90 protein-coding genes and 3 tRNA genes (1 of these 93 running past the window's edge) are annotated in these 115,343 nt (G+C 65.7%); 26 read left to right on the forward strand and 67 right to left on the reverse strand.

The genetic code is table 11. The features are described 5' to 3' along the window. Positions 1-135: 135 nt before the first annotated feature. The 3 genes from BW38_RS17850 to BW38_RS17840 are packed head-to-tail and all read left to right on the forward strand — an operon-like array spanning position 136 to position 2,265. Complete coding sequence (locus BW38_RS17850) at positions 136-432, forward strand: hypothetical protein (RefSeq protein WP_025876254.1); 297 nt, start codon at positions 136-138, stop codon at positions 430-432. Then, entirely contained in the window at positions 432-695 is a 264-nt protein-coding gene (locus BW38_RS17845; RefSeq protein WP_025876252.1) for a hypothetical protein, read from the forward strand. The genes BW38_RS17850 and BW38_RS17845 overlap by 1 nt, the downstream gene beginning before the upstream one ends. A 10-nt stretch (positions 696-705) precedes the next feature. Continuing rightward, positions 706-2,265 carry a PepSY-associated TM helix domain-containing protein gene (locus BW38_RS17840; protein WP_032974992.1) on the forward strand — a complete coding sequence of 520 codons (1,560 nt, stop codon included), beginning with the start codon at positions 706-708 and terminating at the stop codon, positions 2,263-2,265. Between the two features lie 25 nt (positions 2,266-2,290). Here BW38_RS17840 and BW38_RS17835 read toward each other — a convergent pair whose 3' ends face one another. Both BW38_RS17835 and BW38_RS17830 read right to left on the reverse strand, forming a co-directional pair. Then, entirely contained in the window at positions 2,291-2,683 is a 393-nt protein-coding gene (locus tag BW38_RS17835; protein ID WP_032974993.1) for a VOC family protein, read from the reverse strand. 103 nt (positions 2,684-2,786) lie between these two features. Further along, positions 2,787-3,977, reverse strand: coding sequence for a glycoside hydrolase family 18 protein (locus BW38_RS17830; RefSeq protein ID WP_032974994.1), 1,191 nt, complete (start codon positions 3,975-3,977; stop codon positions 2,787-2,789). Positions 3,978-4,182: 205 nt separating this feature from the next. Here BW38_RS17830 and BW38_RS17825 point away from each other — a divergent pair, with 205 nt between their 5' ends. Both BW38_RS17825 and BW38_RS17820 read left to right on the forward strand, forming a co-directional pair. Next, a complete protein-coding gene (locus BW38_RS17825) occupies positions 4,183-5,166 on the forward strand; it encodes a hypothetical protein (RefSeq protein WP_051584878.1) in 984 nt (327 codons plus the stop codon). Positions 5,167-5,280: 114 nt separating this feature from the next. Next, positions 5,281-6,345 carry a serine hydrolase gene (locus BW38_RS17820; protein ID WP_025876243.1) on the forward strand — a complete coding sequence of 355 codons (1,065 nt, stop codon included), beginning with the start codon at positions 5,281-5,283 and terminating at the stop codon, positions 6,343-6,345. Here the strand turns inward: BW38_RS17820 and BW38_RS17815 are convergent. The 28 genes from BW38_RS17815 to BW38_RS17680 form a co-directional block, all read right to left on the reverse strand. Further along, positions 6,314-7,879 carry a winged helix-turn-helix transcriptional regulator gene (locus BW38_RS17815; RefSeq protein ID WP_032974995.1) on the reverse strand — a complete coding sequence of 522 codons (1,566 nt, stop codon included), beginning with the start codon at positions 7,877-7,879 and terminating at the stop codon, positions 6,314-6,316. The genes BW38_RS17820 and BW38_RS17815 overlap by 32 nt on opposite strands. 133 nt (positions 7,880-8,012) lie before the next feature. Continuing rightward, positions 8,013-10,121, reverse strand: a complete 2,109-nt coding sequence (gene pnp, locus BW38_RS17810; protein WP_025876239.1) for a polyribonucleotide nucleotidyltransferase — start codon at positions 10,119-10,121, stop codon at positions 8,013-8,015. A gap of 148 nt (positions 10,122-10,269) precedes the next feature. Beyond that, complete coding sequence (gene rpsO, locus BW38_RS17805) at positions 10,270-10,530, reverse strand: 30S ribosomal protein S15 (protein WP_005410445.1); 261 nt, start codon at positions 10,528-10,530, stop codon at positions 10,270-10,272. Positions 10,531-10,707: 177 nt separating this feature from the next. After that, positions 10,708-11,616 (reverse strand): tRNA pseudouridine(55) synthase TruB, encoded by a 909-nt coding sequence (gene truB / locus BW38_RS17800; RefSeq protein WP_032974996.1) that lies wholly within the window; start codon positions 11,614-11,616, stop codon positions 10,708-10,710. Between the two features lie 109 nt (positions 11,617-11,725). Further along, complete coding sequence (rbfA, locus tag BW38_RS17795) at positions 11,726-12,109, reverse strand: 30S ribosome-binding factor RbfA (RefSeq protein WP_025876229.1); 384 nt, start codon at positions 12,107-12,109, stop codon at positions 11,726-11,728. Positions 12,110-12,191: 82 nt separating this feature from the next. Next, complete coding sequence (gene infB / locus BW38_RS17790) at positions 12,192-14,834, reverse strand: translation initiation factor IF-2 (protein WP_025876227.1); 2,643 nt, start codon at positions 14,832-14,834, stop codon at positions 12,192-12,194. Positions 14,835-14,926: 92 nt separating this feature from the next. Continuing rightward, the gene (gene nusA / locus BW38_RS17785; protein ID WP_025876225.1) at positions 14,927-16,438 is read right to left on the reverse strand and encodes a transcription termination factor NusA; all 1,512 of its coding nucleotides are present in this window, start codon (positions 16,436-16,438) and stop codon (positions 14,927-14,929) included. 4 nt (positions 16,439-16,442) lie between these two features. After that, the gene (gene rimP, locus BW38_RS17780) at positions 16,443-17,033 is read right to left on the reverse strand and encodes a ribosome maturation factor RimP (protein ID WP_025876223.1); all 591 of its coding nucleotides are present in this window, start codon (positions 17,031-17,033) and stop codon (positions 16,443-16,445) included. A 400-nt stretch (positions 17,034-17,433) separates the two neighbouring features. Continuing rightward, positions 17,434-17,510, reverse strand: a tRNA-Met gene (locus BW38_RS17775). A gap of 84 nt (positions 17,511-17,594) precedes the next feature. Next, a tRNA-Met gene (locus BW38_RS17770) sits at positions 17,595-17,671 on the reverse strand. A gap of 128 nt (positions 17,672-17,799) precedes the next feature. Then, the gene (gene nuoN / locus BW38_RS17765; RefSeq protein WP_025876222.1) at positions 17,800-19,260 is read right to left on the reverse strand and encodes an NADH-quinone oxidoreductase subunit NuoN; all 1,461 of its coding nucleotides are present in this window, start codon (positions 19,258-19,260) and stop codon (positions 17,800-17,802) included. A gap of 15 nt (positions 19,261-19,275) precedes the next feature. After that, positions 19,276-20,784 carry an NADH-quinone oxidoreductase subunit M gene (locus tag BW38_RS17760; RefSeq protein WP_025876221.1) on the reverse strand — a complete coding sequence of 503 codons (1,509 nt, stop codon included), beginning with the start codon at positions 20,782-20,784 and terminating at the stop codon, positions 19,276-19,278. Between the two features lie 23 nt (positions 20,785-20,807). Continuing rightward, positions 20,808-22,967 (reverse strand): NADH-quinone oxidoreductase subunit L, encoded by a 2,160-nt coding sequence (gene nuoL / locus BW38_RS17755; RefSeq protein ID WP_032974998.1) that lies wholly within the window; start codon positions 22,965-22,967, stop codon positions 20,808-20,810. 7 nt (positions 22,968-22,974) lie between these two features. Further along, complete coding sequence (gene nuoK / locus BW38_RS17750; protein ID WP_032951897.1) at positions 22,975-23,286, reverse strand: NADH-quinone oxidoreductase subunit NuoK; 312 nt, start codon at positions 23,284-23,286, stop codon at positions 22,975-22,977. After that, a complete protein-coding gene (locus BW38_RS17745; RefSeq protein WP_025876216.1) occupies positions 23,283-23,942 on the reverse strand; it encodes an NADH-quinone oxidoreductase subunit J in 660 nt (219 codons plus the stop codon). The genes nuoK and BW38_RS17745 overlap by 4 nt, the downstream gene beginning before the upstream one ends. 9 nt (positions 23,943-23,951) lie before the next feature. Continuing rightward, positions 23,952-24,440, reverse strand: a complete 489-nt coding sequence (gene nuoI, locus BW38_RS17740) for an NADH-quinone oxidoreductase subunit NuoI (RefSeq protein ID WP_005417924.1) — start codon at positions 24,438-24,440, stop codon at positions 23,952-23,954. A gap of 3 nt (positions 24,441-24,443) precedes the next feature. Then, positions 24,444-25,538 carry an NADH-quinone oxidoreductase subunit NuoH gene (gene nuoH / locus BW38_RS17735; RefSeq protein ID WP_025876209.1) on the reverse strand — a complete coding sequence of 365 codons (1,095 nt, stop codon included), beginning with the start codon at positions 25,536-25,538 and terminating at the stop codon, positions 24,444-24,446. Beyond that, entirely contained in the window at positions 25,535-27,769 is a 2,235-nt protein-coding gene (gene nuoG / locus BW38_RS17730) for an NADH-quinone oxidoreductase subunit NuoG (protein WP_025876207.1), read from the reverse strand. The genes nuoH and nuoG overlap by 4 nt, the downstream gene beginning before the upstream one ends. Then, positions 27,766-29,106, reverse strand: coding sequence for an NADH-quinone oxidoreductase subunit NuoF (gene nuoF, locus BW38_RS17725; RefSeq protein ID WP_025876206.1), 1,341 nt, complete (start codon positions 29,104-29,106; stop codon positions 27,766-27,768). Before nuoF ends, nuoG begins: the two co-directional genes overlap by 4 nt. Before the next feature lie 4 nt (positions 29,107-29,110). Continuing rightward, positions 29,111-29,638 (reverse strand): NADH-quinone oxidoreductase subunit NuoE, encoded by a 528-nt coding sequence (gene nuoE, locus BW38_RS17720; RefSeq protein WP_025876204.1) that lies wholly within the window; start codon positions 29,636-29,638, stop codon positions 29,111-29,113. Positions 29,639-29,735: 97 nt separating this feature from the next. After that, the gene (locus BW38_RS17715; RefSeq protein WP_025876202.1) at positions 29,736-31,043 is read right to left on the reverse strand and encodes an NADH-quinone oxidoreductase subunit D; all 1,308 of its coding nucleotides are present in this window, start codon (positions 31,041-31,043) and stop codon (positions 29,736-29,738) included. Continuing rightward, on the reverse strand, positions 31,040-31,786 hold the full coding sequence (locus BW38_RS17710) for an NADH-quinone oxidoreductase subunit C (RefSeq protein WP_025876200.1): 747 nt from the start codon (positions 31,784-31,786) through the stop codon (positions 31,040-31,042). The genes BW38_RS17715 and BW38_RS17710 overlap by 4 nt, the downstream gene beginning before the upstream one ends. A gap of 33 nt (positions 31,787-31,819) precedes the next feature. Then, complete coding sequence (locus BW38_RS17705; RefSeq protein WP_025876198.1) at positions 31,820-32,374, reverse strand: NADH-quinone oxidoreductase subunit B; 555 nt, start codon at positions 32,372-32,374, stop codon at positions 31,820-31,822. Further along, positions 32,365-32,721 (reverse strand): NADH-quinone oxidoreductase subunit A, encoded by a 357-nt coding sequence (locus BW38_RS17700; RefSeq protein WP_005414075.1) that lies wholly within the window; start codon positions 32,719-32,721, stop codon positions 32,365-32,367. The genes BW38_RS17705 and BW38_RS17700 overlap by 10 nt, the downstream gene beginning before the upstream one ends. 112 nt (positions 32,722-32,833) lie before the next feature. Beyond that, positions 32,834-32,918, reverse strand: a tRNA-Leu gene (locus BW38_RS17695). 51 nt (positions 32,919-32,969) lie between these two features. Continuing rightward, a complete protein-coding gene (secG, locus tag BW38_RS17690) occupies positions 32,970-33,407 on the reverse strand; it encodes a preprotein translocase subunit SecG (protein ID WP_025876192.1) in 438 nt (145 codons plus the stop codon). A 50-nt stretch (positions 33,408-33,457) separates the two neighbouring features. Continuing rightward, positions 33,458-34,213: a triose-phosphate isomerase gene (gene tpiA / locus BW38_RS17685; protein ID WP_025876190.1), complete on the reverse strand. Its 756-nt coding sequence runs from the start codon at positions 34,211-34,213 to the stop codon at positions 33,458-33,460. A gap of 833 nt (positions 34,214-35,046) precedes the next feature. Further along, a complete protein-coding gene (locus BW38_RS17680; RefSeq protein WP_049469229.1) occupies positions 35,047-36,024 on the reverse strand; it encodes a 2-oxoglutarate and iron-dependent oxygenase domain-containing protein in 978 nt (325 codons plus the stop codon). Positions 36,025-36,175: 151 nt separating this feature from the next. On the opposite strand from BW38_RS17680, the gene BW38_RS17675 reads away from it, so the two are divergent. The 4 genes from BW38_RS17675 (at position 36,176) to galE (ending at position 41,146) form a co-directional block, all read left to right on the forward strand. After that, positions 36,176-38,059, forward strand: a complete 1,884-nt coding sequence (locus tag BW38_RS17675) for a sulfatase-like hydrolase/transferase (RefSeq protein WP_235189889.1) — start codon at positions 36,176-36,178, stop codon at positions 38,057-38,059. Between the two features lie 19 nt (positions 38,060-38,078). Further along, positions 38,079-39,218, forward strand: coding sequence for a glycosyltransferase family 4 protein (locus BW38_RS17670; protein WP_032974999.1), 1,140 nt, complete (start codon positions 38,079-38,081; stop codon positions 39,216-39,218). Continuing rightward, a complete protein-coding gene (locus tag BW38_RS17665; protein WP_025876181.1) occupies positions 39,211-40,068 on the forward strand; it encodes a polysaccharide deacetylase family protein in 858 nt (285 codons plus the stop codon). The genes BW38_RS17670 and BW38_RS17665 overlap by 8 nt, the downstream gene beginning before the upstream one ends. Before the next feature lie 70 nt (positions 40,069-40,138). After that, complete coding sequence (gene galE / locus BW38_RS17660) at positions 40,139-41,146, forward strand: UDP-glucose 4-epimerase GalE (RefSeq protein WP_032975000.1); 1,008 nt, start codon at positions 40,139-40,141, stop codon at positions 41,144-41,146. Positions 41,147-41,218: 72 nt separating this feature from the next. On the opposite strand, the gene glmM is transcribed toward galE, so the two are convergent. The 5 genes from glmM to trpB all read right to left on the reverse strand — a co-directional run bounded on the left by glmM (position 41,219) and on the right by trpB (position 46,369). Then, on the reverse strand, positions 41,219-42,583 hold the full coding sequence (gene glmM, locus BW38_RS17655; RefSeq protein WP_032975001.1) for a phosphoglucosamine mutase: 1,365 nt from the start codon (positions 42,581-42,583) through the stop codon (positions 41,219-41,221). Continuing rightward, complete coding sequence (gene accD, locus BW38_RS17650; protein ID WP_032975002.1) at positions 42,583-43,458, reverse strand: acetyl-CoA carboxylase, carboxyltransferase subunit beta; 876 nt, start codon at positions 43,456-43,458, stop codon at positions 42,583-42,585. Before accD ends, glmM begins: the two co-directional genes overlap by 1 nt. A 208-nt stretch (positions 43,459-43,666) precedes the next feature. Continuing rightward, entirely contained in the window at positions 43,667-44,476 is an 810-nt protein-coding gene (gene trpA / locus BW38_RS17645; protein WP_032975003.1) for a tryptophan synthase subunit alpha, read from the reverse strand. 1 nt (position 44,477) lies between these two features. Then, on the reverse strand, positions 44,478-45,155 hold the full coding sequence (locus tag BW38_RS17640) for a hypothetical protein (RefSeq protein WP_032975004.1): 678 nt from the start codon (positions 45,153-45,155) through the stop codon (positions 44,478-44,480). Continuing rightward, the gene (gene trpB / locus BW38_RS17635; protein ID WP_032975005.1) at positions 45,152-46,369 is read right to left on the reverse strand and encodes a tryptophan synthase subunit beta; all 1,218 of its coding nucleotides are present in this window, start codon (positions 46,367-46,369) and stop codon (positions 45,152-45,154) included. The genes BW38_RS17640 and trpB overlap by 4 nt, the downstream gene beginning before the upstream one ends. A gap of 96 nt (positions 46,370-46,465) precedes the next feature. On the opposite strand from trpB, the gene BW38_RS17630 reads away from it, so the two are divergent. Then, the gene (locus tag BW38_RS17630; protein WP_032975006.1) at positions 46,466-47,353 is read left to right on the forward strand and encodes a LysR family transcriptional regulator; all 888 of its coding nucleotides are present in this window, start codon (positions 46,466-46,468) and stop codon (positions 47,351-47,353) included. A gap of 185 nt (positions 47,354-47,538) precedes the next feature. Here the strand turns inward: BW38_RS17630 and BW38_RS17625 are convergent, their stop codons facing one another. The 13 genes from BW38_RS17625 to prmB form a co-directional block, all read right to left on the reverse strand. Then, positions 47,539-48,648: a toxic anion resistance protein gene (locus BW38_RS17625; RefSeq protein WP_032975007.1), complete on the reverse strand. Its 1,110-nt coding sequence runs from the start codon at positions 48,646-48,648 to the stop codon at positions 47,539-47,541. Between the two features lie 43 nt (positions 48,649-48,691). After that, entirely contained in the window at positions 48,692-49,390 is a 699-nt protein-coding gene (locus tag BW38_RS17620; RefSeq protein WP_152543267.1) for a hypothetical protein, read from the reverse strand. Positions 49,391-49,395: 5 nt separating this feature from the next. Then, positions 49,396-54,774 carry a DNA repair ATPase gene (locus tag BW38_RS17615; RefSeq protein ID WP_032975009.1) on the reverse strand — a complete coding sequence of 1,793 codons (5,379 nt, stop codon included), beginning with the start codon at positions 54,772-54,774 and terminating at the stop codon, positions 49,396-49,398. Between the two features lie 82 nt (positions 54,775-54,856). Continuing rightward, the gene (locus BW38_RS17610; protein ID WP_032975010.1) at positions 54,857-56,875 is read right to left on the reverse strand and encodes a hypothetical protein; all 2,019 of its coding nucleotides are present in this window, start codon (positions 56,873-56,875) and stop codon (positions 54,857-54,859) included. Continuing rightward, complete coding sequence (locus BW38_RS17605) at positions 56,872-57,546, reverse strand: DUF1449 family protein (RefSeq protein WP_032975011.1); 675 nt, start codon at positions 57,544-57,546, stop codon at positions 56,872-56,874. The genes BW38_RS17610 and BW38_RS17605 overlap by 4 nt, the downstream gene beginning before the upstream one ends. A gap of 169 nt (positions 57,547-57,715) precedes the next feature. Further along, positions 57,716-58,372, reverse strand: coding sequence for a phosphoribosylanthranilate isomerase (locus tag BW38_RS17600; RefSeq protein ID WP_025876155.1), 657 nt, complete (start codon positions 58,370-58,372; stop codon positions 57,716-57,718). Beyond that, positions 58,369-59,139, reverse strand: coding sequence for a tRNA pseudouridine(38-40) synthase TruA (gene truA, locus BW38_RS17595; protein ID WP_025876154.1), 771 nt, complete (start codon positions 59,137-59,139; stop codon positions 58,369-58,371). The genes BW38_RS17600 and truA overlap by 4 nt, the downstream gene beginning before the upstream one ends. A gap of 32 nt (positions 59,140-59,171) precedes the next feature. Then, on the reverse strand, positions 59,172-59,531 hold the full coding sequence (locus BW38_RS17590) for a VOC family protein (RefSeq protein WP_025876153.1): 360 nt from the start codon (positions 59,529-59,531) through the stop codon (positions 59,172-59,174). Between the two features lie 23 nt (positions 59,532-59,554). Next, entirely contained in the window at positions 59,555-61,540 is a 1,986-nt protein-coding gene (locus BW38_RS17585) for a FimV/HubP family polar landmark protein (protein ID WP_032975012.1), read from the reverse strand. Between the two features lie 105 nt (positions 61,541-61,645). Then, positions 61,646-62,674 (reverse strand): aspartate-semialdehyde dehydrogenase, encoded by a 1,029-nt coding sequence (locus tag BW38_RS17580; RefSeq protein WP_032975013.1) that lies wholly within the window; start codon positions 62,672-62,674, stop codon positions 61,646-61,648. A gap of 90 nt (positions 62,675-62,764) precedes the next feature. Further along, positions 62,765-63,802 (reverse strand): D-glycerate dehydrogenase, encoded by a 1,038-nt coding sequence (locus BW38_RS17575; RefSeq protein ID WP_032975014.1) that lies wholly within the window; start codon positions 63,800-63,802, stop codon positions 62,765-62,767. Continuing rightward, entirely contained in the window at positions 63,795-64,898 is a 1,104-nt protein-coding gene (gene aroC, locus BW38_RS17570; protein ID WP_032975015.1) for a chorismate synthase, read from the reverse strand. Before aroC ends, BW38_RS17575 begins: the two co-directional genes overlap by 8 nt. Next, positions 64,895-65,824, reverse strand: a complete 930-nt coding sequence (gene prmB, locus BW38_RS17565; RefSeq protein ID WP_025876143.1) for a 50S ribosomal protein L3 N(5)-glutamine methyltransferase — start codon at positions 65,822-65,824, stop codon at positions 64,895-64,897. Before prmB ends, aroC begins: the two co-directional genes overlap by 4 nt. 123 nt (positions 65,825-65,947) lie before the next feature. Here prmB and BW38_RS17560 point away from each other — a divergent pair, with 123 nt between their 5' ends. Together BW38_RS17560 and asd are read left to right on the forward strand one after the other, a co-directional pair. Next, positions 65,948-66,598, forward strand: coding sequence for an SCO family protein (locus tag BW38_RS17560; protein WP_032975016.1), 651 nt, complete (start codon positions 65,948-65,950; stop codon positions 66,596-66,598). Then, the gene (asd, locus tag BW38_RS17555) at positions 66,595-67,437 is read left to right on the forward strand and encodes an archaetidylserine decarboxylase (RefSeq protein WP_025876139.1); all 843 of its coding nucleotides are present in this window, start codon (positions 66,595-66,597) and stop codon (positions 67,435-67,437) included. Before BW38_RS17560 ends, asd begins: the two co-directional genes overlap by 4 nt. Before the next feature lie 92 nt (positions 67,438-67,529). Here asd and BW38_RS17550 read toward each other — a convergent pair whose 3' ends face one another. Next, entirely contained in the window at positions 67,530-67,877 is a 348-nt protein-coding gene (locus BW38_RS17550; RefSeq protein ID WP_025876137.1) for a ribonuclease E inhibitor RraB, read from the reverse strand. 23 nt (positions 67,878-67,900) lie between these two features. Continuing rightward, positions 67,901-69,511 carry a transglycosylase SLT domain-containing protein gene (locus BW38_RS17545; protein ID WP_032975017.1) on the reverse strand — a complete coding sequence of 537 codons (1,611 nt, stop codon included), beginning with the start codon at positions 69,509-69,511 and terminating at the stop codon, positions 67,901-67,903. 122 nt (positions 69,512-69,633) lie between these two features. Between BW38_RS17545 and BW38_RS17540 the strand changes: the two genes are divergently transcribed. Further along, the gene (locus BW38_RS17540; RefSeq protein WP_025876133.1) at positions 69,634-71,139 is read left to right on the forward strand and encodes a helicase HerA-like domain-containing protein; all 1,506 of its coding nucleotides are present in this window, start codon (positions 69,634-69,636) and stop codon (positions 71,137-71,139) included. A 79-nt stretch (positions 71,140-71,218) separates the two neighbouring features. Beyond that, complete coding sequence (greB, locus tag BW38_RS17535) at positions 71,219-71,734, forward strand: transcription elongation factor GreB (RefSeq protein ID WP_032975018.1); 516 nt, start codon at positions 71,219-71,221, stop codon at positions 71,732-71,734. Positions 71,735-71,777: 43 nt separating this feature from the next. Here the strand turns inward: greB and BW38_RS17530 are convergent, their stop codons facing one another. From BW38_RS17530 to BW38_RS17480, 11 genes are all read right to left on the reverse strand, one after another. Further along, positions 71,778-72,596: a DUF3025 domain-containing protein gene (locus tag BW38_RS17530; RefSeq protein WP_032975019.1), complete on the reverse strand. Its 819-nt coding sequence runs from the start codon at positions 72,594-72,596 to the stop codon at positions 71,778-71,780. Then, positions 72,593-73,954, reverse strand: coding sequence for a 30S ribosomal protein S12 methylthiotransferase RimO (gene rimO, locus BW38_RS17525; protein ID WP_032975020.1), 1,362 nt, complete (start codon positions 73,952-73,954; stop codon positions 72,593-72,595). Before rimO ends, BW38_RS17530 begins: the two co-directional genes overlap by 4 nt. A gap of 147 nt (positions 73,955-74,101) precedes the next feature. Next, positions 74,102-74,308, reverse strand: a complete 207-nt coding sequence (locus BW38_RS17520; protein ID WP_032975021.1) for a hypothetical protein — start codon at positions 74,306-74,308, stop codon at positions 74,102-74,104. 88 nt (positions 74,309-74,396) lie between these two features. Then, on the reverse strand, positions 74,397-82,682 hold the full coding sequence (locus BW38_RS17515) for a host specificity factor TipJ family phage tail protein (RefSeq protein WP_032975022.1): 8,286 nt from the start codon (positions 82,680-82,682) through the stop codon (positions 74,397-74,399). Beyond that, positions 82,673-83,068: a hypothetical protein gene (locus BW38_RS17510; protein ID WP_032975023.1), complete on the reverse strand. Its 396-nt coding sequence runs from the start codon at positions 83,066-83,068 to the stop codon at positions 82,673-82,675. Before BW38_RS17510 ends, BW38_RS17515 begins: the two co-directional genes overlap by 10 nt. Continuing rightward, complete coding sequence (locus BW38_RS17505; RefSeq protein ID WP_032975025.1) at positions 83,068-83,529, reverse strand: DUF1833 family protein; 462 nt, start codon at positions 83,527-83,529, stop codon at positions 83,068-83,070. Before BW38_RS17505 ends, BW38_RS17510 begins: the two co-directional genes overlap by 1 nt. After that, positions 83,526-83,879: a hypothetical protein gene (locus BW38_RS17500; RefSeq protein ID WP_032975026.1), complete on the reverse strand. Its 354-nt coding sequence runs from the start codon at positions 83,877-83,879 to the stop codon at positions 83,526-83,528. The genes BW38_RS17505 and BW38_RS17500 overlap by 4 nt, the downstream gene beginning before the upstream one ends. Continuing rightward, positions 83,876-86,185 (reverse strand): phage tail tape measure C-terminal domain-containing protein, encoded by a 2,310-nt coding sequence (locus tag BW38_RS17495; protein WP_032975027.1) that lies wholly within the window; start codon positions 86,183-86,185, stop codon positions 83,876-83,878. The genes BW38_RS17500 and BW38_RS17495 overlap by 4 nt, the downstream gene beginning before the upstream one ends. Before the next feature lie 94 nt (positions 86,186-86,279). Further along, positions 86,280-86,522 carry a hypothetical protein gene (locus BW38_RS17490; RefSeq protein WP_235189890.1) on the reverse strand — a complete coding sequence of 81 codons (243 nt, stop codon included), beginning with the start codon at positions 86,520-86,522 and terminating at the stop codon, positions 86,280-86,282. Between the two features lie 80 nt (positions 86,523-86,602). Then, positions 86,603-86,947, reverse strand: a complete 345-nt coding sequence (locus tag BW38_RS17485; protein WP_032975029.1) for a hypothetical protein — start codon at positions 86,945-86,947, stop codon at positions 86,603-86,605. Next, the gene (locus tag BW38_RS17480) at positions 86,947-87,405 is read right to left on the reverse strand and encodes a hypothetical protein (protein ID WP_032975030.1); all 459 of its coding nucleotides are present in this window, start codon (positions 87,403-87,405) and stop codon (positions 86,947-86,949) included. The genes BW38_RS17485 and BW38_RS17480 overlap by 1 nt, the downstream gene beginning before the upstream one ends. A gap of 368 nt (positions 87,406-87,773) precedes the next feature. Here BW38_RS17480 and BW38_RS17475 point away from each other — a divergent pair, with 368 nt between their 5' ends. From BW38_RS17475 to BW38_RS21985, 3 genes are read left to right on the forward strand one after another with little or no spacing between them, the layout of a single operon-like run. Continuing rightward, entirely contained in the window at positions 87,774-88,445 is a 672-nt protein-coding gene (locus tag BW38_RS17475; protein ID WP_032975032.1) for a dienelactone hydrolase family protein, read from the forward strand. Next, positions 88,442-88,864 carry an HIT family protein gene (locus tag BW38_RS17470; RefSeq protein ID WP_032975033.1) on the forward strand — a complete coding sequence of 141 codons (423 nt, stop codon included), beginning with the start codon at positions 88,442-88,444 and terminating at the stop codon, positions 88,862-88,864. Before BW38_RS17475 ends, BW38_RS17470 begins: the two co-directional genes overlap by 4 nt. A gap of 15 nt (positions 88,865-88,879) precedes the next feature. Then, entirely contained in the window at positions 88,880-89,047 is a 168-nt protein-coding gene (locus tag BW38_RS21985; RefSeq protein ID WP_025876120.1) for a DUF5668 domain-containing protein, read from the forward strand. A gap of 98 nt (positions 89,048-89,145) precedes the next feature. Here BW38_RS21985 and dcd read toward each other — a convergent pair whose 3' ends face one another. Both dcd and apbC read right to left on the reverse strand, forming a co-directional pair. Then, positions 89,146-89,712, reverse strand: coding sequence for a dCTP deaminase (gene dcd, locus BW38_RS17460; protein WP_025876117.1), 567 nt, complete (start codon positions 89,710-89,712; stop codon positions 89,146-89,148). 77 nt (positions 89,713-89,789) lie between these two features. Then, positions 89,790-90,644, reverse strand: a complete 855-nt coding sequence (gene apbC / locus BW38_RS17455; RefSeq protein ID WP_032975034.1) for an iron-sulfur cluster carrier protein ApbC — start codon at positions 90,642-90,644, stop codon at positions 89,790-89,792. Positions 90,645-90,859: 215 nt separating this feature from the next. Between apbC and BW38_RS17450 the strand changes: the two genes are divergently transcribed. From BW38_RS17450 to BW38_RS17420, 7 genes are all read left to right on the forward strand, one after another. Then, a complete protein-coding gene (locus BW38_RS17450; protein ID WP_025876113.1) occupies positions 90,860-93,655 on the forward strand; it encodes a TonB-dependent receptor in 2,796 nt (931 codons plus the stop codon). Between the two features lie 360 nt (positions 93,656-94,015). After that, complete coding sequence (locus tag BW38_RS17445; RefSeq protein WP_032975035.1) at positions 94,016-96,823, forward strand: TonB-dependent receptor; 2,808 nt, start codon at positions 94,016-94,018, stop codon at positions 96,821-96,823. Positions 96,824-97,212: 389 nt separating this feature from the next. After that, positions 97,213-100,017, forward strand: coding sequence for a TonB-dependent receptor (locus BW38_RS17440; RefSeq protein ID WP_032975036.1), 2,805 nt, complete (start codon positions 97,213-97,215; stop codon positions 100,015-100,017). A gap of 160 nt (positions 100,018-100,177) precedes the next feature. Then, positions 100,178-102,211, forward strand: coding sequence for a prolyl oligopeptidase family serine peptidase (locus BW38_RS17435; protein WP_032975071.1), 2,034 nt, complete (start codon positions 100,178-100,180; stop codon positions 102,209-102,211). Between the two features lie 181 nt (positions 102,212-102,392). Beyond that, positions 102,393-105,260: a TonB-dependent receptor gene (locus tag BW38_RS17430; RefSeq protein WP_032975037.1), complete on the forward strand. Its 2,868-nt coding sequence runs from the start codon at positions 102,393-102,395 to the stop codon at positions 105,258-105,260. A gap of 189 nt (positions 105,261-105,449) precedes the next feature. Then, positions 105,450-107,555, forward strand: a complete 2,106-nt coding sequence (locus BW38_RS17425) for a M13-type metalloendopeptidase (protein ID WP_025876101.1) — start codon at positions 105,450-105,452, stop codon at positions 107,553-107,555. Between the two features lie 311 nt (positions 107,556-107,866). Then, positions 107,867-109,873 (forward strand): M13 family metallopeptidase, encoded by a 2,007-nt coding sequence (locus BW38_RS17420; RefSeq protein WP_025876099.1) that lies wholly within the window; start codon positions 107,867-107,869, stop codon positions 109,871-109,873. Between the two features lie 62 nt (positions 109,874-109,935). Here BW38_RS17420 and BW38_RS17415 read toward each other — a convergent pair whose 3' ends face one another. Continuing rightward, the gene (locus BW38_RS17415) at positions 109,936-111,591 is read right to left on the reverse strand and encodes an SDR family oxidoreductase (protein ID WP_032975038.1); all 1,656 of its coding nucleotides are present in this window, start codon (positions 111,589-111,591) and stop codon (positions 109,936-109,938) included. Positions 111,592-111,716: 125 nt separating this feature from the next. Between BW38_RS17415 and BW38_RS17410 the strand changes: the two genes are divergently transcribed. Together BW38_RS17410 and BW38_RS17405 are read left to right on the forward strand one after the other, a co-directional pair. Continuing rightward, positions 111,717-112,199: a VOC family protein gene (locus BW38_RS17410; protein WP_032975039.1), complete on the forward strand. Its 483-nt coding sequence runs from the start codon at positions 111,717-111,719 to the stop codon at positions 112,197-112,199. Then, positions 112,196-113,782, forward strand: coding sequence for an NAD(P)/FAD-dependent oxidoreductase (locus tag BW38_RS17405; protein WP_032975040.1), 1,587 nt, complete (start codon positions 112,196-112,198; stop codon positions 113,780-113,782). The genes BW38_RS17410 and BW38_RS17405 overlap by 4 nt, the downstream gene beginning before the upstream one ends. Before the next feature lie 108 nt (positions 113,783-113,890). Here the strand turns inward: BW38_RS17405 and BW38_RS17400 are convergent, their stop codons facing one another. The 3 genes from BW38_RS17400 to BW38_RS17390 form a co-directional block, all read right to left on the reverse strand. Then, entirely contained in the window at positions 113,891-114,565 is a 675-nt protein-coding gene (locus tag BW38_RS17400) for a rhomboid family intramembrane serine protease (RefSeq protein ID WP_025876091.1), read from the reverse strand. A 93-nt stretch (positions 114,566-114,658) separates the two neighbouring features. Next, a complete protein-coding gene (locus BW38_RS17395; RefSeq protein WP_223486363.1) occupies positions 114,659-114,997 on the reverse strand; it encodes an MGMT family protein in 339 nt (112 codons plus the stop codon). Next, positions 114,994-115,343 carry the final stretch of a DMT family transporter gene (locus BW38_RS17390; RefSeq protein ID WP_032975073.1) on the reverse strand. Its footprint extends 571 nt past the window's final position, so 350 of the gene's 921 nt are visible here — the last part of the coding sequence; its start codon lies beyond the right edge, outside the window; its stop codon occupies positions 114,994-114,996. Before BW38_RS17390 ends, BW38_RS17395 begins: the two co-directional genes overlap by 4 nt.

Below are 115,343 nucleotides of genomic sequence, written 5' to 3' on the forward strand. Positions count from 1 at the left end.
CCCCCCCACCCCCCCCGGGCCGGGCCGGCCCGCTCCCCCCTGGGATCCCCAATTCCCCCACCCGCCCCGACCGGCGCCTGCCGGTCCCGCCCGTGCCCCGCGTTCACCGGCCGTATGCCGGGCCCGGAGCCCCCGATGATCACCGTTGGCCTGTCGACCCTGGGCTTCTGCAGCCTCGGCATGCTGTCGGCGATGTTCTCCGCGCTGGCCTTCTATGCCGCCTCCCCGCACTGCCGCTGGCCACGCCTGCGCCGTGCCGGGCGCCTGGGCCGGCAGATCGGCCTGGTCGCTGCAGTCGCTGCGCTGTGGCTGTGGATGGCCGAACTGGGCTTTGCCGCCGGCCTGGTGGCGATGCTGTGCACCTGGATGCTGGCCGCCATGCTGCTGCCGGCACTGGCCGCGTGGCACCGCCCCGATGTGGAGCCGCGCTGATGTGGTCGCGCGCACTGGCCGGCATCTTCGCCGGCTTCTTCCTTGCCGCTGCGGCGACCGGCCTGGTCGCATGGCTGCCGCCGGGCCCCTGGCAGAAAGCCCTGGTGCCGAGCCTGATCGCGTTCGTCCCGTTGTGGATGCTGGCCGCGCTGTGGGCCTTCAGTTTCCGCAGCCCGTTGCGCGCCTGGCTGACCCTGGCGGGTTGCGCGGCGCTTGGCTTCGCCGTACTCGGCCTGCTGCGCCTGGCCGGCGCAGTGCAATGAGATCGACCACATGAAATTCAGTTCACAGACCCTGCGCACGTTCACCACCCTGCACACCTGGGTCGGCCTGGTCGCCGGCTTCGGGCTGTTCGTGGCGTTCTATGCCGGCGCACTGACCCTGTTCCACCACGACCTCCCGCTGTGGCAGACGCCTGGCGCAGCAACCGCATTGCCGGCCGGCCTGGATGACGCCCAGTACCTGCTCGACGACGTGCTGGCCACGCATGCGGAAGCGCGTCGCCACGTCGGCATGACCTTCCCGGGCGCCGATCATCCGCAGCCGCTGGCCTACTGGCAGGCCGAAGACGGCAGCTGGCGCTATGCATGGCCGGGACAGATCAGCGGCAGTCCGACGCCACCGCAGACCGGGCTGGCCGAACTGGTCAACGAACTGCATTACAGCCTGGGCCTGCCGGTGGCCGGGATCTACGTGATGGGCATCGTCAGCCTGCTGTACGGCATGGCCCTGCTCAGCGGGCTGGTGATCCACCTGCCCAAGCTGCTGGGCGATCTGTTCGCGCTGCGCCCGGGCCGCAATCTCAAGCAGCAGTGGCAGGACGCGCACAACGTGATCGGCGTGCTCAGCCTGCCGTTCCACCTGATGTTCGCGGTGACCGGCGCCCTGCTCTGCCTGGTGTTCATGCAGATGGCGGTACTCGATCCCCTGATCTACGACGGCAAGGCGCTGCAGGCGGTACCGACGGCAATGGATACCGCGCCGCTGCGCGAAGCCAGTGGCATCCCTGCCGCACCGGGCAGCCTGCGCGAACTGCACGCGCGGGCGCTGGAAGTGGCCCGCGCGCAGGGCGTGGCCAACTTCGAACCGGCCTACCTGAAACTGGCCAATGGCGGTGATGCCAACGCGACCATCGAAATCACCGGCGAGGCCAGCGGTACGCTTGGCCCGCTCGGCGCTGTCGCGCTGGATGTCGAAAGCGGCCGCGTGCTGGCCAGCCAGCTGCCCGGCCAGCGCGATGCCAATCACGCCACGCTCAGTGCCGCCTACGCCCTGCATTTCGGCGAGTTCGGCAACGGCGTGGTGGTCTGGCTGTACTTCCTGCTGGGCCTCGGCGGCGCCTTCCTGTTCTATTCGGGCAACCTGCTGTGGATCGAGTCGCGTCGCAAGCGCCGTCAGCCGCAGCAGTCGCGCGCGGCCGTCAACATGGCGCGGGCCACGGTGGGCGTCTGCATCGGCCTGTGTGTGGCGATCTCGGTGGCCTTCGTGGCCGCGCTGGTGCTGGAGCGGGTAGCGCCTGCCCAGGTCGACCACGGCATCCGCTGGGCCTGCTTCGTGACCTGGGCGGCGTGTGCGCTGTGGGCAGCCCTGCGCCGCCCGGCACAGGCGGCGCGCGAACTGCTGTGGGCTGCGGCGATCAGCACCGCGCTGGTGCCGCTGGCGCACGGCGCCCTCAACGGTGACTGGCTGTGGCTGGCCGCCGCACGCGGCCACTGGCCGTTGTTCTGGATCGATGCGATGGCACTGGCGATGGCGTTTGGCTTTGCCCGCTTGGCGTATGCGAGCCAGCGGCGCGCCCGCAACGGTGACCCCAACAGCGTGTGGGCGAACTGACCGGGCCCGCTCGCAGCACGCGGGTTTACATGGCTTCCACGTAGCGGGCCACTTCGATCAGGTTCCCATCCGGATCACGGAAGTACACCGACTCGATCGGCCCAAGCGCTCCGGTACGCGGCACCGGTCCTTCTTCAATCGTCACCTGCTGGGCCTGCAGGTGGGCCAGCACCGCCTGTACGCCCAGCGGGGTGATCAGGCACAGATCGGCGCTGCCACGGGTCGGCAGCAGCGCGTGGGGCTGCAGCGGCGCGCTGGCCGGGTGCAGGTTGATCTTCTGCTGGCCGAACTGCAGGGCGACGCGGCCGGCCCCGAAGCGCACGACGTCCATGCCCAGCACGCGCTGGTAGAAGTCGCAGCTGCGCTCGATGTCGGCAACGGTAAGCACCAGATGGTCCAGGCGGTCGATGATGATCATGCACGCAGCTTAGCGCTGCGTACATGGCGCCGATGTGCGGTTTCAGGCCACAGCGTTTGCCCGTCACCGCCGTACCAGCCCCGGTCCGGAGATGTCGAACCGGTCAGTCGCCGACGCGGGCCTTCTGCCACGGAGCGAGCATGGCGTTGAGCAGGCTGGCCTGCTCATCGTCACCGGTCAGCTCCCACATGAAGACACCGGCCAGGCCCTGCTCGCGCGCGAACTGCGCACGCAGGCCGATGGAGCGCGGATCCTCGTAACTGATGAAGATCTTCTGCGCCGGGTTGTACAGCCACGGACTCTGTGCCTGCGGCTGCCAATGCTTCGTCCAACCCGGCTGGTCGAGATAGCGCGCCTTGATCACCCGCCAGTCACCGGCATCGGCCGGCGCGCTGTAGGCCTGGTACAGGCCGTCCGCCGACTCGCCGGTGACCTTGAAGCCGCGCCCGTAGAACGGCACGCCCAGCACCAGCTTGGCCGCCGGCACGCCATGCTCGCGGTAGTACTGCACGGCACCGGCCACGTTGTTCCAGCGCCGCAGCTCCGGCGCCAGCGGGTCGGCTGGCACTTCATGCAGGGGGGCATTGAAGGTCGATACCGACGAGAAGCCGGTGCCCATGTCGTAGCTCATCAGGTTGATGAAATCGAACACCTTGGCCAACGCGGGCAGATCGTAGCTGGCGGCGGGGTCGTATGGTCCATCGGTCTGCAGACGGCCAGCGGCCAGCGCGGCGGTCAGCAGCATCGGCTGCCCCGCCTTTCTGCCGCGGGCATCCAGCGCCAGCCGGAAGGCCTGCGCAAGCTTGGTCAGGTTGGCACGGTCCTGCGGGCGGTGCGCCAGTTCCTTCGGGCCACCGCTGACGGGGAACTCCCAGTCGATGTCCACGCCATCGAAGCTGCCGGCATGGCGCTCGAAGAACAACGCCATGCACGAATCGACCAGGCGCCTGCGGCTGGTCTCGGTCAGCGCCGCATCGGAGAATCCGCCCGCGCCCCAGCCTCCGATCGAAATCAACGTGCGCAGATGCGGATGCCTGCGCTTGAGCTCGGCCAATGCGGCGAAGTTGGCTGGCGCCTCGGCACCGATCGCACAACGTCCGTCCTCGATGGTGGAAAACGCATAGAACAGATGGGTGAGTCGTTCGGCCGGGATGCTCGATACCGGATAGCGCTCGGCGGAACCGCCGGGATAGTACGCACCGAAGATCGGCGGTTGCGCCGGTTGCGCCTGCGCGGCAATGGGCAGGGTGCCGGCGATCAGCACTGCAAGTACAGCCAAGGTCTGGCGGAACATGGAAACTCCCGGGTCGAAGGCGCCGCCACGTTAGCAAACAGATCGGCCCGTGGTGCGGATGTCCGTGCATGTCGTCCGCTGGACAGTGGCGTGCCGCTGGAAGCTGACACGGTCGTGGCTGCACAACGTCGAAAGCACTTCGCTGCAGGACAACACACGACCTGCCTGAGCTAAGGTGGCGCTGGATCTTCACTGGCACACGGACATGACCGCAGACCACGACGCAGACGGCGAACTGCTGGACGACGAAACCCTCGAAAAGCTGCAGGCGCTGGAGGCCCGCGCCTATGCAGCCTTTGATGCGGGCGACCTGGCTGACGCAGCAATCCTGTTCGGCCAGCTCGTCGAATGGACACCCGACATCCCCCACCTGCACTACATGCGCGGGCTGGCACACAAGTACCTGCGCGAGTGGGCGTTGTCGCTGCAGGACAATCTCCGCTCCGAGCAGCTGCGCGATGAAGTCGATGAGGCGACCGCGTGGAATGCGGGAATTGCCGCCACCGGCGCCGGCGACTGGACCGAGGCGCGCCGGCAATGGACCCGCTGCGGCATCACCCTCCCCGAGGGCGAAGGCCCGATCAACGGCAATTTCGGCGTTGCCTGTGTTCGCCTGAATCCGTGGTCCAGCGGCGAGACCGTGTACATGCGCCGGCTCGATCCGGTACGCGCGCGGCTGGAAAACGTGCCGCTTGCGGAGAGCGGGTTCCGCTTCGGCGACATCGTGCTGCACGACGGCGCCTCCACCGGGCGCCGGACCTACGGCGAGCGCGAAGTACCGGTGTTCAATGCCATGCAGCGCCTGCAGCAGTCGGACATGGCGACCTACGCCGTGTTCGTGCAATGCGGTTCGGAGGACGACATCGCCGCGCTGCGCGCAATGACGTTGCCCGGCATCGGCCTGGTCGAAGACTGGACCCATTCGGTACGTCACCTGTGCCTGCGCTGCAGCTATGGGGCACCTCACCAGCACGATGACGACAGCCACGAGGATGACGGCGGCTGGGTGCGCGAGCGCAATCTCGGTATTGCCGCACAGGGCCGCGCTGCGGTCGAAAAACTGATGTCGGCCTGGGCCGCGGCAGGCACCGGGCGCACGCTCGATGCGATCGAACACCGTGAGCACCCGCAGCAGGGTCCGCAGCCGGGCCAGGTGTGGTGGCTGGGTCACGAACAAGCGGACGAATGACGGCAGGGCGCTGCAGGCCTTGCAGCACAAGGCTTTCAGAATTCTTCAGGCGCCCTTCCAGCACTTCAGCCAGCCCTCTGGCCGAATCGGCACTCCTTTCGATGGAGTCCGATCATGCGTTCGCCCCTGCCTGTGTCCACCCTGCTGCTGTGCCTGTACGCCCTCCCCTGCATCGCAGGCCCTGCCCACCCTGATCCCGGCCGCATGCGCGCGCTGGAGCAGGCCATCGCCAGCGATGAGCTGAAACAGATCCGCAGCGTGCTGCTGCAGGTTGATGGACAGGTCGTGTACGAGGGCTATTTCAACGGTGCCGATGCGCAGACCCTGCACGACGTGCGCTCGGCCAGCAAAAGCGTGACCGCCCTGCTGGTCGGCGCAGCGATCGGCGACGGCCGGCTGCCGGGCGTTCGCGCGAAGGTGTACGACTACTTCCCGGCCTTCGTCGCCCACCACGACGTGGACCCCCGCCTGCGTGGCACCACGGTGGAGGACCTGCTGGCGATGAGCACGCTGTGGGAGTGCGACGACGAGAACCCGTTCTCGGCCGGCCACGAGGAGCGCATGTACGTCGGCGAGCGCTGGCTCGATTTTGCCCTGGCGCTGCCGGTGAAGGGCTTCGCGCCCTGGATGGCGCGCCCGGAGGACAGTCCTCACGGTCGCGCGTTTGCCTACTGCACCGCCAACTCCTTCGTGCTCGGCGCGGTACTGGAACGTGCGACCGGACAACCGCTGGCCGATTACGCAGCCCATGCACTGGAACGACCACTGGGCATCACCCACAGCCAGTGGAACCGTTCCCCCGAGGGCATCGGCATGGGCGGAGGCGGCACGCGCTACCGCAGCCGGGACCTGGCCCGCCTTGGCCAGCTCGTGCTTGATGGCGGTCGTTGGCAGGGGCGCCAGCTGGTTCCACGCGACTACGTCGCCGCGATGCTGTCACCGCAGGCAACGGCCGGCGACGGCAGCGATTACGGCTATCAATGGTGGGGCCTGAAACTGACTGTCGGTGGCCAGCCACAGACCGTATGGGCGATGTCCGGCAACGGCGGCAACTACGTGTTCCTGCTGCCGCAACAGCGCGCTGTCGCGGTGGTGACCAGCCAAGCCTACAACCGCAGCATCGCTCACCCGCAGTCGCGCCGCATTCTCACCGAATTCCTGCTGCCGGCGCTGCGCTGAGGTCGGCCAGCCCGGCGGGACGCCAGTCGGCCGCCAGCGTCTGCGCACGCTGGCGGCCGATATCGGCATCGATGCGCGCCAGCAGCGACGCCCAGCCGCGCGCTTCGTGCAGGGACGCAAACAGCGGCGTGGAGCGCAACCACGCCGCATCGCGGAAGCCATCATCGACCGCCTGTTGCAGCGCGGTGACGGCAGCCTCCGGGTCGCCTTGCGCCTGCAGCAGCAGGGCCCGCTCAAGCGCGGCATCGGACCACCCGTCGCCGCGCTGCGCCTGCAACATTGCAAGACGCGAAGCCACCCACTCCGGCGATGCCGCGGGCTGCGCGTACAAGGCCGCCAGCGATTGACCGAGCGATTGCTGTGGACGCAGCTGCCGCCCGCGCTCGAAGGCATCGGCGGCGCCGGCGTGATCGCCCGCCAGCAGCGCCAGTTCGCCCTGCAGCCGCAGCAACTGCGGATGTGGCGTGCCGCGTGCCAGCGCCTCGGTCAACGCCTGCCTCGCCCGGCCCGGGTCACCTGCCGCGAACAGACTGCGCGGCCAGGCGATGTTGGCGAAGACGTTGTCCGGATACAGCTGGAAATTACGCGCGTGGCGCTGCGCGGCCGCGTGAGTGAAACCGAGCAGCTCCAGTTCGCGCGCCACCTGCACATCACGGAAGCGCAGGCGCTCGGGCGCCGTCAATGCAAGATTGGCACGCAGGGCCAGGGCAAGGTGGCCGCGCTCCTGGTGCAGGTAGGCGAGCGAGGCACGGGTGCGCTCGTCGCCCGGATCCAGCGCGATCGCCCGCTCGTATTCGGAAATGGCCTGCGGCATCTGCCCGAGGCAGTCGTAGGCATAACCTCGAAGCGCGTACACAGCACCCTCCTGCGGCGCGAGTTCACGTTCGATGTTGGCCAGCGCCAGCCCTTCCCGGACCTGCTCGGGCGATCCATTGAACAGACAGCCCTGCGCGGACAACGCTCGTGACAGGCCGCGGCGCGCCGGACTGGAATCAGGGTCCACCTGCAATGCCTGCCGGTACAGGGCGATGGCGCGCTCGTTGTTGCTGGCCTGGCCGATGCTGGCGTAATAGTCGGCGCGCTGCAGCAACGGCAGCGGGCCACCGGCCGCCGGCGTGCGCGCCCAGAACGAGGCGGCAGCGGCAAGAACGACGACACCGGCACCTGCAAGCCATGGCCATTTCTTCCGGTGCGCGGTAATGGGCACCGCCGCTGCCGGCGGTGCGATGGTCGGCACTGCACACAACTGATAGCCGCGCCCGCGTACCGAACGGATGTAGCGCGGGCGTCGGCTGTCATCACCCAGCGCCTGCCGCAACAGCTTGACCCGCTGGCTGATCGCATCCTCCCCAACCACTGCAGGTGCCCACACCTGTGCAGCCAGCGTGTCGAAGTCGACAACGTCGTTGCCGTGTGCCAGCAGCACGTCGAACAGGCGCCAGCTCAGCCCCTGGATCGGCAGCACGTCGCCGGCGCGGCTGACCCGCTGCGCGGGGCGGTCGATCTGCAGGTCAAGCAGGCGCAGGGTGTCCATGGGTGAAGCATAGCGCCGCGGTACGACGCCGGCAGCGCCGGACCACAGGCAAAGAAAAAGCGGGCCGAAGCCCGCTTTTTCATTCTGGCGTGTCAACCAAGGGTGACACCTACCGTCATCGACCCGCGGTCGATTACTCGGCGGTGGCGCCTTCGCCTTCCTCGACGGCCTTCATCGACAGGCGGATACGGCCCTGCTTGTCGACTTCCAGCACCTTGACCTTGACCACATCGCCTTCCTTCAGCACGTCGCCGACCTTCTCGACGCGGTCGCTGGAGATCTGCGACACATGGACCAGGCCGTCCTTGCCCGGCAGGATGGTGACGAACGCACCGAAGTCCATGATCTTGGCGACCTTGCCTTCGTAGATGCGGCCCGGCTCGACGTCCGAGGTGATCTGCTCGATGCGGGCCTTGGCGGCCTGGGCAGCGATGGCATTGACCGAAGCGATGACGATGGTGCCGTCATCCTGGATGTCGATCTGGGTGCCGGTTTCCTTGGTGATGGCCTGGATGGTCGAACCACCCTTGCCGATCACTTCGCGGATCTTGTCCGGGTGGATCTTGATGGTCAGCAGGCGCGGCGCGTAGTCCGACAGCTCCTCACGCGGGGCGGTCAGGCCGTGGGCCATTTCGCCCAGGATGTGCAGACGGCCAGCCTTGGCCTGCTGCAGAGCCTGCTTCATGATCTCTTCGGTGATGCCTTCGATCTTGATGTCCATCTGCAGGGCGGAGATGCCCTCAGCGGTACCGGCAACCTTGAAGTCCATGTCGCCCAGGTGATCTTCGTCACCCAGGATGTCGGACAGGACGACGAAGCGATCGCCTTCCTTGACCAGGCCCATGGCAATACCCGCCACCGGAGCCTTCACCGGCACGCCGGCGTCCATCAGGGCCAGCGACGAGCCGCAGACCGACGCCATCGACGAGGAACCGTTCGACTCGGTGATTTCCGAGACAACGCGGATGGTGTACGGGAAGGATTCCAGCGACGGCATCACTGCCAGCACGCCGCGCTTGGCCAGACGGCCGTGGCCGATCTCGCGACGCTTCGGGCCCATCATGCGGCCGGTTTCACCCACCGAGTAGGGGGGGAAGTTGTAATGGAACAGGAAGTTCTCTTTGTACTCACCGGAGACGGCATCGATGACCTGGCCATCACGGGCGGTGCCCAGGGTGATGGTCACGATGGCCTGCGTTTCACCGCGGGTGAACAGCGAGGAACCGTGGGTACGCGGCAGGATGCCGGTCTTCACTGCGATCGGGCGGACGGTGTCCAGCGCACGGCCGTCAATGCGGACCTTGGTGTCCAGCACCGAGTTGCGCATGGTGCTGTATTCCAGCTCGCCGAATTCCTTCGACAGCTCGGCCGGGTTCCAGCCTTCAGCGGCAACGCGGCCGGCCAGCGACTCGACCACGTCCTTCTTGATCGCCGAGATGGCGTCGCGGCGCTGCAGCTTGTCGCGCACCTGGAAGGCCTCGCCCAGACGCGGGCCGATGGCTTCCTGCAGGGCGCTGATCAGCACGTCGTTCTTGGCCGGGGCCACCCAGGTCGACGGCTTGGTGCCGGCTTCCACGGTCAGTTCGTTGATCGCGTTGATGACCTTCTGCATTTCGCGGTGACCGAAGGTCACGGCGCCCAGCATCACGTCTTCGGACAGCAGCGCGGCTTCGGATTCCACCATCAGCACGGCGTTGGCGGTACCGGCAACGACCAGCTCCAGCTCCGAATCCTTCAGTTCGGTCACGGTCGGGTTGAGGATGTACTCACCGTTCTTGTAACCCACCTTGGCGGCGGCGATCGGACCCTTGAACGGGGTGCCGGCCAGCGACAGCGCAGCCGAGGCACCGATCAGGGCCGGGATGTCACCGTCGATGTCCGGGTTCAGCGACATCACGGTGGCGATGATCTGGACTTCGTTCTTGTAGTCTTCCGGGAACAGCGGACGGATCGGACGATCGATCAGACGCGAGATCAGGGTTTCCTTCTCGGTCGCGCGGCCTTCGCGCTTGAAGAAGCCACCCGGGATACGGCCACCGGCGTAGAACTTCTCCTGGTAGTCACAGGTCAGGGGGAAGAAGTCCTGGCCCTCACGCGCGCTCTTGGCGGCAACGGCGGAGACCAGCAGCACGGTGTCGTCGAACTTGACGATGACGGCGCCACCGGCCTGGCGGGCGATTTCGCCGGTCTCAAGCGTGACGGTGTGCTTGCCGTACTGGAAGGTTTTGGTGATTTTTGCCACGGAGGGTGTCCTTGGGGATGCTGTCTGCGAATGGACCGTGGGCGACCCTTGCCGCCAACGGATGACCGGTCGTTCCGATCTGAAAAAGGTATTGCGGTGCTACAAAACAAAACCGCGGCGCATCGCTGCGCCGCGGGGGATTCGTTGCTTAGCGACGCAGGCCAAGCTTCTCGATCAGGGCCTTGTAACGCTCGACGTCCTTCTTCTTCAGGTAGTCGAGCAGGCTGCGGCGGCGGTTGACCATCTGCAGCAGACCACGGCGGCTGTGGTGATCCTTCTTGTGGGTCTTGAAGTGGCCGGTCAGCAGTTCGATGCGGGCGGTCAGCAGTGCAACCTGGACTTCCGGGGAGCCGGTATCAGCCGAGCTGCGCTTGTTGTCTTCAATGACCTTCTGGGTGTCGATCGACATGTCTTTTTTTCTCTGTGATGCGTGGCCGGCAGGAACGCGCTTTCGCGCACCGCCTGGCTCGCCGTGAACCAACAATGGATGAAACCCGCCTTCGGCAGGCTGCCGTAAAACGGCCGCGGAATTGTAACGGCCAGGGGGCTTTGGAACAAGGTCCGGGGCTGAACCGGGCCTCCTCGTTCAGAGGTTGAAGCGGCGCTGCGGGGCCAGCAGACCGCTATCGTCGACTTGGCCCAGGCCCTGCGCCACCGATCCAGGGCCAAACACCGCCACCAGGCCGCGCGGCCAGGAGAGGTCGCGCTGGCGCTGGCCCACGCAGAAGCGCTGGGTCTGCTCGGCGTCCAGGTCAACCCGGGGGTATTCGGACAGGCCCGCCGCCAGCGGCAGCAGCAGCGCGTCCATGGCGGCCTCATCCTGCGCTTCCACCAGAGCCCTCAGCTGCTCCAGGGTGACCATCGCCGGTTCGTGGAACGGCTCCACCCACAGGCGCCGCAGGGCGCTGATGTGCGCGCCACAGCCCAGCGTTTCACCCAGGTCACGGGCCAGACTGCGGATATAGGTGCCCGAGCCGCAGGTGACCCGCAGCCGCAGCCGCTCGGGGTGCTGCTCCAGAATCTCGATGGCGTGGACCTTGACTTGGCGCTCGGGCGCCTCGATGGCGTCGCCACGGCGGGCCTTCACATACAGCGGCTCCCCGCCCTGCTTGAGCGCGGAATAGATCGGCGCACGCTGCAGGATGTCGCCAAGCAGCGGCGCGATCGCCGCCTGCAGGGCCTCGGCGCTGATCACGGGCACCGGCCGCTCGAGCAGCACCTGGCCCTCGGCGTCGTCGGTATCGGTGGTCTGGCCCAGCACGATCTCGGCGTCGTAGGCCTTGGCCGAGCCCAGCAGCAGGCCGGCAATCTTGGTCGCCTCGCCGAAGCACAGCGGCAACAGGCCGGTGGCCAGCGGGTCGAGGCTGCCGGTGTGGCCGCCCTTCTCTGCACGGAACAGGCGACGGGCGACCTGCAGCGCGGCGTTGGAGCTCATGCCGGTCGGCTTGTCGAGCAGCAGGATGCCATCCAGGCGGCGGAACTGAATTCGGGTCATAACAGGTATGGGTAGCGCCGGAACATGCCCAGCGAGCGCGCAGCGCGGTCTGCATCAGACATCGCGCAGCCGGAATGCAACAACGCCGGGCATGCCCGGCGTCGCGCGGTTATTCTTCGTCGCCTTCGCGACGCTTTTCGGCGGCCACGGTATCGGGCAGGTCGCGCAACAGGTTGTCGATGCGCTCGCCACGATCGACCGAGTCGTCGTAGTGGAAATGCAGCTCCGGCACATGCCGCAGCTTCATCGCGCGCGCCAGTTCCATGCGCAGGCCCCAGGCCAGTTCCTTCAGGCCCTTCACGGCTTCAACCGAACGTTCCGGCATCAGCGCGGTGACGAACACCTTGGCGTGGGCCATGTCGCGGGTGATTTCCACGTCGGACACGCTCACCGAGGGCAACCCGTGCTCACGCACGGCGTTGTGCACCAGGGTGCCGAGTTCACGGCGCAGCTGGGCGGAGACACGGTCGGTTCGATGGAAAGTCTTGGGCACGCGGCAGGCTCTTGTTGGGTTTCGTTGTTGCAGTCTACGGGTTGAAACAGGACCGGCCCGTGAGGGCCGGTCCGTTGCAGCATTACAGGGTGCGCGGCACTTCGATACGCTCGAAGCACTCGATCTGGTCACCCGGCTTGACGTCGTTGTAGGCCTTCACCGCGATACCGCATTCGGTACCGTTGCGGACTTCCTCGACGTTTTCCTTGAAGCGGCGCAGCGATTCCAGCTCGCCTTCGAAGATCACCACGCTGTCGCGCAGGACGCGGATCGGCTTGTTGCGCTTGACCACGCCCTCGATGACCATGCTGCCGGCGACGGCACCCAGCTTGGAGCTGCGGAAGACGTCGCGGACCTCGGCGATACCGATGATCTCTTCGCGGATCTCCACGCCCAGCAGACCGGAGGCCACCTGCTTCACCTGATCGATCACGTCATAGATGATCGAGAAGTAACGCAGGTCCACGCCGTTGGATTCGATGATGCGACGGGCTGAAGCATCCGCACGCACGTTGAAGCCGATGACGGTGGCCTTCGAAGCGGCAGCCGAATTGGCATCCGACTCGGTGATACCGCCCACGCCGGAGTGGATCACGTTGATGCGGATGTCGTCGTTGGACAGCGCCACCAGGGCCTGGCTCAACGCCTGCACCGAACCCTGCACGTCGGCCTTGATGACCAGGTTGAGGACCTGCTGGCCCTCGCCCTTGCCCAGGGTCGCCATGATGTCTTCCATGCGGCTGCCCGCGGTGGCGACCAGGCGCGATTCGCGGCGCTTGGTCTCACGCTGCTGGGCAACGTCCTTGGCCAGACGCTCGTCGTCAACGACGACGAAATCGTCACCGGCTTCCGGCACGCCGGACAGGCCCAGGACCTGCACCGGGATGGACGGACCAGCGAACTCCGGCTGCTTGCCGGTTTCGTCGAACAGCGCACGCACGCGGCCGTACTGGATGCCGCACACCAGGTAATCGCCCTTCTTCAGGCGGCCCTGCTGCACCAGCACCGTCGCGATCGGGCCACGGCCCTTGTCCAGCGACGATTCGATGACCACGCCGTTGGCACGACCGTCGTCGACCGCCTTCAGTTCCAGCAGTTCAGCCTGGACCGAAACAGCTTCCAGCAGATCGTCGATGCCCAGGCCGGTCTTGGCCGAGATCTCCACCATCTGGGTGTCGCCACCGAAGTCTTCGGCCACGACCTGCTCGGAGAGCAGTTCGTTCTTGACCCGCATCGGGTCGGCACCGGACTTGTCGATCTTGTTGATCGCCACGATCAGCGGCACGCCCGCCGAACGGGCGTGCTGGATCGCTTCCTTGGTCTGCGGCATGACGCCGTCATCGGCAGCCACGACCAGCACCACGATATCGGTCAGCTTGGCACCGCGGGCACGCATCGAGGTGAACGCGGCGTGGCCCGGGGTATCCAGGAAGCTGATGACGCCCTTCGGCGTTTCAACGTGGTACGCACCGATGTGCTGGGTGATGCCGCCGGCTTCGCCGGTGGCGACCTTGGTGCGACGGATGTAATCCAGCAGCGAGGTCTTGCCGTGATCGACGTGGCCCATGATGGTGACCACCGGCGGACGCTGCACGGCCTCGCCCTGGTTCTCGCCAGCCGATGCCAACAGCGCGTCTTCAGCGTCGTTGTCGCTGGCGCGGATCGCCTTGTGACCCAGCTCTTCGGTGACCAGTGCCGCAGTGTCGTGGTCGATGGACTGGGTGATGGTGGCCATCACGCCCATCTTGAACAGCGCCTTCACCACCTCGCCGCCCTTCAGCGCGAGCTTCTGCGCCAGGTCGGCCACGGTGATGGTGTCGCCGATCGCCACTTCACGCACGACCGGTGCGGTCGGACGTTCGAAGGCGTGCGGGCCGGAGTTGCCACCGCCGCGCGACATGTCGCGACGGCCGGACGTCGGACGGCTGCCCGGGCGACCACGGTTGTTGCTGTTGTTGCTGTTGCCACGGCGCGCACGATCGGCGGCTGACAAGTGCATCTGACCGGCAAAGCGATCACCCGGGCCACGCTCGTTGCGCGGCGCGTTGCGATTGTTGCGGTCGTCGCTGCGCGGCGGCGCACTACGCGGAGCAGCCGGGGCTGCAGCCGGAGCACGCGGCGGGCGCGGCGCGGTTTCGTCGATCGGCGCGCGCACCTTGGGCTGGCTGGCAGCCAGGGCTTCGGCAGCCTTGGCGGCGACCGCAGCTTCCTCGGCCGCCTTCTTCTCGGCCTCGGCACGCTCCTTGGCAGCGACCTCTTCCTCGCGCTTGCGGACGATTTCCTCGTCACGCAGGCGGTCCTTCTCGGCCAGTGCCTGCTGCTCGGCGAGGTTGCGTGCGCGCGACTCTTCCAGCTTGCGCAGGATGTCGGCACGCTCTTCGTCCGGGGTCATCGCGCGACCACCATCGGCCTTGACGTAGGTGCGCTTCTGGCGCACTTCCACGTTCACGGTTGTCTTGCTGCGACCGGAATTGACCGTCACTTCCTGCTGCTTGCGACGGTTGAGGGTGATCTTCTTGGCAGACTGATCAGTCTCTTCCGGGGCCTGCTCGGGCTTGCCATGCGAGCGACGAAGGAAGCCCAGGAGCTTCACTTTCTCGGAGCTGGTCACGACCTGGTCGGGACCGCTGAACTTCATGCCGGCACCAGCCAGCTGTTCCAGCAGTTTTTCGACCGGTGTATTGACCAGTTCAGCAAGCTTGCGGATGGTGGTTTGCTGCGACATTCGGATCCTATGATCTTGTGGGCGCCCCCCCGCATCTGGAGGTGGCGCGGATTCTACGCCCTGATCGGCTCAGGGCCCTGTTCATTGCCGGCTCATTCGCCGCGTTCCAGTCGGGCGATTTCCTCGGCACGCGCGGCCAGGATCAGCGCCGCGGCGCGCTCCTGGTCCAGCCCTTCGATGCCGAAGTCCATGACCTCGTCGGCGGCCAGGTCGGACAAGTCCTCGCTGGTACGCACGCCGTGGCCGGCCAACGCGTATGCGGTGGCTTCGTCCATGCCCTTCAGGGACAGCAGGTCCTGCGCCGGCTGGCCGTCCTCCAGGCCTTCCTCGACTGCCAGGGCCTCATTGAGCAGCGCATCGCGGGCACGTGCGCGCAGCTCTTCGACGATGTCTTCGTCGAAACCTTCCACGGCCAGCAGTTCGCCGACCGGTACATATGCGATTTCCTCGACCGTGCCGAAGCCTTCGCTGACCAGGATGCCAGCGATTTCCTCGTCCACTTCCAGCTTGTCCATGAACAGTTGGCGAGCCGAAGCCTGCTCGGCTTCCGACTTGGCGGTCACCTGGTCCTGGGTCATCACGTTCAGCTGCCAACCGGTCAGTCGGCTGGCCAGGCGCACGTTCTGGCCGCCCTTGCCGATCGCCTGGGCCAGGCGGTCTTCAGCAACGGCCAGGTCCATCGAATGCTTGTCTTCATCGACGATGATCGACTGCACTTCGGCCGGTGCCATCGCGTTGATGACGAAGTTGGCCGGGTTCTCGTTCCACAGGACGATGTCCACGCGCTCGCCATTGAGCTCGTTGGACACGGCCTGCACGCGCGAACCACGCATGCCGATGCAGGCGCCGATCGGATCGGTGCGGGCATCGTGGGCGAGCACGGCGATCTTGGCGCGGTCGCCCGGATCGCGGGCGCACGCCTTGATTTCCACCAGGCCCTGGCCGACTTCCGGTACTTCCAGCTTGAACAGCTCGATCATGAATTCCGGCGCTGCGCGGCTGATGAACAGCTGCGGGCCACGCGGCTCCGAACGCACTTCGGCCAGGTAGCCGCGGACGCGGTCGCCGGCACGCAGGACATCACGCGGAATGCCCTTGTCCTTCGGAATGAAGCCTTCGGCGTTGCCGCCCAGGTCGACATAGATGTTGCCGCGCTCGGCGCGCTTGACCACACCGGTGATCAGCTCACCGACGCGATCGGCCCAGGCATCGACCACCTGCTGGCGCTCGGCTTCGCGCACACGCTGCACGATCACCTGCTTGGCGGCCTGGGCGGCGATGCGACCGAAGTCGGGGTTCTCGATCTGCTCTTCGATGTAATCGCCGACATCCACGCCTTCGGCTTCGTCGATGGCGTCCATCAGGCGGATCTGGCGATCCGGCGATTCCATCACTACGTCGTCGGCCACCACTTCCCAGCGGCGGAAGGTTTCGTAGTTGCCATCCTTGTGGTCGATGACCACGCGGGTCAGCACTTCCTCGTCGGGATAGCGCTTCTTCGCTGCCGAGGCCAGGGCGGCCTCGATGGCATCGAAGATCACTTCACGCGGCACGCCCTTCTCGTTGGCGACCGCGTCCACTACCAGCAACAGTTCCTTGCTCATTGGCTCACTCCGCGCGCGGCTTCTTTGCCGCCGGCTCGTTGGAAGAAGAATTCTTGTTCGGCTTCGGACGCTTCGGTGCCGGACCGGTCGGCTTGCTCGGGGCCAGCCCCAGCGCCACCCAGTCAGGCATGATCCGCGCCTTGTCGATGTTGTCGGCCGACACCACCAGTGCGGCGTTGTCGACGATGAAGGTGATGCTGCCCTGCGCCTCATCGATCGCTTCGATGCGACCCTGCAGGCGACGACGGTTTTCCTGCGGCAGCTTCAGGGTGACCTTGGCCGATTCGCCGAGGTGACGACCGAACTGCTCCAGGTTGAACAGCGGGCGATCCACGCCCGGCGAAGACACTTCCAGCGTGTAATTGCCGCTGATCGGGTCTTCGACGTCCATCTGTGCGGACACTTCGCGGCTTACCCGCTCACAGTCGTCCACATTGATGATGCGCTCCGGCTGTTCCGCCAGCGGCACGTCGATGTAAAGGCGAAGGGTCGCACCGCCGGGGGCCGGCAGATACTCAACGCCCAGCAGCTCCAGGCCCAGCGACACAACGGTCGGGGCGAGCAGATTCGCGATGTCGGTTGCCTTGTCGCTCACAGCCTGCCTTGATCTCTTGGTTGGGTGCCGGCCTTGGCCAGCATGGAAACATGACGCCCCGAAAACGACGAAGGGCCCGCTGGGCCCCTTTTCCGGAAAGACTCCGGTGACTGGATTCCGGTTGCAACGCGCTGAACAAGCGTGCTGCGGCCCTCCTTCCGGGTGGATCTCCGATGGGGAGCGCCGCCGTCAGGGGTACTTCTAGGCCGCTGATGATAGCCCCTGCACCGCTCTGGTGCAAGGCTGCGGCCGTCCTGAAACCCTCCGCTGCACTCGCCGGGCATGGCCCGGCGCTAGCGGGTGACCGCGCGATGGTAGCGCCGGGCCATGCCCGGCGGATCGGCGGAAGCCGCAAAGAAAAACGCCCTCGAAGCAAAGCTTCGAAGGCGCATTCTTTACTTGGTAGCGGGGGCAGGATTTGAACCTGCGACCTTCGGGTTATGAGCCCGACGAGCTGCCAGACTGCTCCACCCCGCATCAGAAGCGGAATTATGAGGGATAACTTCAAAACCTGCAAGCTTTTCCTCATTCATCGAATTGGTTGGCGCCGATTCGATGTGTTGGTAGCGGGGGCAGGATTTGAACCTGCGACCTTCGGGTTATGAGCCCGACGAGCTGCCAGACTGCTCCACCCCGCACCGGAAGTGTTTGAACCGCTGCCTCACTCTGGCGAGGGAGGCGCTCCGCAACGATGTTCTGGCTGAACCGCTGCAGTGACAACTCAAGCTGCGTATATTACACGAATCGCGCAGCTTTGTGTCAACTTTTATGCAAGATGCGCAAATGCCTGCTGGCACCAGACCATGATCGGGTTCCAGGCCAGGCCGAGCGCCAGCAATGCCAGTGCGTTCACGCCCAGCACGACACCCAGCACGCGATCCTTGCTGCGCGGCATGGCCTCGCCCACCGGCTCATCGAAGTACATGACCTTGATGACACGCAGGTAGTAGAAGCAGCCGACCACGGCACACAGCACGCCCAGGATCGCCAGCCACAGCAGGCCGCCATTGATGGCAGCGCCGAGCACGGCCAGCTTGGTCCAGAAACCGAGGAACGGCGGAATGCCCGCCAGCGACGCCATGATGCACAGCACCAGGCCGGCCATCCACGGGTTGCGGGCGTTCAGGCCCTTGAAGTCCTCGATGTTCTCGGCCTCGAAGCCGGCGCGCGACAGCGCGATGATCGCGCCGAAAGCAGCAGTCGACATGATCGCGTAGGCCAGGGCGTAGAACAGCGCGGCCGCATAGCCCTGCGAACCGCCGCCGGCGATGCCCATCAGCAGGAAGCCGATATGCGAGACCGTGGAGAACGCCAGCATGCGCTTGAGATTGCTCTGCGCAATGGCCATCAGGTTGCCGATCACCAGCGAGACCGCGGCCAGGCCAGCGATCAGCAGCTGCAGTTCGGTGGACAGCGGGCCCACGCCCATTTCCAGCAGGCGGTAGGCCATGCCGAAAGCGGCCAGCTTCGGCGCCGAGCTGATGAACAGCGCGACCGGCGCCGGGGCACCCTGGTACACGTCGGGCAGCCACATGTGGAACGGTGCGGCACCCAGCTTGAAGGCAACGCCGGCAATCATGAACACCGCGCCGGTGACAAGCAGCACGCGCTCTTCCGAGTGCGGGATGGCGGCCTGGATGGCGTCCAGGTGCAGGCTGCCGGTGGCGCCGTAGATCAGCGACATGCCGTACAGCAGCAGGCCCGAGGCCAGCGAACCAAGCACGATGTACTTCATCGCCGCTTCCGAGGCCAGGCCGTTGTCACGGTTGCTGGCAACCAGTGCGTAGGAGCACAGGGCCAGCAGTTCCAGACCCAGGTACACCATCAGCAGGCTGCCGGCGGACACCAGGATCATCATGCCGGCGGTGCCGAACAGGATCAGCACCGGAATCTCGCCCTGGAACAGCTTGCGCTCGCGCAGGTAGCCCCAGCCGTAGATCAGGGTCAGGCCGCTGAGCAGCACGATCCCGGTCTTCATCACGTCCGCGGCGGTATCGCGCACGAACATGCCATGGAAGACCTCCCCCTGCCCGCCCACGCCGGTGGCCAGCATGAACAGCACCACGGCCAGTGCGGCGACCGAGAACAGGTGGGTGACGATCTTGTTCCGTTCGCTGACGAACAGGTCGAGGATCATCAGGGCGAAGGCACTGCCGATCAGCACCAGCTCGGGAGCGAGCGGTGGCAGGTCAGCAGCGGTCAGTGGCAGCAGCGGCGAGGTGGTCATCATCAAATCCTGGAATTACAGCAACTTGCTGGATGCGATCTGCATCGCCAGCTTTGCGATCGAGGGCTCCATCAGGTCGGTCAGCGGCTTGGGGTAGATGCCCAGGGCCAGTACGCCAATGGCGAACACGCCCAGCACCAGCCATTCGCGGCCGTTGATGTCCTTCAGTTCGGCGACGTGGCTGTTGGCCACCTCACCGAAGAAGATGCGCTTGTACAGCCACAGGGTGTAGGCCGCACCGATGATCAGGGTGGTGGCTGCGCCCAGGGCGATCCACGGGTTCCGCTGGAACGCCGACAGGATGACCATGAATTCACCGACGAAACCGCTGGTGCCCGGCAGGCCGGCGTTGGCCATGAAGAACAGCATGGCGAACGTGGCGAACCACGGCATCACGTTGACCACGCCGCCGTAATCGGCGATGCGGCGGCTGTGCATGCGGTCGTACAGCACGCCGACGCAGGAGAACATCGCGCCGGACACGAAGCCGTGCGAGATCATCTGCACCATGGCGCCCTGCAGGCCCAGGCGGGCCGCATCGACGTTGCCGGCTTCACGCACCAGCCACAGGGCGATGAAGGTACCCAGGGTGACAAAGCCCATGTGCGCGATCGACGAATAGGCGATCAGCTTCTTCATGTCGTCCTGCACCAGGGCGACCAGGCCGACGTAGATCACTGCGATCAGCGACAGCGCGATGACCAGCCATGCCCATTCCTGCGAGGCATCGGGAACGATCGGCAGGTTGAAGCGCAGGAAGCCGTAGCCACCGATCTTCAGCGCGATGGCGGCCAGGATCACCGAACCGGCGGTCGGCGCTTCCACGTGCGCGTCCGGCAGCCAGGTATGCACCGGGAACATCGGCACCTTGACCGCGAACGCGATCAGGAAGGCGAAGAAGATCCAGGTCTGTTCCTTGCCCGACAGCTGCAGTGCGTAGAGGTCGGCCAGCTGGAAGCTGCCGCCCTTCATGTACAGGTAGATCAGCGCCACCAGCATCAGCACCGAGCCGAGGAAGGTGTAGAGGAAGAACTTCAGTGCGGCGTAGATGCGACGCGGGCCACCCCAGACACCGATGATCAGGAACATCGGGATCAGCATCGCCTCGAAGAACACGTAGAACAGCATCGCGTCCGTGGCGGCGAAGATGCCGACGGTGACACCTTCCAGGATCAGGAAAGCGGCCACGTACTGGTTCACGCGCTTGTCGATCGCGCTCCAGGCGCCGATCAGGGCGAGCACGCTGACCAGCGTGGTGAGCAGGATCAGCGCTACGGCGATGCCGTCCACGCCCAGGTTGTAGCCGATGTTGTAGGTCGGGATCCAGGCGTGGGTCTCGACGAACTGCAGCGCGTCGATGCCCGGGTTGTAGCCGCCCAGCAGCGACAGACTCGCCACGAAGGTCAGCACCGCGACGCCCAGCGACGCCCAGCGGGCGGTCTGCGCATCACGGATCGCAAGGATCAGGGCACCGCCGAGGATCGGCAGCCAGATGAGGACACTGAGTAGAGGCCAGTTCGACACGTCTTCTTATTCCGTACAGGTCATCAACGCAGGTAATGCATCAGCACGCCCAGGAGGGCAATCAGGCCGATGATCATCGCGAAGGCGTAGTGATAGAGGAAACCGGATTGGGTACGGCGCAGCACGCTGGCTGCGACGTCCACAACACGTGCCGAGAGATTGACCACACCGTCGACGATGTTGCTGTCGATCCAGCGCGAGACCTTGCCCAGCTTGACGCTGCCACCGGCAAAGCCATCGATCCACAGCTTGTCGAAGCCGTACTTGTTTTCCAGCACGGACACCACCGGGGCGAAGGTCTTGCGTGCCTTGCCCGACAGGTCCGGCTTCCACAGGTAGAACAACGCAGCCAGCAGGAAGCCTGCCAGGGTCAGCCAGAACGGCGGCAGCATCATGCCGTGCAGCGCGAAGGCCACCGGACCATGGAACTCCTCGCCCAGGAAGGCCACGGTGTTCTTGGCCGGATCGTAGAAATCGACGATGCCGGTGAAGAACGTGTTGACCTGGCCCTTGATCGCCACATGGGCGTGGTGACCGGCCCAGTCGGTGCCGTGCAGCATCGGACCGATGCTGAAGAAACCGATGGCGATCGACGGGATGGCCAGCAGGATCAGTGGCAGCGTCACCACCCACGGGGTTTCATGCGGCTCATGCGGACCGTGGCCATGGCCGTGGTCGTCATGCGCGTCGGCATGATGTGCATCGGCAGCATGGTGGTCGTCATGACCATGGCCATGATCGTCGTGCGCATCGCGGAAGCGTTCCTTGCCGTGGAAGGTCAGGAACAGCAGGCGGAAGCTGTAGAAGCTGGTCACCAGCACGCCACCCAGCACCGCCCAGTAGCCATAGGTGGCCACCCAGCTGTTCTGCATGTGGGCGTGGATCTCGGCGGCCTCGATGATGGTGTCCTTCGAGTAGAAGCCGGAGAAGAACGGCGTACCGACCAGGGCCAGGGTACCGATCCACATGGTGATGAAGGTGATCGGCATGTACTTGCGCAGGCCGCCCATCTTGCGCATGTCCTGCTCGTGGTGCATCGCGATGATGACCGAGCCGGCACCCAGGAACAGCAGCGCCTTGAAGAAGGCGTGGGTCATCAGGTGGAACACGGCAGCGGAGTACGCCGACACGCCCAGCGCCACGGTCATGTAACCCAGCTGGGACAGCGTGGAGTACGCGACGACGCGCTTGATGTCGTTCTGCACGATGCCGATCAGGCCGGTGAAGAACGCGGTGGTGGCACCGATGAACAGGATGAAGTTCAACGCGGTCTGCGACAGCTCGAACAGCGGCGACATGCGGGTGACCATGAAGATACCGGCGGTCACCATCGTCGCGGCGTGGATCAGTGCCGAGATCGGGGTCGGGCCTTCCATCGAATCAGGCAGCCAGACGTGCAGCGGAACCTGGGCCGACTTGCCCATGGCACCGATGAACAGGCCGATGCAGATGACGGTGGCGATCGACCAGATCACCGGCTCGTTCAGCAGCTGCATGCCGAACATGGTGCCGTCCCAGATCTGCAGCTGGGCGCGCGGGTCGGCGAGCATGCCGGCCTGCGAGAACACCTGCGAGTAGTCCAGGGTACCGAACACCCACAACACGCCGGCGATGCCCAGCAGGAAGCCGAAGTCACCGACGCGGTTGACCAGGAACGCCTTCATGTTGGCGAAGATCGCGGTCGGGCGCTTGAACCAGAAACCGATCAGCAGGTACGACACCAGGCCCACTGCTTCCCAGCCGAAGAACAGCTGCAGGAAGTTGTTGCTCATCACCAGGGTGAGCATCGAGAAGGTGAACAGCGAGATGTAGCTGAAGAACCGCTGGTAACCCGGATCATCCTGCATGTAGCCGATCGTGTAGATGTGGACCAGCAGCGACACGAAGGTCACCACCACCATCATCATCGCGGTCAGCTTGTCGACCATGAAGCCGACATGGGCCGAGTACTGGCCGACTTCGAAGAACGTATACAGGTTCTGGTTGAACGGCTGCGCCCCGCCCCACAGCAGCTGGTAGAGCGTGTGCATCGACAGGCCGCAGGCAACCGCGACACCGAGGATCGTGATGGTCTGCGCGCCGAAGCGCTTGACCTGGCGACCGAACAGGCCGGCGATGATGCTGCCGAACAGCGGTGCAAGCACCACTGCGATCAACAGACTCTTGGAGAGAGTGATTTCCATCTGTGGATCAGCCCTTCAACGAATCGACTTCGCCGACATTGATCGTGCGGCGTGTACGGAACAGGGTCACCAGGATCGCCAGGCCGATGGCGGCCTCGGCAGCAGCCACGGTCAGGATGAAGAACACGAACAGCTGGCCGGCCGTGTCCCCCAGTTCCCGGGAGAACCCGACGAAATTGATGTTGACCGACAGCAGCATCAACTCGATGGACATCAGCAGGACGATGATGTTCTTTCGGTTGAGGAAGATGCCGGCGAGGCTGATGCAGAACAGCACCGCGCCCAGCGCCAGGATGTGGCCCAGAGTGATCGAGATCATGCCTTGGTCTCCTCGTCGCCCGCGGCCGGCGTGCTGTTGCTGTGGATCTGCGGCTGTTCGGCGTCCATCTTGACCATGCGCAGGCGGTCGTGTGCCTTGACCATGGTCTGCTGCGACGGGTTCTGCGTCTTCAGGCCTTCACGACGGCGCAGGGTCAGCATCACCGCGGCGACCACGGCCACGGTCAGGATGACGGCGGCGAACTCGAACGGCAGCAGGTACTCGGTGAACAGGCTGCGTGCCAGCCAGGTGACGTTGGAACTGTCGGCGGCGAGCGCGGCGGCGTTGTCGGCCGGGAACGGGTTGACCGTCCTGCCCTTCACGCCGATCAGGATCAGCATCTGCACCAGCATCGCCACGGCCACGATCAGGCCGACCGGCAGGTAGCGCACCCAGCCTTCACGCAGCTTGTCCGGATCGATGTCGAGCATCATCACCACGAACAGGAACAACACCATCACCGCACCAACGTAGACCAGCACCAGTGCCACGCCGAGGAACTCGGCGCCGACCAGCAGCCACACGCAGGCGATGGAGAAGAAGGTCAGCACCAGGCACAGGACAGCGTGCACGGGGTTGCGCACGCTGATCACCGCACCGGCCGAAACCGTTGCCGCGATGGCGAAGACCCAGAAAGCGATATTTACCCAATCCATCTCTCGACCTCAGCGGTAAGCGGCATCGGCGGCACGACGCTCGGCGATCTCGGATTCGAGACGGTCGCCCAGGGCCAGCAGCTGCGGCTTGGTAACGATGTTTTCGCCACGATTCTCGAAGTGGTACTCGAGGATGTGGGTCTCGACGATCGAGTCCACCGGGCAGCTTTCCTCACAGAAGCCGCAGAAGATGCACTTGAACAGATCGATGTCGTAGCGCGTGGTACGGCGGGTGCCGTCCTCGCGCTTGGCCGAATCGATGGTGATGGCCAATGCCGGGCACACCGCTTCGCACAGCTTGCAGGCGATGCAGCGCTCTTCACCGTTGGGATAACGGCGCAGGGCATGCAGGCCACGGAAGCGCGGCGACTGCGGGAACTTCTCCATCGGGTACATCATCGTGTACTTCGGCTTGAAGCTGTACTTCAGCGTCAGCCAGAGACCGGCCAGCAGTTCGAGCAGCAGCAGGCTCTTGAAGTAATGGGTAATCCTGTTCATCACTTAGACGCCCTTTTGAATCACGCCGAAGAACACCATGACGGCGGTAACCGCGATCCAGAAAATGGTCAGCGGGATGAAGACCTTCCAGCCCAGGCGCATGATCTGGTCATAGCGGAAGCGCGGGAAGCTTGCTCGGAACCAGATGTAGGCACTGGCGAAGAAGAAGACCTTGACGAACAGCCACGGCCAGCCGCCCTTCCAGATCCAGTCGATGAACGGCGAGATCTCGCCCGGGTTGACCCAGCCCTGGATCGGGCTCAGCCAGCCACCGAGGAAGAAGATCGAGATCAGGAAGCTGATCAGGATCATGTTCGCGTATTCGGCCAGGAAGAACAGGGCGAACGCACCGCCGGAGTACTCGACCATGTGGCCGGCGACGATTTCCGACTCGCCTTCCACCACGTCGAACGGCGCGCGGTTGGTTTCGGCGACGCCGGACACCCAGTACACGACGAACAGCGGGAACAGCGGGATCAGGAACCAGTCGAAGAAGCCGGAGCTGCCGGCCTGGGCCATCACGATGTTGCTGAGATTGAGGCTGCCCGAAGCGATCATCACGCCGACCAGGGCGAAGCCCATCGCGATTTCGTAGCTGATCATCTGCGCCGAGGCGCGCATGGCACCCAGGAACGCGTACTTCGAGTTGGAGGCCCAACCGGCAAGGATGATGCCGTAGATGCCCAGCGAGGTCATCGCCAGCAGGTACAGCAGGCCGGCATTGGCGTTGGACAGCACCAGCTGATGGTCGAACGGCACCACCGACCACGCGGCGAAGGCTGGGGCCAGGGTGATCAGCGGCGCCAGCAGGAAGATCGCCTTGTTGGCGCTGCTGGGCTGCAGGACTTCCTTGAACAGCAGCTTGAAGACGTCGGCGAAGGCCTGGAAGATGCCCATGCCCACGTACATCGGGCCGTGGCGGACGTGCATCCAGCCGATCAGCTTGCGTTCCCAGACCACGTAGAAGGCCACCGAGACGATCACCGGAACGGTGATCACCAGGATCTTCAGGATGATCCAGATCAGCGCGCCGATGTCACCCAGGCCAAGCAGCCACTGGTGCAGCGGATCGACCGCGTTAATCAGCAATTCGTTCATGCAGCCACCACCGAAACACGAGCGGCACCCAGCGGCGCGGTTGCGCCGTGGCCCGATTCAATCCAGACCGAACCCGCAGCGACGCGGGCGTCGACCACCACCGGCAGGGTGGCCTTGCCGGCATCGGTGCCGACCTTGGCCATCTGCCCTTCCTGCAGCTGCAGGCGGGCGGCATCGTCAGCGTTGAGCACGATGCGCGGGGCGTTGTTGAGCGGATGCGACTGCAGCGCCGGGGCGCGACGGACCACCGCATCGGTGCGGTAGATCGCAGCGGTCGAGGCCACTTCCATGCCCTCGCCCGCCAGCACCGGCTGTGCCGAAGCGGACACCTGCACGTTCACCGGTGCCAGGCTGGCGCGCAGGCCGGCCAGGTCGATGAACTCGAAACCGGCCACGGCCAGCTCACCGCCGAGTGCACGCAGCACGCGCCAGCCCTCGCGGGCCTCGCCCGGCAGCTTGCCGCCGGCACGCGCCGACTGCTCGCGACCATCGAGGTTGGTCAGGGTGGCATCGATTTCCGGCAGCGCACCGATCGGCAGGATCACGTCGGCAACGTCGCGGGTCGAGGCGCAGGCGAACTGGCTGAAGGCCACCACCTGTGCGCCGACCAGCGCCTTGCGCGCGGCCGGAGCATCGGCGAAGTCCAGGCCCGGTTCCAGGCCGTAGACCACGTAGGCCTTGCGCGGATCGGCCAGCATCGCAGCGACGTCCTTGCCGGCCGGCAGTACGCCGGCGCGGGTCAGGCCGATCGCATTGGCGCCCTGCGGGATGCGGCACAGCTTGGCACCGGTGGCGGCGGCGAAATCACGCGCAGCGGCGCGGATCGCGGCAGCCTGCGGATGGTTCTCGGCGATGCCACCGACGATCAGCACCGTATTGGTACCGCCCTGCACCGCCGAACGCAGCTCGGCGTTGGCCAGCGCATCGGCGAACTTCGACGGAGCCACGATCTGCTTGCCGGCAACGCTGAACGCGAAGTCGAAGTCGACCGGGTTGACCACGTGGATCTTCGCGCCGTTCTGGGTCTGCGCCTTGCGCAGGCGGGCGTGCAGCAACGGCAGCTCGTGGCGGATGTTGCTGCCGAGCACGACGATGCGGTCCGCGCCTTCGATCTCGGCCAGCGGCAGGCCGAACACTTCGGCAGTGGCGGCGTCGGAGAAGTCGCGGTTGTTGATGCGGTGGTCGATGTTGGCCGAACCCAGGCCGGTGGCCAGGCGGGCCAGCAGTGCGCCCTCTTCGTTCGACGTCGACGGGTGCACCAGCACGCCCAGGTTGTCGCCCTGGTTGGCCTTGAGGATCTCTGCGGCCGCGGCCAAGCCTTCAGCCCAGCTCACTTCCTTCCACTCGCCGTTGACCTTGCGCAGCGGCTTGACCGCACGGTCTTCGCTATACAGGCCCTGGTGCGAATAACGGTCACGATCGGACAGCCAGCACTCGTTGACCGCCTCGTTGTCGCGCGGCACGGTACGCAGCACTTCGCCGCGACGCACGTGCAGGAACAGGTTCGAGCCCATCGCGTCGTGGTAGCCCAGCGATTCGCGCGCGGTCAGTTCCCACGGACGGGCGCGGAACTGGAACACCTTGTTGGTCAGCGCGCCGACCGGGCACACGTCGACGACGTTGCCCGAAAGCTCGGTGGTCAGCGGCTTGCCGTCGTAGGTGCCGATCTGCAGGTTTTCACCGCGGTACATGCCACCCAGTTCATAGGTACCGGCAACGTCGGCGGTGAAGCGCACGCAGCGGGTGCACTGGATGCAGCGGGTCATCTCGGTGGCGACCAGCGGGCCCATGTCCTCGTCGGCCACCACGCGCTTGCGCTCGTTGAAGCGGCTGACCGAACGGCCGTAGCCCAGCGACACGTCCTGCAGCTCGCACTCGCCGCCCTGATCGCAGATCGGGCAATCCAGCGGGTGATTGATCAGCAGGAACTCCATCACCGAGCGCTGGAACTTCAGCGCCTTTTCACTGCGGGTGGCGACCTTCATGCCTTCCATCACCGGCGTGGCGCAGGCCGGTGCCGGCTTCGGCGACTTTTCCACATCCACCAGGCACATGCGGCAGTTGGCAGCGATCGGCAGCTTCTCGTGGTAGCAGAAGCGCGGAATCGAAATGCCCGCCTTGTCGGCAGCCTGGATGATCATCGAACCCTTGGGCACGACCAGCGACTTGCCATCGATCTCGATGGTGACGTGGTCCGGTGGCACGCTGGGATTTATGGGTTGCGCGCTCATGCAGCGGCTGCCTCCACCTTCTTGCCGTCAACCATCGAATGACCGTTGACGATGTAGTACTCGAATTCGTCCCAGAACTGGCGCAGGAAGCCCTGGATGGGCCATGCCGCCGCTTCGCCGAACGCACAGATGGTATGGCCTTCGATCTGGCCGGCCACGGTCTTCAACTGGTGCAGGTCTTCCATCGTGGCCTTGCCGGCGACGATGCGCTCCAGCACGCGGTGCATCCAGCCGGTACCTTCGCGGCACGGGGTGCACTGGCCACAGGATTCCTTGTGGAAGAACTGGCTGATGCGGCAGGCGAACTTGACGCAGCAGACGCTGTCATCCAGCACCACGACCGCACCGGAGCCCAGGCCGGAGCCCAGCGCACGGATGGTGTCGTAGTCCATCGGCAGGCCCTTCAGCTCGGCCGCGGTCAGCACCGGCATGGACACGCCGCCCGGGATCGCGCCCTTGAGCTTGCGACCCGGCTTGAGGCCGCCGGCCATTTCCAGCAGGTCGTCGAAGGTGGTGCCCAGCGGCACTTCGAAATTGCCGCCCTTCTGCACGCAGCCGGACACCGAGAAGCACTTCGGGCCGCCATTGGCGGTCAGGCTCAGGCCCTTGAACCACTCCGGACCATTGCGGATGATCGCCGGCACCGAACCGTAGGTTTCGGTGTTGTTGATCGTCGACGGCTTGCCATACAGGCCGAAATTGGCCGGGAACGGCGGCTTGTAGCGCGGCTGGCCCTTCTTGCCTTCCAGCGATTCCATCAGCGCGGTTTCTTCGCCGCAGATGTAGGCGCCGGCACCCAGGGCGCCGTAGATGTCGATATCCACGCCCGAGCCCAGCACGTTCTTGCCCAGCCAGCCGTTTGCATAGGCATCGGCCAGGGCCTGCTCGAAGTGCTCGAACGGCTCGTGGTGGAATTCACCGCGCAGGTAGTTGTAGCCCACGGTCGAACCGGTGGCGTAGCAGGCAATCGCCATGCCTTCGACCACCGAATGCGGGTTGTAGCGCAGGATGTCGCGATCCTTGCAGGTGCCCGGCTCGGATTCATCCGAGTTGCAGAGGATGTACTTCTGCACGTTGCCCTTGGGCATGAAGGACCACTTCAGGCCGGTCGGGAAACCGGCGCCGCCGCGGCCGCGCAGGCCCGAGGCCTTGACCATCTCGATGACCTGCTCCGGCGGGATCTTCTCTTCGAGGATCTTGCGCAGGGCAGCGTAGCCACCGGTCTTCAGATAGCTTTCGTACGACCACGGGGTGTCGTAATGCAGGGTGGTGTAGACCACCTGGTGCGGCAGCGGCGCGGGGCCGACCGGACCCTTGGATTCGTGGTGATGTGCCATGCCCTTACTCCAGCCCGTCCAGAAGCTCGTCGACCTTTTCCAGGGTCAGACGCTCATGGTAGTGACCATTGATGACCATCATCGGTGCACCCGCGCAGCCGGCCAGGCACTCTTCCTCGCGCTTGAGGTAGACGCGGCCGTCAGCGGTCGACTGACCGTTCTTGATGCCCAGCTTCTTCTCGCAATGGCGCACGATGTCTTCGGCGCCATTGAGCCAGCAGCTGATGTTCGTGCAGATGGCCACGTTGTTGCGGCCCACCTTCTCGGTCTCGAACATCGAGTAGAAGCTGGCAACCTCGTAGGCCCACACCGGCGGCAGGTCCAGGTACTTGGCCACGCCGGCGATCAGCTCGTCGGTCAGCCAGCCCTGATTCTGCTCCTGGGCAGCATGCAGACCCTGCAGCACGGCAGAGCGCTTGCGGTCCGGCGGGAACTTGGACAGCCAGTGATCGATGTGAGCGCGGGTTTTGTCGCTCAACACCACCATCGGGTCGACGTCGCGCGCCGCCTCGAAATTACCTGTCGCCTTCATCGGCCGACCTCAGCGAAATGCATAACGTGAAATTGCAGAAACTGCGGCGCCGGCTTGCGCCGGCTGCCTGCAGCGGGCGTTGGCGTGGCGGACGGCATTACCGGTCAACCTCGCCGAACACCAGATCGTAGGTACCGATCATCGCCACCACGTCGGCCAGCATGTGGCCGCGCACGATCGAATCGATCGAGGACAGGTGGGCAAAGCCCGGCGCACGAAGGTGTACGCGGAACGGCTTGTTGGCGCCGTCGGAAACCAGGTAGCAGCCGAATTCGCCCTTGGGCGCTTCAACCGCGGCGTAGGTCTCGCCGGCCGGCACGCAATAGCCTTCACTGAACAGCTTGAAGTGATGGATCAGCGCTTCCATGTCGTCCTTCATGTCCTCGCGCTTGGGCGGAGCGACCTTGAAGTTCTTGACCATGACCGGGCCGGGGTTGGCCTTCAGCCATGCCACGCACTGCTTGATGATGCGGTTGGACTCGCGCATTTCGGCAACGCGGCACAGGTAGCGATCGTAGCAATCGCCTTCCTTGCCCAGCGGGATGTCGAAATCGACGGCATCGTACTTCGCATAGGGGCGCTTCTTGCGCAGATCCCAGGCGACGCCCGAGCCACGCAGCATCACGCCGGTCATGCCCCACTGGTGGGCCAGCTCCGGGGTGACCACGCCGATGCCGACGGTACGCTGCTTCCAGATACGGTTGTCGGTCAGCAGGGTCTCGTATTCGTCGACACGGCCCGGGAACTCATTGGTGAAGTTCTCCAGGAAGTCCAGCAGCGAACCTTCGCGCGAAGCATTGAGGTTCTTCAGGGCCTTGCCCTTGTGCCAGCGCGATTCCTTGTACTTCGGCATGTGGTCCGGCAGGTCGCGGTAGACACCGCCCGGACGGTAGTACGCCGCGTGCATGCGCGCGCCGGAGACCGCTTCGTAGCAGTCCATCAGCTCTTCGCGCTCGCGGAAGGCGTACAGCATCACCGCCATCGCACCCAGGTCGAGCGCGTTGGAACCCAGCCACATCAAGTGGTTCAGGATGCGGGTGATCTCGTCGAACATCGTGCGGATGTACTGCGCGCGCTCCGGCGCCTCGATGCCCATCAGGGTCTCGATCGAGCGCACGTAGGCGTGCTCGTTGCACATCATCGACACGTAATCCAGGCGATCCATGTAGCCGATCGACTGGTTGAAGGGCTTGGATTCGGCCAGCTTCTCGGTGCCCCGGTGCAGCAGACCCACGTGCGGGTCGGCACGCATGATGGTCTCGCCGTCCATCTCGAGGATCAGACGCAGCACACCGTGCGCGGCCGGATGCTGCGGGCCGAAGTTCATGGTGTAGTTGCGGATTTCCTGCCGGCTTTCGGCAGCGTTGCTGGCGAATGCTTCGCCGGCCTGGTGTACGTGACTCACTTCACTGCCTCCTGCGAGCGCTCGCCGGCAGCGGTCTGCAGGCGGGCGTCGTCGCGGATCACGCGCGGCACGCCGACGCGCGGCTCCACCGAGGTGACCGGTTCGTAGATGACACGCTTCTTTTCTTCGTCGTAGCGGACTTCGACGTTGCCGATCAGCGGGAAGTCCTTGCGGAACGGATGGCCGACGAAACCGTAGTCGGTCAGGATCCGGCGCAGGTCCGGGTGACCTTCGAAGATCACGCCATACAGATCGAACGCTTCGCGCTCGAACCAGTTCAAGCCCGGCCAGATGCTGGTCAGCGAGGACACCACCGGCAGCGCTTCGTCAGGCGCGAAGCAGCGCAGGTGCATCATCAGGTTGTGCTGGTACGAACGCAGCTGTGCGACCACGGCGAAGCGCTGGGTCGGCATGTGCTGCGGACGGGCACCGTCGGCGCTCTCTTCGCTGGGGAATTCGCCCCAGGCGAAGCGGCCCTGGGCCTTGCCCTCGACACCGCGGCTGAAGCCCTGCGAGGACACGTCGGCGGTGTCCCACTCGTCGGAGCCATAACCGAGGTAATCGACGCCGCAGAGGTCCACGGCCTGCTCGAAACCAAACTCATCACGCAGCGCGAGGGCGGTGGCGTGCCACTCAGCGGCAGGCACTTCCAGCGTCACTTCGCCGCGGGGTTCGACCACGATGACCTTCGCACCTGCGAAACGTGCGGAGAGTCGGTCGATGAAGGATGCTTGCTCTGCCATGGGGGCTTGGCGCGCTCTTGTCAGGTGAAGGGGTCAGCGGGCGATGGTCTGTGTACGCCAGATCTTCTTCTGCAGCTGCAGGATCCCGTACACCAGCGCCTCGGCGGTCGGCGGGCAGCCCGGGACGTAGACGTCCACCGGCACCACGCGATCACAGCCGCGCACCACAGAATAGGAATAGTGGTAGTAACCACCGCCATTGGCGCAGCTGCCCATGGAGATCACCCACTTTGGGTCGGGCATCTGGTCATAGACCTTGCGCAGCGCCGGGGCCATCTTGTTGACCAGGGTGCCGGCGACGATCATCACGTCGGACTGGCGCGGCGACGGGCGGAACACCACACCGTAGCGGTCAAGGTCCAGGCGCGCTGCACCTGCGTGCATCATTTCGACCGCACAGCAGGCCAGACCGAAGGTCATGGGCCACATCGAGCCGGTGCGTGCCCAGTTCAGCAGCGCATCGACGCTGGTGGTGACAAAGCCCTTTTCCAGCAGCGGGTTGTCGCCTTCCGGCCGCAGGATGTCGTCAACCCGCCCCTCCGGGACAGGATTGGTCATCAGGCCATCGAGAGTCTGAATCACTCCCATTCCAGCGCTCCCTTCTTCCAGACATAGATGAAACCGAGGAACAGCATGCCGACGAACAGACCCATGGTGACGAGCGAACGCGCGCCAAGCTCCATGAAGACCTGCGTCCACGGCACGATGAAGATGATTTCCAGGTCGAAGACGATGAACTGGATCGCGATCAGGTAGTAGCGCACGTCGAACTTCATACGCGCGTCTTCGAAGGCTTCGAAGCCGCACTCGTACGGCGACAGCTTTTCCAGATCGGGGCGGCGGGGACCGAGGAATCGACCAACCAGCATCAGCGTAATGCCGATACCGGTGGCAACGATCAGAAACAGCAGAGACGGCAAATATTCGGCCAGCACAGCGATTCTCTCTTGCCTCTGCCGCTGCGCCTGCAGGCGCTTTGGCATGGGGGAGTGGACGGGAAGCTGCCTGGCGCCTTGCGCGCCAGACCAACCCGCTTTACTTACTAAATGGTGCCCAAGAGGGGACTCGAACCCCTACGACCTAAGTCGCTACCACCTCAAGGTAGTGCGTCTACCAATTCCGCCACCTGGGCAAACGATCACATCAGACTATCTTCCCGATGCGCCGCGTATTGTAACCGGCTTCAGTCTTTCTGGGAGCCTTCCGAAGGCTTTTCTTCACCAGAAACCGAAGATTCCGCCTGAGCCGGCACAGTTGCGGCCGGAACCGGGGCGGCCGGGACCGCATCGGCCTTCGGAACGGCCGGCAATTCGCCCGCCGGAGCGGCCGGAGCGCTGGCCGCCGGGGCGGACATCAGACCCAGATCCTGATCGGCGGCCGGGCGGTTGCCATGGCCGGCGTACCAGGCCATGAAGAGGCTGATGCCGAAGAACACCACGGCCAGCCACTTGGTCGACTTGGACAGGAAGTTGGACGCGCCACGCGCACCGAACACGGTCCCCGAGGCGCCAGCGCCAAAGCCCGAACCTGCCGCCGCACCCGAGCCACGCTGCATCAGGATCAGCGCGACCATGGCTACGGCAACCAGCACGTAGACGACATTGAGGATCAACATCAGCATTGGAAATCCGCCCTCGGACTAGAGTGCCGGCGGCTAGCCGGCAACCGTAACTAATTGTTTGCCGCCGCCTCTGCGATGGCCAGGAAGTCGGCGGCCACCAGGGAGGCACCACCAACCAGCCCACCATCGACATCCGGCTGCGCGAACAGTTCCCCGGCATTGTCGGGCTTCACGCTACCGCCGTAAACAATGGGCAGTGAATCAGCAATTCTAGCATCGATGCGCGCGACTTCGCCACGAATGAACGCGTGCACCTGCTGCGCCTGCTCCTTGGTTGCGGTGCGGCCGGTTCCGATCGCCCAGACCGGCTCGTAGGCGACCACGGCATTGGCGAAGCCTGCGGCCCCGACAAGCTCGAGCACCGGGGCCAGCTGGCTGGCGATGACCGCCTCGGTCTGCCCGGCCTCGCGCTGCTCAAGGGTTTCACCGACGCAGAGTACCGGCACCAAGCCGGCATGCAGGGCGGCGGCGAACTTGCGCGCGACCAGTTCGCTGCTCTCGTTGTGGTACTGGCGGCGCTCGGAGTGGCCGACCAGACCATAGCGGGCACCCACCTCGTGCAGCATGGCCGCACAGACCTCACCGGTGTAGGCGCCCTTCTCGTTGCTGCTGACGTCCTGTGCACCAAAGGCCAGGCCGGTCTCGCCGAAGTCTTCGACCAGCTCACCCAGATAGGGCATCGGCGGCAGGATGACCACCTCCACCCCGCTCTTTGGCAGCCCGGCAGCGACCTGCCCCAGCAGTTCGGTGGCGAATTGACGGCTGCCGTGCAGCTTCCAGTTTCCAGCGACGATCTTGCGGCGCATGAGCGGGTGGCTCCTGTGTGAACTCAGCCGCCCATGATACCTGCTGCGGCAAAAAACCGTTTCCGTGTAAGCGGTTACATGGATTTTCAGCCAACGGCGCAGCCCCTCGTGGCGGGGGTTGGGGCTGGTTGGTCGCGGAGAGCCCGGTGGGGATATGGAGGCTGGCCGGTCGGGTGGGTTGCGCAGGGGACGCTGCAAGTACGTCCTTGTAAGCTCGTAGGCGCCATCCATGGCGCCTGCGCCCCTGCGCAGCCCACCCGGCCGGCCCCTGACACATTCCGGCGGTTCCCGCCCGCCACGGAAAGAAAAAAGAAGAGCAAAGGCAAAGGCAGCATCCCGGGCGGCCGCCGGGATCTGACCCCCAAAAGCGAAAGCAGAGCTTCAACTCCTTCCTGCCTCGAGACCTGACAGATCTCATCCACGCATGGCGTGGATAAATAGATAGATCGTGTCGACCAAGGTCGACACCTACCAACAGCCGCGGGAAATTGTCGGGGGTGGGGCGGTGTGGGTTGGCAGGACCGTTGGCGCCATGGGCCCGAGGCATGCCTCGGGCAGGTTGGGCAGGACGCCCAACCCCGGTCTTGCCGTGTGCGCAGGACAGCGCACACGAGCAAGGCGCCATCGAGCCCCCAGGGATGGGTTTACGGCGTGTCCTGCCAGCCCACACCGCCCCGCCCAACCCACAGAAACCCAGAGCCGCTTTGGCTTTGGCTTTGGCTCTGGCCTCTGCGGGTGCAGGGTGCAACCCTGCCGAAACCCCTCCGCTGCGCTCGCCGGGCATAGCCCGGCGCTAGCCGTAACAAGAAGGCCGCCTTTCGGCGGCCTTCTTGTTACTTCAGCTTGATCTCGCGCAGGCGCTCTTCGAGGAAGCCGTGCGCGGTGATCGGTTCCGGGTACCGGCTCGGGTTCTCCTCGGTGATGCACGAGGGCAGCACGTCGATCAGGAAATCCGGGTTCGGGTGCAGGAAGAACGGCACCGAATAGCGCGGCTGGCGGGCCAGCTCACCCGGGGGATTGACCACCCGGTGGATGGTCGACGGATACACGTGGTTGGTCAGGCGCTGCAGCATGTCGCCGATGTTGACCACGATGGTGTCCGCGTCCGAGGTGAACGGCACCCAGTCCCCGTCATGCGACTGCACTTCCAGGCCTGCCGCGCTGGCACCGACCAGCAGCGTGATGAAGTTGATGTCGCCATGCGCACCAGCGCGCACGTTGGGAATGTCGTCGGTGGTGATCGGCGGGTAATGGATCGGGCGCAGGATCGAATTGCCGAAATTGGTCTTGTCGGCGAAGAAGTGCTCCGGCAGGCCGATGTGCAGGGCCAGGGCCGAAAGCACGCGCGAACCCAGGTTGTCCAACGCCTGGTACAGGCCGTAACCACGCTCACGGAAGCCCTCGACCTCTGACGGCCACAGGTTCGGCGCCATCACGTCCCGATACTTGGAGTCGTCGGCGATCTCGCGGCCGATGTGCCAGAACTCCTTCAGGTCGAAGTGCTTGGAGCCCTTGGCGGTCTCCACACCGAACGGGGTATAGCCACGGGCGCCGCCGCTGCCAGCCACGTGGTACTTCCGCTTCGTCTCATCCGGCAGTGCGAAGAAAGCCTTGAAGACGTCGTAGGCCGCATCGATGTCGGCCTGCGGGATGCCGTGGTTGCGGATGCCGGCAAACCCCCATTGGCGATATGCCGCCCCCAGCTCGGCCACGAAGGCGTCGCGGTCACTGTCGAAACGGGTGATGTCGAGGGTGGGGATCTGGCTCACAGCGGTTCCTGGCTTGTCGTTGAGTCGGTACGGGCCCGCCATGCAATGGCGACCGATCTGAACATTGTGACAGATAGATCGGAACACGCCACCGACACGCTGAAACAAACCGATACAATGCGCCACCCGCGCGCGGTTTAACGACTTCGTCACGCCGGGAATCGCCCCGTCGCCCACCTGATCCCGCCCCGCCATGGATGCCGCCCTGCCCGACGCCACCGCCGCTGCTATTTCCGGCCCTGCCCGACGCTGGCGCCGGCTGGCCTGGTGGTCCATGTTCGTGGCCGCCAACGCCGTGCTGGCCGCGCTCATCGCACTGGGCAACGTGCCGCTACGCGACAACCCCGGCGGCACGCTCGGCCTGGCTTATCTGGCGTTCGCCCTGCCCGGCCACCTGCTCGCGTTCGGTGCCCTGGCTGGCCTGCTGCCGCTGGCCATCGGCCTGTGGCCGCGCAGCGCGCGCGCATTGAGCGTCTCGGCGGTGATCTGCCAGGGCCTGTGGCTGTGCCTGCTGCTGGTGGATGCCAAGGTCTTCGCGCTGTATCGCTTCCACCTCAACGCGATGGTTGCCAACATGGTGTTCGGCGGCGCCCTGCAGGATCAGGTCAGCCTGTCCTGGAAGACCTGGCTGCAGGCGGCGGCTCTGGTATCGGCGATTTTCGCCGCGCAGGGCCTGCTGGCCTGGGCGTGCTGGAAGCTGCTGCCCGCAGCGCCACGGCGGCGGCGGGTACTGCAGGCCTGGGCGGTGGTTGCCCTGCTGATGGGCGGCGGCCAGGTCGCCACTGCCTACTACGACGCGCTCGGCGAACGCGCAGTGATCAGCCAATGGAACTACCTGCCATGGGCGCAGCCGATCACCGCCAAGAGCGCGATGCGCCGCTTCGGCGTGGTCAGCCAGCACCAGGTCGGCCTGCCCGATCCGCGCCATGCCCAGCTCAACTATCCGTTGCAGCCCCTTCGCTGCCAGAGCCACCAGCGGCCGAACGTGCTGATGGTGGTACTGGAGTCGTTGCGCCATGACGTGCTCACCCCGCAGTTCATGCCCAACGCCTCGGCGCTGGCCCGGTCCTCGCGGGTGTACGAACATCATTTCAGCACCGGCAACGCCACCCGCTATGGTCTGTTCGGGCTGCTGTACGGCCTGCCGGGTGGCTACTGGCCCAGCATGCTCGACGAGCAGCGCGGCTCGCAGTTGTTCAAGGTGCTGGGACAGCAGGGCTATGATCTGCATCTGTATGGCAGCGCGCCGCTGTACAGCCCGGAGTTCGATCGCACAGCGTTCGCCGATGTCCGCGACCAGTTGCACCAGGGGCCGTCCGAACTGACCTCCGACGGCCGTGATGCCGCCATCGTCGCTGGACTGCAGAAGGACATCCGCGCCAGCCAGGCTGCGCAGCGCCCGTGGTTTGGTTTCGTGTTCCTCGATTCCACCCACGCGCCCTACCACATGCCGGCCGGCTATCCGCCGCTCGCTACGCCGATGGCCGATGCCATCGATTTTCTCAAGTTCGGCCCCGAGCACGATCCAACGCCGGAATTGAACCGTTATCACACCGCGGTGCATTACGCCGACAGCCTGATTGGATCGCTGCTGGATGACCTGCGTGCGCAGGGACTGGACCAGGACACGATCGTGCTGGTGACCGGTGACCACGCCGAGGAATTCAACGACCTCAAACTCAACTACTGGGGCCACAACGGCAACTTCTCCAACCACCAGCTGCAGGTGCCCTTCGTGCTGCATTGGCCCGGCCAGGGTGGCGGCCGCGACGCGCGGGTCAGTTCGCATGAAGACTGGGTGCCGACGCTGATGCGCCACGGCCTGGGCTGCGAGAACGCATTGACCGACTACAGCACCGGCCACGACCTGCTGGCTGCACCGACCGGCAAGCGTGCGCTGGTGGTGGAAAGCTGGTCGCAGCGTGCGGTGCGCAATGGCGAGGCGATCTACGTGTTCGACAAATTCGGCAACGCCACCGCGCTCGATGCGCGCTACCGCCCCCTGCCGCAACAGACCCCCGACGCCGCCAGCATCCGCGCGGCATGGGAAGCGCTGACGCGCTTCCGCAACCGCTGAATCCAAGGACCGATCCACCATGAACCGTCCGCTGCGCATCCTGCATACCGAAGCCGCCAAAGGCATGGGTGGGCAGGAGATCTACATTTTCCGCCACATGCAGGTGATGCGCGCGCGCGGCCATGACGTCGCCCTGCTGTGCCAGCCGGACGCGCGCCTGGCAAAGCGCGCGCGCGATGATGGCTTCACCGTGCATACGCTGCGCATGGGCGGCCTGGCCCGGCTGCTGCGCGGCATCTGGTCGGTGTCACGGCTGGTCCGCCGCGAGCGCTACGACGTGGTCAACACCACCAGCCGTCGCGATGCATTGATTGCCGCCGCGGGCGCACGCCTGGGCGGCACACCGCTGGTAGTGCGCTCGCGCCACCTGATGAGCCCGGTGAATTCGCTGCTGACCTACACCGGCCTGCCGCACCGGGTCATCACGGTGAGCAATTTCGTCAAGCAACTGCTGGCCGACCGGGGAATTCCCGCCGATCACATCGGCATCGTGCCGCCGATGGCGGTTGCGCCAACCGACGCCACGCATGAGCCCTCCTGGCAGGCGTTGCAGGAGGCGCGCGCACGCGTGCGCGCCGAGCTCGGATTCGACGAACAGGACATCGTAGTGGGCTGCGTGGCCGTGCTGCGCGAACCCAAGGGCCACGCCGAACTGCTGCAGGCCATGGTGCCGCTGTGCAAGGCCAATCCCCGCCTGCATCTGGTGGTGGTCGGCGATGGCCAGGCAGTGATGCAGCGCCTGCAGGCCACGTGCGCCGAGCACGACCTGCAGCACCAGGTCCATCTGCTGGGCTTCCGCAGCGATGCCAGCCAGCTGATGCCCGGCTTTGACATCTTCGCCCTGGCCACACACAAGGAAGCATCGGGCACGGTGTTCCTGGAAGCGGCGCAGGCGGGCCTGCCGATCGTGTCGCATCGGGTCGGCGGCGTGCCTGAAATGCTGGTGGAAGGCAGCAATGCCATCCTCACTCGACTGGGTGACGGCGGCGCCCTCACCGGGGCGTTGCGGCTGCTGGTGGACGATCCCGAGCGTCGCCGGCAGATGGGACGTTCCGGCTGGGACTGGATCCGCAGCGCCAAGCGTTTCAGCCCCGAAGGCCACGCTGAAGCCACCGAACACTATTACCACCAATGGATGAAGGAGCTGGGTCATGGCTAATGCCAGAACCGTACCGGTGCTGATGCATCACCACGTCAGCAACTCGCCCGGCATGATCACGGTGTCGCCGGAGAATTTCGAAAGCCAGATCGCCTGGCTGGCGCGCACCGGCTGGACTTCGTTGACGCTGGACCAGTACGCCGGCTTCCTGGCCGGCAAGCCGGTGCCGCGCAAGTCGATCGTGATCACCTTCGATGATGGCTACCTGGATAACTGGGTCTACGCCCATCCGATCCTGCAGAAGTACGGCATGCACGCGGTGGTGTTCGTGGTGACCGGCTGGATGCACGAGGGGCCGATGCGCCCGCATGCCGGCATCGCCGGCGCCACGCTGCCGGAAACGCCCGAACATCGCGCCTGCGAAGATCTGATCTACAAGCAGGGCCGCAGTGACGAGGTGATGATGCGCTGGAGCGAAGCACGTGCGGCCATCGAGGCGGGCACGTTCGAGATCCATTGCCATACCCACACCCACACCCGCTGGCTGCGCCGCCAGGACCTGGATCGCGCCCAGCGCCGCGCCGGCATCAGTGGCGACCTGTCGATGGCAAAGGAAGTGCTGCTGGAGAAGCTGGGCGAAGTGTCGGACACCCTGTGCTGGCCGTACGGCGATTTCGACCAGGACTATATCGAAGTGGCGCGTGAGCAGGGTTTCCGCTACCTGCATACCACCCATCCGTTCGGCCGCAACGTGGTCGGCGGCGATCCCGAGCGCATCTACCGCTTCGCCATCCGCAACCGGCCGGCAAGCTGGCTGCGCAAGCGCATCGCGTGGAGCTACAACCCGCTGATCGCCCCCCTGTTCAACGGCTTCAAGGCGCGGCAGAAGAAGATGGTGCCGGGGCCGTGATGGCGCTGCCAGCACTGGGCTGGCACAGCTTCGGCAAGGAAGCTCCAACAGAGTGGAAGGATTACAGGAAATGAACGTTCTGGTTACCGGCGGCGCTGGATTCATCGGCTCCCACACGTGCGTGGAACTGCAGCAGCAGGGCCATGCGGTGGTCGTCGTCGATTCACTGTGCAACAGCGACGCCGGGGTGATCGGCCGGATCGGCGACATCACCGGCATCGCGCCGCTGTTCGTACAGGCCGACGTGCGTGACCGTGCGCGGATCACCGCGGTGCTGCGCGAGCATTCGATCGATGCGGTACTGCATTTTGCCGCGCTGAAATCGGTTGGCGAATCGCGGCAGATGCCGTTGGACTACTTCGACAACAACATCAGCGGCACCCTCGCCCTGCTCGGCGCCATGCGCGATGCCGGCGTGGGCACGTTCGTGTTCAGCTCGTCGGCAACCGTGTACGGCGACCAGGACCATTGCCCGGTGGCCGAAACGGCCTCGACCTGCGCGATGACGCCCTATGGCCGTTCGAAGCTGGTGGTGGAGCAGCTGCTGTCCGACCTGGTCGGCGCCGATATGGCGCTGCATGTGGCAACGCTGCGCTACTTCAACCCGGTGGGGGCGCATTCAAGCGCGCTGATCGGCGAGCTGCCGCACGGAACGCCCAGCAACCTGATGCCCTACATCGCCCAGGTGGCCGCCGGCCTGCTGCCCGAAGTGCAGGTATTCGGCGATGACTATCCGACCTGTGACGGCACCGGCGTACGCGACTACATCCATGTGCAGGACGTGGCGCGGGCCCATGTGCTGGCGCTGCAGTACCTGCGCGACAAGCGCCGCAGCATCACCCTGAACCTGGGCACCGGCCAGGGCCACAGCGTGCTGGAACTGATCAAGGCCTTCGAGCAGACCGTCGGCCGGCCGATTCCGTTCCGGATCACCGGTCGTCGTAGCGGCGACATCGCGGTGAGTTTTGCCGACCCGTCCCTGGCCCTGCGCGAGCTGGGCTGGACCGCGCGCCATGGCCTGGCGGACATGTGCCGCGACACCTGGAGATGGCAGACGGAGATGCCGCGCAGCGCCTGATGCCTTGCTTGCGGCAGACAGCAACATGGCCGCACAAGCGGCCATGTTGTCGGTTCGATCCAGCGACAGGGTTCAGGCCGCGGCCGCTGTCCTGACCGCCGCCGAAAGCCGGTCCAGGGTGTCCTGCATCAGCGTCGCGTCATCGGCCTCGACCGTGACCCGCACCACCGGTTCGGTGCCGGAAGGACGCAGGAAGGCACGCCCGCGACCGGATACCGCCTGCTGCGCTTCGAGCAGCGCAGCCTGCACGCTCTCGGCCTGCACGGTGGCCTTGGCCGAGACATCGCCAAGGCGCACGTTGACCGTCTTCTGCGGCACCTTGGACAACGGCTGCAGCGCTTCGCGCAGGTTCTTTCCCTGCTGCTTCAGCGCCACCAGTACCTGCAGGGCACTGACGATGCCGTCGCCGGTGGTGGCCCGGTCCAGGCACAGCAGATGGCCGGACGCTTCGCCACCGAGCACGCCGCCTCCCTCCACCAGTGCCTGATGCACGTAGCGGTCGCCGACGTTGCTGCGCTGGAACGGAATCTGCAGTTCGGCCAGGGCTTTTTCCAGACCGAAGTTGCTCATCAGGGTGCCGACCACCGGGCCGCGCAGGCGCCCTTCGGCCTGCCATGCGCGCGCCAGGATGTACACCAGGTCATCGCCGTCGACCGGGTTGCCGCGGTCATCGGCCATCAACACCCGGTCACCATCGCCGTCGAAGGCGATGCCCAGGTCGGCGCGGGTCTCACGCACCTTGGCAGCGAGGTTGTCGATGTGGGTCGACCCGACGCCGTCGTTGATGTTGACGCCATTGGGTTCGGCACCGATGCCGATGACCTCCGCGCCCAGTTCGCGGAACAGCAGCGGCGCGATCTGGTAGGTGGCGCCATGCGCGCAGTCGAGCACCAGACGCACACCGCGCAGATCGAACGCGCGCGGCACGCTGGACTTGCAGAACTCGATGTAGCGGCCGACGGCCTCGCGTGCACGCGAGGCCTTGCCGAGCTTTTCCGAAACGGCCGTGGTGAACGGCACGTCCAATGCGGCTTCCAGCGCCAGCTCGGTGGCATCGTCGAGCTTCTCGCCCTGGGCGGAGAAGAACTTGATGCCGTTGTCGTAGTGCGGGTTGTGCGACGCACTGATGACGATGCCCGCGTCCACGCCCAGGGTACGGGTCAGGAAGGCAACGGCCGGGGTCGGCATCGGGCCGAGCAGCTGCACGTCAGCGCCCGCAGCGACCAGCCCGGCTTCCAGCGCGGCTTCGAACATGTAGCCGGAGATCCGCGTGTCCTTGCCGATCACTACGATCGGACGGCGCCCCTCCTGGCCGCGCTGGGCGACCAGCACGCGGCCAAGGGCGTTGCCCAGGCGCAGCACGAAATCAGCCGAGATCGCCCCTTGGCCGACTCGACCGCGGATGCCGTCGGTACCGAAGTACTTGCGGCTCCCCATCAAGCTTCCTCCGGTGCCGGCTCGCGCCGCAGCATCGCCAGCAGGTCGGCCAGGCGGTCGCGCAGTTCACGACGGTCACAGATCTGGTCGATGGCGCCGTGCTCGAGCAGGAACTCCGAACGCTGGAACCCTTCCGGCAGCTTCTCGCGCACGGTCTGCTCGATCACGCGCGGGCCGGCGAAGCCGATCAGTGCACGCGGTTCGGCGATGTTGATGTCGCCCAGCATCGCGAACGATGCCGACACACCGCCGGTGGTCGGGTGGGTCAGCACCGAAATGTACGGCTGTCCGGCTTCACGCAGTTTGCCCAGCGCGGCCGAGGTCTTGGCCATCTGCATCAGCGAGAACAGGCCCTCCTGCATGCGCGCGCCGCCACTGGCGGAGAAGCACACGTAGGGTGCGCCGATCTCGGCGGCGGTTTCGGCGGCAAGGGCGAAGCGCTCGCCGACCACCGAGCCCATCGAGCCCCCCATGAAGGCGAAATCGAAGGACGAGGCCACCAGGGGACGGCCCTTGAGCAGGCCGCGCATGGCGATCAGCGCGTCGTACTCACCGGTGTTCTTCTGCGCGATCTTGATGCGCTCGCTGTACTTCTTCTGGTCCTTGAACTTCAGCAGGTCGGTCGGCCCCAGGCGGGCAGCGATCTCGGTGGTGCTGTCGGCGTCGAACAGCGCAGCCAGACGGGCGCGCGCGCGGATGGCCATATGGTGGCCGCACTTCGGGCAGACCTCCAGATTCTCTTCCAGCTCCGGACGGTACAACGCACTGCCGCAGTTGCTGCACTTTTCCCACAGGCCCTCGGGGACGCTGCGCTTCTTGCTGGGGGTGTTGTCGGTGCGGATGCCAGACGGCATCAACTTGCTGAGCCAACTCATGCGGGAGGACACTTCCGTTCAGGGCGGCCCGGGGGCCGCAAAGGCGGACAGTCTAGCTCCGCTTTCCCTGCCCGTGCACCCCCTGCCCGGCCTTGGGCCCGCTGGAAAAAACCATGCTGGGACGTACGTTTAGGTGCTGGGTAGCGCCGGGCCATGCCCGGCGGATATTCTTGCGCGCCCCACCGCCGGGCATGGCCCGGCGCTACCATTACTGATCCAATGCCTGCCGCAGCGGAGCCAGGAACGCTGCGGCGCGCTGCGCCGCATCCTCGGTGGAGGTCGCTTCGGCCAGCACCGCCACCAGTGCGCTGCCGACCACCACGCCGTCGGCCTGGCGCGCCATGGCCGCCGCACTGGCTGCGTCCTTGATGCCGAAGCCGGCCACCACCGGCACGCTGGCCCTGGCCCGCAGCGCCTGCAGGCGTGCGCTGGCCGCGTCGCTGTCCAGTCGTTCCGAGGCGCCGGTGACCCCGGCAAAGCTGACGTAGTACAGATAGCCACGGGCCAGCGCCAGCAGCTTGTCAGCGCGTGCCTCGCTGGTGGTCGGCGATGCCAGCAGAACCAGCGCAAGGCCTGCAGCGTCGAAGGCCTGCTGGGCTTCGCTGGCCTCTTCCGGCGGCAGGTCGACCAGCAGCACGCCGTCCACGCCAGCCGCCACCGCCGCTTCGGCGAACGCCACGTAACCGTGGATCTCCACCGGGTTGAGATAGCCCATCAGCACCACCGGCGTCTGCGTGTCCTGTTGCCGGAACTGCGCCACCGCCTGCAGCACGTAACGGTTGCCGGCACCGCGGGCCAGCGCGCGCTCGGAACTGCGCTGGATGGTCGGGCCGTCGGCCATCGGATCGGAGAACGGCACGCCCAGTTCGATCACATCGGCACCGGCCTGGACCAGCGCGTGCATGACCGGCACCGTGGCTTCCAGCGAGGGATCACCGGCGGTGATGAAGGGGATCAGGGCCTTGCGCTGCTGCTGGCGCAGGCGCTGGAAACAGTCATCGAGTCGGGAAACAGGCATCTCAGGCACATCCTTCAATCAGTTCAATCGCTTCGCTGGTCCCCCAGTACATCAGGATGACCTTCCCTTCAAACACTTCCAGGCGGATGCCCAGGTCGGAACCCGGATCCTGCCAGGTCAGGTACTCGCCCTGATCGCCGTCGTAGGCATGCGGGCTGGCGACCGGCGCGCCGGGGAACTGCGCCACCGCTTGCGCCCGCGTCATGCCGATGCGCAGTCCGAACGGACCCGGCTGGTCGACCGGCGCCTTGGCGTCCTCGCCCGGACCAAGATCGAAACGGACCACGCGGTCTTCGTCGGTCATCATCGACACGCCGGGCGGCAGCCCCTTGCCGTCGTAGTACTCGCAGCTGCCGCCGATGGCTTCGACCGCGCCCATTGCCTTCCACGGCCCGAAGGCCTTCAGGTCGCTCATGTGCTGGCCGATCAGCACCTCGCCGGCATGATCCAGCGCCACCGACGCCACGGCGGGCGCGTCATCGCTGGAGACTGCGGCCGAGGCCGGTGGATCATCGATGGGCGTGCTCGCTATCGGGTCGACGTCATCGTTGGCCGCCATCGGCTGCGCCGGTTGCGCAGCGGCCTTGGCCGCCGGCGCCAGCACCGGCGGTTCCGGCGGTTGGCACGCGGCCAGGCCCAGCACCAGCAGCACGCCCGTACTGCGCATCAGTGCGCTCACAGCACCAGCCCTTCGCGCGCCGCGATGGTATGCACGTCCTTGTCGCCACGTCCTGACAGGTTGCACAGCACGATCTGGTCGCGCGGACGCCCGCGCGCGAGCTTCATCGCCTGCGCAAGCGCGTGGCTGGACTCCAGCGCCGGCAGGATGCCTTCGGTGTGGGCCAGCAGATGGAAGGCCTGCAGCGCCTCTTCGTCGGTGATGCCGACGTAGCGCGCACGGCCGCTGTCGGCCAGGAACGCATGCTCGGGGCCTACACCCGGGTAATCCAGGCCGGCCGACACCGAATGGGTCTCGATGATCTGGCCATCGTCGTCGCACAGCACATAGGTGCGGTTGCCGTGCAGCACGCCCGGGCGGCCGGCGGCGATGGAAGCTGCGTGGCGGCCGGTGTGGATGCCATCACCGGCCGCTTCAGCGCCGACGATCTCGACCTGGCGGTCGTTGAGGAAGGCATGGAACAGGCCGATCGCATTGCTGCCGCCGCCGACGCAGGCGGTGATCGCATCAGGCAGGCGACCGTACTCGGCCAGCATCTGCTCGCGTGCCTCGCGGCCGACGATGGCGTTGAAGTCGCGCACCATGCGCGGGTACGGGTCTGGACCCGCTACCGTGCCGATGATGTAGAAGGTGTCCTGCACGTTGGTGACCCAGTCGCGCATCGCTTCGTTGAGGGCGTCCTTCAGGGTGGCCGAGCCGGAGGTCACCGGCACCACCGTCGCCCCGAGCAGTTTCATGCGGTAGACGTTGATCTTCTGCCGCTCGATGTCGGTGGCGCCCATGTACACCACGCACTCCAGGCCCAGCCGCGCCGCGACGGTGGCACTGGCCACGCCATGCTGGCCGGCGCCGGTCTCGGCGATGATGCGCTTCTTGCCCATCCGCGCCGCCAGCAGCGCCTGGCCGATGGTGTTGTTGATCTTGTGCGCGCCGGTGTGGTTCAGGTCCTCGCGCTTGAGCAGGATCTGCGCGCCACCGACGTGGTCACTCAATCGTTCAGCATGGTAGATCGGGCTCGGCCGGCCCACGTAATGGGCCAGGTCGCGGTCATAGGCCAGCTGGAACGCCGGATCCTGGCGGGCCTGGTCATAGGCCTGGGCCAGTTCCTGCAGCGGGCCGACCAGGGTTTCGGCGACGAAGCTGCCACCGTAACGGCCGAAGTGGCCCTGGGCGTCAGGGAAGGCATGGAAATCGGCGATGGGAGAGTCAGGCATGGAGACGACCGGTCGTTCAGACAGGTGGATACTCTAGCGCACGGATTGTGTCCGGAAAATGGATATTATCTGGCCTATCCCGTCAGGAAATCTCACATGAGTACGTCACTGCTGCCGCCCTTGAATGCCCTGCGGGCGTTCGAGGCCACCGCGCGTCTGGGCGGCGTTGGCCGCGCGGCCCAGGCGCTGCATGTGACCCATGGCGCGATCAGCCGGCAACTGAAGCTGCTGGAAGACCATCTGGGCCTGGCCCTGTTCCAGCGCGCCGGCCGCGGACTGCGCCTGACCGCCGCTGGCACCCGCCTTCAACAGGCCTGCAGCGAGGCGTTCGGCGGCATTGAAGACTGCGTGCGCGAACTGCGGCGGCCAAGCGCGGAGCCGGCCCTGGTGCTGGGCTGCAGCGGCAGCGTGCTGGCGCGCTGGATGATTCCGCGGCTGCCGGCACTGCAGGCTGCCCTGCCCGGCGTGCGCCTGCAGTGGTCGGCCCTGGATGGCAGTTTCACCGAGGCGCAGGCCACGCTGGATGCGGTGCTGCTGCTGGCACAGGGACCATGGCCGCGCGGCTGGCAGGTGCGCGAGCTGGCACCGGAACGGGTGGGTGTGGTGGTGGCGCCCTCGCACCCGGCGGCGCAGCGGTTGCGCCATGTCCCCCCGTCGGCCTTGCTGCGGGAAACGCTGCTGCACACCAGTTCGCGCCCGCAGGCGTGGCCTGCATGGGCGCAGTCGCACGGGCTGGACACGGCCCAGCTGCAGCTCGGCACCGGCTTCGAACACCTGTACTACCTGCTGGAAGCAGCGGTAGCGGGGCTGGGCCCGGCGATCGCGCCGGAGCCACTGGTGGCCGAGGATCTGGCAGCCGGGCGGCTGGTGGCACCGTGGGGATTTGCCGCGACCGGCGGGTTCTGGGTGCTGGCGCGGCCGGACGGCCCTGTCGATGCGCGCGTGGACGCGTTGGCCGATTGGGCGGTAGGGCAGTTGCGTTGAACCGGGTTCTGCCGGCCTGCCGCTGCGGGGAATGGCCGCAGATGTGGCTCCTGTAGATCCGGACCCGTGCCCGGCTGCGTTGAGCTGCAGAACACGCCTTGCTTCGCCCGGAAGCCGAGCGTGGGCTCGGCTCTACACAAGGCCAACCGGCAGCGATCGAGCAAGCTCGACGCTGCGAAGCATGATTACGACGCCGTCGGCGCCGCCAGGCGCTGCTGCAGGTCCTCGCGCAGGCGCGACAGCTCGACTTCGGCCTGCTGCCGCTGCTGCATGCCCTCGCGATGGATGCTGCGCACTTCCTCGACGGTAGCGATCAGCTGATCGTGAACGTGGCGCAGCGTGGCCACGTCGATCACGCCGCGCTGGTTGCTGCGTGCGGTGTCCACCGACGCCTGGCGCATCAGGTCGGCATTGCGTCGCATCAACTCATTGGTCGCATCGTCGATGGCATTGGCTAGTTCGGCGGCGTTCTTCTGTTCGCCCAGCGACAACTGGATCGCGAACTGACGCTTCCACGAGGGGATGGTGATGTCGCGGACGGTGTTGAACTTCTCGATCAGCTGCAGCGCATTGGCCTGGATCAGGCGGATCATCGGCAGCGACTGGTCAGCCGCGTGCTGCATCAGCTGCAGGTCGGAGACGCGCTTCTCGATCAGGCGGATCGCATTGTCGATCTCGCTCTGGCGGATGCGTTGCTGCGGGTCATCGCTGCCCTGCCCCAGCAACTGCTCGGACTGCAGCTGGGCCAGGCGCTGCTTGCCGGCGGCGGCATACAGGCCCAGCGCATGACGCTCCTCGCGGACGATGTCATGCATGCGGTCGAAATCGCTTACCCGCTTGCCCATCAGCGCCTGTTGCGCACCCACGTCGCCGAGCAGCTGTTCGATCTGCGAATTGGTATCGCTGAACTTCTGCACCAGCTCGCCCTTGGAAGAACGCAGGCGATCGATGAGGCCACCGATCAACGGCACCTTCGAGCGCTGGGAAAAACCATCCAGCTTGAGCTCGCGCGCGATGCGCACCACTTCGCCGAGCTTCTCGCCATTAGCGTCGAGGTCACGGTTGCGCACCTGGTCCAGTAGCTGGCTGGAGAAGGCCGTTGTGCGTGCGGCGGCTTCGCGGCCGAACACCTGCAGGTTGCCCGGACGCAGGTCTTCCAGCTCGCGGCCGATTTCGGCGATGCGCGGCAGGTCGTCGCGGACCAGGCCGAGGGCCTTCAACGTGCTGTCATCAAGTTCAGGGGCGGGCGTGGTGGCGGGCACGAGCGTGCCGGAGTTCTGGCTGTCCTGGGTCATCGGGCAGTGTCCTTGCGGTGGATAAGCGGCAGCGGCGGCCGGCTCAGGGCAGTCTAGCCTGAGCAGCGGCTACTTCGTCGTCGATCTGGGCCTGCAGCGTGGCTGCCTGCTCGGCCCGTGCAGCCTGCGCCAGTGCCTGGCGCGCCAATGCGGCCTGGCGCCAGGCCGGCAGCAGGACATCGTGGATGCGGACGAAGCGCTGCAGCAGGGCTTCGTCCTGCTCCTGCAGCAGCCGCCACTGCCCGCTTTCGATGCGTCGCAGCGTGGCAAGCCGCTGCAGATGGTCCACGCGTGGGGCCAGCGCGACCTGCGCAGCTCCCTGCAGTGTCGCCAGCTGCGCGGCGCCGAACGTGGCCCAGGCCTCCAACGCGGCGGCAGCCGCATCGTTGTCATTGATGGCCCGGGCACGCTGCTGCACACGCTGCGCGAGACCCTGCGCCTGCTCGCGCGCCTGCAGCGCCAGCACGCCCAGCTGCGCCTGCAGCCCCTGCGCCTGTGCCTGGCGTTCAACGTCACGGCCGAGCAGGCGCCCCCACCAGCTCTCCTGCCGGCGCAGGCGCGCCGGATCGCTGGCCTGCAACGCCAATGCGATCCGCGCCAGCGCAGCCACCAGTCCCTCGCCTTCCGCGCCGGCCTGCAACGGTGCAGGCTCGGCCAATACTTGCAGCAAGTGGCTGCCATACGCTGCCAGCGTGGCCACATCGGCGCGCGCCGGAAGCGTGGGTTCGGGCAGGGAGCGCACGCAGATCACGGCAGTGGCGGCGGCCGTGGGCCGTCATCAGCCACCGTTTCCGGCGGTAATGATTCACCGTAGAAGTGGCGCATCAACGCTTCGTCCAGCGCACGTTCTTCCGGAGTCGCTGCACGACGCACCCGCGGGCGGCGACGCGTGTCGGTCGTGGCCACATCGGCAGTTACCTGCTGCCGGGCCCACCCGGCAAACGCCGCCAACGTCTGCGACAACTGCACCTGCTGTTCCTGCGAGGCGACCAGCAGCTGCAGCAGCGGTGCCAGACCAGCCTGCAGGTCTTCGGCCAATGGCGTGGCTGCGGCCTGCGGTACGGCGGCAGCCGGCGCGCTGGCCGGACGTGCATCGGCCAGGCGCTGCAGCGCTGCCAGCAGGGCCGGCCATGGCGCAGGCTCCGGTACGACGGCCACCTCTGCCGGCGGCGGCGGCGGTGGCAGCTGCAACGCACTGGCGATGTCGGCCAGCTGCGCGACCACGCGGCCACCGACATCACTGTCGCCGGCGCCCATTGCCTTGTTGCGCAGGAAATCACGCTTGATCTGCGCCCAGCGATGCGCGCGTTCTTCATCGAGCACGCCACGCAGCTCGGCCAGCTTCAGCAGATTCTCTTCGGCACCGGTGGTCAGCAGCTGCGCTTCGCCCAGGTAGTGGTCGGAGATCAGCTGCTGCAGCTCGTCGTCATTCATCACCGGCGAAATCTTCTCCGCCAGCTTGTTCATGTTGCGGTAGCTGCCCTGCAGGCGGAAGGGCGGCTCGGTGCGATAGCGGTCATCCTGGGCAGCGCTGGCGATGTACTGCTGGTTGACCTTGTAGACCACATCGCGGACCTGCAGCATGCGCTGCAGGGTGGCGGTGATCTCGTTGATCTCGGCGCCGCTGTAGGCGTGGCTCAGGCCGTTGGTGGACACATCCTTGTCCATCGCGCGGTCGACCAGCAGGTACAGGTCGGCCATCTCGCGCGTGGCCAGCGGCGCCAATACCGGGTTGGAAGTCAGGCTGTTCTCGATGTAGCTGAGCGTGAAGGCTGCTTCCATGCCACCGAGCACATCGCCCAGGTTGTAGATGTCGGCACGGTTGGCCAGCATGTCCGGAATCTTGAACACTTCGCCGGATTCGGTGTACGGGTTGCCGGCCATGACCACGCAGAACTTCTTGCCACGCATGTCGTAGGTGCGCGTACGGCCGCGCCATACGCCCTCGATGCGGCGCGTGCCATCGCACAGCGAGATGAACTTCTGCAGGAACTCGGGGTGCGTGTGCTGGATGTCATCGACATACAGCATGGTGTTGTTGCCCATCTCCAGCGCCAGGTTGAGCTTTTCCAGCTCCTGCCGCGAGGTGGCGTCCGGTGCCTGCTGCGGATCCAGCGACCGCACTTCGTGGCCCAGCGCCGGGCCGTTGATCTTCATGAAGACCAGGCCGAGGCGATGCGCCACGTACTCCATCAACGTGGTTTTGCCGTAGCCGGGCGGCGAGATCATCATCAGCAGGCCCATCAGGTCGCTGCGCTTGTTCTCGCCAACGGTACCCATCTGCTTGGCCAGGTTGTCACCGATCACGCCGAGATATACGTCGTTGATCAGCTTGTTGCGCACGAAGGAAGACAACGGCCGGGCCTTGAACTCCGACAGCCGCAGGGTTTCGCGTTCGCGACCGATGATGCCCTGGCGCACCGCCTGATAGGCATGGAAGGCCGGTACGAACGCCTGCAGGTGATGCTGCAGGCGTGCCAGGAAATCGTCCAGCGACACGGTCAGGCTGCCGTTGTGGATGCGGGCGTGTTCACCCAGCAGGCCGCTGACCTCCGCCTGCAGCGGTGCATCGCTGGCACGGGTGCGCAGCTGTCGCTGCACCAGCAGCAATGCCGCCGCTTCTTCGACATAGCCGGCATGCGCCGACTGTGCCGGCAGCCCGGCGAGCGCCCGCAGCCATTGTCCGGCCAATGCCCAACGCATGGCCAGCGGATCCTGCGAGCGCTGCAGCGCACGTTCAAGCGCATCACGCTGGCCAGCCTGCTCCAGTTGCTGCGACAGCGCGTCAAGCAATGCCTGCGCGTGCCGGCTGGTGCTGAACACCGGCTCGCCGGCCACCAGTTCTTCGCCCAGGTATGCCGCTGCTGCATCGGCGGCGGCGGCGTCAAACGGCAGTGCATGCGCGAGTGCATGGTCATGCAGCGCCTTGGCCATTTCCGCACGCAGGGCCTGGCGCCCCTCATCGGAACCGAACAGGCGCGCGATGGCCTCGGCACCAGCCTGCCGGCCGGGCCACTGCGCCACGGCTTCATCGCGTTGCCGCGCGGCCCAGAACAGCAGTGCCAACGCACGCACATGGGGCGAATGCCGCAGCGGTCCGGCGGCCTGCTGCAGCGGCAACAGCGCGCGCAGGATCAGGGCGGCGTCATGGTCATGGATACCGCGCTCGTAGCCCTCGCGGTAACGGGGCGCGGCAAAGGCGCGGACCCGCTGGCCCAGCGCTTCCGGTTCGGCTGCATCGTGCTGCAGCTGGCCCAGGTCCAGGCCATCGCGGCCCTCCTCCGCAGCCAGCAACAGGCACCCGGCCAGGTATTCGCCACGGTAGATCGCTGCCGATTCCGAATCCAGGGTCACCGGCCAGAACGGCTTGAGCGCATCAAGCTCGGGATCGTGCAGGGTCTCCAGGAAATCGGTGCCGGTGAGGTGGATGGCAAGGGTTTCACCCCGTGGCAGCAGGGTCAGGTCCAGCGCCTGGGTGTTCACGCTGAATCGATGGCGCGGGCCAAGGCGGACCACGTTGCCGCCGGCCTCGTACAGGTCGCTGCGGTCGCGCAGCTGGCGCACGGCCTGGTCGCGCACGCCCTTCAGGCGCGCCTCGACATCGTCTGCCTTGACGTTGTCGCGCAGCGCACGCAGGCGCTCGGCCAGTTCACGCAGCTTGAGGATCAGCGGATCGCCGGCGAAGAAAGCGTTGAGCTCGTCGGCCGTGCCGAACCGCTCGGTACGCTTTCCGAGGCCATCAAGGATGCGGTTGGCGGCATCGAGCACCGAGCGCGCCTTGCGCTGGCGATCATCCAGCAGGGCCTGCTTGTGCGTATCGAAGGCTTCGACCAGCTCTTCGCGCTTGCTCAGGATGTCGCCGAGGAACTGCTCGTGCTCGCCGAACTGGCTTTCCAGTTCTTCCAGCTGCACCAGCAGGCGCGACAACTGTTCGTCGGCCCGCTCAGGGTCGCTGGCCATCGCCAGCGCGCTGGTGATCGACTGCGAGAACAGGGCGAACTGGGCGGCGAACTGGGCCACGGCTTCGGCCGAACCCAGCGACTTGCGGCGCTGTTCGGCGCGTGCGCGTGCCTGGTTCAGGCGCCCGTACAGCAGCGAGATGGATTCGACCACGCGGGTGCGCGCGGTCGCATCGTCGACCTTCAGTCCGGCCATCAGCTCGGACAGCATGTCCAGATCGCCGGCCATGCCGCGCAGGCCGTCCAGCTGCTCATCCAGCTGGCGTGCACTGGCGGCCTGCTGTGCGGCGTCGTCCAGCGCCTGCATGCGGGCGGTCAAGGGGGCCAGTGCTGCATCGCCGGCAAGGAAGGTACCGGTGGCGGCGCCGACACGGTCGTGCGCCTGCACAAGTTCGGCGGCCATCGCCTCGATGCGCGCGGTATCGATGTAGCGCAGTTCGCGGATGGTCAGCAGTCGACCGCGCAGTGCGGTGATCGCGTTGAGCGCTTCGACGAAGGCCTGCACCTCGTTCCAGTTTTCCGGCTGCAGCCGGCCCAGCAGCGCCTTGTGCGTGGCCTCGGCCTCGGCCATTGCCTGGGCCGACTGCTGGCGGATCGACTGCACCTTTTCGTATTCGTCCAGCACCGATTCGCCGGTGGCGCTGATCTGCCGCAGCAGGGCCTCGGCGCCATCGCAGGCCTCGTCACCCAGCCAATGATGCGCATCGAAAAGCCGCCGGGTGTCGGCTACCAGGCGCTGGTAGCGCTGCACCGATACATCCTGGCCGTCGATCTCGCGCGCCAGGTTGAACAGGTTGGAGATGCCGCGAACCAGCTCGGCGTTGCCGATGCGCCCCATGAAGGTATTGCCGGGCGGACGGCTTGCGGCGAACTCATCGCTGCTGAAGGGCGTCTGCCAGACCTGCATCGGATGGATGCGGGTCGGCTCGGTGCCTTCGGCATGGAACAGCACCATGCGCCCGTCCTGCATGAAGGCATAGCCGTGGCCGAACACGGGGTTCTGCAGCACGCGCTGGATGGTGTTGTAGACGAACAGCGCCGAACGACCGCCTTCGCGCTCGTAGAAGATGTACAGCACGTCCTCGCCGTTGGGCGAACGGATGCTGCGCTTGAACTGCATGCCATCCATCGAGGCGTCGAACGCCTTGTGCTCGCCACCCTGCAGGTAATAGCCGCCGGGGAAGATGATGCCGTGGTCTTCGGGCAGCTGCACGCAGGCCTGGACGATGGCATCGTTGCGCACGATGTCGCCGGTAAGCGTGTTGTAGATCAGTCCGCGCCATTCGGTTTCGCGGTAGGGCAGCACTTTCAGCAGCACCAGCGAGCCGACCCGGGCGAACTCGAACTGGGCATCGTCCAGCGACTGCGTGCTGTCCTCCACCGGTTCGCTGTAGATGCCCTGCCCGGTTTCGGTGTTGTTTTCCACCTTGATGGTGAGATCGCCACCGGTGGTTTCCACGAACAGGGTATCGAGGATGTTCAGATGCGAATGGCGGCCGTTGACGGCAAGGTCGCGCGTGGCGCGGGTCCATTCGAAATCGAAGGGTGGCGGCAAGGCGATGTCACGCTCGCCGCGCGCATCGAGATAGGTCAGTTCACCTTCGCGTGACAACGCCCAGCGGAACACGCGCACGTCGCTGCTGCGCTCGCCGATCTGGAACGAGGCAAGCAGCTTGTCGCCCACCACGATCAGCTGCAGCAGGCGCGCATGCTTGTAGTACGCGTACAGCTCGTTGAAGTCATGCACGAAGCCGGGCTGGTCGAGGAAACTGCCCTTCAGTTCAAGGGCAGCGACGTCGTAGCCATCAGCGCCCTGTACCAGCCGGTACAGACCGAACACATCTTCGATGCGGGTCTGGGTCTTGAGCCCGATGAACACGTTGTAGCCGAACAGCAGGCGATCCGGGCCGACCTGGACGATGTCGCGGCCGACACAGTTGTTCTCGCTGCGGATACGGAAACGGCCGACCACCTCCAGGCGGCTGTCGCCGAACTCGGCCAGGCGCTGGCGGTTCAGCTGCTCGGCAACGGCCTGCAGGCGCTGGCCCTGTTCGCCGAGACGGCGCCGCAGGACTTCATAGGCGCCGCCCTGGGCTACGGCCTGGTCGACGGTATCGCCGGCAGCCTCTGGTGCGGCGGACTCGGTGGACGGTTTGGTTTCGGACATCAGCAGGGTTCCGGCTCACGGACGGCCGGCCGTCGATGCGGCCGGCACGGGTGGGCGATGGCGATGGCCATCGCCGGGTGGATCAGCGCGCGCTGTCGACCACAACGGTCGCCGCGACGGGCACGGTCTCCGCGTCCTCGGCGATCTTCCGCGGTGCATTGTCGGCCACGTTGACGCCCAGGTAGCGCTGCATCAGGTCCTGCACGATCGGACTCTTGCCGGCGAAGCCTTCGATCGACTTGCCCAGCGAAACCGCCTTGATCAGGTTCTCGAACATGCCGCCGTCGCCGCCAACCAGGTCGATGTCGGCGTTGCGCAGCGCGCTGGCGATGACGCCGGCGTTCTCGCGCGAGACTTCCTTGCCGGCTTCGATCGAGGCCAGCGCCTGCTTCAGGCTGTTGTCCAGCATCATGCGGAATTCTTCATGGCCGCGCGCCTGGTCGCTCAGCGAGGCGATGGCCTCGAACTTGCGGACCAGGCCCTCGGCCTCGGCCAACAGCTTCTTCTGCACCACGCCGGCTTCGGCGTTGCCCAGCGATTCGGTGGCGGTGGCGCGGGCCAGGCCCATCTTCTCCTCGCCCTGTGCCTGTGCCTGCAGCGTCTCGGCCAGCACGCGCGCCTCGTTGCTGCCCTGCTTCAGGTTCGCTTCGGCCTTGGCTTCGATCACGCGCGCCTCGGCGATGCCGACCTTTTCGATGGCCAGCGCCGACGCTTCGCGTACCTGCGCTTCGGCCAGGCCGGGTGCGGCCTGCTCGGCGCGGAAGGCGTCGGCCAGCAGGCGCTTGGCCTCGGCCTGCTTGCCGGCGGCTTCGTGCTCGGCCTGCGCCAGCGTGGTCAGTTCCACCGCGCGATGCTTGGAGGCGGTTTCGCGGGCCTGTGCTTCCTTCACTTCGCGCACCAGCGATTCCTGCGCTTTCGCCTCGGCTTCCAGGATCAACACCTGCTTCTGGCGGTCGGCCTCGGAGACTTCGCGCACTTCCTTGATGCGCTCTTCTTCCTGCGCCACGGTCTTGTCGATGGAGATGCGTTCGCGGGTGATGTTGGCCACGTCCATCTTGCCCTGCTCGACCACCTTGTCGCGCTCCACGCCCTGCAGCTGCACTTCGCGGTCGGTGGTGACCTGCTCCAGCTGGCGTGCGCGCTCGACGCGCTCGGCTTCGATGGCCACGGCGCGCTGGCGGTTCTGCTCGGCCACTTCAACTTCGCGCATGCGGTTCTGCTCGCGGATGTCGATCACCTGCTGTGCTTCGATGCGGGCGTTCTCGGACAACTGGCGCTGCTCTTCCTGCACCTTGGCGGTCTCGGCTTCCTCGCGCGCACGGATGGTTTCGATCTCGCGCTTCTGCCGTGCCTCGGCCTCGGCCTGCTGCCGTTCAAGGGCCAACAGTGCTTCGCGGGCTTCGACGTTCTTCTTGGTGATGGCCAGCTTCTCGTTCTGCTCCAGCTCGTTGGTCACCACGTTCTGCGCAGCGGTCAGTTCGGTGATCTTGCGGATGCCCTGCGCGTCGAGGATGTTGAACTGGTCCAGCAGCGACTTCGGGGTCTGCTCCAGGTAGTCGATGGCCACGTCTTCCAGCACATACCCATTGAGGTCGTTGCCGATCACCGCGATGATCTCGTCGCGGAATTCCTGGCGCTTCTCGAACAGCTCGGTGAAATCGAACTTCTTGCCGACCGTCTTCAGTGCTTCGGAGAACTTGGCGTTGAACAGCTCATCGACGGCATGCTTGTCCGACGCGCGGTCGGCGCCGATCGCCTTGGCCACGCGCAGTACGTCGGCCTGGGTCTCGTTGACGCGCAGGTAGAACGCCACGGCGATGTCGGCGCGCATGTTGTCGCGGCAGATCAGGCCTTCCTTGCCGCGGCGGTCGATCTGCAGGGTGATCAGGCTGATCCGCATCAGCTCGGCGCGGTACAGCACGGGAATGATCAGCGCACCGGTGAAATGCACTTTCGGGGTGGAACTCATGTCGTTGACGATCAGGGCCACGCCCTGGTCGACCTTGCGGTAGAACGCCTTGAACAGGCCCGCCACGCCGAGCAGGAGGGCGAGGACGCCGCCCACGATGATCAGGAAGGGGAGCACGGATGCCAACGTCATTGATGTTTCTCCTTGTTGCCCGGAAGCAGGTTGTCCTGGAAGTCGAGGGCGACCGCGTCGGCGCGGACCACCCGGTAATGGTGTTGTGCAGCCACGTGCTCGACCAGCACGATGCGCTCGCCGCGCTGCAGTTCGATGTCGCTGCGGATCTGCAGGACCAGGCCGGCACCGCCGTCATCGACGGTGGCATGGCCACTGCGTGCGTCGACCTTCGGCGAAGCGACCACGCCGACCCGGCCCAGCAGCGAGGCCTGCGGCACCGGGCGCAGGCGCAGCAGGAAGCGGCGGATGGGACGCAGCAGCAGCGCGGTGACCGGCACCGCCGGCAGGGGTGCGAGCACCGCCACGACGGTGCCCAATGACCAGCGCAGCAGGTCGGGCAACGGCAGCAGCAGGTACAGATGGATGAAGTAGGTGAGGGTCCAGGCGAACAGGCTCAGCAGCGTCACCACCACCATGAGCGGCACGCCGCCCAGGCCCCAGCGCGCCAGCAGCGCTGACAGGCCACTGAGATGGGCATCGCCTTCAAGGGCGCCATCGGCACCGGCCTCGCCGAAACCGTCATCGACCAGGCCAAAGGCGGCAATCCCCCAATACAGAACCGCCACCGCCAGCGCGACGCTGTACGGGAGGGTCGGATAACCGAGTACGACGGTTAGGAATTCCTGCATCGCTTGCCTTCCTGGGCGGGGGCGCCAGGCGCCCGTTCGGAGCACGCCACCAGCGGCTCCGTCGATCCTCGTGCCGGCCCTCATGGCCAGCACGCTTGGGGATCATCCTATGTGAAGAGGGTGTGCAGGCTCAAATGTGAAGACCGGACACCTCGGAAGTGACCGTGTCTCAATCCAGCACGGCGCAATCGGAGCGCCGGACTTCTTCCACGAACGTGCGCATCTTGTAGCCGTCCTTGATGCCCGGCTCCAGTTCGATGCCACTGGAGACATCCACGCCCCACGGCAGGGTCGCCAGCACGGCGTCATGCACGTTCTCCGGCGTCAGGCCTCCGGCCAGCAGGAACGGCCGGTGCAGGCCGGTGGGGATACGCGACCAGTCGAAGGCCACGCCGGTACCGCCGCCGCCGCCCGGCGCATGGCTGTCGAACAGGAAGCCGGCGGCGCTGGGGTAGCGCAGCTGCAGGGTGCGCGCATTGATCTCCTCGCGCCCGCCCATGGCGATCGCCTTCAGGTAAGGCATGTTGAAGCTGCGGCAGAAGCTCTCGTCTTCCTCGCCATGGAACTGCAGCAGGGTCGGCCGCACGGTACGCAGCACCTCGCGCACTTCTTCCCTGCTGTTGTTGCGGAACAACGCCACCACGTCGACCATCGGTGCGATGGCCTGGCGCATCGCGCGCGCTTCGGCCGGCGCGACCCGGCGGCTGCTCTCGCGGGCGAAGATGAAGCCCACCGCATCCACGCCCAGCTCGCCGGCCAGGCGCACGTCGCCGGCACGGGTCATGCCACAGAACTTGATGCGGGTACGGTAGTAGGAGCGGCTCATAGCGTTACCTCGGCGGGCAGATGCCAGTTGTCGGGGTACAGCGGCCCCAGGAACACCAGTCCCTGCGGAGGAGCGGTGGGACCGGCCACGGTGCGGTCGCGCCCGGCCAGCAGTTCGGCGATCCACTCCACCGGCTGCTCGCCACTGCCGACCAGTATCAACGAACCGACGATATTGCGGACCATGTGATGAAGGAATGCATTGCCGCGCACCGCCACCTCGATGACGTCGTCGTGGCGGCTGACCTGCAGCGACTGCAGCTCTCGCCGGGCATGCAGGGCCTGGCACTGGACCGAGCGGAAGGCGCTGAAATCGTTCTCGCCCAGCAGGGCCTGTCCGGCCAGGTGCATGCGCTCGGCATCGAGCGGGCGCCGCTCCCAGCTCAGGGTCTGCCGGCCCAGCGCCGGGCGCACTTCGCGATTGAGCAGGCGGTAGCGATAACGTCGTGCGCGGGCGGAGAAACGGGCATGGAAATCGTCGGCCACCGGCACGCACCAGCGCACGGCGATCGAACGCGGCAGGCGGGTGGTGGTGCCGAGCATCCACGCGCGCGGATCACGTACTACGTCGGTGTCGAAGTGCACGACCTGGCACTGGCCGTGCACGCCGGCATCGGTGCGGCCGGCGCAGACCACCTGCAGCGGGGTATCGGCCACCGATGACAGGGCCTGTTCCAGGCTGGCCTGGACGCTGGGTCCGCCCTCGCCCAGGTTCTGCCAGCCCCTGAAATCGCTGCCGTCGTACTCGACGCCGAGCGCGTAACGCATGTGCTACCTCGATATTGCGGGTGGGGCGGCGCTCAGGCCGGGTCGCGCTCGGACCAGACCGCCAGTTCGTTGCCACCGGGCTCGACGAACTGGAAACGGCTGCCGCCAGGGAAAGAGAACACGGTCCGCACGATCTGACCACCGGCCGCACGCACCGCCGCTTCCATCGGCGCCAGCTGGTCGGCATACAGCACCAGCAGTGGCGCGCCTTCGCTGGCACGTTGTGGTTGGCCACGGAAGAAGCCTCCCTGCAGGCGGCCATCATCGAAAGCGGTGTAGTCGCTGCCGTAATCGACAAACGACCAGCCGAACACGACCTCGAAGAACGCGCGGCTCGCAGCCGGGTCGCTCGAGGCGAATTCAACATAGTCGAGACGGCGTTCGCGGGTCATCGCAGGTCCTTGTCGAAAGGGTGTCAGGGCAGACGCGCCAGCAGTTCGCGGGCCTGCGCCTGGCAATGCAGGTCACCCCCTTCGGCAACCTCCTGCAGCAGGGTGCGCGCGGTCTGCGCGTCGCCCAGGTCCAGATAGGCGATGGCCAGTTCCAGCCGCTCCTGGCCGATACGCGGTGCCCAGTCATGGCCATTGTCTGCAGCAGACCCGACGGCGTCCTCGGCGGCAGCACGGTCGTCGTGCAGGTCGACCGGTGCAGCCGTCTCATGCTCATGCGGTTCGGCCGGCAGATCGAACACACCGCGGAACTGCGGCTCCTGTTCGGCCTGCAGCGCGTATTCGGGCACGGCCACCTCGGCTGGCTCGATGGGCGCCACCGCAGCCGCGCCGGCAGGATCGTCCCAACGCGGCAGATCGTTCACCGCAGCAGGCAGTTCAACCCGTTCGTCTTCATCAAGCTCACCCGCCCGCCACTCGGCCGGCGAGGCATCCTCATGGATGTCCGCAGCCGGCACGTCATGGTCGGCAGTGGCAGCCCAGGCCGGCATCGCCGGTTCCTGGCGACCGCCATCGGCAGCGAAGTTCACCCCGGCGTCCTGTTCGGTCAGGGTATCCAGCGCGGCACCTGCCGGCAGCGCTGCTGCCAGGCCGGCGGCATCGTGTTCATCGCGCAGCGGCGGCAGCGGCGAGGGCTTGCGACGACGCAGCAGCCAGGCGCCCAGGGCAACCAGCACGAGCAGCGGCAGGCCCAGCCAGTACCAGGGCGTGCCAGCGCCGGGCGCACCGGGCGCCTGGGCCAAACGCTGCTGCGCGGCGGCCAGGTCGTTGTCCTTCATCGCGATCAGGGACTGCTGCTGCTCCTTGAGCTTCTCCAGCTCCGCCACGCGCTGCTTCAGATCGCCGATTTCGGCATCGCGGGTGGCGATGTCCTCCTTGGCCTGGCGCAGTTGTTCGTTGCCCAGCATGTCACCCTCGCTGCCGGCACTGGTGCCGGTGGTTGTGCCCGCGTGCGCGGCGTCGGATGCCAGCGCCGGAGCGATTTCAAGTCGTGCCCCGGTGGCCGCAGCCGGGGAAGAAGCAGCGCCATCGGCCTTGGCCACCGGCATCGCGGCGCCAGCCGGCTGTGGCACGGTGCGTGCCTGCCGCCACTGCGCGGCATGTTCGCGGACCAGCGCGGTGGCCTCGGCCGCATCCACCGCGGCCAGTGCGGTATCGCCCGGCATGCGCAGCACCGCGCCCTGCTTGAGCAGGTTGACGTTGCCACGGATGAAGGCTTCGGGGTTGGCACGCAACAGCGCGATCATCGCCCGGTCGCGACTGATCTGATTGCCACGGGCCAGCGAGCCGGCGATCTGCGAAAGCGTCTGTCCGCGCTGCACGGTCACACTGCCGTCTGCAGCGAGCGCTGGTGCAGGTGCAGGTGCAGGTGCAGGTGACGCAGCCCGTGGACGCGGTGCAGCAGGTGCGGCAGCCGGCGTGACCGGTGCCGGCTCGGGTGCGGTTGCAGCGGCGGCAGGCGCATCACGGACGATGGTGTCCGACAGCACGCCGGCCGGCGCGACGATTTCCGGTTCGGCCACGGCCAGTGCACTGGCCGGTGCATCGACCAGCGCCGAGTACTCACGCACCAGCCGGCCCTGGCCCCAGTCGGCCTCGACCAGGAAGCTCAACGAGGGTGTTTCCACTGGCGTCTGCGAGGTCACCCGCACCACCGCCCTGCCCTGCGCATTGCGGGTCAGCTCGAACTGCAGTTCGCTGACCAGACCCGCCGGGCGCTGCAGGCCAACGCGCTCGAAGGTGACCGGCGAAGCGAGCGCGACGCGCAGGTTCTCAAGTTCGGACGGATCGGCCGAGATCACCGGGATCTCGGCCAGCAACGGCTGTCCCGGCTTGGACAGGACCCGGATGTCGCCCAGGCCCAGGGCCATGGCCGAACTGCTGACCAGGGCCAGCAGCGCGGCGGAAAGACAGGTGAGCGGACGCCGTGCGCCCTTGGCTCGTTTATTCATGGGCGACACTATAAAGCGTGCGGACCACGGTCCGCACCCACCGGGGAGGCGGACTGCGCTAGTGCCGGCCAGCGGCCGGCACTACCGGTCAGGCAACAGCGGGGATCAGCGCTTCTCGGCGGCGACCAGCTCGGCCAGCTGCACCGCGTTGAGGGCTGCGCCCTTGCGCACGTTGTCCGACACGATCCACAGGTTCAGGCCGCGCGGATGCGACAGGTCCTCGCGGATGCGGCCGACGTACACCGCGTCGGTGCCCGAGGCATGGGTGACCGGCGTCGGGTAGCCACCGGCCTCGTGACGATCCACCACCTCGATGCCCGGCGACTGTTCCAGCAGCGCGCGCGCTTCGGCGACGGTCACCTTGTCACGGGTTTCGATCGCCACCGATTCGGAGTGGCCGTAGAACACCGGCACGCGCACCGCGGTCGGGTTCACGAGGATGCTGTCGTCGCCCAGGATCTTGCGCGTCTCCCAGACCAGCTTCATCTCTTCCTTGGTGAAGCCGTTGTCCAGGAAGTCGTCGATGTGCGGGATCAGGTTGAAGGCGATCTGCACCGGGAAACGCTGCGGATCGATTTCCTGGAAGCTCAGCAGCTGGCCGGTCTGCTTGCCCAGTTCTTCCAGTGCCGAACGGCCACCACCGGATACCGACTGGTAGGTGGACACGTTGATGCGCTCGATGCCGTACTTGCGGTGCAGCGGTGCCAGCGCGACCAGCATCTGCATGGTCGAGCAGTTCGGGTTGGCGATGATGCCGCGCGGACGGTTGGCGACCTGGTCCGGATTGACCTCCGACACCACCAGCGGCACGTCATCGTCGTAACGGAAGGCCGAGGAGTTGTCGATCACCACCGCGCCAGCGGCAGCGAACTTCGGGGCGTATTCCTTGGACACGCTGCCACCGGCCGAGAACAGGGCGATTTCCACGCCACTCGGGTCGAAAGTGGCCAGGTCCTGGATCCTGACCTTGTTGCCGTTGTATTCGACTTCGCCGCCGGCCGAGCGCTCGGAAGCGAGCAGGCTCAGGGTGCCGACCGGGAAATCGCGCTCGGCCAGGATGGCCAGCATGGTCTCGCCGACCGCGCCGGTGGCGCCGACGATGGCGACGTGGAAGCTGCGTTGTGCATTGCTCATGGGGGAACTCTCACGAAAACGGGAAGGGGGAAAACTCACGCACGACAGCTGGGTTCGGGGAGCCTCCTCGGATGGATGCGCGGAGGTTCCCTATCGTTTCCCGCTTTTTTTGTCCGAGGTCGCGCGCGCGGCAAGGGCCGCGTCGGCGTTGATCGCGCTCGGCATGCGCGACGGGCTGCCATCCAGGCCAAGCCCGGCCAGCAGATTGTCCACGGCCATCTGCACCATGGCCGTACGCGTGGCCAGCGATGCGCTGCCGATATGCGGGGTCAGCACGATGTTGCGCAGGGCCAGCAGTTCCGGCCGCACGTTCGGTTCGCCTTCGTAGACATCCAGGCCGGCCGCCGCCAGGCGACCGTTGGCCAGTGCATCGGCCAACGCCAGTTCGTCGACGATGCCGCCGCGGGCGATGTTCACCAGGGTGGCAGACGGCTTCATCCTGGCCAGCGCGGCGGCGTCGATGATGTGGTGCGAGGCGGCGGTGTATGGCAACACGGTCAACAGATGGTCGGACTGCGCCAGCAGCGTGTCCAGATCCACGTAGGTCGCTCCGAGCGCGGCTTCGGTATCGGCCGGCAGCCGCGAACGGTTGTGGTAGAGCACCTTCATGCCGAAGCCGTGCGCGCCGCGACGGGCGATGCCCTGGCCGATGCGGCCCATGCCGAGGATGCCCAGCGTGCTGCCATGGATGTCGGCCCCCAGCATGGTCTGGAACGACCACTGCCCCCACTGGCCCTCGCGCAGCCAGCGCTCGGATTCGGTGATCCGGCGCGCGGTGGCCATCAACAGCGCAAAGCCGAGATCGGCGGTGGTCTCGGTGAGAACGTCCGGGGTGTTGCTGGCGAGAATGCCGGCGGCGCTGAGCGCGTCGACATCCAGATTGTTGTAGCCGACGCCGACATTGGCGATCAACTTCAACTGCGCGGCATCGGCGACCTGGGTCGCACCGATGCGTTCGTTGAGGGTGATGATCGCCCCGTCAACGTCCGCCAGCTGCGCGGCGATCTGCTGTGGCGACCAGGCGGTGACGGTATCGGTGGTGCGCAGCTGCACGCGATCGCGCAACGGCGCGATGGCCGCGTCGATCAGCGGCTGGCTCACCCATACCGTCGGCCGCGTATCAGCCATCAAGCTGGCCGGGAATGCGCGGAGTGATGGTGCCGACATCGCCGCACTGCGCGCGGTGGCGCAGCGCCTGGTCCATCAGCACCAGGGCCATCATCGCCTCGGCGATGGGCGTGGCGCGGATGCCGACGCAGGGATCATGGCGGCCGGTGGTGACCACCTCCACCACATTGCCGGCCGTATCCAGCGATTCACCGGGCAGGCGCAGGCTGGAAGTCGGCTTGAGCACCATCGAGGCGACCACCGGCTGGCCGGTGGAAATGCCACCGAGAATGCCGCCGGCATGATTGCTGGCAAAACCCTGCGGAGTCAGCAGGTCACGGTGTTCGGTGCCCTTCTGCATGGCGCTGGCGAAACCGTCGCCGATCTCCACGCCCTTCACCGCGTTGATGCTCATCAGTGCGGCCGCGAGCTCGCCATCAAGCTTGCCGTAGATCGGCTCGCCCCAGCCCGGCGGTACATTGTCGGCGATCACGTCCACGCAGGCACCGACCGAATCGCCGGACTTGCGCAGCGCATCCATGTACGCCTCCAGCTCGGGCACCTGTGCGGCGTGCGGCCAGAAGAACGGATTCTCCTCGACTACCGACCAGTCGAAACCGGCCGGAGTGATCCCGCCCAGCTGCGACAGGTAGCCGCGCACGGTGATGCCGAAACGCTCGGCCAGCCATTTCTTGGCGACCACGCCAGCAGCCACGCGCATGGTGGTCTCGCGCGCCGAGGAGCGGCCACCGCCGCGCGGGTCGCGGATGCCGTACTTGTGCCAGTAGCTGTAGTCGGCATGCCCCGGACGGAACTGCTGGCCGATGTTGCTGTAGTCCTTGCTGCGCTGGTCGGTGTTGCGGATCAGCAGCGCGATCGGAGTGCCGGTGGTCAGGCCCTCGTACACCCCGGACAGGATCTCGACCTCGTCGGTCTCGCGCCGCGCCGACGTATGCCGGCTCTTGCCGGTGGCGCGACGCTGCAGGTCATGGTTGAATTCGGCCGCGTCCAGCGCCAGCCCCGGCGGGCAGCCATCGATCACGCAGCCGATGGCCGGCCCGTGCGATTCGCCGAACGTGGTGACGGTGAACAGCTTGCCGAACGAATTGGAGCTCACGGGCGCTGCGCCGCCAGTTCGGTGATGCGCGCGCTGTGGGCGATCAGCTCGCGGCACTCGACCGCGAAGATGCCCATCTGGCCGACCTTGAATTCGACCCAGGCGAAATCCACTTCCGGCAGCAGCTTGATCAGGTGCTGTTCGGATTCGCCCACTTCACAGATCAGCAGGCCGTCCTCGCTCAGGTGCAGCGGCGCGTCGCGCAGGATCTTCAGCACCAGGTCCAGGCCGTCGTCGCCGGCACGCAGGCCCATCTCCGGCTCGTAGGAGTATTCCTGCGGCAGGGCGTCGGTCTCGTCGTTGGTGACGTACGGCGGGTTGGTGACGATCAGGTCGTAGTGGCGACCGGTCAGGCCGTTGAACAGGTCCGACTTCAGCAGGGTCACGTTGTGCGCCTGCAGGCGTTCCTTGTTCTCTTCGGCCAGTGACAGCGCCTCATCGCTGAGGTCCACGCCGTCCACTTCCCAGTTCGGGTAGTAGTGGCCCATGGCGATGGCGATGCAGCCCGAACCGGTGCACAGGTCCAGCGCGCGGTTGACATCGCGGCCGGCCAGCCACGGCTCGAAGCCGCACTCGATCAGTTCGGCGATCGGCGAACGCGGCACCAGGGCGCGCGTGTCGCTCTTGAAGCTGAGGCCGGCGAACCAGGCTTCACCGGTCAGGTAGGCAGCCGGGATGCGCTCGTCGATGCGGCGCTGGAACAGCTCCAGCACCGCCAGCTTCTCTTCGCGCAGCAGGCGCGCCTGGCCGTAGGCCGGGCCGAGGTCGTGCGGCAGGTGCAGGCCGTGCAGCACCAGCTGGGTGGCCTCGTCCAGGGCATTGTCGTAGCTGTGCCCGAAGGTCAGGCCCGCAGCATTGAAACGGCTGGTGCCGTAGCGGATCAGATCGATGATCGTATGGAGTTCGGCGGCCGTTTCAGCGGTCATGGCGGTACTGCGGGCAAAGTGGCCCCCGATTATAGGGGTTGCCGCCTGCGCCGGCATCCGTTGCGGCAGAAACGATCCAGCCGCAGCCGGTATGATGGTGGCCACTTCCTGCGGCGGAATCCCATGTTCAATCGCAACGTCGGCATCATCCTGCTGATCGCCCTGGCGGCGGGCCTTGGCCTGCTCGCCGCCCAGCAGGTGTTCGCGCCGAAGCCGCCGGCCGGGCAGCCGGCCACCGAAGCGATCACCCTGTACCCGCAGCCGCGCACCCTGCCCGACTACAACCTGGCCCAGTCCGACGGCACGCGCCTGATTCCCGGCGAACTGAAGGGCCACTGGACCCTGGTGTTCCTCGGCTTCACGTTCTGTCCAGACGTCTGCCCGACCACCCTGGCCGAGCTGGCCGGGGCGCAGAACCAGTGGGAAGCCCTGCCCGACGGCCTGCGCCCGCGCGTGCTGTTCGTCTCGGTCGACCCGGAGCGCGACACCGCCACGCGCCTGGGCGAGTACGCCCATGGCTTCCACAAGGACACCCTGGCAGCGACCGCCGACATTCCCTCGCTGGAGCGCTTTGCCACCTCGCTGGGCTTCGTGTTCCAGAAGGTGCCGGGCAAGCACTTCGACGAGAATCCCGAGGATTACACCCTCGAGCACTCCGCCAGCCTGGCCGTGCTCGATCCGCAGGGCCGGCTCGCCGGCCTGGTGCGGCCCCCGTTCAATGCGCCGGCGATCGCCCGCGACCTGCAGAAGCTGACCGAGAAATCCGCCCCATGAGTCTGACCACCGCCCTGACGTACGTCCTGCCCCACCGCCTGCTGTCCTCGATGGCGCGTTCGCTGGCGTACTCGGACAACCCGCGCGTATCGCGCTGGCTGATCGACACGGTCACCCGCAAGTTCAACGTCAACCTGGATGAAGCGGCCAATCCGGACCCGCGCAGCTACCCGACCTTCAACCAGTTCTTCACCCGCGCGCTGAAACCCGGCGCGCGCGTGGCCGATGCCGATCCGCGCAGCCTGGTGATGCCGGCGGACGGCCGCATCAGCCAGCTCGGAAAGATCGACGCCGGGCGCATCTTCCAGGCCAAGGGGCAGTCGTTCACCGCCGCCGAGCTGTTGGGCAGCGCCGAGGACGCCAAGCCGTTCAACGAGGGCCTGTATGCCACGGTGTACCTGTCGCCGCGCGACTACCACCGCGTGCACATGCCGTGGACCGGAACCCTGCGCGAAACCGTGCACGTGCCCGGTCGCCTGTTTAGCGTCGGCCCGGCCGCGGTGAACAACGTGCCTGGCCTGTTCGCACGCAACGAACGCCTGGTCTGCCATTTCGATACCAGCTTCGGCCCGATGGTCAGCGTGATGGTCGGTGCGCTGCTGGTGTCGGGCGTGGAAACGGTGTGGAGCGGCGAAGAGATTCCGCACTACGGCGACCGCATCACCCGCAAGGATTACCGGGGCCGCGGCATCACGCTGCAGCGCTTCGAAGAGATGGCGCGCTTCAATTACGGCTCGACCGTGATCGTGCTGCTGCCGCCGGGCGTGGCCGAATTCGCCCCGCATCTGGATGCCGAGCATCCGGTACAGCTGGGCCAGGCACTGGCCAAGCTGCGCTGATCCTGCGGTAGTGCCGGCCGCTGGCCGGCATCTCCGTTGATCCAACGCATCGAGCGTTGCCGGCCAGCGGCCGGCACTACCGGATGCGGGCGTTACTGCAGGGTCGGCGCCGGGCCGACGTCCATGCCGTCGTAGTCTTCCACGCCCATCTGCGTGGCCAGCGCGCTCAGTTCCTGGTTTCGCTTGTCCAGCGAGGTTTCGTCGTGCACTTCCACGCGCTCCACATGCAGCACGTGGAATGCAGCCTCACCGTCTTCCGGCTCCTGCTCGAACACTTCCACCAGCACATAACCCTGTGCCTGCAGGTGGGTGGCCAGTGCGTGCAGCGGCTCGGCGGTGGAGTGCACGAAGAAGTACCCCCACAGCAGCGGGGCGTCCAGGTCCCAGTCGGTGTTCTCGCGAAGGTTGGTGAACAGGTTGCGGGTGTCTTCGAGGTCCATGCGATATCCAGATTGCGGAAAGATTATTTGTCGCAGCCCTGCAGCTTCAGCACCTGGCCGTGGCGCAGGCTGTAGCCGGGGGCCTTGAGGCCATTGGCGCGGGCCAGCACCGGCACATCGCACTGGAACTTCGCGGCGATCCGGCCCAGGGTCTCACCCTTGCCGACCTTGTAGCTGCGGGCCGGCTTGGCGCGCGGGGCCGGCGCCGGGCGCGGCGCAGCCACCGGCGCGGCGGGCGTGGTCGGCACGCTGCTGGCGGCATTGGGATCGACCACCGGCACAACCCCGCCCACGGCCACGCTGCCGGTGTAGCTGGCAGCACTCGGGCGCACGATCGCGGCATTGAGGTCGGCGGTGATCAGGGTGCGGGCCAGATCGGCACGCGGGCCGCTGACGCAGTTGCGCGCGTACAGGCCAGCAATGCGGTTGGTGGCGTTGATGAGGGTTCCTGCCGGAATCCAGCCATCGGCCTCATAGCGCGGGTTGAGGTTGCGCAATGCGCGCATGTAGCCATCGCGGGTGCCATGGCTGCCCAGGCAGATGGTCAGTTCGTAGATCGTGGTCGAGCGGGCCAGGCGGATGGTGGCCGGCTGCGCGTTGATCTTCGGGAACTCCACGCCGTACTGCTGGGGGTGCAGGAAGATCCAGGACGCGGCGATCACCATCGGCACGTAGTCCTTGGTTTCGCCCGGGAACTGGTTGTAGACGCTGTCCACCCAGAAGCTCTGGCCCGGGTACTGCTTGTAGACGCGCGCTGCGCGGCCCTCACCGCCGTTGTAGCCGGCCAGCGACAGTTCGACGTTGTTGTTGAGCTCACGCATCCGCTCGTTGAGGTACGTCGCGCTGGCTTCAGCGGCGCTGCGCGCATCGAAGCGGGTATCGAAACCGGTATCGTCCGGGCCGAGGCCGAAGCGGCGGCCGGTAGCCGGCATGAACTGCATCAGGCCCGCGGCGCCCGCACGCGAGGACGCATGTACACGGCCGTTGGATTCCTTGGCCATGATGCCGAACAGCAGCGCCTCGGGCAGGCCGCGCTTCTCCCATTCCGGCCACATCACCGCACGCAGGTTCTGGTAGTTCTCGTAAGTGGTCATCAGCGCCGGGCGCATGTCGGTCAGCCAGCGGCGGATGCCGGCCTGCACGGCGGGGTTGTACTCGACCATGTTGTCGAAGGCATGGCGCTTGTCGTTCAGCAGCGCCGCTGCGCGGGCCGCCTCGGGCACGTCGGCAGCCAGCGGGCCGACATGGTCCGGGTCGGCTTCCAGGCGGTCGCCGGCTTCATCGGCCACGTCATCATCGGCGGCGGCATCGGCATCGTGCTTGAGCAGGCGCTTGTAGGTCGACAGCATGTTGCTCATCTGGCAGCCCTTCTGCTTCACGCATTCGCTGATGACATCTTCCATGTCCTCCAGCGCGGCATCGGCCTCGTTGCGCCCCTTCGGATCGGCGTTGGCCACCAGCAGAACGGCATCGCTGTAGCGCTTCTCGGCTGCGGTCATGCGCTGCTGCAGGGCATCCACCTTCACCTTGTCCCGGGCCGAAACCCGCTGTGCGTGGGCCTCCGGTGCCAGGGAAACCAGGCCAGCCAGGGCCAGCAGCGGCCAGGTGCGGGAAATCAGGACAGGAACGGGCATTGGTGGCACTGTGTATGAAACAGGCAGGCAGAGTAGCGGCGCTGCCAAGGTCGGGGCAAGCCGACCTTCGGCCCGTCACCGTCGGCGGTTAACATTGGCACATTCATCACAAGGGCTGGACCATGGATCCGATTCTGCTCGGCAAAGGCATCACCGACGATGTGGCTGTCACCCTGCTGCCGAAACTCGGCAACCGCCATGGGCTGGTCGCCGGCGCCACCGGCACCGGCAAGACCGTGACCCTGATGACCCTGGCCGAGGGCTTCTCGCGGATCGGGGTACCGGTGTTCCTGGCCGATGTGAAGGGCGATGTCTCCGGCCTGGCCGTGCCGGGCACCGGCGCCGAGAACCTGCTCAAGCGCGCGGCCGAGATCGGCGTGAGCGACTATGCCCCGGCCGCCAGCCCCACCGTGTTCTGGGACCTGTACGGCAAGCTCGGCCACCCGGTTCGCACCACCGTGAGCGAGATGGGCCCGACCCTGCTGGCCCGCATCCTGGAATTGAACGACACCCAGGCCGGCGTGCTCGACATCGTGTTCAAGCTGGCCGACGACCGCGGCCTGCTGCTGCTGGACATGGACGACCTGCGCGCCCTGCTCGGCCTGGTGGCCGAGGAGCGCAAGGACATCTCCACCGAGTACGGCCTGGTCAGTGCGCAGTCGGTGGCCGCCATCCAGCGCGCCCTGCTGCGGCTGGCGCAGGACGGCGGCGAGCATTTCTTCGGCGAACCGGCGCTGGAACTGGCCGACATCATGCGGGTCAACCATGACGGCCGCGGTGTCATCGGCATCCTTGCCGCCGACCAGCTGGTGCTCAAGCCCAAGCTGTACTCCACGTTCCTGCTGTGGCTGTTGTCGGAGCTGTTCGAGCAGCTGCCCGAAGTGGGCGACCTCGACAAGCCGAAGCTGGTCTTCATTTTCGACGAAGCGCACCTGCTGTTCGACGATGCACCGCCCGCTCTGGTACAGCGCATCGAACAGGTGGTGCGGCTGATCCGTTCCAAGGGCGTGGGCGTGTACTTCTGCTCGCAGTTCCCGGACGACGTGCCGGCCAACATCCTTGGCCAGCTCGGCAACCGGGTACAGCACGCGCTGCGCGCATTCACCCCGCGCGACCAGAAGGCGGTGAAGACCGCCGCCGAGACCTTCGTGCCGAACCCGAAGCTGGATGTGGTGAAGGTGCTCAGCCAGCTCGGTACCGGCGAAGCGCTGGTCTCCACGCTGCAGGACAAGGGCGTGCCGATGCCGGTGCAGCAGACGATGATCGCGCCACCCCGCTGCCGCATGGGACCGGTCACCGACACCGAACGTACGCAGGTGCGTGCCGGCAGCCCGGTCGGCACGCGCTACGACACTGCCGTCAACCGCGAATCGGCAGCCGAACTGCTGGCGCAGCGCGCGCAGAAGGCCGTCGAGAAAACCGATGCGCCGGCCGCACGCAGCCGTGAGCAGGACGAGGCGCAGGAAGGCGGTTTCGGGCAGTCGATCAAGGACGCCATTTTCGGTACCAAGCGCCGCCAGGGCATGATCGAGACGATGGCCAAGCAGACCACGCGTACGGTCGGCACCAAGCTGGGCAACCAGATCGTGCGCGGCATCCTCGGTGGCATCTTCGGCGGCAAGCGCTGAGAGCCCCCGGCAGTTCCTTTGCGGCGCGCCGGCGACGGCGCGCCGTAGTTGTTTCATTCCGCACGAGAATCCGCATTACATGTCGCGTTGGCGTCCCCCCGCAGAAAAGAGCACCGCGCTGATCACCGCCGCCGGCCATGCACGCCTGAAAACCGAGCTGGATGAGTTGTGGCGGGTGCGTCGACCCGAGGTGGTCAAGGCACTGGCGGCGGCCGCGGCCGAAGGCGATCGCTCGGAGAATGCCGAATACACCTACCGCAAGAAGCAGCTGGGCGAGATCGATCGTCGCGTGCGCTACCTGACCAAGCGCCTGGAATCGCTGCGCGTGGTCGACACCACGCCGACTGATCCGCAAGCCGTGTTCTTCGGTGCGTGGGTTGAGCTGGAGAACGTGGACAGCGGGCAGACCAGCCGCTACCGCATCGTCGGGCCGGATGAGACCGATGCGGGGCTGGGCTGGATCAGCATCGATTCGCCCTTGGCGCGGGCCTTGTTGAAGAAGCGCCTGGATGATGAGTTTTCAGTGGAACTACCCAGTGGCAACCACACCTTTGCGGTGATCGGTGTGGAGTACGAGACCGCGGCCAACGGCTGAGCCTGTGGCGGGCAGCGGCGCTCAGCCGGGCATGGGCCCGGTTCTACAGAAGCGGCGGCGGATAGCGGCGCCCTTCGCGCAGCGGACGGAAGTAATCGTCGTTCGCGTAAAAGGCTGGCGCCTGGTCGGTGTGCCAGCCGGGAATACCCGCCAATGGCAGCGGACGCAGTTCCAAGGGATCGAGCAGCACCCTGCCCTCCTCGATGGCGCGCGCGACCGTGTCGATGCAGCCCGCATCGTCATCGCCCTGCAGCACCACGCATTTGCCGACCAGCAGCCGGCCCGGCAGCAGCGCCTGTTCCATCAAGGCATGACCGAATACCGCGGCGATGGCGATCCGTCCTGACTGCCAATGGATCGGCTGGAACAGCACGCGCCACTGGTGAGCATCCCAGGCTGCAAGCAATGCCGGGTCGCGCACGCGTACCACCACGCCGGTTTCATCGAACTGGGTCAGCGCGGCCTGCGCGCGGTTGCGCTGTCCTGCGGCCATGCCCTCGATGTGCCGGCATTGCTGCGCGTTGAGTGCGCACTTGATCGGCAGGTAGCGTGCCCAGACCAGGGCGTTGAACAGGTCGTGCCAGTTGCCCGCGCGGGTTGCGATGCGCCCTTCGGCAATGCGCGTTTCGTAGTGCAGGCCGTCGGCCAGCAACGCCGCATCCTGTTCAACAACGCGCTTGCCCGGCAGCGCCAGGCGCGCGTCCAGATCGACCACGCGTGGCCAGTCCGCTGCCGTCAGCAGATCACCGAACCCGGCGATACCGGCAAACAGCGGATGATCGAAGGCAGCCCTGTCCACCGCCGCACGCAGCGGCGGCACGAAGCGGCGGGGGCCGCCATCAGCAGCCTCCGCCCCGGTCACAGCACCTTGAGGTCGAATGCCGGGCGCGTGGTCGGCGGCAGTGCGTCGCCGTAGAGATCGTGCTCGTCGCTCTCGGTGATTTCCACGCCGACGAACTCACCCACGCGCAACGCCACCTGGTCTGCGTTCTGGATATGCACCAGGCCGTCGATCTCCGGCGCATCGGCCTTGGAACGGGCCACCGCGATATCGCCTTCGATGGCATCGACCAGGCATTGCTGCACCGTGCCGATCTTGGCTTCCAGACGCGAAGCCGAAATCTGCGCCTGCTTCTCCATGAAGCGCGCCAGTCGTTCCTGCTTCACTTCTTCCGGCACCGGGTCCGGCAGGTTGTTGGCCGTAGCGCCCTCCACCGGTGAGTAGGCGAACGCACCGACGCGGTCCAGCTGCGCTTCGTCCAGGAAGGACAGCAGCTCTTCGAACTCGGCCTCGGTCTCGCCCGGGAAACCGACGATGAAGGTCGAACGCACGGTGATGTCCGGTGCGATGCGGCGCCAGTTCTGCACCCGCTCCAGGGTCTTCTCGACCGCGCCGGGGCGCTTCATCAGGCGCAGGATGCGCGGGCTGGCGTGCTGGAACGGGATGTCCAGATACGGCAGGATCCGGTTCTCGGCCATCAGCGGCACCACGTCATCGACGTGCGGATACGGATAGACGTAGTGCATGCGCACCCACGCATCCAGTTCGGACAGGCCTTCGCACAGCGCCTTCAGGCGGGTCTGGTAGGCCTTGTCGCGCCACATCTTCTCGGCGTACTTCACATCCACGCCGTAGGCAGAGGTGTCCTGCGAAACCACCAGCAGTTCGCGCACACCGCCGCGCACCAGGCGCTCGGCTTCGCGCAGCACCTCGTCCACGGGACGCGAGACCAGCTTGCCGCGCATCGACGGAATGATGCAGAAGCTGCAGTGGTGGTTGCAGCCTTCGGAAATCTTCAGGTATGCGTAGTGGCGCGGGGTCAGCTTGATGCCGTAGTCCGGCACCAGATCCACGAACGGGTCGTGCTTGGGCGGCAGCGCCGCATGCACTGCTTCCATCACGCTCTGGTAATCCTGCGGCCCGGACACCGCCAGCACGTTCGGGTACGCCTCGCGGATCTGCTCCGGGCGCTTGCCCAGACAGCCGGTGACGATGACCTTGCCGTTCTGGTTCATCGCCTCGCCGATGGCATCCAGCGATTCGGTCACCGCCGAATCGATGAAGCCACAGGTGTTGACCACCACCACGTCGGCCGAATCATAGGACGGGACGATGTCGTAGCCTTCCGAGCGCAGCTGGGTGAGGATGCGCTCGGAATCGACGAGGGCCTTCGGGCAGCCAAGGCTGACGAAGCCGACTTTGGGGTTCAGCTGGGACATGGAATCGCGGGACTCTGGGGGCCTGGGCCCCTGCCGGCATGGCAGGGGGACCTGGGGGCCGGGGCCTGAAAGGGCGCCAGTATACCGGGGTTGGGCCACGGTCCCTGAACTGCCGCGACAGTCCCTTCTCCGCCCCAGGCCGAGCTTTCAGGGCAAGGCGACGGGCAATTCGTCCACTTCCACCGGCTCGAACCGGTATAGAGCGCCGAACTTCAGGGCATAGGCATCGGCCGGCGCTACCGGAATCACCATCTGCGGCAGAACCGCCTCCCCCTCCGCACGGAAGTGCAGGTTGACCACGCCGGGCTGCTCCACGGCGCGGGTAAGCAGGACAAGTCGGGCATTGAATTTCATGAGAACTCCAGGAAAAAAAGCGGCCGCTTTCACCGGCGGCCGATACGGTTGAAACCCGCGGCACCTGCCGGGGACGGCAGGCACCGTGTCACCACACACCCATACGCACGCGCAGGCGTCCGGCCTCGTCGAAGACACGCCAGTTGCCGTCGCTGTACTCGGTACGCCGGCCGCCGCCCGGTGCGCTGACGCTGAACGCATCGGCCACCACGTCGAAGCGCGAGACCTGTCCATTGGAGGCCAGCTGCACGCCCCCCACCCTGCCGTCGGCGCGGACATTGACCGACCACTGCGCGGATGACTCGGTGCCACCGGCCGACCAGGTCGGCGGCGTGGTTGCTGCCGCATCCACCTGGCTGAGCATCGGGCGGAACATCCAGAAATAAGGCGTGTCCTCACCGGTACCGATCACGATGACGCGGAAGCGCGCGGATGCCGTATTAGCGGGCGCCTGCGTTATCAGGAATGGCCGCGACACCCTGTCCAGCGTGATTGGGATTCCCGTGTTGTTGCGGACGCCCGGACTGTGTACAAGCCCAAGGTGGTTACCGGACGCATCGAAGAACGTCAGCTCCAGCTTGACCTCCACTCGATGGGCATTGATCCATGCAGAGGCGCAGTACGTCTTGCCACCCTCGATGGCGATGTCGTACTCGGTACCCCACCAAGCCATCGCACCAGCGGCCAGAACACCACCCGTGACAGATCCGAGCCCGAATATGCCCTTCGGATGCCAATTGTCATCACCGGTGGGATTGCCCAGCTCGGACCAGCGTGCGCCGGGATTGCTTCCCCAGCCCCAACCCGAGCGCTGCCAGAACGGGAAGGTGGTGTTCATCAGCAGGTTGCCGCCCGATCCGAGGTTCTTGACCTGCGCCTGCATGCTGGTAACCACCGCCGCATCCGCCTTGCCGCCCAACGATGCCTGCACGCCATCCACGCGCCCGGACAGCGCCGTCATCTGCGTTCCCTGCTGGCTCACTTGGCTTTTCAGCTGCGAGAAGCCGCTGGCCGATACATCCCCCACCTGGGTCTTGAGCTGGGTCAGGTCACGTGCGGTGGTGTCCAGCTTGCTGCCCTGCTGCGCAACGGACGTGCTGAGCCCGCTGATCGCCGAGGCATTGGCATCATTGGCCAACTGATCGGTGATGTCGTACACCTGCACGCTGTCCACGCGTACCTGGCCGTTGTCCGGATAGGCGTACACATTCAGCCGCCACGCATCGATGCCGCTGTTGAACGCATCGAAATCAAACGTGCGGGTCTCGAATGCCTCCACAGCGAACACGGCACGCAGGTCCTGGTTGGACTGCTGCCCGGCGACGCTCCTGCGATACATCCGCACCATCAGGTTGTTCGCCCCACCTGCGCCACAGGCACGTACGACCACGCGCAATCGACGTGCACCATTGATTGGCACCCACTTGCCGCCATTGGGCTGCAGTGTTGGATTCACACTGGTATATCGATTGAGCAGCACGCCCGGACGGCCGTCGCCATTGACCGTGCTCCACACTGCACCGTTGGCGGCTGCCGATGCGGTCCAGCCTCCCAGGCCCTCTGCGAAATCGGGATTGGGCAGCAGACCGCTGCCGGTGTTGAGTACGCCCTTCAGCCCGCTGGACAGGTCGGTGAGCTGCTGTGCCTGCGCATCGACCTTCGCCCCCTGCTGATCCACCTTCGTGGTCAGCGCAGTCACCGCCGTTGCGTTGGCAGCGGCGCTCTGCTGGGCAGCGTAGGCATCGGTGACATCGATCATGCGGATGTCATCAACCTGGACGCGCACCCCCACTTCCCGTGTGCCGTTTCCACCCGGGATGCTGACGAGCATCCGCCACTTCGCGGCAGAGACCGCCGTATTCATGTAGCCGCTGACCTTGGTCCACCCATCCTTGCGCAGGGAGGCAAGGGCGTAGGCCTGCAATGGCCACGAGCTTTCCGCGTTGGCTTCGTTCGTGGTCTGCCAGCCCACCCTGATGGAGCCTCCGGTCGGCTGGATGCTGTCCGGATGCAGGCGCGCGTAGTACTCCACGTAGATGCGACGATTGCCGGTGATTGGGGTCCACTGGCCAACGTACATGTCCGCATTCGTGTTCGGGCTGGTGTTGGCTGCGACATTCACATCCAGGCCACGCTCACCGGTCCGGCGCGCATCGGTGCGGGCGGTGTAGATCGTGCCCGCCGCACTACCCAGCAGTTGGCCGTCCTGGAAGGTTTCGAACGCCCCCAGCGGGAACAGGCTGTCGCTTCCGTTGAGAACCGACTGCACATCCGACTGCAGCTTGACCACATTGGCCGCACTGCTGGTGATGCGGTCGCCAAGCTGCACCACGTCGGTGCGCAGGTTGGAGATCGCCGTGGCATTACCTGCGATGTCCTGTGCATCGGTGATGTCATAGAGCTCGACGCGGTCGAACAACACCTTGCCATTCGCATTGGTCAGGTGCACCTGCGGCATCACTTCATTGCGATCCAGCCCAGCCGACCACTCCGCTGTGTAGGTTCTCCAGGCACCGTCGGTCAGGTTCAGTGTCACGTCCGCATGGCTTTCGCCAACACCCGTGGTGCGCACCCTCAGGCGGCATACCAGCGTCGCCGTTGCGCCATCAAAGGCGCGGGCGATCATCACCATCCGGTACCGGCGTGACTTGCCGGCAGCCACCGGCAGCCACCGGGAGTCATTGGCTGTGATTACCGGGTTCTGGCCGGCCTGCGGGCCGTGCGTCATCAACAACGCATCGCCGCCTTGGCCAGAGGCCTTAACCCATTCCACGGTGTTTGCCGGCAGCGTGCGGGTCAACGTCCACCACGCGGCACTGCCGGCGAAGGTGCTGTTGCGCAGCAGGTTGTCATTGCTCACCACGGAGGTATCGATCCGTGCACCCAGGCTGGTGATGCTGTCTGCCGCAGATGCCAGGTCGGTACCGAGCTTGCCCACGTCGGTGCGCAGCCCGGTCAGCGCTTCGGCATTGGCCCGCGACGCACGATCCAGCGCCGACGAGTCCTGCGATCCGGTCGGTACACCATTGAGCAGGGTGATGGTCATTTCCACCCATAGGCCAACGCGGCTGGCATCCAGCGGGGGCGGAGACAGGATCTGCCTGCCGCCACCGGCGCCACTCTTCCTGCGCCCGACCATCACCAGCATCCGTCCGCCGGAAAGCGCCGCAAGGTTCTCCTGCGAAAGACCGGCATCAAGCAGGCGGGTGCGCAGGCCGATGGTGTCGGCGTTGGTGCCGCTGCTGATCGCCCCCACCGCGTCCGACGTATAGGCGATGAAGTACTGGTTGTCCTTCAGGGTTTCGTCGTACCAGGAGTTGAAACGGGCCGATTCAGCTTGCAGATTGCCGTACGTGTCGAATACGGCGGTACTGCTGATGCTGTTGTCCGCATTGATCACCCCTACCCGCAGGCCGCGGTTGGCGCCCATGCCGGCCACGATGCTGCCGTTGGCGCGATACACACCCGATGCCCGCGGACCGCCGGTGGGCCAGGCGTTGATGTGCGCATTGGCAATGATGTTGTAAGCCACCATGTTGCCGATACCGGACGCCAGGCGTGTCACATCCTCGGCAGCGGTCGTCAGCCTGCCATCGATCTGCTCCACCTTGGTCGACAGACCCGTGATCGCCGAGGCATTCGCATCGGCGTCAGTCACTTCCTCCACCCACAGGTCATCCAGCCACAGCGTGCCGGCCGTGCCGTTGCGATTGATCGTGACCTTGATGCCCTGCACCGTGCCGGAGGACGGCAGGTTCACGAAGGTCTCGGTCTTCACCCAATCCACGGACCTGGGGAACGACGCTGTCGCAGCCGCCATCAGGTTGCCGTTCTGGTCGCCAATACGCAGCTTGGTATTGTCGGCCGTGCCGTCGAAGTCCTCGCTGGTCCGCGTCCAGCAGGAAACGCGATAGCGGCGGCCAGCGGTCAGAGCGATGACACGCCCTTCGTTGACCGCCGCGCTGACCACCGCGTTGCTGCCCCCTGCATAGGGCGCGGCTTTCCAGCACAGGGTGTTGCCACGCCCCTCGCGCACCACCGACGCAGCCGTCGTATTGAAGAATGTCCAACCTTCGGAGGCCAGGTTGAAGTCACCATTGAGCGCCAGGTTGCTGCCTGCGCCCATCACCGCCTCCATGCGGCTCTTCAGCTGGACCAGGTCCTGGCTGCTGGTGGTGACCTTGCCATCGAGTTGCCCCACTTCCGTCTTCAGCGCATTGAAGGCACTGGAGCCAACCTTGTCGCCCATCGTAGCGTCCAGGCTGTCCACACGCCTCCCCAGCGCGGTATCGGCGGTGACCATTGCCTGCTGCAGGCTGCTGACGCTGGCATTGGTCGCCAGCGCGCCGGTACCTGCTGGCATGCGTGCCTGCAGTGCCTGGATCGATTGTGCGTTGACCTGGTCGCCGCTGAGCCGCGCGGACTTCTCCGCCGCGATCAGGCCCTGGCTGACGCCCGCCAGATCGCTTCCTTCGTAACTGCCTCGCAGTTGCACGCCGAGCGTCTCTCGACGGCTGGCCTCGCTGGAATCGGCCGCGATGCGTGCACTGGCTTCGTCCTGCAGCATGGCCACCGACGCGCCCGGTGTCGGTCGGCCGATCGCCACCCAGTCCAGCAGGAAGTAGTGGGCATCGGTCTGCGCCTTGGACAGATCCAGGCGGATCTGGTCGACCACGGTACCGTTCCACGGAATGTTGTCCACATCCAGCGTCGCGATGCCATTGCTGTCATAGCCCGGCTCTGCGAACTGCACCATGCGAGCGTTGTCCCACGACTGGCCGGGGCCGTTCCACAGCAGCCGGCCGTCCCAGGCAGGACTACCCACTTTGCGGATACGCAGCTTGACGAAGCGGTGCGCCGCGCCCTGGACGTCCTGGCCGCGCGGGCTGGCCACGAAGGCATCGCTGGCATGGTTGGCCGGACGCAACCAGCCATCCACCAACGTTGGACTGCCGCCGTTCGCGCCCCAACCTTCCACGCTGTTGTCGAAGTACCAGATGCGCTTGCTGTCGAACTGCACACCACTGCCTGCCGACAGCTGGCTCACCATCCGCGTGAGATTCTCGACATCCGACCGGCGCTCGCTGGTTTCGCGGGTCACCGCCGTGGTCAGCTCGGTGCGGGTATTCAGATCACCTGCAGCGCGGTCCAGCACTTCGCGCGCCAGGCCATCGGTGCCTGCCTTGATCGCCAGCGCCTGCTGGTCGAGCCTTTCGGCCTGCCCGGCAAGCCGTTCGGCCCCGGCCGTGATCTGTTCCTGCAGGCGCAGCGATTCGCTGCGCAGTGCTTCGGCCGCCTGGGTGGCATTGGCCAGGTCGTTGTCGATGCGGGCAGTGATTTCCTTGCCCAGATCCTGCTTGACCGACTCCACCACGCCACCGATCCCCTCCAGCGTCTGCCCGACGTTGCGGCCGAGCGAACGTCGCAGGTAGCGGGCGGCCGTCGAGAGTACACCCGAGGTGTTGCGACTGCGGCAGGCAAAGGTCCAACTGCCCGACGCCGGCAGCACCGCTTCGATCGCAGCAGTGAAGAAGCCACCTGCATCGCCGAGCGGGGTCATCTGCTCCCAAAGCGGGTTGTCGATGCTGCCCGCGGTGTAGCGGATCTCCACACCAGCGAAGTCGGCCGACTGCACCGTATCGCTGAAGAAGCCCCATACGTAGCGACGCACGCCGCCACTGAGCTCCTCGATGTCGAACAGGTCGACCAGGACAGGCGGCGCGTCAGCGCCCAACGTCGTGTATTGGGCAGACACCGCCACGCCGGCGCGTCCCTCCGGACTGTACGGACGCACGACGATGGGATAGGTACCCGCGCCGGGGATCGACCAGCTTGCCGAGCGCGTCGTGGTACGTGCGACTTCCTCCAAAGCGGCATTGCCGTCTGGATCGGACAACACCAGCGTGTCACCCACCGGCCCGCTGATGTCGAAGCTGGCCTGCAGTTCGGTATGGACGCTGCCGCCCTGACTGACCTGCCGTTCGATCACTTTCAGGTTGCTGGCGATGGGGCGGGTCTGCAGCGACGATTCGTTCGACGGCGGTACGTACTGGCCGGTGCGCACGTAGTGCCAGAACGCAGGCCCTTCCTGCACCACGTCCACTGACGCACCCTTGAGGTCGCCCTCCGGACGGATGCCGGTCACGCGCACGCGTGTACCCGGCGTCTGTTTGAAATCATAGATCCAGATGGTGTCGTGCGCAGGATTGGTCTCGCTGCTGCCAGGCAGCGACGCGTCGGCCGGCCACGGGTCCGCCAACACCAGGGTGTCGCTCGGCTCGCTGCCAGGTACCACGCGCAGTACGCGGTAGACGCGCTCGCCCGGGACGCGCAGGCCAATGAACGCACTGCCCACCGCGGGCGGCGGCACCGGCTCGTCCAACTGCAGCGCGGTCACACCTTCGGCATCGACCGTGGCGCCGATCAGGCGGCCACCGAAGCCCCACTGGGTCAGGTCGTGCTGCAACGCCAGCACGGACAACCGCGAGTAGGCCAGGTGCTCGATGTCGGTGCTGTAGCTGATCGACTTGTACTGGTAGACGCTCTGCGCCAGATGCCAACGCGCCAGCATCGCGGCGTGGGCTTCGGTGCTGACGCCCTCGCCGGTGATCTTGGCCGGGTTGAGCATCACTTCCACACCCGGTGCCGGCACGCGTAGCGTCGCCGCCTTCCAGGTGCGGCGGTCCAGATAGCTGTACTCGATGCCGTCGGCGGCATTGGCCAGGGTGTAGTCGACCTGGAACTGGCCCTTCTTGATCGTCGCCATGTTGACGACGCCGGAGAGCGGCTGCTCGTCGGCGGCCCATGCCACGCCCAGGCGGCCCTTTGCCCATGTCACCTGGCCGAAGCCGGCCAGGGCGATGGCATCCAGCACCGCCTGGTGGCTGCGTACTTCTGTCAGCCAGTAGTCATAGCCAAGCGCATTGTCTGCGCAATGCAACATGAAGGCCTTCAGGCTTTCAATGTCGATGCGTCGATCCGCCATGCCCAGGCCTGCGATGCGCTTGCCATTTTCGTCGTTGATGCCACGCACGTAGGCCAGAATCTGCGCGCCCGGGTTGCTGGTCTCCTCGGTCACCCAGCCAACCGCATCGCCCTTCCACACCGGGATCGGCCGCGAATGGGCCACGCAGCGGATTTCATCCGGGGTGCCGTTGAGCTGGCCGGAGGCCTTCATCTGCAGGCCGATCGCGGGAATGCCGGCATGGCTGGCATCGTCACGCTGAACGCTGACCAGCGTGGTCCAGGTGAAGTTCGCCTGCGCACCGCTGCCATCGGTGTTCTGTCCAGCCACGCGCACACGCACGTCGTACTGGCCAAGCTCCACATCGCGACCGTAGCTCACCCGACGGGCTTTCTGCGTGCGCCCCACAAGGTTGTAGTTGCCGAACAACTGCCAGTTGGTGGTGCCTACCGGGCGGTACTGGATCTGGAGCTGCTCGCGGTTGTCCTTGTCCTTGCCCTTGGAGGTCGTGTCCCACAGACGGAATTCCACGTTCACCTGCAGGCGCAGCGTCTCGGCCGAACTGGTGCGCTCCACCCACGGGCTGGCCACATGCTTGGCGTCGCTGCCGGTATCCAGCAACAGAGCGCCTTCGATCACATCCGCGTTGCTGTAGAGCGGAATCGCTTCGTCCGGCATCTGCGGGAAGCCTCGGAACCAGGTGCGCACCCCCTCATAGCTGGACAGCGGTGACTCACCGTTCTGCAGGGCCTCGACACGGCCGACATTGATGCCTGGGCTCAGGGTCATGCCGACGAACTGTTCGTCGCCCTCGAACCACGTATAGGGACGGCTGATCAGATCGGGCGCCACGCGCGTGGAGCCGAACAGCAGGCCCAGCGGCTCATAGGCGCGCACGCGGTTGCGAGGCGCAGCCAGCGAATAGGCGGTATCGGCAACGCCACCACCACCGGGCCGGGGAGGCTTCGGGCCCAACACCTTGTTGATCAGCACGCTGCCGGCCACGTACACCGCTGACGCCAGAGCAGTGCCGTAGGTGGCGCTGAGCCCCGCTACCGCGCCCGCACCCCAGGCCGAGCCTGCCACCAGCGTGCCGATGCCGAAGGTGAAGTAGGTCAGCGCGATCATCGCCACCAACGGGATCACCGCTTTGCCGACCACGCTGCGGACTTCGATCAGCTGCCCATGCCGCGGCCGCACCTGCATCCACTGCTCACGCGGGACATCGATACCATCCACGCAGACCTGCCAGGCCTGCCCATCGAGGCCATCGATATGGCGCATGAGGAAGGCGTACAGGCTTTCGCCCGGGCGCAGGTCGACCGGCACGTTGCGCTGGCCATCCAGCAGCACCGGATGCGGGGTGATGATGAGGCGACCGTCGGTCGCCGGTTGTGGGGTCAGTTCCATGCGTAGTATCCCTCGATCCTCAGCCCATATCCGGGCAGGTCACGAACGCGGTGCAGCACGCTGCAGCCGTTCGTTTCATTGCTGTGCAGAACCCAGCCCTCGTGGGCCAGGAAAAAGAAAACCCCGGCATGGCCGGGGTTGTGTTGTCCGCGTTCGATCATCAGTACCAGGTCGCCGTCCTGCGGTGGGCCCTCGCGGGCTACCGCCTGCGCGCGCGACAGCGCGCCCAGTTCGGCCGAGCCGCGCCGCCCGCGCGGGCGCCGTCCGGGCAGCGCCACTTCACGGGCGAACAGCGCCCGCTGCACCTGCACCACCAGGTCGGCGCAGTCGCACGCGGCTTCGTCATAGGGAATGCCCACCCATCGCTCGACGTCGACCAGGCGCATCAGAAGATCCCCGGCAACGTGAACGGATTGGCGTGCAGCAGCACGGCCTGCTGGCGCATCAGGAAATCGACGCCGCACTGGGCGCTGACCGTGCGCGTGTTGACCGATACCTGGGTCATCGGCAGGTCGTACTCGGCCTCGATGGCATCCGGGTTGGCACGGTCGGTCAGCATCAACCGGGCGGTCACCATCTCGCCCGGGGCCAGTGCTTCCAGGTCTTCGGTGAGTGCGCGGCCGATATTGTCGATCACCAGCTGCGCACGCGGAGCCTGCCCGCTGACGTCGTCGGGAAGCTGAAAGCCGAATGGCGCGGCGATGAACTCGCTGCCATTGCTGGTCCAGTTCACGTTGTCGTTGACGATCCGCAGCACTTCCGGCATCGATGGCGCCGACACTTCCAGCAGCATCAGCGGCCCCTGGGTATCAGCCAGGCGCTGGCGACGTTCATGGAACGAGCTCATCGCATGTACTCCAGCACCAGATCACGCTTGGAGAAACGGAACTGGGTGTTGAGCGGCACCAGGCGACCGATCCCCTGCGGAAAGCGGGCGCTGATCGGCTGCCCGGTCCGTGGGTGCTCCATCGTGAACCAGCCGACACGACCGACATCGCGCAGGTACCACTCCTCGAACGCCTCGGCGTCGGCCGCACTGCGGAACTGCACCGAGGCGTACACATTCTTCATCACCCGGCTGTTGAGCGCGCGCATCTTGCTCGGCCCGCGCTCCATGTCGGTCCGCTCTTCGGACGCGACGATCTCCTCGCCATAGTCGGCGAAACGAATCTCTGCATACTCTGGCCAACTGCTCATCCCACTGCCTCCGTCCATCCATATCGGGCCCGTCCAATGGCGCCCAGCTCGCCACCGTTGAGGCTGTCGCCCACGATGTCGATCACCAGTCGCCTCACTTCGCTGCCATCCGGCATGCGCTGGCGTTCTTCCCGGGTGTTGACCCGGCCTTCGCCGTAGTTGTTGATTTCCACGTTCATCCCACCCTCGCCGGCACGGGCGATCGGCACCTGCGCATAGCCTCCGCTTTCGCCGCCGCCCAGACCGTTGCCGGTTCGCAGCGACGTGCGCAGAGCAAAGAATGCCGATGGGCCGCCGAGTGCCGCCATGTCCTCCTGGCTGAGTACACCTTCACCCTTGTGGACGATGCCGGCCGGTTCGTACTTGCCGCCAGGGCCGGTGTAACCGCCGATGGAAAAGCCGGTGATCTTCGGCCCGAACAACTGCCCGACCGACCTGATCAGTCCACTGACCATCTGTTTGGCTGCCAAGCGCGCCAGATCGGCGATGATCGAGTCGGCCAGGTCGGAGAAGGACAGCTTGCCGGTCTGGGCAAACTTGACCAGGCTTTCTTCCAGCCCCCCCAGGGCATTGCTGAACACGCCGTGGCTCAGCTCGGCAGCGTTGGCGGCAGCGTCGGCGTAGTCCTCGAAGGCCCGCATCGCGCCGTTCTTCCAATCGGACTGGTATGCCTTCTTGCTCTCCTGGAACGCGGCCTCGCGTTGCAGGGACTGCTCATGGAACGCATCGAGCTCGGCCAGCAGGGTCCTGTAGCGCTCCGATTCGATGACCTTGCCGTCTTCACTGCGCGACTCGTCGTCCAACGCACGCTTTCGGTTGTCGCGGTCCTCATCCAGCGCGGAACGGCGTTGCATGCGATCCACGCTCGCTGCGCCATGGCCGATGCCGAACAGTTCCTGGTCGTTGCCGCGCTGCTGTGCCTGCGCCGCCTGCTGGAGCTCCCGCTGCAGCTTCAGCAGGTCCTGCTGGGCCTTCTTCGACGCTTCAGCAGCTGCCGCCTCCTTGGCCAGGGCCACCGCTGCAACCAGCGAGGCCTTCACCCGCAGTTGCTTCTGCTCGCCGAGTTTCTTCTCGGCATGCTCCATCTCGTCAAGGAGGGTGACTTGCAGCTTTTCCGTCTCTGTCATCCCCTCTTTCAGCTTCTGGCGCACTCGGTCCTGGGCCATCTGCTTCTCGATGCGATCCATCAGTGCTGCGTACGCATCGGCCTGTTCATTCACGCCTCTGACCGACTGCTGGGCTGCCTGCTGCTGTTCGCGGAACTGGGCCTTGCGTTCGATGTCGGCCTTCTTGCGTGCGGCGTCCCTGTTGAACTCGGCGCGCTGGGCCGGGTCCATCTTGTCCGGCCCGCCGTTGGCATTTATTTCCGCACCGCGTTCAGCCAACCATGCCGCGTACTCGCCACGGGTTAGACGGATCCACTCGACCTCGTCTCGCCACGCTTCTCCGCGCATGCCACCGAGCATGCCCGAGATCGCCGAACCGGCCTGCAGTGCCTCCCAGCGCGTCAAGCCTACCTCTGCCTTGAGCTGGACCAACGTCTGGATGTCGAGATTGTTGATGGCGTCCTGGACCCTCTTGAACAGCTCTGGATCCATTGAGCCACGGATCTGTTCCTGCAGCTCCTGGAACTGGCGCCGCACCGGATCGGTCTTGCCTTCAAACTCCTTCAAGGCGTCCTGCGCGGCCTTCAGCCCTGCGTAGTCGGCCCCCGCGCTCATGCCGGCGCCCTCCCGCCCCGACTGCTGGCCATAGGCCACGCGCCCTTCCCAATGGGTGACGGCCCCCTCCAGCGCGCGCTTGCGCGCTTCGAGCTCGCGCATGGCCTTTGCCTGCTCATGCAGCGAAGCGACGGCGACATCCATCGGCATGCTGCGATCCCGCAGACCCTTGCCGACTTCATCCATTGTGAACGACATCAGCTTCAGCGATTGCATCTGTTCATTGAACTCGGCACGGGCACGTTCGGATGCCTTGACCATGTCCATGTACGCTTCGCCGAGCTTCTGCACCGACGCGATGGCGATGCCCCATGGGCCGCCTGCAGCAGTCAGCAGGCCGTTGCCAAGCTCCTTCACGCCGCTGCGGAGTACATCTTCCCCGCCTTTTGCGCTTGCCCCTGCCTTTGCCGCCGCGCCTTCAGGTGCGGCATGCACGCGCGCCAGCGCGGCTGCCGTCCGCTCGGCCTCCGCCCGCATTGTCTTGAGATTCTGCGTTGCCAGGCGGCTGGCCTCCGCCATTGCGTTACGGAAGCCCGTCGTATTGACCCGCAGTACTACGTCTAGATTCTGGTTAGTGGACGCCATATGCGTTCCTCCAAGAATGATGAGGGGCCCCGCAGGGCCCCAGGTTCGATTGCATGCCACACCTCGGAGAAGCCATGCCCTGCCCCGCCTGGGATCACGGCGCAGCGTTGCGGCGCGATGCGCTGCCGAACATCTCCAGCAGCTGCTGCGAGCGTTCCTTGGCAGCCTTCTCCGGCGAGGCGCGCGGCCGCACCAGCAGGAAGTCCTCGGCCGTGGTCGCGTTGCCATGCACCTGGGCCAGCACACTGGTCAGCTGCGCAAGCATCCCCTGCAGTGGCTGATCCATCGGTTCCAGCCGTGCGAACGCGTACATCTCCGAGAGCTGGCGGGACGTCACTCCCGCCAACAGGTGGTCCGGATGCGGGAGGCCCAGCCGCCACGCGATCCGGAACTGAAGCCGGCGCTCAGGCCGGCGGATCAGTTTTTTTCCAGCTCTCCCACGGCCGCATCGCCGAGCGCATTGAGCGTCTGCGCGACACGGAACACGCGATCCAGCGCCGCCGCCGATTTCGCGCCCAGCTGGGCCACCTCATGGTCGGAGAACAGGCGCGCCCCCATTTCATCGACCAGGCACAGGCCGACGAAGCGCGCACGGAAGTCATCCACCTTGGGCGTATCACCGCCATAGGTCTCCTGCTCCCAGCGGTCACGGTCGCTGGCCGACATCATCGCCACACGCACATTGCCGCCCCATTCGGGCACGGCGATGTCTTCGTGGCGGCGATCCTGTGCGTCCAGGATCTGCTGCTTGCCCAGCAGCATCACGGGGTGCCGCCGGCAGCAGCGGTGACGATGGCGAAATCACGCGGCAACAGATCGGCGGTGAAGGTCAGCACCTGGTTGGTACCTGGGGCGACGTTGAAGGCTGCGACCTTGGCCACGAAGGTGGCGGCATCGCCGGTGGGCAGCACCATCAGGAAGTGCAGGTCGGCATCCGGATCGGCGTCACGCAGGATTTCCTGGCCCGCCGAGCTGCCCACCGGCCAGCGATGGCCGGACACCTGTACGGCCTGGCCGCCGGACAGACCCGCGATGTTCTCCATCTGCTTCGAACGCAGGTTGGTGGCGTCGAGAGTGTTGGCTTGGCCGCGGCCAAACGGGAAGGCGGTCAGGCCGTCGATTTCGGTATAGCCTGCCGGATTGTTCGGCGCGGTCGGGGCGGTGCCGGCCTTCACGTACAGCGCGGAGTCCTGGGCGGAAATGGCTTGATTGATGGACATGGTGTTGAATCTCCTGGAAATGAAAAAGCCGCCTTGCGGCGGCTGGGTTTCGGGGTTGTCAGGCTCGGGTCGGCCTGGATGTCTTCGTCGCGGTTGGCCCGGCACAGCCGCCTGTTTCCACGTCGCCCTCGGGCAACGCGCAGACAACAAAAAAGCCCCCGGCTCGCGCCGGAGGCTTGTATGTCATCGTGGCTGAAAGCTTAGGCTTCGGGTGTGCACCGGTCAATACGGAAACCGGTACCTGCACCGCCTTGGGAAACCACAGCCAGCCCCACCATAGCCGCCCGATGCGGCACAGCCGCTGACATCGCGCTAACCCTCACAACGTCGACAATACCGTTCTGTTCCCTGCAACGAGGTACACCCCGATGTCCGAATGGATCATCCTGGATACGCATTACGGCCCGGTCCGCGCCTGGCAGGCACTGCCCGAGGGCAAACCCCGCGGCGCGCTGGTGGTGGTGCAGGAGATCTTCGGCGCCAACCCGCATATCCGCGGCGTCGCCGAACGGTTCGCGGCCCAGGGCTACGCCGTGTTGGCGCCGTCGTTCTTCGACCTGGTCGACGGCCCCGAGACCGACCCGGATGCCCTGCCCTACAGCCCCGAGGGCGTGAAGGATGGGCTGGCACGGGTCACCGCGCTGGGCATGGAAAAGGCACTGGAAGTGGTCCGCGCCGCGGCAACCCGGCTGGCCCCGCACGGCAAGGTCGGCACGGTTGGGTACTGCTGGGGTGGCAGCGTCGCCCTGCTGTCCGCGCTGCGCCTGGGCCTGCCCTCGGTGAGCTACTACGGCGCGCGCAACGTGCAGTTCCTGGACGAGACGCCGAAGGCCCCGGTGATGTTCCACTTCGGCGCGCAGGACAAGAGCATCCCGCCCGAGGCGATCCAGGCGCACCGTGAGAAGCTGCCGCAGATGGCGACCTACGTGTATCCGGCCGACCATGCCTTCAACCGCGAGGTCGGACATGCGTATGATCCAGACAGCGCCGCCCTGGCGCTGCAACGCACCCTGGACTTCTTCTCGGAGCATCTTGGATGAGCGATTTCGAACTCGATTCACGCCTGGCCACCGATAGCGTACTGGTGGCCGAAGGCCCGTTGTCGCAAGTGCGACTGATGAACGACGAACGATTCCCCTGGCTGGTCCTGGTGCCGCGTCTGGCCGGGGTGACCGAGTGGATCGAGCTGGACGGCGAGCAGCAGGACAAGCTGCGCACCGAGCTCAACCGCGCCTGCAAGGCCCTGCACGGTTCGGACGGGGTGGAGAAGATCAACATCGGCGCGCTGGGCAACATCGTGCGCCAGCTGCATTTCCACGTGATCGGCCGCCACGACGGCGATCCGGCGTGGCCGGGACCGGTCTGGGGCAGTGGCCCGGCGCACCGCTATGAGCCGGCCGCGCTGGACCAGCATGTCGCCTACTGGAAGGAACGGCTAGGATATCCAGCCCATTCCTGAGCCAGTGCCGACCCGATGCGATTCAATATCGTCGCCGCCATCCTGCTGATCCTGATCGGCCTGTTCATGCTGGCCAGCAACCTGGGCTGGACCAACCTGAACCTGTCGCGCCTGCTGTTGACCTGGTGGCCGCTCGGCTTGGTGGCCGTAGGCATCGCGATCCTGTTCGGTCGCGGCAAATAAGGTAGCGCCGGGCCATGCCCGGCGAACGCAGCGCGCGGACCCACAAACGGAAACGCCGGGCATGGCCCGGCGCTACCGATACGCGCTGACGCAAGCTGTCAGGTGCGCGGCAGGGTCACGCCGGTCTGGCCCTGGTACTTGCCGCCGCGGTCCTTGTACGAGGTCTCGCACACTTCATCGGACTGGAAGAACAGCATCTGCGCCACGCCTTCGTTGGCGTAGATGCGCGCCGGCAGCGGCGTGGTGTTGCTGAATTCCAGGGTCACGTGGCCTTCCCACTCCGGCTCCAGCGGGGTCACGTTGACGATGATGCCGCAGCGCGCATAGGTGCTCTTGCCCAGGCACACCACCAGGGTGTCGCGCGGAATGCGGAAATACTCGACCGTGCGTGCCAGCGCGAAGCTGTTCGGCGGAATGATGCACTCGTCACCGACGATATCGACGAAGCTGCCCGGATCGAAATGCTTGGGGTCCACGATCGTCGAGTTGATGTTGGTGAACACCTTGAACTCGCGCGAGCAGCGCACGTCGTAGCCGTAGCTGGAAGTGCCGTAGCTGACGATGCGCTCGCCGTTGGCCTGCTTGACCTGCCCGGCCTCATACGGCTCGATCATGCCGTGCTGTTCGGACATCCGGCGGATCCAACGGTCACTCTTGATGCTCATGCTCTGTCCTGGGTGCGAGGGGGCGCGAGGATTCTAGCAGGGGGCCGGGCGTCGCCGCCGCAGCCCCCAGCGGGCCCTTACAGCAGCGAGGACAGGATCGGGATCGAAGCGCGCGGGCGCTTGCCCACTTCCTCGACCAGACGCTGGGCGGCACGGTGGTAGGCCTGGGCCGCCGCCGATTCCGGCTGCGCGGCGGTGATCGGGGTACCGGCATCGCCCTGCTCGCGGATGCCGATCTGCAGCGGCAGCGACCCCAGCAGCGGCACGCCGTACTGCGCCGCCATGCGCTCGCCACCACCTTCGCCGAACAGGTGCTCCACATGCCCGCAGTTGCTGCAGGTATACACGGCCATGTTTTCGACCACGCCCAGCACCGGCACCTCGACCTTCTCGAACATCTTCAGCGCCTTCTTCGCATCCAGCGTAGCGATGTCCTGCGGCGTGGTGACGATCACCGCGCCGGCCAGCGGGATCTTCTGCACCAGGGTCAGCTGGATGTCGCCGGTGCCCGGCGGCAGATCGATCAGCAGATAGTCCAGGTCGTCCCACAGCGTGTCTTCGAACAGCTGGGTCAACGCCGCCGTCGCGCGCGGTGCGCGCATGATCAGCGGCGTTTCATCCTCGACCAGATAACCGATCGACATGGTGTCCACGCCGAAGGCCCGCATCGGCTCGATGCTCTTGTTGTCCGGGCTTTCCGGGCGACCGGACAGGCCGAGCATCGCCGGCACGCTGGGGCCGTAGATATCGGCATCAAGCACGCCTACGCGCGCGCCCAGCTGCTGCAGTGCGACGGCCAGGTTGACCGCCGTGGTCGACTTGCCCACGCCACCCTTTCCCGAGCCCACCGCGATCACGTTGCGGATGCGCGCATGCGGCGCCAGTCCCTTCTGCACCTGGCTGGCATGCGGACGACGGGAAGAACTGTTCACTGCGGGCTCCGGGTGAATCGACAAGAAGAACCCAACATCATACTAGCTGGACGTACGCTGACTGAAATTCAGGATTGCTACAGATTCGTGCACAGATTGTTAAGTTCATGTTACGTTCGCTAAGCACTGGTTTTGGGCTGCGTTGCTGGATCTACGGCACGCACGATGGCGCATGCGCAGTGCCGTACTCGTATTTGCTCTCTGAACGGAACTACATGAAAGACCTTCGCAATTCTGCACGTCGCAACACCCTCGCTGTCGCCTTGATCTCCGCCCTGGTTGCCGCCTCGCCGGCAATGGCCCAGGACAAGGCCACCAATCTGGACAAGATCACCGTCACCGGCTCGCTGATCCCGCAGACCCAGGTCGAGACCCAGACCCCGGTCATGACCATCAGCGCTGAAGCCATCCAGTCGCGCGGCTTCAACAGCGTCGCCGAGGTGCTGCAGCAGTCCTCGCTGACCACCGGCGGCATCCAGGGTGGCCAGACCTCCGCTTCGTTCACCCAGGGCGCTGAAGCCGCTGGCATGTTCGGCCTGAATCCGGGTTACACCAAGTACCTGATCAACGGCCGCCCGATGATGTCCTACCCGGCGCTGTACAACGGCGGCGACGCGTTCAACAACATCAGCGGCATTCCGATCGACATCGTCGAGCGCATCGAAGTCCTGCCGGGTGGCCAGTCCTCCCTGTACGGTTCGGATGCGATCGCCGGCGTGGTCAACATCATCCTGAAGGACCACATGGAAGGCGGCAGCCTGTCCGTGCGTGGCGGCACTTCCACTGAAGGCGGTGGCAGCAGCTTCCGCGTCAGCGGTGCACACGGCTTCTCGGCACTGGACGACCGCTTCAATGCACTGGTCAACGTGCAGATCGAAAGCAGCAACCCGATCTGGGGCTACCAGCGTGACCTGACCAAGCAGAACAACGCGAACGGCTACACCGCGCAGCTGCCGTCGAACGACTTCGCCGTCATCGACGCCAAGACCAATGCGCTGTACATGATGGACCCGAGCAACTGCGCCAACGTTGCCGGCCAATTCGACGGCACCACCGTGCTGGCGAACCGCCCGACGGGCCAGTCCTGCGGCTCGGTCTTCGGCGCCGGCTACAAGACCTTGAAGAACGGCAAGGACAGCGGCCAGTTCTACTCGTCGATGACCTTCGACGTGAACGACAACTTCCAGCTGTTCGCCGACGTGCTGTACAGCAAGGAAAAGACCGAATACACCTCGGGCTCGAACTACCTCTGGTGGGGCACCAAGAGCACCATGGGTGGCTTCTATGACCAGGCCTCCGGCAAGCTGGTCAACCTGCAGCGCGCGTTCGCTCCGGAAGACATCGGCGGCGAAGGCTACAAGGGCATCCTGAACAACGACAAGAGCCGTGCCTACCAGGTCACCCTGGGCGGCAAGGGTGCGGTCGGCAACTGGGACTACAGCCTGAGCTTCACCCGTGGCGAATACCGCCTGGATGAGAGCAAGTTCCAGCGCTTCGGCAATGCCATCAACAGCTACTTCGCCGACAAGGTGCTGGGCCCGCAGCTGGGCACCCAGGATGGCTTCGGCATCTACAACACCAACTGGGGCGCGTTCTACTCGCCGATCTCGCCGGAAGATTTCGCTGGCTTCACCGGTTACACCACCAACCACAGCCGCACCTGGCAGAACCTGGCACGCGCGCAGGTCACCAACGGCTCGCTGTTCTCGCTGCCGGGCGGTGATGCCGGCCTGGCCGTGGTCGTCGAAGGCGGCAGCGAAGGTTGGGACTACAGCCCCGACCAGCGCCTGCTGGACGGCGACGTGTGGGGCTCGTCGGCTGTTGCCGGCAACGGCCATCGCAGCAACTACGCGGTGACCAGCGAGCTGCGCATGCCGCTGCTGGAGTCGCTGACGGTGACCGCTTCCGGTCGCTATGACGCCTTCAAGATCGCCGACAACACCGTCGACAAGGCCACCTACAGCGTGGGTGTCGAGTTCCGTCCGATCGAAAGCCTGCTGTTCCGCGGCAAGTACGGCACCGCCTTCCGCGCGCCGACCCTGCCCGACGCATTCCAGGGCCGCAGCGGCTATTACGCTGCCAACTCCACCGATTACTACCGTTGCGGTGAGCTGGGCTACGTGCCGGGCAACACCGACGCCTGCCGCTACGCAGACAGCGTCTCGGTGTACTCCGAGCGTGCCGGCAACCCGGACCTGGAGCCGATCACCGCCGACGTCTGGAACGCGGGCATCGTCTGGGCGCCGATGGCGAACCTGTCGATCTCGGCCGACTACTACAACTGGAAGATCGAGAACGAAGTCGATACGGCCAGCACCGACCAGCTGCTGCTGGCCGAGTACTACTGCCGCAACGGCCTGCCGAACGGCTCCTCGGCCACCTGCCAGAACGTGGCTGACTGGGTCGTGCGCGATTCGGCCGGCAACCTGAGCTCGCTGTACACCCCGAAGATGAACGTGGCCCGCCAGAACCTGCAGGCCGTGACCGTCGGCTTCAAGTACCTGCAGGACATCGGCCGCTTCGGTTCGCTGCAGTTCTCGGGCAACTACACCAACATGCTGAAGCGTGAAGTGCAGGCGCAGCCGGGCGAGGACTTCCAGGACCTGCTGGGCAACCCGAAGTCGATGTGGAACTACGACAGCTACGCCAAGGTCCGTTCCGACGCGTCGGTGGCCTGGTCGCTGGACAAGTGGACCACCACGCTGTACGCGAACTACATCGGCCACACCCCGAACTACCTGGCGGGCCTGAACGGCTACGAGTACACCCATGGTGCGTCGGGTTACAAGGCAGGCAAGTGGGCTTCGTACACCACTTACAACCTGAGCGTGAACTACCGCGTGCAGGATGACCTGACCCTGTCGCTGATGGTCAACAACGTGTTCAACAAGATGCCCGAGCAGCAGGCTCACAGCTACCAGGGCACCTCCGGCACGCCGTTCAACAACTACCTGTACAACGTCTACGGCCGCACCGTGTACGTGCAGGCCAAGTACGACTTCGGCAAGTAATCCCGTCGATTTCCGGGTTTGATTCCGGACCAGGCCCCGCTTCGGCGGGGCCTTTTTTTTGGCGAGGCACGTGCGGCGATCGCTGCGGGAACATCTCGATTGTTAAATATCCGAAAATTTACTGGGTGTTCATTAAGCCAAACTCGGCAAATTCGTACCAATATTGCAATCAATTGTTTTTAAAGAAATTTTTATTAACTCCCAACGGGCCATTGCGAGAGCGCGACAAGCCCGCGAAAAACAAGTTAAGCGTGTGTTACGTTCGAAAAACGCCGCCTTTCTGCGTCCACCGGCTGCTGAACCATCCATGAGTTCCCAGGAAAGGGAAAACGCGTTTCTCACGACCACACGGAGTACCGCATGTCTCGCAATGGCTTCCCGCGTCACCCGCTCACCCGCGCCGTCCTCAGCGGCCTGATCCTGGCCAGCAGCAGCGCGATCGCGCTCGCCCAGGACAACACTCCCACCGATCTTGGACGCGTGACCGTCACCGGCTCACTGATCCCGCAGACGCAGATCGAGAACCACACGCCGGTCCTGACCGTCACCGCCGAGGACATCCAGACCCGTGGCTTCACCAGCGTTGCCGAGGTGCTGCAGCAGAACTCGTTGACCACCGGCGGCCTGCAGGGCGGCCAGACCTCCGCGTCGTTCACCCAGGGCGCCGAAGCCTCGGGCATGTTCGGCCTCAGCCCGAGCTACACCAAGTACCTGATCAACGGACGGCCGATGCTGTCCTACCCTGCCCTCTACAACGGCAGCGATACCTTCAACAACCTCAGCGGCATCCCGATCGACATCGTCGAGCGCATCGAGATCCTGCCCGGCGGCCAGTCATCGCTGTACGGCTCGGACGCGATCGCCGGCGTGGTCAACATCATCCTCAAAGACCGCATGGACGGCGGCGTGCTGAACGTGCGCGGCGGCGCCTACACCGAGGGTGGCGGCAACGATTTCCGCGTCAGCGGCGCGCATGGCTTCAACGCCCTCGATGATCGCTTCCACGCACTGGTCAACGTGCAGTACGAGAAGAGCAGCCCGATCTGGGGTTACCAGCGCGACCTGACCAAGCAGAACAACACCAAAGGCTACACGCCGCAGGTTCCGACCAACGATTTCCTGGTGTACCTGCCGGACCAGCAGAACGCCTACGTGATGATGGACCCGAGCCGCTGCGCCAACGTGGCCGGCCAGTTCGGCGGCACCACCGTGCTGGGCACCCGTGCCACCGGCGAATCCTGCGGTTCACCCTTCAGTGCCGGCTACAAGACGCTGAAGAACGGCAAGGAAAGCAGCCAGATCTATTCGTCGATGTCCTTTGACGTCAACGACAACTTCCAGCTGTTCGCAGACGCGCTCTACAGCCTGGAAGAAGTGCAGTACAACTCGGGTTCGGGCTACGCCTTCTGGGGCAGCGATGTCGGCTTCGGTGCGTTCGTCGACCAGGCCAGTGGCGAATACATGAACCTGCAGCGCGCGTTCGCGCCGGAGGACATCAGCCCGGCCGGCTACCGCGACACCATGAGCACCGATCGCAACAAGGCCTACCAGATCACGCTGGGCGGGCGCGGCAACGTCGGCAACTGGGATTACAGCGCCAGCTTCAGCCGTGGCGAGTACAAGCTGACCGAGCGCAGCTTCGCGCGCTGGGCCAATGAGATCGACAGCTACTTCGAAGACCGCGTGCTGGGTCCGGTGCTGGGCGTCACCGACGACGGCTACAACATCTACAACCCGAACTGGGGCGCGTTCTATTCGCCGCTGCCGGCCGGCGATTTCCAGACCTTCACCGGCTTCACCTACAACAAGAGCCGCACCTGGCAGAACCTGGGCCGCGCGCAGATCACCAATGGTTCGCTGTTCAAGCTGCCCGGTGGCGATGCGGGCCTGGCAGTGGTGGCCGAAGCGGGCAGCGAAGGCTGGTCCTATACACCCGACCAGCGCCTGCTTGATGGCAGCGTCTGGGGCACCACCTCGGTGGCCGGCGCCGGCCATCGCAGCAACTACGCGCTGACCAGCGAACTGCGCATGCCGCTGCTGGAGTCGTTGACCGTGACCGCCTCGGGCCGCTACGACGCGTTCAAGATCGCCGACAAGACCGTCGACAAGTCGACCTACAGCATCGGCGTGGAATTCCGTCCCATTGAAAGCCTGCTGTTCCGCGGCAAGTACGGCACCGCCTTCCGCGCCCCCAGCCTGTCCGATGCCTTCCAGGGCCGCAGCGGGTACTACGCCAACGGCTCGGTTGACTACTACCGCTGTGGCCAGCTCGGCTTCAACCCGAGCGACACGGTTGGCTGCCCGTATGCCAACGAATCAGTGTTCGGTGAGCAGTCCGGCAACCCCGAGCTGGAAGCGATCACCGCCGACGTCTGGAACGCCGGCATCGTGTGGGCGCCCATCAACAACCTCTCGCTGTCGGTGGACTACTACAACTGGAAGATCAAGAACGAGGTCAACACCCTCAGCTCCGACCAGTTGCTGCTGGCCGAGTACTACTGCCGCAACGGCCAGACCAACAACACCTCGGCCAGCTGCCAGAACGTCAGCGACTGGATCACCCGTGATGGCGCCGGCAAGCTTGACCAGATCTACACGCCGAAGATGAACATCGCCAGCCAGAACCTGCAGGCGGTCACGGCCAGCTTCAAGTACGTACAGGACATCGGCCGCTTCGGTGCGCTGCAGTTCTCCAGCAACTACACCAACATGATCAAGCGCGAACTGCAGCCGCAGCCGGGCGACGAGTACCTGGACCTGCTGCGCGACCCGTACGCGATGTGGAACTACGACCAGTACGCCAAGGTGCGTGCCGACGGTGCGGTGGGCTGGGCGAAGGACAAGTGGACCACCACCGTGTACTTCAACTACATCGGCAAGACGCCCAACCGCATGGCATACCTGGGCAAGGGCTACGACTACGTGCATCCGTCCGGCTACGAGGCCGGCAAGTGGGGCTCGTACACCACCTACAACCTGAGCGTGAATTACCAGGCGATGGACAACCTGACGCTGTCGATGATGGTCAACAACGTGTTCAACAAGATGCCCGACGGCCAGGCCCACAGCTACGCCGGCAACATCGGCGCACCGTACAACAGCAGCATCTACAACCCCTACGGCCGTGCGGTCTACGTGCAGGCCAAGTACGAGTTCGGCGGGAAGTAAGCGCCGGGCCGGAACTGCACAAAAGGCCCCGCTTCGGCGGGGCCTTTTTCATGCCCGTCAATTGAGACGGAACATCGAAACCAGTCTCATAAATTAATTAATCAGAAAAGTCTCCGCGAAGCCAGCAAGCCATTGATCTACATACTACAAATCGTCTTCGATCAATTCTGTTCTGCAACGCAACATTTTGAAACATTCCTAGACAATCGCGTTTACGCACTGATTTCAAAGGACTTTTCTTCCGATAAGCAGCACATCCGTGTGACGGGTCCGTTTTGACAACGTGAACGTCGTGTTACGGTCCGGCTGAATGGATTGCAACTGAACACATCATGAAGATGTCAGGGAGGACATCAGCCAGACGACATCGCTCATTACGGGGATCCATCATGTCTCGCCATCGCTCCACGCCTTCGCGTCACCCCCTGACCCTTGCCCTGATCGGCACCCTGATCGCCTCCGGCGCAGCCCACGCGCAGGACACCGGCCCGACACAGCTTGACCGCGTCACCGTCACCGGCTCACTGATCCCGCAGACGCAGATCGAGAACCACACGCCGGTCCTGACCGTCACCGCCGAGGACATCCAGACCCGCGGTTTCACCAGCGTCGCCGACGTCCTGCAGCAGTCCTCGCTGTCGACCGGCGGCCTGCAGGGCGGGCAGACCTCCGCTTCGTTCACCCAGGGTGCCGAGGCCGCCGGCATGTTCGGGCTCAGCCCCGGCTACACCAAGTACCTGATCAACGGCCGCCCGATGCTCTCGTATCCGGCGCTGTACAACGGCAGCGACAGTTTCAACAACATCAGCGGCATTCCGATCGACATCGTCGAGCGCATCGAGATCCTGCCCGGCGGCCAGTCTTCGCTGTACGGTTCGGATGCGATCGCCGGCGTGGTCAACATCATCCTCAAGGAGCGCATGGATGGCGGTGTGCTCAACGTCCGTGGCGGTGCCTACTCCGAAGGCGGCGGCAACAGCGTACGCGTCAGTGCGGCGCGCGGCTTCAACGGTGTCGACGATCGATTCCATGCGCTGGTCAACGTGCAGTACGAAAAAACCAGCCCGATCTGGGGCTACCAGCGTGACCTGACCAAGGTCAACAATCCCGACGGCTACAGCCCCCAGTACGTCTCCAACGACTTCCTGGTACTGCTGCCGGCCAACAGCAACCGCTACGCGATGATGGACCCGAACCTGTGCGCCAACGTGGCGGGCCAGTTCGACGGCACCACCGTGCTCGGCACCCGGCCAACCGGCCAGGCCTGCGGTTCGGTCTATGGCACCGGCTACAAGACCATCAAGAACGGCAAGGAAAGCGGGCAGATCTACAGCTCGATGACCTTCGATGTGAACGACAACTTCCAGTTGTTCGGCGACGCGCTCTACAGCCTGGAAGAAGTGAAGTACGCCACAGGCTCGAACTACACCTGGTGGGGCACCTCCTCCGGATGGGGCCGCTTCTACGATCAGGACAGCGGCCAGTACATGAACCTGCAGCGCGTGTTCGCGCCGGAGGACATCGGCGCCGGCGGCTATCGCGACATCATGAACACCGGTCGCAACAAGGCTTACCAGGTCACGCTCGGCGGCCGCGGCACGGCAGGCAGCTGGGATTACAGTGCCAGCTTCACCCGCGGCGAATACAAGTTGACCGAGCGCAACTTCGTGCGCTGGAACGATCCGATCAACGACTACTTCGAGCAGCGTGTGCTGGGGCCGGTGCTGGGCACCACCAGCACCGGGTACAACATCTACAGCCCGGACTGGGAAGCGTTCTACTCGCCACTGCCGAGCGGTGATTTCCAGAGCTTCACCGGCTACACCTACAGCCAGAGCCGCACCTGGCAGAACCTGCTGCGTGCGCAGGTCACCAATGGTTCGCTGTTCAAGCTACCCGGCGGCGACGCCGGCTTCGCAGTGGTGGTTGAAGGCGGCAGCGAAGGCTGGGATTACACGCCCGATACCCGCCTGGTGGATGGCAGCGTGTGGGGTACCACTGCGGTTTCCGGCGCCGGCCATCGCAGCAGCTACGCGGTGACCAGCGAACTGCGCATGCCGTTGCTGGAATCACTGACGGTGACCGGCTCCGGCCGCTACGACGCCTTCAAGATCGGTGGCAACACCATCGACAAGGCGACCTACAGCGTCGGCCTGGAATTCCGTCCGATCGACAGCCTGCTGTTCCGTGGCAAGTACGGCACCGCGTTCCGCGCGCCCACCCTGTCCGATGCCTTCCAGGGTGTCAGCGGCTACTACGCCAACGGCTCCACCGACTACTACCGTTGCGGCCAGCTGGGCTACGACCCGGCCAACACCACCGGCTGCCCGTATGACAGCGTGTCGGTGTTCGGCACCCAATCCGGCAACCCGGACCTGGAGCCGATCACCGCCGATGTCTGGAACGCCGGCATCGTGTGGGCGCCCATCAACAACCTGTCGGTGTCGGTGGACTACTACAACTGGAAGATCAAGAACGAGGTCAACACCCTCAGTTCCGACCAGTTGCTGCTGGCCGAGTATTACTGCCGCAACGGCCAGACCAACAACACCTCGGCCAGCTGCCAGAACGTCAGCGACTGGATCACCCGCGACGCCTCCGGCGTACTCGATGAGATCTATACGCCGAAGATGAACGTGGCCAGCCAGAACCTGCAGGCGCTGACGGCCAGCTTCAAGTACGTACAGGACATCGGCCGCTTCGGTTCGCTGCAGTTCTCCGGCAACTACACCGACATGCTCAAGCGCGAACTGCAACCGCAGCCGGGCGATGAGTACCTGGACCTGCTGCGCGACCCGTATGCGATGTGGGTGTACGACTCGTACGCCAAGGTGCGCGCCGACGGTTCGATCGGCTGGGCCAAGGACAAGTGGACCACCACCCTGTATGCCAACTACATCGGCAAGACGCCGAACTACATGGCTTACCTGGGCAATGGCTACGACTACGTCCACAGCTCCGGCTACAAGGCCGGCAAGTGGGGTTCGTACACCACCTACAACCTGAGCGTGAACTATCGGGCGATGGACAACCTGACCCTGTCGCTGATGGTCAACAACGTGTTCAACAAGATGCCTGACAACCAGCGGTACAGCTTCGCCGGCACCAGCGGCCAGCCGTACAACAACTACCTGTACAACGCTTATGGCCGTGCCATCTACGTGCAGGCCAAGTACGAGTTCGGCAACAACTGATCCGTCGACGTCGTTTCCTGCAGCAAAAGACCCCGCTCCGGCGGGGTCTCTTCCATCAATGGTGCGCATGCGGATGGGCTTCACGCGGAGTTGACGAGAACCCAGGCTTCGTTCATCTTCCGGTCATGTTGCCGTGCCCCGCCACAAGGAACCGCTGATGATGCAACTCCGATATACGCCTGCCCGCCTGGGTGCCGCCGTTTCAATGCTGCTGGGCCTGTGCGTCGGCCAAGCCGCCGCCGCGCCTCTGCCCGCAGAGGATTTCGCCAAGATTCCCGCGCTGCAGTCGGTCACGATGAGTGCCGACGGCAAGCAGCTGGTCGCCATCATTGCCGCCCCCGGCAGCAACAACGCCGACACTGCGCTGGCCAACTGGAACCTGGACAACCTCACCGCCGGGCCGGTGGCCATCACCCCGTCCGGCGATCGGATGAAATTCATCGCCGCCAGCGCGCTCAAGGCCGGGCGCAACCTGGTCATCAGCCGCCAGGAGTGGACCGGCAAGCTGGGCGGCTGCGGTGAAGGCAACAGTACCGGTGCCACCAAGACCTTCCTGACCAAGGCATACCTGACCGACGCCAGCCAGGCGAAGTTCGACGAGGCCTTTGCCAGCAACACGCGAACGCTGGGCGTCAGTGCCGATACGCTGCGCTGCCTGGAGCTGGCCGGCACCGCTTCGCTGGTGCACCTGCTGCCGCTGGACCCGGACCGGGTCATCATCAACCAGCTCAATGAAGCCACCCTGCAGGCCAACTACTACCGCTTCAACCTGCGCACCGGGCAGACCGAACTGCTGTTCAAGGGCAGCTCGCGCACGACCCCGGGCCTGTTCCACCCACGCACCGGCGAGGTGGTGACCCAGACGCAGATCGAATCCAGCGGGGCCGAGGATTTCGAACAACGTGTGCTGATCAAGAACAGCGCCGGCCAGTTCGAGGTGCATGCGCCGCTGACCACCAAGCTGAGCGAACGCTTCACGGTGGACGTGGTCGGCATCGACGATGACAGCGGCAAGCTGTACGTGCTGACCGACCAGTTCTCCGATCTGGTACAGGCGCGACTGTATGACCCGGTCAAGAAGGAATTCGACAAGGAGCCTCTGGCGGCCCACCCGACCTTCTCCATCAGCTCGCTGATCCTGGGCACACGCAAGAGCAACTTCAACCAGGTGCTCGGCTTCTACATCGATGGACCGCAGCGCCAGGCGATCTATGTCGACCCGCAGATGAAAGGCCTGCAGGAGGGCCTGCAGAAAGCCTATCCGGGCCTGACCGTCTACATCACCGGCTACAACGACGATCTCTCGCGCGTACTGTTCACTACGGAAAGCAACCGCAACCCGAAGAGCTACTACATCCTGGCCGACCGTAAGGACGTGGTGCCGCTGGGCAGCGAACGTCCCTGGGTGGACAGCAAGCAGATCGGCGAACAGCGCTGGGTGACCTACACCGCCCGTGATGGCCAGCAGATCCCGGCGATCCTCGACCTGCCGGCAGGCTGGAAGCAGGGCGACGGCCCACTGCCGACCCTGGTGCATCCGCATGGCGGACCGTGGGCGCGTGACTACACGGGCTGGGACGTGTCCGGCTGGGTGCCCTTCTTCACCTCGCGCGGCTATGCCGTGCTGCGCCCCCAGTACCGTGGCAGCTCCGGCCTGGGCCGCAAGCTGTGGCTGGCCGGCGATGGTCAGTGGGGCCAGAAGATGCAGGATGACAAGGACGACGGTGCCGCCTGGCTGGTGTCGCAGGGCATCGCGGCGAAGGATCGCATCGCGATCTTCGGCTACTCCTATGGCGGCTTCGCGGCAGCAGCGGCCACCGTACGCAGCCCATCGCCGTACCAGTGCGCCATTGCTGGTGCACCCGTCACCGACCTGGGCCGGCTGGGCACGTCCTGGAGCCAGAACCGCCTTCAACGCATCCTGCAGGGCCGCACCGTCAAGGGCATGGACCCGATGCAGAACACCGCCAAGGCCACCATTCCGCTGCTGACCTTCGTCGGCGACCGCGACGTACGCACGCCGGCGTTCCATGCCCGCAACTTCTATTCCGCCGTGCAGGGCAAGGTTCCGGCCCGGTTCGAGCTGATTCCCGACATGCCGCACAGCATGCCGTGGTACCCGCGCCACTTCCAGACGACCCTCACCCTGATGGCCGACTACCTGGCCAAGGACTGCGGGCCGGGCGGCCTGTAACCCCAGCAGAGGGGCCGATCAACAACCCCGCCGGCTTAACCGGCGGGGTTTTTTAATGCCCGAATTCCTGAATTTCCCCTTAGCAACAATAAGTTACGCAAAGAGTCCATTCATGTTGCATTTACTTTACGCCACACATACACTCCATTAACCGAAGCATAACAAACGGGGATCCCAAGAAATGCGCAACGCCAACCGCCACATCAAGCCAAGCCGCGTCCCGCTGACTCTCGCAGTACTGGCCTGCCTGCAGGTCGCACCGGCACTGGCCCAGGAGACCACCCAGCAGGAAGCAAAGGCGTCAAGCGCTTCCACCTCCAACCAGCGTGCGACCGACCTTGACAAGATCACCGTCACCGGCTCGCTGATCCGCCGCGCGGACTACGAGACCACCTCGCCGGTGTTCACCATCAACGCCGAGACCAACGCCAAGCAGGGTCAGGTCAACGTCGCCGAGTTCCTGCAGAAGTCGGCCATTGGTTCGGCTGAAACGCAGATCACCCACCAGTTCGGCGGCTTCGTCGTCGACGGCGGCACCGGCGTGCAGACCGTGTCGCTGCGCGGCCTGGGCGCCAACCGCACCCTGGTGCTGCTGGATGGGCAGCGTCCGGGCCCGGCCGGTACCCGCGGCGCCGTCGGCGCCTTCGACCTGAACGTCATTCCCACCGCCATCCTGCAGCGCGCCGAGATCGTGAAGGACGGTTCGTCCTCCATCTACGGCTCCGATGCGGTGGCCGGCGTGGTCAACCTGATCACCAAGAAGAACATCGAGCGTCCGGAGCTGACCGTCACCGGCCGCGTGCCGACCGAGGGCGGTGGCGAGGTATTTGCTGCATCTCTGGCCAACGGCTGGAACTTCGACAACGGCAGCATCGTGGCCGCCGCCGAGTGGTATCGCCACAATGCGCTGACCCGCAATGACCGCGACTACCTGAACTGCAGCAACGACCTCATCAAGGATGCCGACGGCAACCGCATCGACCGCCAGGATCGTTCGATCACTGCCGGCACCGATCTGGCGAACTGCAACAACCTGCTGCACAACGTCGTCGACGTCGGTGCCGTCCGTTATGTTCCTTCGCCGGAAGGCAATACCATCGGCCCACTGCCCGGCTATCGGCCGCGTACCACCCGCACCTATGCCGGCGGCCGCGATGCGATCTACGATGAACCGCTGAACTTCGCGCGCTTCGGCGAAGAGCAGATCATCAACCAGCAGGAACGCAAGAGCGTTTACGTTGCCACTGACTTCGCGTTCGACTCGATCAACTGGAAGACCCAGTTCCTGTTCAATCGTCGTGAAACCGAGACGTTCCGCTGGCGTCAGTTCTTCCCGCGCATCCAGGCACCGGCAGGTTCCGGCTTCACCGGCGTCATCCGCCCGATCATGCCGTTCAAGTCACAGCAGGACGTGACCGTTGACTACTTCTACGGCGCCACCAAGCTGGACGGCCTGTTCAAGGGCACCGACACCTGGGCGTGGGAAGTCAATGCGAACTTCAGCCACTCCAAGGGCAAGTACGGCAACCTGGGCATCCAGGCCTCCAAGACCGGCGACGTTGACTACACCGACGACGCGCCGACGCTGAACTACCTCGACCCGGGCTACCTGAGCGGCGCGAAGGTCGACGAACTGACCAACCTCCTCGGCGTGTGGGACTGGGGCAAGACCATCTACAAGCAGGCCACGATCAATGCGATCGTCAGCGGCGATCTGTTCGAGCTGCCGGCCGGTGCCGTCGGCGTGGCCGCTGGCCTGGAATACCGCTACTACTCGATCAACGATCAGCCGGGTGAATTGTCTAAGGCACAGGACCTGTGGGGTTCAAGCTCGGCAAACGTCACCAAGGGCGATGACCGCGTGAAGGAAGCGTTCGTCGAGTTCGACGTGCCGCTGCTGAAGGGCCTGCCGGCGATCGAATCGCTCAGCCTGAATGCTTCGGGCCGTGCGTTCCAGTATGACTCGGTGGATGGCACCGACGAGGTCTGGAAGGTGGGTCTGAACTGGCAGGTCATCCCGTCGCTGCGCCTGCGCGGTTCGATCGGCACCTCCTACCGCGCTCCGGGCCTGTACGAGCTGTACCTGGGCAACCAGACCGGCTTCCTCGGCCAGACCGGCATCGACCCATGCATCCGCTGGGGTGAAAGCTCCAACACCAACTACCAGACCAACTGCGCCGCCGCTGGCATTCCGGCCGACTACGCCGGCAACGGCAGCAGCGCTACCGTCTACTCTGGTGGCGGCGCTGGCCAGCTGATTCCGGAAACCTCGCGTGCCAAGACCGCCGGTATCGTGTTCACCCCGACCTTCGCCAACCTGAGCGTGGCAATCGATTACTTCGATTACCAGGTGAAGAACGAAATCGGCCAGATCACCACCGCCGACATCGTCAAGGGCTGCTACGGCGCTGCCGTGTTCCCGAACGCATTCTGCGGCCTGCTGGTGCGCAACCCGGGTACCGGTGACGAGGCATGGAACATCACCGACGTCTTCAACCAGTACGTCAACATCAACAAGCAGCGTACACGTGGCTACGATCTGACCGCCAACTTCGACCATGACTTCTCGTTCGGCAAGTTCTCGGCCGAAACGCAGGTCACCTACACCATCGAAGATACGCAGCAGGTCTTCTCCAGCGCAGAGGAAAGCGGCCTGTCCTCGAACGAACTGCTGGGTGACATCGGCCGTCCGAAGGTCGTGGGTAACCTGGCACTGAGCCTGACCCGTGGTGATTGGACCTTCAACTGGCTGACCACCTACATCCACAAGACCAAGGACATCGATCTGGATCCGGTGTTCATCTACCAGGGCCGTCCGAACTCCTACCGTGACATCACGGTTGATTCGCGGACCTACCACACCGCTTCGGTCAGCTACTCGCAGGCTGATTGGGAAATCCTGGTGGGCGTCAGCAACATCTTCGACAAGACCCCGCCGCTGATCTCCACCGGTGTGAGCGATGCGCGCTACGGCAACATCGCAGCTTTTGCCACCCAGTACGATCTGTACGGCCGCACCCCGTTCGTGCGTCTGAAGTACAAGTTCTGATCCAGCAAAACAGGCAGTACCCCGACAGACCCGGCTTTTGCCGGGTCTGTCTTTTCCGGTGCCGGCAAGGCCCCCTTGCGCCTGGCCATGACCTTCGACACCCTTGCAGTGTGGGCCGGCGGCGTATCGTTCGGCCCACGGCCGTTCCCCCGGCCCTTCCCTGACTCACTCGGCCTGGAGGCCATTCAAGTGACCCGTACTCCCAAGATCGTGCTGCTGACCCTGGCCGTTTCGGCCGCGCTGGTCGGCTGCGGCAAGAACGAAACCCCGGCAAAGGATGCCACCGCCTCCACGCCGGCCGCGGCCGACGCCGCCACCACCTACAAGCTCGACGAGAGCAAGCTGCCGGCCTACAACGCCTTCCAGGCCAGCGATCTGGACAGCAACCTTGACGCCTGCACCGCCTTCGGCGACTACGTCAACGGCAAGTGGCTGGCCGCCAACGAGATTCCGGGCGACCGCACCAGCTGGGGCGCCTTCACCATCCTCGACGAGCGTTCGGTGGCCGTGCAGCACCAGTTGGCCGAGCAGGTCGCGCAGGTCAAGAACCCGGCCGGCATCGAGAAGATCGTCGGCGACCTGTGGGCCACCGGCATGGACGAAGCCAAGGTCAACGCCCAGGGCATCGAGCCGCTGAAGGCCGACCTGGCCGCGATCGACGGCCTGCAGGACAAGGCCGCCATCGCCAACTACCTGCGCACCAGCGCTGCCAAGGGCGAGAACGTGCTGTTCGGCTTCGGCGCCGAAGCCGACTTCAAGAACTCGGCCGTGAACATGGCCTACGCCAGCCAGGGCGGCCTGGGCCTGCCGGACAAGACCTTCTATACCGATGCGTCCAAGGCCGACAAACTGAAGGCTTACCAGGCCCACGTGGCCAAGGTGCTGGAGCTGTCCGGCGTGGCCGCTGCCGATGCCGCAAAGCAGGCTGAAGAAGTCGTCAAGTTCGAGACCCGCCTGGCCAAGGCGTCCAAGTCCAGCGTCGAGCTGTCGCGCGATGTCTCGCTGTACTACCACCCGGTCAGCCTGGCCGAGGCCGATGCGCTGACCCCGAACTTCAGCTGGACCGAGTTCTTCAAGTCGCAGAACGTGGCCGCGCCGGAGAAGTTCTCGCTGGCCATCCCGGCCTTCCACCAGGAAGTGAGCAAGGCGCTGGGCGATACCGATCCGTCGGTGTGGCGTGCCTACCTGCGCTTCCACACCGTGGACGGCGCCTCGCCGTACCTGGCCGATGCGTTCGTGCAGGAAAACTACGAGTTCTACGGCAAGACCCTCAATGGCCAGAAGGAACAGAAGCCGCGCTGGAAGCGTGTGCTGGGCACCATCGAGAGCGATGCCGGCGAAGCCTTCGGCCAGCTGTACGTGAAGGTCGCCTTCTCGCCGGAAGCCAAGGCGAAGATGGAAGAGCTGGTGAAGAACCTGGCCGCTTCGCTGAAGGAACGCATCCAAGGCCTGTCCTGGATGAGCGAAGAGACCAAGGCCAAGGCCATCGCCAAGTGGGAAACCTTCACTCCGAAGATCGGTTACCCGGACAAGTGGCGTGACTGGTCGGGCCTGCAGACCAACCGTGACAGCTACCTGGGCAACGTGCGCGCGGCCACCGCGTTCAACTACCAGTACAACCTGGCCAAGATCGGCAAGCCGGTGGACAAGACCGAGTGGGGCATGACCCCGCAGACGGTCAACGCCTACTACAACCCGCTGCAGAACGAGATCGTGTTCCCGGCCGCCATCCTGCAGCCGCCGTTCTTCGATGCCAAGGCGGACGACGCGCTGAACTACGGCGGTATCGGTGCGGTCATCGGCCACGAAATGACCCACGGTTACGACGACCAGGGCAGCCGCTTCGGGCCGACCGGCAACTTCGAGAACTGGTGGACCGAAGCCGACTCGAAGAATTTCGCTGGCCTGACCGGCAAGCTGGTCAAGCAGTTCGACCAGTACAAGGTCGACGGCCAGGCCGTGAACGGCCATCTGACCCTGGGCGAAAACATCGCCGACCTGGGTGGCCTGGCCACCGCCTACGACGCATTGCAGAAGGCATCGGCCGGCAAGGAAGACGCGAAGATCGATGGCTTCACCCGCGATCAGCGCTTCTTCTTCAACTGGGCCACCGTGTGGCGCACCAAGTACACCCCGGAGAACGCCAAGGTCCGCCTGGCAACCGACCCGCACGCGCCGGCGCAGTTCCGCGCCGTCGGTGCGCCGTCGAACCTGCCGACCTTCACCGCGGCCTTCCAGTGCAAGCCGGGCACGCCGATGTCGCGCACCGGCGACTCGCAGGTGGTGATCTGGTAAGCCACGGCTGAGGCCACGGCTTGCCTGCAGAGGCCCGGGATTTCCCGGGCCTTTGTTTTTCCGCGCGGTGGCCGCAGCCACGCATGGCGTGGCTCTACTGGCGCCGGCGCTTGCCCAAGCCGCTGGTAGAGGCCGACCTTGCTCGGCGCATGGCACAAAGGAGCCACCATGAGGTGTGCATCCCCTGCCCATGCCACCCACCCGGTAGCGCCGGGCCATGCCCGGCGGAACCACCGTGATGCGTGCATCCCGTGCCCATGCGCAGCTTGCTATAGTTCGCCCGCCCTCAATCCATCACGGATTCGTTCTACATGCCCAACTTCCGTCCGCTTGCCATCGCCCTGGGCATCAGCCTGGCGACCCTGGTTCCGACCCACGATGCGTTCGCCGCCAAGAAGAAGGCCGCACGCGCCCCGGCCGTCAGTGCGCAGTGCAGCGATTTCTACGACGCCACCAACGCAGGCTGGCTGAAGGCCAACCCGGTGCCGCAGACCGGCGCCGCCACCGCACTGGGCCAGCTGGTCGACCGCAGCCGGCAGCAACAGCGTGAACTGCTGGACGCCTCGATGAAGGCGCCGCAGGGCAACGTGCAGAAGCTGCTGGGCGACTTCTGGGCCAGCGGCCTGGACGAAGCGGCCGTGGAAGCCGACGGCTCCAACCCGATCGCACCGCTGCTGACCCGCATCAACGCGATCAAGAAGGCCAAGGATGTCCCGGCCTCGATCGCCGCGCTGCACCAGGTCGGCATCCCGGTGGCCTTCAACTTCGGTCCGGACGTGGACCTGAAGGCGCTGGACCGCCACATCGGTTACTTCATGCAGGGCGGCATGGGCCTGCCTGATCCGGCCTTCTATACCCGCACCGACGCCGACACCGTCGCGTTGATGGGCCGCTATCGCAACTACGTCAAGCAGATCCTCGCACTGACCGGCACCCCGGCCGCCAAGCTGGACGCCGAGTCGCAGGCGGTGATCGCGCTGGAAACCGAACTGGCCCGCAATGCGCAGTCGCTGGCGGGCATCAACAACCCGTTCAACAACTACGCGCCGATCTCCACCAAGGACCTCAACAGCCGCTACCGCAACCTGCAGCTGGATGCGTTCCTGAAGGCGCAGGGCGTCAACGATGACCTGGTGTCGCTGGCCGATCCGGCGCTGTTCAAGCAGCTCGACGGCATGGTCACCAAGCTCAAGCCGGACCAGTGGAAGGCCTACCTGCGCTGGCGCGTGGGCGACTCGATGGCGCCGTACCTGTCCAAGGCCTACCGCGATGCGGAGTTCGAATTCCGTGGCCGCGTGCTGCGTGGTGAAACCCTGCCGCCGCAGCGCTGGGAAAGCGTGCTGGACGCGATCAACGTGGCCGCTGGCCCGATGGTCGGCCGCGAATACGCAGCCCGTTACCTGTCCGCCGAAGACCGCCGCCAGGCGGCCTGGATCGTCGACAAGGTACGTGAAGTGCAGATCGAAGCGGTCAAGAACAACAGCTGGATGAGCGCCGAGGCCAAGACCGAAGCACAGGCCAAGCTGGCCGCGCTGAAGATCGAGATCGGCACCCCGCTGCGTGACCTGGACTACAGCGTGCAGCCGATGGGCCGTGGTTCGTTCGGCGGCAACATGCTGATCGCGTCCACCTGGCGCCACCGCGAGGAAATGAAGCGCATCGGCAAGGGCAACGCCGACCGCCGCTGGGACGTGCTGCCGCAGCAGCCGTCGCTGGCCTATGACCTGGCGCAGAACCGGCTGATCGTCACTGCGGCGATCCTGCAGGGCCCGGTGTTCAACGCCAAGGCCGATGCCGCCGACAAGTTCGGCAGCTTCGGCGGCCTGGTCGGCCACGAGCTGACCCGTGCGATCGATGCCAAGGGTGCGCTGGTCGATGCCAAGGGCGAACTGCGCAGCTGGTGGACCCCGGCCGACAAGACCGCCTGGACCCTGCTCGGCACCCGTGTCGCCAGCCAGTACGGCGCCTACGAGTTCCCCGGCGTGAAGGGGGCCAAGGTCAACGGCACGCTGACCCAGGAAGAGAACCTGGCCGACATCGCCGGTCTGGAGCTGGCCTGGGCCGCGTACACCGCGCAGGAGCCGAAGGCCAAGCCGGCACAGCAGCAGGGCTTCTTCCGCGCCTGGGCTGCGCTGTGGCCGCAGCAGCTGTCGCCGAACGAGGCCGCACGCCGCCTGACCGCCGACATCCGTGCACCGGGCCGCTGGCGCACCAACGGCCCGCTGTCGAACCTGCCGGCGTTCGGCGCCAGCTTCAGCTGCAAGCCGGGCCAGCCGATGCAGCGCACCGACGGCGAGCAGATCAAGGTCTGGCGCTGAGGTTCATGCAACAGCAATAACGGAAAGGGCGCCTTCATGGCGCCCTTTTTCGTCGGTGGACATCACGCGGGCTTCAACGTTCCCCGGTAATGCACGATCCGCCCCACCACCGGCGCGCCGATCTCCACGTCGAAGACGAAGCGCCCATCCTCATCACCCTCGAAACTGTTCTCCCCGGGCAACAGCCACTGCGGCAACGGCAGGCCCAGGATCGACCAGCGTCGCGGCACCAGTTGCAGCCGCCCGTTGTCGACCAGAAGTGCCAACGCTACCGATACCGCACCGAAGCGTTCGACCAGCAGCGCTTCGTTGCGCCCCTGCCCCTGCGTCTGCAACGAAGAGAAACGACGGCCGGCAAAGGTCCGCGTCCAGCGCTCACCACCCGCCTCTGCGGTGAACTCCACGCTGACCGGCACTGCCTCGCCCGCTGCCGGAAAACCGAACACTTTCCCCAGCAACCGCGACAACAACCCACCACCGCGTTCGACCGATGCCGTCCCGCTCCAGCGCTTGGCGGCAGACGGTGCATGCAACGCCTGCACGCTGGCCGGCAGCTGCGCGTACGCGCTGCCCAGCAGGCGCTGGTACAGGCTGGCACCGGGCATGTCGCGGCGGAAACCGGTATGGATCGTGCGTCCGTCGAACAGCCGGTCGTAGTCGGACAGTTCCAGCGCATGCGTGGCCGGGCGTGCACCCGGTGACGGCCGATCACCGGCCAGCTGCTTGCGGATCACCGCTTCGATCGCCATCGACGGAATGTACGGGCCGTCATCGGCCTCGGCCAGCAGGTGCCAGCTCTGTTCCACACGCGCACCATCGCGGGTGCCCACGGCGCGCACGATCATGCCGCCGCGATGCTCGCCGAACTTCATCAGGTTCAACACGGTATAGAACAACCGCGAGCATGGCTCCAGCGATGGCAGTTTCAGGCGCAGGCGCGCCTTGGCCAGCAGATTGAGCACGCGATGCAGGATCTCCGGCACCGGGCCAGCCCCCATCCAGATGTCGGTCATCGTCGGATGTTCGGGTGGCAACACCTGCAGATCCGGCACATCCACCAGCGAGAAATGCAGGTTGCGCAGCGGCAGCCGCCCCGGCACCGCGACGGTGAAGCGGCGACTCTCGGCCAGGCCGATGCCGTGCCCATCGCGACCGTTGCGGCGCAGCTTCACCGGCGCACCGGCATAGCCGACCACCGCACGCATCACGTTCAGGCCGATGCCGGCATAGGGCGATGGCGCGATGCCGCCTTCCACGCTGACGATGTCCATGTGCGTGGCCATCTCGCGCAGCACTGCCGCGGTCAATACCGGGAAACTGCTGACGCCTGACAGTGCGTAGATGCCAGCCGCCCTGGCCTGCGCGTCGTACTGCGAAACCCCGAATACGAAGTCTGCCGCGTCGGCGAAGTCCAGATAATCAATGCCGGCGGCGATGCAGGCTTCGATCGCGCCATAGCGGTGTTCGCCATAGTCCTGGAAAGGACCGGAGGCATCCACCACCAGGTCCGGTCGCTCGGCCTGCAGGGCCGTGGCCAGCCGTTGCCGGTCGACCTGCAGTGGACGCAGCGTCGATTGCCCCACATAGCTTGCGCAGAAGGCCTGTGCCGCCGCCAGGTTGCGGCCACCAATCAGCAGTTCCAGCATCGGCAGGTCGGCCAGCAAGCGGACCAGACGCCCCCCGAACACCCCATATCCACCCAGAATCAGGATCTTCACGCATCATCCCTGTCGTGTCGTCCGGCCATGGTAGCGCGGCGCCGACAGCTCCCGCAGTGCAGCACGATCCGGCATTAACACCGCCCATGCTATCGCTGCGCCTTCGTCCACTGCGGAGCCCCGCCATGGCTCACAAGAACACGATCTGCGTCTGGTATGACAACGGCGCGCTCGAGGCCGCCACGTTCTATGCGAAGACCTTTCCCGACAGCGAAGTAACCGCTGTGCATCACGCGCCCGGCGACTTCCCCGACGGCAAGCAGGGGGACGTGCTCACCGTCGAATTCACGGTCTGCGGCATTCCCTGCGTCGGCCTCAATGGTGGCCCGACCTTCAAGCACAGCGAAGCGTTCTCGTTCCAGATTTCCACCGAGGACCAGGCCGAGACCGATCGCCTGTGGAATGCCATCGTCGGCAACGGTGGCCAGGAAAGCCAATGCGGCTGGTGCAAGGACCGATGGGGCGTGTCCTGGCAGATCAGCCCGCGCATGCTGATCGACGCGGTGACCAGCAAGGACAAGGCCCTGGCCAAGCGCGCCTTCAACGCGATGATGCCGATGAAGAAGATCGACATCGCCACCATCGAAGCGGCGATCCGCAACGCATGACGACGTTGGACACGATCATCGTTGGTGGCGGCCACAACGGGCTGGTGTGTGCGGCGTATCTGGCGCGCGCGGGGCAACGGGTGCTGGTGCTGGAGCGTCGCGGCATCCTTGGCGGTGCGGCTGTCACCGAGGAGTTCCACCCGGGCTTCCGCAACTCGGTGGCCTCGTACACGGTGTCGCTGCTGCAGCCGAAGGTGATCGAGGAGCTGCAGCTGCATGCGCACGGGCTGCGCATCGTCGCGCGGCCGGCCAACAACTTCCTGCCATTGCCTGATGGCCGCTACCTGCTGTCCGCACCTGGCCGCACCCAGGCCGAGGTGGCGAAGTTCTCCGAACGCGATGCGCAGGCGCTGCCCGCCTATGAAGCGCGCCTGGAGGTATTTGCCGATGTGCTGCGCGACTGGGCGCTGCGTCCGCCGCCCGACCTCGGGGTGATGGCTGGCTGGCGTGCGTTGCCGGCGTTGTGGCAGATGGGCCGGTTGGGACGGGAGCTGGCCGCACTCGACCCTGCACTGCGCCAGGAACTGCTGGATCTGTTCACGCTGTCGGCCGCCGAGTACCTGGATCGCTGGTTCGAAAGCGAGCCGATCAAAGCCCTGTTTGGTTTCGATGGCATTGTTGGCAACTACGCCAGCCCGTACACGCCAGGCAGCGCCTACGTACTGCTGCATCACGTGTTCGGCCAGTGCAACGGGGTAAAGGGCGCGTGGGGCCACGCCATCGGTGGCATGGGCGCGATCAGCCAGGCCATCGCCGCGTCCGCGCGTGCGGCCGGCGCCGAGCTGCGCGTCGATGCCGGCGTGCAGCGCCTGCTGGTTGAGGACGGGCGCGTGGTTGGCGTCGCGCTGTCCGGCGGCGAGAGCCTGCGCGCACGTGCCGTGGTGGCCAACGTCAACCCGAAGCTGCTGTACGAACAACTGCTGCAGCCCGCCCAGGTTCCCGCCACCACCCGTGAACGCATGGCGAACTGGCGCTGCGGCTCGGGCACGTTCCGGATGAACGTGGCGCTGTCGCGGCTGCCGGATTTCCGTGCCCTGCCCGGCCCCGGTGATCACCTCAGTGCCGGCATCATCATGGCGCCCAGCCTGGATTACATGGACCGTGCCTGGCTGGATGCACGTCGCGAGGGCTGGTCGCGCGAGCCGATCGTGGAGATGCTGATTCCGAGCACGCTGGATGATTCGCTGGCGCCACCCGGGCAGCATGTGGCCAGCCTGTTCTGCCAGCACGTGGCGCCGGAATTGCCCGATGGCCGACACTGGGATGATCACCGCGACACCGTCGCCGACCTGATGATCGCCACCGTCGATCACTACGCCCCCGGCTTCGCCGACAGCGTGCTTGGTCGACAGGCACTGTCACCCTTGGATCTGGAACGGACATTCGGGCTGATCGGTGGCGACATCTTCCACGGTGCGCTCAGCGCCAACCAGCTGTTCTCGGCGCGGCCGATGGTCGGCCAGGCCGGCTATCGCGGCGCCCTGCCCGGCCTGTACCTGTGCGGTGCGGGTACGCATCCGGGCGGCGGGGTCACCGGCGCGCCCGGGCACAACGCGGCGCAGGTCGTGCTGGCCGATGCATGAAATGCGTGCCAACCAAGGTTGGCATCTACCGGCGTCAAAGCGTGCCAACCAAGGTTGGCACCTACCGGCGTCAAGGCGTGTCAACCAAGGTTGGCACCCACCTGTGCCTCACTTCACGCTGCGCAGGTGGTTCGGGCGCTTCGGCGGGCCCGGGGGACGACGCTTGTTGAACGGCGGTTGGCCACGCCAGTAGCGGATCAGCAGCCAGCCGAACAGCATGCCGCCCAGGTGCGCGAAATGGGCCACGCCCGGCTGCCAGCCGGTCATGCCCAGCACCAGCTCGCCCACGCCGAACAGGATCACGAACGTACGCGCCTTCATCGGAATCGGCGGGAACAGCAGCATCACCCGCTGGTTGGGGAACAGCATGCCGTAAGCCAGCAGCAGGCCGAACACACCACCGGACGCGCCCAGCACCGTGGCCGGATTGTCGAGCATCGTGCCGACCAGCAACTGGCACAGGCCGGCGCCGACCACGCACACCAGGTAGTAGGTCAGGAAGCGCTTCTCACCCCAGGTCTGTTCCAGCGGCGCGCCGAACATGAAGACGGCCAGCATGTTGAAGAACAGATGGAAGAAACTGCCATGCAGGAAGCCGTAGGTCAGCAGCTGCCAGGGCTGGAAATTGCCGCCCGGCGAGAACGCATCGAAGCCCTGCTGCAGCGGCTGCAGCATGAACGGCTCGAAGGTCTGCATGCCGAGCAGGAACGGCTGCTGCAGCAGGAACAGGATCGCGTTGGCGATCAACAGGGCCTTGGTGACGGTTGGCAGTCGCGGGAACATGGGGACACCGGCATGGAACGGCCTCCATCATAGCCGCAGCACCGGCCCTTTTTGACCAGCGCGGACGGCCGCCCGTTCAGTCGCAGGCAGCGATCAGCCCGGCCCCCATACGGCCGCATCCAGCGCCGCCGCCGGGTCGGTCGCGGGCATCCGCACCCGGCCGTTTTCGACGATGACACCCTCGGCGCGCAGCCGCTGCGATTGTTCGCGCCAGCCGGCCGAACCTTCAGCCATGGCGATGCGCCCATCCGAGCGCAGCACCCGGTGCCAGGGCAGCGAGGGATCGTCATTCTGGCCGAGGATGCGTGCAGTCAGCCGGGCGCGTCCGGGCAGGCCGGCGCGCATCGCGACCTGCCCGTAGCCCATCACCTGCCCTGGCGGGATCGCATGGATCACCGCCAGGATGCGGGCACGCGCCTGCTCCGGCGTCAGCGGCGCAGCCGCGTCACCAGCAGCACGCCGATCAGGACCAGCACGGTGCCGGCGATCTGCGCCGGCCCCATCGGTTCGTCGAGCAGCCATAGGCTCATCACGATGGTGGAAACCGGGCCCAGCATACCCACCTGCGCAGCCAGCGACGAGCCGACGCGCTGCACCGCCAGCATGATCGCCAGCACCGGCAGCACGGTGCAGACCGTCGCGTTGATCAGCGACAGCCACTGCACGGCAGCGGGGGCCTGCCACAGCAACGGCAGCGGATGGGTAATGGTGAAATGCAGCAGCACCAGTACGCTGGCCACGCAGCTGGCGTAGGCGGTCAGACGCACCGCGCCGATAC

It is taken from the genome of Stenotrophomonas sp. RIT309 (genome assembly GCF_000632045.1).
Taxonomy (GTDB): domain Bacteria; phylum Pseudomonadota; class Gammaproteobacteria; order Xanthomonadales; family Xanthomonadaceae; genus Stenotrophomonas; species Stenotrophomonas indicatrix.

Bases quoted from the DNA above. Each gene is read 5' to 3' on its own strand.
- BW38_RS17850 (WP_025876254.1), top strand. From the start codon at position 136: ATGATCACCGTTGGCCTGTCGACCCTGGGCTTCTGCAGCCTCGGCATG.
- BW38_RS17845 (WP_025876252.1), top strand. From the start codon at position 432: ATGTGGTCGCGCGCACTGGCCGGCATCTTCGCCGGCTTCTTCCTTGCC.
- BW38_RS17840 (WP_032974992.1), top strand. From the start codon at position 706: ATGAAATTCAGTTCACAGACCCTGCGCACGTTCACCACCCTGCACACC.
- BW38_RS17835 (WP_032974993.1), bottom strand. From the start codon at position 2,683: ATGATCATCATCGACCGCCTGGACCATCTGGTGCTTACCGTTGCCGAC.
- BW38_RS17830 (WP_032974994.1), bottom strand. From the start codon at position 3,977: ATGTTCCGCCAGACCTTGGCTGTACTTGCAGTGCTGATCGCCGGCACC.
- BW38_RS17825 (WP_051584878.1), top strand. From the start codon at position 4,183: ATGACCGCAGACCACGACGCAGACGGCGAACTGCTGGACGACGAAACC.
- BW38_RS17820 (WP_025876243.1), top strand. From the start codon at position 5,281: ATGCGTTCGCCCCTGCCTGTGTCCACCCTGCTGCTGTGCCTGTACGCC.
- BW38_RS17815 (WP_032974995.1), bottom strand. From the start codon at position 7,879: ATGGACACCCTGCGCCTGCTTGACCTGCAGATCGACCGCCCCGCGCAG.
- rpsO (WP_005410445.1), bottom strand. From the start codon at position 10,530: ATGTCGATCGACACCCAGAAGGTCATTGAAGACAACAAGCGCAGCTCG.
- truB (WP_032974996.1), bottom strand. From the start codon at position 11,616: ATGACCCGAATTCAGTTCCGCCGCCTGGATGGCATCCTGCTGCTCGAC.
- infB (WP_025876227.1), bottom strand. From the start codon at position 14,834: ATGTCGCAGCAAACCACCATCCGCAAGCTTGCTGAACTGGTCAATACA.
- nusA (WP_025876225.1), bottom strand. From the start codon at position 16,438: ATGAGCAAGGAACTGTTGCTGGTAGTGGACGCGGTCGCCAACGAGAAG.
- nuoN (WP_025876222.1), bottom strand. From the start codon at position 19,260: ATGACCACCTCGCCGCTGCTGCCACTGACCGCTGCTGACCTGCCACCG.
- nuoL (WP_032974998.1), bottom strand. From the start codon at position 22,967: ATGGAAATCACTCTCTCCAAGAGTCTGTTGATCGCAGTGGTGCTTGCA.
- nuoK (WP_032951897.1), bottom strand. From the start codon at position 23,286: ATGATCTCGATCACTCTGGGCCACATCCTGGCGCTGGGCGCGGTGCTG.
- BW38_RS17745 (WP_025876216.1), bottom strand. From the start codon at position 23,942: ATGGATTGGGTAAATATCGCTTTCTGGGTCTTCGCCATCGCGGCAACG.
- nuoI (WP_005417924.1), bottom strand. From the start codon at position 24,440: ATGAACAGGATTACCCATTACTTCAAGAGCCTGCTGCTGCTCGAACTG.
- nuoH (WP_025876209.1), bottom strand. From the start codon at position 25,538: ATGAACGAATTGCTGATTAACGCGGTCGATCCGCTGCACCAGTGGCTG.
- nuoG (WP_025876207.1), bottom strand. From the start codon at position 27,769: ATGAGCGCGCAACCCATAAATCCCAGCGTGCCACCGGACCACGTCACC.
- nuoF (WP_025876206.1), bottom strand. From the start codon at position 29,106: ATGGCACATCACCACGAATCCAAGGGTCCGGTCGGCCCCGCGCCGCTG.
- nuoE (WP_025876204.1), bottom strand. From the start codon at position 29,638: ATGAAGGCGACAGGTAATTTCGAGGCGGCGCGCGACGTCGACCCGATG.
- BW38_RS17710 (WP_025876200.1), bottom strand. From the start codon at position 31,786: ATGGCAGAGCAAGCATCCTTCATCGACCGACTCTCCGCACGTTTCGCA.
- BW38_RS17705 (WP_025876198.1), bottom strand. From the start codon at position 32,374: ATGGGAGTGATTCAGACTCTCGATGGCCTGATGACCAATCCTGTCCCG.
- secG (WP_025876192.1), bottom strand. From the start codon at position 33,407: ATGCTGATGTTGATCCTCAATGTCGTCTACGTGCTGGTTGCCGTAGCC.
- tpiA (WP_025876190.1), bottom strand. From the start codon at position 34,213: ATGCGCCGCAAGATCGTCGCTGGAAACTGGAAGCTGCACGGCAGCCGT.
- BW38_RS17680 (WP_049469229.1), bottom strand. From the start codon at position 36,024: ATGGCGGGCCCGTACCGACTCAACGACAAGCCAGGAACCGCTGTGAGC.
- BW38_RS17675 (WP_235189889.1), top strand. From the start codon at position 36,176: ATGGATGCCGCCCTGCCCGACGCCACCGCCGCTGCTATTTCCGGCCCT.
- BW38_RS17670 (WP_032974999.1), top strand. From the start codon at position 38,079: ATGAACCGTCCGCTGCGCATCCTGCATACCGAAGCCGCCAAAGGCATG.
- BW38_RS17665 (WP_025876181.1), top strand. From the start codon at position 39,211: ATGGCTAATGCCAGAACCGTACCGGTGCTGATGCATCACCACGTCAGC.
- galE (WP_032975000.1), top strand. From the start codon at position 40,139: ATGAACGTTCTGGTTACCGGCGGCGCTGGATTCATCGGCTCCCACACG.
- glmM (WP_032975001.1), bottom strand. From the start codon at position 42,583: ATGGGGAGCCGCAAGTACTTCGGTACCGACGGCATCCGCGGTCGAGTC.
- accD (WP_032975002.1), bottom strand. From the start codon at position 43,458: ATGAGTTGGCTCAGCAAGTTGATGCCGTCTGGCATCCGCACCGACAAC.
- trpA (WP_032975003.1), bottom strand. From the start codon at position 44,476: ATGCCTGTTTCCCGACTCGATGACTGTTTCCAGCGCCTGCGCCAGCAG.
- trpB (WP_032975005.1), bottom strand. From the start codon at position 46,369: ATGCCTGACTCTCCCATCGCCGATTTCCATGCCTTCCCTGACGCCCAG.
- BW38_RS17630 (WP_032975006.1), top strand. From the start codon at position 46,466: ATGAGTACGTCACTGCTGCCGCCCTTGAATGCCCTGCGGGCGTTCGAG.
- BW38_RS17625 (WP_032975007.1), bottom strand. From the start codon at position 48,648: ATGACCCAGGACAGCCAGAACTCCGGCACGCTCGTGCCCGCCACCACG.
- BW38_RS17615 (WP_032975009.1), bottom strand. From the start codon at position 54,774: ATGTCCGAAACCAAACCGTCCACCGAGTCCGCCGCACCAGAGGCTGCC.
- BW38_RS17610 (WP_032975010.1), bottom strand. From the start codon at position 56,875: ATGACGTTGGCATCCGTGCTCCCCTTCCTGATCATCGTGGGCGGCGTC.
- BW38_RS17605 (WP_032975011.1), bottom strand. From the start codon at position 57,546: ATGCAGGAATTCCTAACCGTCGTACTCGGTTATCCGACCCTCCCGTAC.
- BW38_RS17600 (WP_025876155.1), bottom strand. From the start codon at position 58,372: ATGAGCCGCTCCTACTACCGTACCCGCATCAAGTTCTGTGGCATGACC.
- truA (WP_025876154.1), bottom strand. From the start codon at position 59,139: ATGCGTTACGCGCTCGGCGTCGAGTACGACGGCAGCGATTTCAGGGGC.
- BW38_RS17590 (WP_025876153.1), bottom strand. From the start codon at position 59,531: ATGACCCGCGAACGCCGTCTCGACTATGTTGAATTCGCCTCGAGCGAC.
- BW38_RS17585 (WP_032975012.1), bottom strand. From the start codon at position 61,540: ATGAATAAACGAGCCAAGGGCGCACGGCGTCCGCTCACCTGTCTTTCC.
- BW38_RS17580 (WP_032975013.1), bottom strand. From the start codon at position 62,674: ATGAGCAATGCACAACGCAGCTTCCACGTCGCCATCGTCGGCGCCACC.
- BW38_RS17575 (WP_032975014.1), bottom strand. From the start codon at position 63,802: ATGGCTGATACGCGGCCGACGGTATGGGTGAGCCAGCCGCTGATCGAC.
- prmB (WP_025876143.1), bottom strand. From the start codon at position 65,824: ATGACCGCTGAAACGGCCGCCGAACTCCATACGATCATCGATCTGATC.
- BW38_RS17560 (WP_032975016.1), top strand. From the start codon at position 65,948: ATGTTCAATCGCAACGTCGGCATCATCCTGCTGATCGCCCTGGCGGCG.
- asd (WP_025876139.1), top strand. From the start codon at position 66,595: ATGAGTCTGACCACCGCCCTGACGTACGTCCTGCCCCACCGCCTGCTG.
- BW38_RS17550 (WP_025876137.1), bottom strand. From the start codon at position 67,877: ATGGACCTCGAAGACACCCGCAACCTGTTCACCAACCTTCGCGAGAAC.
- BW38_RS17545 (WP_032975017.1), bottom strand. From the start codon at position 69,511: ATGCCCGTTCCTGTCCTGATTTCCCGCACCTGGCCGCTGCTGGCCCTG.
- BW38_RS17540 (WP_025876133.1), top strand. From the start codon at position 69,634: ATGGATCCGATTCTGCTCGGCAAAGGCATCACCGACGATGTGGCTGTC.
- greB (WP_032975018.1), top strand. From the start codon at position 71,219: ATGTCGCGTTGGCGTCCCCCCGCAGAAAAGAGCACCGCGCTGATCACC.
- rimO (WP_032975020.1), bottom strand. From the start codon at position 73,954: ATGTCCCAGCTGAACCCCAAAGTCGGCTTCGTCAGCCTTGGCTGCCCG.
- BW38_RS17520 (WP_032975021.1), bottom strand. From the start codon at position 74,308: ATGAAATTCAATGCCCGACTTGTCCTGCTTACCCGCGCCGTGGAGCAG.
- BW38_RS17515 (WP_032975022.1), bottom strand. From the start codon at position 82,682: ATGGAACTGACCCCACAACCGGCGACCGACGGTCGCCTCATCATCACC.
- BW38_RS17510 (WP_032975023.1), bottom strand. From the start codon at position 83,068: ATGCGCCTGGTCGACGTCGAGCGATGGGTGGGCATTCCCTATGACGAA.
- BW38_RS17505 (WP_032975025.1), bottom strand. From the start codon at position 83,529: ATGAGCTCGTTCCATGAACGTCGCCAGCGCCTGGCTGATACCCAGGGG.
- BW38_RS17500 (WP_032975026.1), bottom strand. From the start codon at position 83,879: ATGAGCAGTTGGCCAGAGTATGCAGAGATTCGTTTCGCCGACTATGGC.
- BW38_RS17495 (WP_032975027.1), bottom strand. From the start codon at position 86,185: ATGGCGTCCACTAACCAGAATCTAGACGTAGTACTGCGGGTCAATACG.
- BW38_RS17485 (WP_032975029.1), bottom strand. From the start codon at position 86,947: ATGCTGCTGGGCAAGCAGCAGATCCTGGACGCACAGGATCGCCGCCAC.
- BW38_RS17480 (WP_032975030.1), bottom strand. From the start codon at position 87,405: ATGTCCATCAATCAAGCCATTTCCGCCCAGGACTCCGCGCTGTACGTG.
- BW38_RS17475 (WP_032975032.1), top strand. From the start codon at position 87,774: ATGTCCGAATGGATCATCCTGGATACGCATTACGGCCCGGTCCGCGCC.
- BW38_RS17470 (WP_032975033.1), top strand. From the start codon at position 88,442: ATGAGCGATTTCGAACTCGATTCACGCCTGGCCACCGATAGCGTACTG.
- BW38_RS21985 (WP_025876120.1), top strand. From the start codon at position 88,880: ATGCGATTCAATATCGTCGCCGCCATCCTGCTGATCCTGATCGGCCTG.
- dcd (WP_025876117.1), bottom strand. From the start codon at position 89,712: ATGAGCATCAAGAGTGACCGTTGGATCCGCCGGATGTCCGAACAGCAC.
- BW38_RS17450 (WP_025876113.1), top strand. From the start codon at position 90,860: ATGAAAGACCTTCGCAATTCTGCACGTCGCAACACCCTCGCTGTCGCC.
- BW38_RS17445 (WP_032975035.1), top strand. From the start codon at position 94,016: ATGTCTCGCAATGGCTTCCCGCGTCACCCGCTCACCCGCGCCGTCCTC.
- BW38_RS17440 (WP_032975036.1), top strand. From the start codon at position 97,213: ATGTCTCGCCATCGCTCCACGCCTTCGCGTCACCCCCTGACCCTTGCC.
- BW38_RS17435 (WP_032975071.1), top strand. From the start codon at position 100,178: ATGCAACTCCGATATACGCCTGCCCGCCTGGGTGCCGCCGTTTCAATG.
- BW38_RS17430 (WP_032975037.1), top strand. From the start codon at position 102,393: ATGCGCAACGCCAACCGCCACATCAAGCCAAGCCGCGTCCCGCTGACT.
- BW38_RS17420 (WP_025876099.1), top strand. From the start codon at position 107,867: ATGCCCAACTTCCGTCCGCTTGCCATCGCCCTGGGCATCAGCCTGGCG.
- BW38_RS17410 (WP_032975039.1), top strand. From the start codon at position 111,717: ATGGCTCACAAGAACACGATCTGCGTCTGGTATGACAACGGCGCGCTC.
- BW38_RS17405 (WP_032975040.1), top strand. From the start codon at position 112,196: ATGACGACGTTGGACACGATCATCGTTGGTGGCGGCCACAACGGGCTG.
- BW38_RS17400 (WP_025876091.1), bottom strand. From the start codon at position 114,565: ATGTTCCCGCGACTGCCAACCGTCACCAAGGCCCTGTTGATCGCCAAC.